The sequence below is a fragment of the Vibrio sp. R15-SG3-ISO1A genome (assembly GCF_059833955.1).
Genome location: NZ_JCBDGH010000030.1, coordinates 115,344 through 230,686, shown reverse-complemented (window position 1 = coordinate 230,686; position 115,343 = coordinate 115,344). Strand labels below are relative to the sequence as shown.

104 protein-coding genes, 1 tRNA gene and 1 riboswitch (2 of these 106 cut by a window edge) are annotated in these 115,343 nt (G+C 48.7%); of the genes, 59 read left to right on the top strand and 46 right to left on the bottom strand.

Annotated elements, in window-relative coordinates:
- Positions 1-61, top strand: the 3' portion of a protein-coding gene (locus AC6R0L_RS04300) for a hypothetical protein (protein WP_500625241.1). 197 nt of this gene lie to the left of the window's left edge; the window shows 61 of its 258 coding nt (coding positions 198-258); its start codon lies beyond the left edge, outside the window; it ends in the stop codon at positions 59-61.
- 20 nt (positions 62-81) lie between these two features.
- On the opposite strand, the gene AC6R0L_RS04295 is transcribed toward AC6R0L_RS04300, so the two are convergent.
- Complete coding sequence (locus AC6R0L_RS04295) at positions 82-1,035, bottom strand: DMT family transporter (RefSeq protein ID WP_500628349.1); 954 nt, start codon at positions 1,033-1,035, stop codon at positions 82-84.
- A 142-nt stretch (positions 1,036-1,177) separates the two neighbouring features.
- Between AC6R0L_RS04295 and AC6R0L_RS04290 the strand changes: the two genes are divergently transcribed.
- On the top strand, positions 1,178-1,633 hold the full coding sequence (locus AC6R0L_RS04290) for an Lrp/AsnC family transcriptional regulator (RefSeq protein ID WP_500628348.1): 456 nt from the start codon (positions 1,178-1,180) through the stop codon (positions 1,631-1,633).
- Positions 1,634-1,668: 35 nt separating this feature from the next.
- Here the strand turns inward: AC6R0L_RS04290 and AC6R0L_RS04285 are convergent, their stop codons facing one another.
- Positions 1,669-2,145 carry a MarR family winged helix-turn-helix transcriptional regulator gene (locus tag AC6R0L_RS04285; protein ID WP_500628347.1) on the bottom strand — a complete coding sequence of 159 codons (477 nt, stop codon included), beginning with the start codon at positions 2,143-2,145 and terminating at the stop codon, positions 1,669-1,671.
- Positions 2,146-2,571: 426 nt separating this feature from the next.
- Here AC6R0L_RS04285 and AC6R0L_RS04280 point away from each other — a divergent pair, with 426 nt between their 5' ends.
- A complete protein-coding gene (locus tag AC6R0L_RS04280) occupies positions 2,572-4,149 on the top strand; it encodes a BCCT family transporter (RefSeq protein WP_500625245.1) in 1,578 nt (525 codons plus the stop codon).
- Positions 4,150-4,243: 94 nt separating this feature from the next.
- Here AC6R0L_RS04280 and AC6R0L_RS04275 read toward each other — a convergent pair whose 3' ends face one another.
- The 7 genes from AC6R0L_RS04275 to AC6R0L_RS04245 form a co-directional block, all read right to left on the bottom strand.
- Positions 4,244-4,963: a 3'-5' exonuclease gene (locus AC6R0L_RS04275; protein WP_500628346.1), complete on the bottom strand. Its 720-nt coding sequence runs from the start codon at positions 4,961-4,963 to the stop codon at positions 4,244-4,246.
- An 8-nt stretch (positions 4,964-4,971) separates the two neighbouring features.
- A complete protein-coding gene (locus AC6R0L_RS04270; protein WP_500628345.1) occupies positions 4,972-6,861 on the bottom strand; it encodes a putative nucleotidyltransferase substrate binding domain-containing protein in 1,890 nt (629 codons plus the stop codon).
- A gap of 141 nt (positions 6,862-7,002) precedes the next feature.
- The gene (locus tag AC6R0L_RS04265; protein WP_500628344.1) at positions 7,003-8,751 is read right to left on the bottom strand and encodes a formate--tetrahydrofolate ligase; all 1,749 of its coding nucleotides are present in this window, start codon (positions 8,749-8,751) and stop codon (positions 7,003-7,005) included.
- Positions 8,752-9,010: 259 nt separating this feature from the next.
- On the bottom strand, positions 9,011-9,199 hold the full coding sequence (locus AC6R0L_RS04260; protein ID WP_487903389.1) for a hypothetical protein: 189 nt from the start codon (positions 9,197-9,199) through the stop codon (positions 9,011-9,013).
- Between the two features lie 38 nt (positions 9,200-9,237).
- On the bottom strand, positions 9,238-11,595 hold the full coding sequence (locus tag AC6R0L_RS04255) for a fatty acid cis/trans isomerase (protein WP_500628400.1): 2,358 nt from the start codon (positions 11,593-11,595) through the stop codon (positions 9,238-9,240).
- Between the two features lie 64 nt (positions 11,596-11,659).
- Entirely contained in the window at positions 11,660-13,297 is a 1,638-nt protein-coding gene (locus tag AC6R0L_RS04250) for a VRR-NUC domain-containing protein (protein ID WP_500628343.1), read from the bottom strand.
- Between the two features lie 84 nt (positions 13,298-13,381).
- Complete coding sequence (locus AC6R0L_RS04245; RefSeq protein WP_500628342.1) at positions 13,382-14,614, bottom strand: L-lactate MFS transporter; 1,233 nt, start codon at positions 14,612-14,614, stop codon at positions 13,382-13,384.
- 429 nt (positions 14,615-15,043) lie between these two features.
- Between AC6R0L_RS04245 and AC6R0L_RS04240 the strand changes: the two genes are divergently transcribed.
- The 3 genes from AC6R0L_RS04240 (at position 15,044) to AC6R0L_RS04230 (ending at position 19,391) form a co-directional block, all read left to right on the top strand.
- A complete protein-coding gene (locus tag AC6R0L_RS04240) occupies positions 15,044-15,583 on the top strand; it encodes a DUF3332 domain-containing protein (protein ID WP_500628341.1) in 540 nt (179 codons plus the stop codon).
- 226 nt (positions 15,584-15,809) lie between these two features.
- Complete coding sequence (locus AC6R0L_RS04235) at positions 15,810-17,810, top strand: HAMP domain-containing methyl-accepting chemotaxis protein (protein ID WP_500628340.1); 2,001 nt, start codon at positions 15,810-15,812, stop codon at positions 17,808-17,810.
- 207 nt (positions 17,811-18,017) lie between these two features.
- Positions 18,018-19,391 carry a transporter substrate-binding domain-containing diguanylate cyclase gene (locus tag AC6R0L_RS04230; protein ID WP_500628339.1) on the top strand — a complete coding sequence of 458 codons (1,374 nt, stop codon included), beginning with the start codon at positions 18,018-18,020 and terminating at the stop codon, positions 19,389-19,391.
- Between the two features lie 42 nt (positions 19,392-19,433).
- On the opposite strand, the gene AC6R0L_RS04225 is transcribed toward AC6R0L_RS04230, so the two are convergent.
- Entirely contained in the window at positions 19,434-19,955 is a 522-nt protein-coding gene (locus tag AC6R0L_RS04225) for a DUF2058 domain-containing protein (RefSeq protein WP_487903396.1), read from the bottom strand.
- A 238-nt stretch (positions 19,956-20,193) separates the two neighbouring features.
- On the opposite strand from AC6R0L_RS04225, the gene AC6R0L_RS04220 reads away from it, so the two are divergent.
- The 9 genes from AC6R0L_RS04220 (at position 20,194) to atzF (ending at position 31,213) form a co-directional block, all read left to right on the top strand.
- Positions 20,194-20,268: transfer RNA gene (locus AC6R0L_RS04220), tRNA-Gly, on the top strand.
- Between the two features lie 378 nt (positions 20,269-20,646).
- Positions 20,647-21,141: a P-loop nucleotide/nucleoside kinase family protein gene (locus AC6R0L_RS04215; protein WP_500625254.1), complete on the top strand. Its 495-nt coding sequence runs from the start codon at positions 20,647-20,649 to the stop codon at positions 21,139-21,141.
- Between the two features lie 209 nt (positions 21,142-21,350).
- Positions 21,351-21,448: riboswitch (guanidine-I (ykkC/yxkD leader) on the top strand.
- Between the two features lie 64 nt (positions 21,449-21,512).
- Positions 21,513-22,592, top strand: a complete 1,080-nt coding sequence (locus AC6R0L_RS04210) for a putative urea ABC transporter substrate-binding protein (protein ID WP_500628338.1) — start codon at positions 21,513-21,515, stop codon at positions 22,590-22,592.
- 33 nt (positions 22,593-22,625) lie between these two features.
- The gene (locus tag AC6R0L_RS04205) at positions 22,626-23,456 is read left to right on the top strand and encodes an ABC transporter permease (protein ID WP_500625256.1); all 831 of its coding nucleotides are present in this window, start codon (positions 22,626-22,628) and stop codon (positions 23,454-23,456) included.
- On the top strand, positions 23,449-24,255 hold the full coding sequence (locus AC6R0L_RS04200) for an ABC transporter ATP-binding protein (protein WP_500628337.1): 807 nt from the start codon (positions 23,449-23,451) through the stop codon (positions 24,253-24,255). Before AC6R0L_RS04205 ends, AC6R0L_RS04200 begins: the two co-directional genes overlap by 8 nt.
- A gap of 10 nt (positions 24,256-24,265) precedes the next feature.
- A complete protein-coding gene (locus AC6R0L_RS04195; protein ID WP_500628336.1) occupies positions 24,266-25,030 on the top strand; it encodes an urea amidolyase associated protein UAAP1 in 765 nt (254 codons plus the stop codon).
- Positions 25,031-25,041: 11 nt separating this feature from the next.
- The gene (locus AC6R0L_RS04190; RefSeq protein WP_500628335.1) at positions 25,042-25,680 is read left to right on the top strand and encodes an urea amidolyase associated protein UAAP2; all 639 of its coding nucleotides are present in this window, start codon (positions 25,042-25,044) and stop codon (positions 25,678-25,680) included.
- Between the two features lie 107 nt (positions 25,681-25,787).
- Entirely contained in the window at positions 25,788-29,378 is a 3,591-nt protein-coding gene (uca, locus tag AC6R0L_RS04185; RefSeq protein WP_500628334.1) for an urea carboxylase, read from the top strand.
- A gap of 53 nt (positions 29,379-29,431) precedes the next feature.
- Positions 29,432-31,213 carry an allophanate hydrolase gene (atzF, locus tag AC6R0L_RS04180; protein WP_500628333.1) on the top strand — a complete coding sequence of 594 codons (1,782 nt, stop codon included), beginning with the start codon at positions 29,432-29,434 and terminating at the stop codon, positions 31,211-31,213.
- A gap of 98 nt (positions 31,214-31,311) precedes the next feature.
- On the opposite strand, the gene AC6R0L_RS04175 is transcribed toward atzF, so the two are convergent.
- Positions 31,312-31,719, bottom strand: coding sequence for a nuclear transport factor 2 family protein (locus AC6R0L_RS04175; protein ID WP_500628332.1), 408 nt, complete (start codon positions 31,717-31,719; stop codon positions 31,312-31,314).
- A gap of 167 nt (positions 31,720-31,886) precedes the next feature.
- Here AC6R0L_RS04175 and AC6R0L_RS04170 point away from each other — a divergent pair, with 167 nt between their 5' ends.
- From AC6R0L_RS04170 to AC6R0L_RS04155, 4 genes are read left to right on the top strand one after another with little or no spacing between them, the layout of a single operon-like run.
- On the top strand, positions 31,887-33,071 hold the full coding sequence (locus tag AC6R0L_RS04170) for an ABC transporter substrate-binding protein (RefSeq protein WP_500628331.1): 1,185 nt from the start codon (positions 31,887-31,889) through the stop codon (positions 33,069-33,071).
- A 51-nt stretch (positions 33,072-33,122) separates the two neighbouring features.
- Entirely contained in the window at positions 33,123-33,992 is an 870-nt protein-coding gene (locus AC6R0L_RS04165) for a branched-chain amino acid ABC transporter permease (protein ID WP_500628330.1), read from the top strand.
- Positions 33,989-36,475: a branched-chain amino acid ABC transporter ATP-binding protein/permease gene (locus tag AC6R0L_RS04160; RefSeq protein WP_500628329.1), complete on the top strand. Its 2,487-nt coding sequence runs from the start codon at positions 33,989-33,991 to the stop codon at positions 36,473-36,475. Before AC6R0L_RS04165 ends, AC6R0L_RS04160 begins: the two co-directional genes overlap by 4 nt.
- Entirely contained in the window at positions 36,472-37,749 is a 1,278-nt protein-coding gene (locus AC6R0L_RS04155; RefSeq protein WP_500628328.1) for an amidohydrolase family protein, read from the top strand. The genes AC6R0L_RS04160 and AC6R0L_RS04155 overlap by 4 nt, the downstream gene beginning before the upstream one ends.
- Before the next feature lie 56 nt (positions 37,750-37,805).
- Here AC6R0L_RS04155 and AC6R0L_RS04150 read toward each other — a convergent pair whose 3' ends face one another.
- Positions 37,806-38,450 carry a GntR family transcriptional regulator gene (locus AC6R0L_RS04150; protein WP_500625267.1) on the bottom strand — a complete coding sequence of 215 codons (645 nt, stop codon included), beginning with the start codon at positions 38,448-38,450 and terminating at the stop codon, positions 37,806-37,808.
- A 344-nt stretch (positions 38,451-38,794) separates the two neighbouring features.
- On the opposite strand from AC6R0L_RS04150, the gene AC6R0L_RS04145 reads away from it, so the two are divergent.
- From AC6R0L_RS04145 to AC6R0L_RS04120, 6 genes are all read left to right on the top strand, one after another.
- Positions 38,795-39,769 (top strand): DUF1852 domain-containing protein, encoded by a 975-nt coding sequence (locus tag AC6R0L_RS04145; protein WP_500628327.1) that lies wholly within the window; start codon positions 38,795-38,797, stop codon positions 39,767-39,769.
- Positions 39,770-39,800: 31 nt separating this feature from the next.
- The gene (locus AC6R0L_RS04140; RefSeq protein WP_500628326.1) at positions 39,801-40,835 is read left to right on the top strand and encodes a methionine synthase; all 1,035 of its coding nucleotides are present in this window, start codon (positions 39,801-39,803) and stop codon (positions 40,833-40,835) included.
- Between the two features lie 272 nt (positions 40,836-41,107).
- Positions 41,108-42,196 carry a ribosome small subunit-dependent GTPase A gene (gene rsgA, locus AC6R0L_RS04135; protein ID WP_487902871.1) on the top strand — a complete coding sequence of 363 codons (1,089 nt, stop codon included), beginning with the start codon at positions 41,108-41,110 and terminating at the stop codon, positions 42,194-42,196.
- Between the two features lie 126 nt (positions 42,197-42,322).
- Positions 42,323-42,976 carry a DUF3047 domain-containing protein gene (locus AC6R0L_RS04130; RefSeq protein WP_500628325.1) on the top strand — a complete coding sequence of 218 codons (654 nt, stop codon included), beginning with the start codon at positions 42,323-42,325 and terminating at the stop codon, positions 42,974-42,976.
- A 153-nt stretch (positions 42,977-43,129) separates the two neighbouring features.
- On the top strand, positions 43,130-44,185 hold the full coding sequence (locus tag AC6R0L_RS04125) for an oxidoreductase (RefSeq protein WP_500628324.1): 1,056 nt from the start codon (positions 43,130-43,132) through the stop codon (positions 44,183-44,185).
- Positions 44,182-44,673 (top strand): heme-degrading domain-containing protein, encoded by a 492-nt coding sequence (locus AC6R0L_RS04120; protein WP_500628323.1) that lies wholly within the window; start codon positions 44,182-44,184, stop codon positions 44,671-44,673. The genes AC6R0L_RS04125 and AC6R0L_RS04120 overlap by 4 nt, the downstream gene beginning before the upstream one ends.
- 38 nt (positions 44,674-44,711) lie before the next feature.
- Here AC6R0L_RS04120 and AC6R0L_RS04115 read toward each other — a convergent pair whose 3' ends face one another.
- The 3 genes from AC6R0L_RS04115 to dkgB all read right to left on the bottom strand — a co-directional run bounded on the left by AC6R0L_RS04115 (position 44,712) and on the right by dkgB (position 47,280).
- Positions 44,712-45,701 (bottom strand): Gfo/Idh/MocA family protein, encoded by a 990-nt coding sequence (locus AC6R0L_RS04115; RefSeq protein WP_500628322.1) that lies wholly within the window; start codon positions 45,699-45,701, stop codon positions 44,712-44,714.
- A gap of 96 nt (positions 45,702-45,797) precedes the next feature.
- Positions 45,798-46,322: a hypothetical protein gene (locus AC6R0L_RS04110; RefSeq protein ID WP_500628321.1), complete on the bottom strand. Its 525-nt coding sequence runs from the start codon at positions 46,320-46,322 to the stop codon at positions 45,798-45,800.
- Positions 46,323-46,482: 160 nt separating this feature from the next.
- A complete protein-coding gene (dkgB, locus tag AC6R0L_RS04105) occupies positions 46,483-47,280 on the bottom strand; it encodes a 2,5-didehydrogluconate reductase DkgB (RefSeq protein ID WP_500628320.1) in 798 nt (265 codons plus the stop codon).
- Positions 47,281-47,388: 108 nt separating this feature from the next.
- Between dkgB and AC6R0L_RS04100 the strand changes: the two genes are divergently transcribed.
- Positions 47,389-48,294: a LysR substrate-binding domain-containing protein gene (locus AC6R0L_RS04100; RefSeq protein WP_500628319.1), complete on the top strand. Its 906-nt coding sequence runs from the start codon at positions 47,389-47,391 to the stop codon at positions 48,292-48,294.
- Between the two features lie 217 nt (positions 48,295-48,511).
- Here the strand turns inward: AC6R0L_RS04100 and AC6R0L_RS04095 are convergent, their stop codons facing one another.
- Together AC6R0L_RS04095 and AC6R0L_RS04090 are read right to left on the bottom strand one after the other, a co-directional pair.
- The gene (locus AC6R0L_RS04095; protein WP_500628318.1) at positions 48,512-50,215 is read right to left on the bottom strand and encodes an FAD-dependent oxidoreductase; all 1,704 of its coding nucleotides are present in this window, start codon (positions 50,213-50,215) and stop codon (positions 48,512-48,514) included.
- A gap of 12 nt (positions 50,216-50,227) precedes the next feature.
- Entirely contained in the window at positions 50,228-50,413 is a 186-nt protein-coding gene (locus AC6R0L_RS04090) for a YgaP family membrane protein (RefSeq protein WP_334551801.1), read from the bottom strand.
- A gap of 184 nt (positions 50,414-50,597) precedes the next feature.
- On the opposite strand from AC6R0L_RS04090, the gene AC6R0L_RS04085 reads away from it, so the two are divergent.
- From AC6R0L_RS04085 to AC6R0L_RS04065, 5 genes are read left to right on the top strand one after another with little or no spacing between them, the layout of a single operon-like run.
- Entirely contained in the window at positions 50,598-50,909 is a 312-nt protein-coding gene (locus tag AC6R0L_RS04085) for a metalloregulator ArsR/SmtB family transcription factor (protein ID WP_500625279.1), read from the top strand.
- A 46-nt stretch (positions 50,910-50,955) separates the two neighbouring features.
- Positions 50,956-51,375: a YeeE/YedE family protein gene (locus AC6R0L_RS04080; RefSeq protein WP_334551803.1), complete on the top strand. Its 420-nt coding sequence runs from the start codon at positions 50,956-50,958 to the stop codon at positions 51,373-51,375.
- A gap of 15 nt (positions 51,376-51,390) precedes the next feature.
- Entirely contained in the window at positions 51,391-51,849 is a 459-nt protein-coding gene (locus tag AC6R0L_RS04075) for a DUF6691 family protein (RefSeq protein WP_487902882.1), read from the top strand.
- Positions 51,850-51,892: 43 nt separating this feature from the next.
- Positions 51,893-52,939 (top strand): efflux RND transporter periplasmic adaptor subunit, encoded by a 1,047-nt coding sequence (locus AC6R0L_RS04070; protein ID WP_500628317.1) that lies wholly within the window; start codon positions 51,893-51,895, stop codon positions 52,937-52,939.
- An 18-nt stretch (positions 52,940-52,957) separates the two neighbouring features.
- Positions 52,958-56,113: an efflux RND transporter permease subunit gene (locus AC6R0L_RS04065; protein ID WP_500628316.1), complete on the top strand. Its 3,156-nt coding sequence runs from the start codon at positions 52,958-52,960 to the stop codon at positions 56,111-56,113.
- Between the two features lie 31 nt (positions 56,114-56,144).
- Here the strand turns inward: AC6R0L_RS04065 and AC6R0L_RS04060 are convergent, their stop codons facing one another.
- On the bottom strand, positions 56,145-57,047 hold the full coding sequence (locus AC6R0L_RS04060; protein WP_500628315.1) for an endonuclease/exonuclease/phosphatase family protein: 903 nt from the start codon (positions 57,045-57,047) through the stop codon (positions 56,145-56,147).
- Positions 57,048-57,344: 297 nt separating this feature from the next.
- Between AC6R0L_RS04060 and nrdD the strand changes: the two genes are divergently transcribed.
- The 4 genes from nrdD (at position 57,345) to AC6R0L_RS04040 (ending at position 62,123) form a co-directional block, all read left to right on the top strand.
- Positions 57,345-59,465 (top strand): anaerobic ribonucleoside-triphosphate reductase, encoded by a 2,121-nt coding sequence (gene nrdD / locus AC6R0L_RS04055; protein WP_500628314.1) that lies wholly within the window; start codon positions 57,345-57,347, stop codon positions 59,463-59,465.
- A gap of 101 nt (positions 59,466-59,566) precedes the next feature.
- On the top strand, positions 59,567-60,037 hold the full coding sequence (gene nrdG / locus AC6R0L_RS04050) for an anaerobic ribonucleoside-triphosphate reductase-activating protein (RefSeq protein ID WP_500628313.1): 471 nt from the start codon (positions 59,567-59,569) through the stop codon (positions 60,035-60,037).
- A 150-nt stretch (positions 60,038-60,187) separates the two neighbouring features.
- A complete protein-coding gene (locus AC6R0L_RS04045) occupies positions 60,188-61,369 on the top strand; it encodes an amino acid aminotransferase (protein WP_500628312.1) in 1,182 nt (393 codons plus the stop codon).
- 73 nt (positions 61,370-61,442) lie between these two features.
- Positions 61,443-62,123 carry a putative ATP-dependent zinc protease gene (locus AC6R0L_RS04040; RefSeq protein WP_334551810.1) on the top strand — a complete coding sequence of 227 codons (681 nt, stop codon included), beginning with the start codon at positions 61,443-61,445 and terminating at the stop codon, positions 62,121-62,123.
- 73 nt (positions 62,124-62,196) lie between these two features.
- On the opposite strand, the gene bamJ is transcribed toward AC6R0L_RS04040, so the two are convergent.
- The gene (gene bamJ, locus AC6R0L_RS04035; RefSeq protein ID WP_500628311.1) at positions 62,197-62,670 is read right to left on the bottom strand and encodes a BamJ family beta-barrel-assembly machinery protein; all 474 of its coding nucleotides are present in this window, start codon (positions 62,668-62,670) and stop codon (positions 62,197-62,199) included.
- Between the two features lie 18 nt (positions 62,671-62,688).
- Entirely contained in the window at positions 62,689-63,309 is a 621-nt protein-coding gene (locus AC6R0L_RS04030) for a thiol:disulfide interchange protein DsbA/DsbL (RefSeq protein ID WP_500628310.1), read from the bottom strand.
- A 274-nt stretch (positions 63,310-63,583) separates the two neighbouring features.
- Between AC6R0L_RS04030 and AC6R0L_RS04025 the strand changes: the two genes are divergently transcribed.
- Together AC6R0L_RS04025 and glpK are read left to right on the top strand one after the other, a co-directional pair.
- Complete coding sequence (locus AC6R0L_RS04025; protein WP_500628309.1) at positions 63,584-64,207, top strand: OmpA family protein; 624 nt, start codon at positions 63,584-63,586, stop codon at positions 64,205-64,207.
- A gap of 259 nt (positions 64,208-64,466) precedes the next feature.
- The gene (glpK, locus tag AC6R0L_RS04020; RefSeq protein ID WP_500628308.1) at positions 64,467-65,999 is read left to right on the top strand and encodes a glycerol kinase GlpK; all 1,533 of its coding nucleotides are present in this window, start codon (positions 64,467-64,469) and stop codon (positions 65,997-65,999) included.
- 50 nt (positions 66,000-66,049) lie between these two features.
- Here glpK and AC6R0L_RS04015 read toward each other — a convergent pair whose 3' ends face one another.
- Positions 66,050-66,307, bottom strand: a complete 258-nt coding sequence (locus tag AC6R0L_RS04015; RefSeq protein WP_500628307.1) for a hypothetical protein — start codon at positions 66,305-66,307, stop codon at positions 66,050-66,052.
- Positions 66,308-66,608: 301 nt separating this feature from the next.
- Complete coding sequence (locus AC6R0L_RS04010; protein WP_334551816.1) at positions 66,609-66,923, bottom strand: DUF496 family protein; 315 nt, start codon at positions 66,921-66,923, stop codon at positions 66,609-66,611.
- Between the two features lie 221 nt (positions 66,924-67,144).
- Between AC6R0L_RS04010 and AC6R0L_RS04005 the strand changes: the two genes are divergently transcribed.
- From AC6R0L_RS04005 to luxQ, 6 genes are all read left to right on the top strand, one after another.
- Complete coding sequence (locus AC6R0L_RS04005; protein WP_500628306.1) at positions 67,145-67,366, top strand: hypothetical protein; 222 nt, start codon at positions 67,145-67,147, stop codon at positions 67,364-67,366.
- A gap of 53 nt (positions 67,367-67,419) precedes the next feature.
- Entirely contained in the window at positions 67,420-68,085 is a 666-nt protein-coding gene (locus AC6R0L_RS04000) for a YceH family protein (protein ID WP_500628305.1), read from the top strand.
- Between the two features lie 3 nt (positions 68,086-68,088).
- Positions 68,089-68,394, top strand: coding sequence for a GIY-YIG nuclease family protein (locus AC6R0L_RS03995; RefSeq protein WP_500625292.1), 306 nt, complete (start codon positions 68,089-68,091; stop codon positions 68,392-68,394).
- Positions 68,395-68,474: 80 nt separating this feature from the next.
- Positions 68,475-69,620 carry a conjugal transfer protein TraF gene (locus AC6R0L_RS03990; protein ID WP_500628304.1) on the top strand — a complete coding sequence of 382 codons (1,146 nt, stop codon included), beginning with the start codon at positions 68,475-68,477 and terminating at the stop codon, positions 69,618-69,620.
- A gap of 186 nt (positions 69,621-69,806) precedes the next feature.
- On the top strand, positions 69,807-70,865 hold the full coding sequence (locus AC6R0L_RS03985) for an autoinducer 2-binding periplasmic protein LuxP (protein WP_500628399.1): 1,059 nt from the start codon (positions 69,807-69,809) through the stop codon (positions 70,863-70,865).
- Complete coding sequence (luxQ, locus tag AC6R0L_RS03980) at positions 70,862-73,417, top strand: quorum-sensing autoinducer 2 sensor kinase/phosphatase LuxQ (protein ID WP_500628303.1); 2,556 nt, start codon at positions 70,862-70,864, stop codon at positions 73,415-73,417. The genes AC6R0L_RS03985 and luxQ overlap by 4 nt, the downstream gene beginning before the upstream one ends.
- Before the next feature lie 53 nt (positions 73,418-73,470).
- On the opposite strand, the gene AC6R0L_RS03975 is transcribed toward luxQ, so the two are convergent.
- From AC6R0L_RS03975 to yccS, 6 genes are all read right to left on the bottom strand, one after another.
- Positions 73,471-74,136, bottom strand: coding sequence for a PilZ domain-containing protein (locus AC6R0L_RS03975; RefSeq protein ID WP_500625296.1), 666 nt, complete (start codon positions 74,134-74,136; stop codon positions 73,471-73,473).
- Positions 74,137-74,242: 106 nt separating this feature from the next.
- The gene (gene glpD / locus AC6R0L_RS03970; protein WP_500628302.1) at positions 74,243-75,784 is read right to left on the bottom strand and encodes a glycerol-3-phosphate dehydrogenase; all 1,542 of its coding nucleotides are present in this window, start codon (positions 75,782-75,784) and stop codon (positions 74,243-74,245) included.
- Between the two features lie 175 nt (positions 75,785-75,959).
- Positions 75,960-77,222: a hydroxymethylglutaryl-CoA reductase gene (locus AC6R0L_RS03965; protein ID WP_500628301.1), complete on the bottom strand. Its 1,263-nt coding sequence runs from the start codon at positions 77,220-77,222 to the stop codon at positions 75,960-75,962.
- A 153-nt stretch (positions 77,223-77,375) separates the two neighbouring features.
- Positions 77,376-77,654: a hypothetical protein gene (locus tag AC6R0L_RS03960; RefSeq protein ID WP_500628300.1), complete on the bottom strand. Its 279-nt coding sequence runs from the start codon at positions 77,652-77,654 to the stop codon at positions 77,376-77,378.
- 55 nt (positions 77,655-77,709) lie between these two features.
- On the bottom strand, positions 77,710-77,934 hold the full coding sequence (locus AC6R0L_RS03955) for a hypothetical protein (protein ID WP_334551826.1): 225 nt from the start codon (positions 77,932-77,934) through the stop codon (positions 77,710-77,712).
- Positions 77,935-78,028: 94 nt separating this feature from the next.
- Positions 78,029-80,221: a YccS family putative transporter gene (gene yccS / locus AC6R0L_RS03950; RefSeq protein ID WP_500628299.1), complete on the bottom strand. Its 2,193-nt coding sequence runs from the start codon at positions 80,219-80,221 to the stop codon at positions 78,029-78,031.
- A gap of 205 nt (positions 80,222-80,426) precedes the next feature.
- Between yccS and helD the strand changes: the two genes are divergently transcribed.
- The gene (gene helD, locus AC6R0L_RS03945) at positions 80,427-82,505 is read left to right on the top strand and encodes a DNA helicase IV (RefSeq protein ID WP_500628298.1); all 2,079 of its coding nucleotides are present in this window, start codon (positions 80,427-80,429) and stop codon (positions 82,503-82,505) included.
- Between the two features lie 18 nt (positions 82,506-82,523).
- Complete coding sequence (gene cutA, locus AC6R0L_RS03940) at positions 82,524-82,838, top strand: divalent-cation tolerance protein CutA (RefSeq protein WP_500628297.1); 315 nt, start codon at positions 82,524-82,526, stop codon at positions 82,836-82,838.
- Here cutA and AC6R0L_RS03935 read toward each other — a convergent pair.
- Positions 82,802-83,413: a DUF2238 domain-containing protein gene (locus AC6R0L_RS03935; protein ID WP_500628296.1), complete on the bottom strand. Its 612-nt coding sequence runs from the start codon at positions 83,411-83,413 to the stop codon at positions 82,802-82,804. The two genes, cutA and AC6R0L_RS03935, sit on opposite strands and share 37 nt — an antisense overlap.
- Before the next feature lie 214 nt (positions 83,414-83,627).
- Between AC6R0L_RS03935 and AC6R0L_RS03930 the strand changes: the two genes are divergently transcribed.
- Positions 83,628-84,467 carry an isopenicillin N synthase family dioxygenase gene (locus AC6R0L_RS03930; protein ID WP_500625304.1) on the top strand — a complete coding sequence of 280 codons (840 nt, stop codon included), beginning with the start codon at positions 83,628-83,630 and terminating at the stop codon, positions 84,465-84,467.
- Between the two features lie 132 nt (positions 84,468-84,599).
- Positions 84,600-85,217: a DNA-J related domain-containing protein gene (locus AC6R0L_RS03925; protein WP_334552201.1), complete on the top strand. Its 618-nt coding sequence runs from the start codon at positions 84,600-84,602 to the stop codon at positions 85,215-85,217.
- A gap of 83 nt (positions 85,218-85,300) precedes the next feature.
- On the opposite strand, the gene AC6R0L_RS03920 is transcribed toward AC6R0L_RS03925, so the two are convergent.
- The 3 genes from AC6R0L_RS03920 to AC6R0L_RS03910 all read right to left on the bottom strand — a co-directional run bounded on the left by AC6R0L_RS03920 (position 85,301) and on the right by AC6R0L_RS03910 (position 89,017).
- Positions 85,301-86,953 carry a P-loop domain-containing protein gene (locus AC6R0L_RS03920; protein ID WP_500628295.1) on the bottom strand — a complete coding sequence of 551 codons (1,653 nt, stop codon included), beginning with the start codon at positions 86,951-86,953 and terminating at the stop codon, positions 85,301-85,303.
- Positions 86,954-87,099: 146 nt separating this feature from the next.
- Positions 87,100-88,302 (bottom strand): enoyl-ACP reductase FabV, encoded by a 1,203-nt coding sequence (gene fabV, locus AC6R0L_RS03915; protein ID WP_500628294.1) that lies wholly within the window; start codon positions 88,300-88,302, stop codon positions 87,100-87,102.
- Positions 88,303-88,417: 115 nt separating this feature from the next.
- Positions 88,418-89,017 (bottom strand): arylesterase, encoded by a 600-nt coding sequence (locus AC6R0L_RS03910; RefSeq protein WP_500628293.1) that lies wholly within the window; start codon positions 89,015-89,017, stop codon positions 88,418-88,420.
- On the opposite strand from AC6R0L_RS03910, the gene AC6R0L_RS03905 reads away from it, so the two are divergent.
- The 3 genes from AC6R0L_RS03905 to AC6R0L_RS03895 all read left to right on the top strand — a co-directional run bounded on the left by AC6R0L_RS03905 (position 89,016) and on the right by AC6R0L_RS03895 (position 93,856).
- Positions 89,016-89,690 (top strand): ABC transporter ATP-binding protein, encoded by a 675-nt coding sequence (locus AC6R0L_RS03905; protein WP_500628292.1) that lies wholly within the window; start codon positions 89,016-89,018, stop codon positions 89,688-89,690. The two genes, AC6R0L_RS03910 and AC6R0L_RS03905, sit on opposite strands and share 2 nt — an antisense overlap.
- Positions 89,691-89,692: 2 nt before the next feature.
- Positions 89,693-92,122, top strand: coding sequence for an ABC transporter permease (locus AC6R0L_RS03900; protein ID WP_500628291.1), 2,430 nt, complete (start codon positions 89,693-89,695; stop codon positions 92,120-92,122).
- Between the two features lie 267 nt (positions 92,123-92,389).
- A complete protein-coding gene (locus tag AC6R0L_RS03895) occupies positions 92,390-93,856 on the top strand; it encodes an FAD-dependent oxidoreductase (protein ID WP_500628290.1) in 1,467 nt (488 codons plus the stop codon).
- A gap of 127 nt (positions 93,857-93,983) precedes the next feature.
- Here the strand turns inward: AC6R0L_RS03895 and AC6R0L_RS03890 are convergent, their stop codons facing one another.
- Genes AC6R0L_RS03890 through AC6R0L_RS03880 form a run of 3 tightly spaced genes read right to left on the bottom strand, consistent with a single transcriptional unit; the run spans position 93,984 to position 96,358 of the window.
- Positions 93,984-94,910, bottom strand: coding sequence for a 5-oxoprolinase subunit C family protein (locus AC6R0L_RS03890; RefSeq protein WP_500628289.1), 927 nt, complete (start codon positions 94,908-94,910; stop codon positions 93,984-93,986).
- Entirely contained in the window at positions 94,907-95,617 is a 711-nt protein-coding gene (locus tag AC6R0L_RS03885; protein ID WP_500628288.1) for a 5-oxoprolinase subunit B family protein, read from the bottom strand. The genes AC6R0L_RS03890 and AC6R0L_RS03885 overlap by 4 nt, the downstream gene beginning before the upstream one ends.
- A gap of 3 nt (positions 95,618-95,620) precedes the next feature.
- Complete coding sequence (locus tag AC6R0L_RS03880; protein ID WP_500628287.1) at positions 95,621-96,358, bottom strand: 5-oxoprolinase subunit PxpA; 738 nt, start codon at positions 96,356-96,358, stop codon at positions 95,621-95,623.
- Between the two features lie 286 nt (positions 96,359-96,644).
- Here AC6R0L_RS03880 and AC6R0L_RS03875 point away from each other — a divergent pair, with 286 nt between their 5' ends.
- Positions 96,645-98,618 carry a diguanylate cyclase gene (locus AC6R0L_RS03875; protein WP_500628286.1) on the top strand — a complete coding sequence of 658 codons (1,974 nt, stop codon included), beginning with the start codon at positions 96,645-96,647 and terminating at the stop codon, positions 98,616-98,618.
- 61 nt (positions 98,619-98,679) lie between these two features.
- A complete protein-coding gene (gene galE, locus AC6R0L_RS03870; protein ID WP_500628285.1) occupies positions 98,680-99,693 on the top strand; it encodes a UDP-glucose 4-epimerase GalE in 1,014 nt (337 codons plus the stop codon).
- A 104-nt stretch (positions 99,694-99,797) separates the two neighbouring features.
- On the opposite strand, the gene AC6R0L_RS03865 is transcribed toward galE, so the two are convergent.
- The 6 genes from AC6R0L_RS03865 to napF form a co-directional block, all read right to left on the bottom strand.
- The gene (locus AC6R0L_RS03865; protein WP_500628284.1) at positions 99,798-99,935 is read right to left on the bottom strand and encodes a TIGR02808 family protein; all 138 of its coding nucleotides are present in this window, start codon (positions 99,933-99,935) and stop codon (positions 99,798-99,800) included.
- 9 nt (positions 99,936-99,944) lie between these two features.
- Entirely contained in the window at positions 99,945-100,523 is a 579-nt protein-coding gene (locus AC6R0L_RS03860) for a NapC/NirT family cytochrome c (protein WP_500628283.1), read from the bottom strand.
- A 25-nt stretch (positions 100,524-100,548) separates the two neighbouring features.
- Entirely contained in the window at positions 100,549-101,004 is a 456-nt protein-coding gene (locus tag AC6R0L_RS03855; RefSeq protein ID WP_334551844.1) for a nitrate reductase cytochrome c-type subunit, read from the bottom strand.
- Between the two features lie 71 nt (positions 101,005-101,075).
- The gene (gene napA, locus AC6R0L_RS03850; protein WP_500628282.1) at positions 101,076-103,565 is read right to left on the bottom strand and encodes a periplasmic nitrate reductase subunit alpha; all 2,490 of its coding nucleotides are present in this window, start codon (positions 103,563-103,565) and stop codon (positions 101,076-101,078) included.
- Complete coding sequence (locus AC6R0L_RS03845; protein WP_500628281.1) at positions 103,562-103,870, bottom strand: chaperone NapD; 309 nt, start codon at positions 103,868-103,870, stop codon at positions 103,562-103,564. Before AC6R0L_RS03845 ends, napA begins: the two co-directional genes overlap by 4 nt.
- 20 nt (positions 103,871-103,890) lie before the next feature.
- Entirely contained in the window at positions 103,891-104,361 is a 471-nt protein-coding gene (gene napF, locus AC6R0L_RS03840) for a ferredoxin-type protein NapF (RefSeq protein WP_500628398.1), read from the bottom strand.
- 247 nt (positions 104,362-104,608) lie between these two features.
- On the opposite strand from napF, the gene narQ reads away from it, so the two are divergent.
- The gene (gene narQ, locus AC6R0L_RS03835; protein WP_500628280.1) at positions 104,609-106,342 is read left to right on the top strand and encodes a nitrate/nitrite two-component system sensor histidine kinase NarQ; all 1,734 of its coding nucleotides are present in this window, start codon (positions 104,609-104,611) and stop codon (positions 106,340-106,342) included.
- Positions 106,329-106,961, top strand: coding sequence for a response regulator (locus tag AC6R0L_RS03830; protein WP_500627160.1), 633 nt, complete (start codon positions 106,329-106,331; stop codon positions 106,959-106,961). Before narQ ends, AC6R0L_RS03830 begins: the two co-directional genes overlap by 14 nt.
- 6 nt (positions 106,962-106,967) lie before the next feature.
- Here AC6R0L_RS03830 and AC6R0L_RS03825 read toward each other — a convergent pair whose 3' ends face one another.
- The 3 genes from AC6R0L_RS03825 to AC6R0L_RS03815 all read right to left on the bottom strand — a co-directional run bounded on the left by AC6R0L_RS03825 (position 106,968) and on the right by AC6R0L_RS03815 (position 109,452).
- A complete protein-coding gene (locus AC6R0L_RS03825) occupies positions 106,968-107,753 on the bottom strand; it encodes an EAL domain-containing protein (RefSeq protein WP_500628279.1) in 786 nt (261 codons plus the stop codon).
- Between the two features lie 190 nt (positions 107,754-107,943).
- Positions 107,944-108,732, bottom strand: coding sequence for a lipase family protein (locus AC6R0L_RS03820; protein ID WP_500628278.1), 789 nt, complete (start codon positions 108,730-108,732; stop codon positions 107,944-107,946).
- Positions 108,733-108,816: 84 nt separating this feature from the next.
- Positions 108,817-109,452: a hypothetical protein gene (locus tag AC6R0L_RS03815; protein WP_334551852.1), complete on the bottom strand. Its 636-nt coding sequence runs from the start codon at positions 109,450-109,452 to the stop codon at positions 108,817-108,819.
- Positions 109,453-109,553: 101 nt separating this feature from the next.
- Here AC6R0L_RS03815 and AC6R0L_RS03810 point away from each other — a divergent pair, with 101 nt between their 5' ends.
- The 3 genes from AC6R0L_RS03810 to AC6R0L_RS03800 all read left to right on the top strand — a co-directional run bounded on the left by AC6R0L_RS03810 (position 109,554) and on the right by AC6R0L_RS03800 (position 111,089).
- Entirely contained in the window at positions 109,554-109,802 is a 249-nt protein-coding gene (locus tag AC6R0L_RS03810; protein ID WP_334551853.1) for a DUF2164 domain-containing protein, read from the top strand.
- 163 nt (positions 109,803-109,965) lie between these two features.
- Entirely contained in the window at positions 109,966-110,523 is a 558-nt protein-coding gene (locus tag AC6R0L_RS03805) for a cytochrome b (protein ID WP_500628277.1), read from the top strand.
- Complete coding sequence (locus AC6R0L_RS03800; protein WP_334551855.1) at positions 110,520-111,089, top strand: YceI family protein; 570 nt, start codon at positions 110,520-110,522, stop codon at positions 111,087-111,089. The genes AC6R0L_RS03805 and AC6R0L_RS03800 overlap by 4 nt, the downstream gene beginning before the upstream one ends.
- Before the next feature lie 58 nt (positions 111,090-111,147).
- On the opposite strand, the gene focA is transcribed toward AC6R0L_RS03800, so the two are convergent.
- Positions 111,148-112,608 carry a formate transporter FocA gene (gene focA, locus AC6R0L_RS03795; RefSeq protein ID WP_500628276.1) on the bottom strand — a complete coding sequence of 487 codons (1,461 nt, stop codon included), beginning with the start codon at positions 112,606-112,608 and terminating at the stop codon, positions 111,148-111,150.
- 244 nt (positions 112,609-112,852) lie between these two features.
- Positions 112,853-113,752 carry a LysR substrate-binding domain-containing protein gene (locus tag AC6R0L_RS03790; RefSeq protein WP_487901515.1) on the bottom strand — a complete coding sequence of 300 codons (900 nt, stop codon included), beginning with the start codon at positions 113,750-113,752 and terminating at the stop codon, positions 112,853-112,855.
- 457 nt (positions 113,753-114,209) lie between these two features.
- On the opposite strand from AC6R0L_RS03790, the gene AC6R0L_RS03785 reads away from it, so the two are divergent.
- Together AC6R0L_RS03785 and AC6R0L_RS03780 are read left to right on the top strand one after the other, a co-directional pair.
- Entirely contained in the window at positions 114,210-114,758 is a 549-nt protein-coding gene (locus AC6R0L_RS03785) for a CBS domain-containing protein (protein WP_500628275.1), read from the top strand.
- 24 nt (positions 114,759-114,782) lie between these two features.
- Positions 114,783-115,343 carry the beginning of a hypothetical protein gene (locus tag AC6R0L_RS03780; RefSeq protein WP_500628274.1) on the top strand. Its footprint extends 969 nt past the window's final position, so only the first 561 of its 1,530 coding nucleotides appear in the window; the start codon lies at positions 114,783-114,785; its stop codon lies off the right edge, out of view.

Sequence of the window (115,343 nt, the reverse complement as noted above, 5' to 3'; positions counted from 1 at the left end):
TTTATGGGTCTATGGGCTGTGCGTGGTCATTCCCGCCGCGTTTATCAAACTTTCTGTCTAACGCTTGTCCACTAAGGTGCATTAAGGTTGTTTGGCGTTCGCTGCCTTCGGTTTGACAGTATAGGGTTTGACAGTAAAAGCGACCGACTGATCATTTTTTAAAAAGACATTGCTGGCGATAATACTGCCAAGCGATATACAGCCGAGGGCGAGCAAGCTCACCGCGTTGGCACTTTCTTGCAAGAAAAACCAAGCTAAGAGCGTCGCGATAACAGGTGTCGTCGCTGCAAACGCCGCGCTGCGTTCTGCGCCAAGGTGAGCAATGGCATGAAGGTAGGTAAAGGCGGCAATAATGCCCGCTCCAACGCCTTGCAGTAAAAGGTGGCGGAGTAATTCATCGTACGGCCACAGGGTGACGTCGACACTGGCTAAGGTGTTCGGCACGACGCCAGTCCCTATCAAGAGTGCTAACGTAAAGCTTGAAAGCAATGATACCCATCCGGCGGCGGCTAAGGCATTGAGCGCGGCGACTCTGGCGCAAATCGTAAACACACTCCACATGAAACTCGCCACAAGCAAGACAAGGTAACCATTAAGCTGATGGTGGCCCGCACTGGCCCCATAATGCAGAAATATCGCGATGCCAACCACAATCAGGCATAAGCCTATCACTCTATGGTAGCTCAGTGATTGACGATAAACCAACACCGCAAGCGCCGTGACAAACAGAGGTAAGGTGCCTGGGATAAGTGCACTGCCATCGGAAACCGGCGCAAGCTGCATTCCATTACCTGCGACCCATAGATAGGGAAGGCCGCAACCGATCAACAAGCCTAGTTTCAGCCTCCAAGGCGTATGTCGAATTGCCGCTCTGTGTTTGATGACAAAGGGCAATAGGACAATTGCGGGCAGCATAAAACGCAGCAGCGCAATATCAGCCAGAGTCAATGTAGATTGAGCGCCCATACGTAGCGAAAGAAAAAAGCCTGACCACATCAGGAGGGTTGCCAGCATGGCAAGATAGCCTGTGAACATAATGCTTTAACATTTAATTATCATTTGCTAAGTATGAATCGTATGATGGGGTTAAAGATGGCAAAGTGAGTGGGAATCTACTTAATGTGTGCCAGATTTTGCTAATGATAAACCATTTTTTGAGTGATATAGGTAACGTAGTATGGATCGAATTGATAAACACATTCTCTCGCTATTGCAGCGAGATTCGCGTCAATCTGCGGCGCAAATAGCGGAGAAAGTCGGACTGTCACCGTCACCTTGTGCGAGGCGAATTAAACGCTTAGAGGAGAGTGGGGTGATCAGCGGCTATCATGCAAAGTTAGACACGGGGCATATTGGGGTTGGAATGACAGTATTTGTCGAAGTGAGCTTAAACAACCATCAGGCGAGTTCTATCTCCAGTTTCGAACAAGATGTGATTGAGATGGAAGAGGTGGTGAGCTGTCATGTGGTGTCAGGGGCGTACGATTATCTACTTGAGGTCGCGGCGCGCGATTTGAGTGGCTATGAAGCATTTACACGCAAGTTACAGACTCTCAATCATGTGAAAGACATTCACACCCATTTATCGATTCGCCAAGTGAAAGCATCGAGTGAGTGGCCAATCTACCGTTAGCCACTCACCTTGATCACGGTAAGCAACGCGGCGAATTATTCTGGCTTGATGATGCTACCCAGCTCTAGCACTGGCGCCGCTTCGATGTCTTCGGCATTCATCATTGCGGAAATGCGTTGGACGGACGAGAGTAACAACGACTGTTCCCACTCCTCGAGCTTTTGAAACTTATTGATGAAGCTTTGCTGCAGTGGCATTGGTGCTTCGCTAAGCACTTGACGGCCTTTGTCAGTTAAATGAGCGTGTACCTTGCGTTTGTCTTGCACGCTGCGCACGCGCTTAACCAGATCATTTCGCTCGAGGCGGTCAAGGATGGTGGTGGCCGTCGCCTGACTCATGTTGGTGTGGTTAGATAGCTCACGAATGGTCACTTCACCGAGTTCTCGAATAGAGCGCATGAGTATTAATTGTGGCCCGGTTAGGCCTGACTCTTTACTCAGTTTCTTCGAGTGCAAATCAATAGCGCGCATGATTTGGCGGAGTGAAACCAAGACTTCTTCGTGCTTATCCAACTTGATACCTCTATTAACGTCGCGATGGAGCGGGGAAAATACCTTAATTAGTGAATCATTTGAAGTGTAAAGATCAACGTTCTTTCAGGCGTTTGACTGACCACCCATCGTGTAAATTATCATTAAGAAGAAGTGTAGTGATGAATTTAGTAGAGTTCAAATGTTTAGAATTCAAACAAAACCATGTCAGCGTTGAGTGAGGGTTTTGTTTAAAAATTGAACTTCTGCTAACCTTTTTGGGTGAAAAGTGAACGTTTAACCGAGGTTTAATGGAACATTTTATATGGGTGAGTACAATATGTGCGTTCGCGACGAGCTTGAACTTCGTTAGGAATGTGTCGTAAAGCGCAAGATATTAGTTTTACGACTAATGATTTTTATGTCAACAAGCTCGAACACACGCACTAATCATCTAAGAGAGGAACGATGACTAAGGGTATAGATAAGTACAGTATCGATAGCACCGACTACACCGTCGGGCAAGATAATGTGCAAAAATGGGGGTTTGATGTTCACAACCCTGTTTTTGGGATCAGCGCGGGTTTGATCGCGTTGTTCTTGGTAGCGACGCTAGTGCTTGATGCGGAGTCGGCTAAATCTGCGTTAGATGGCCTAAAATGGCAAATCATTGGCAGCTTTGATTGGCTATTCATTTGGTCGGGCAACATTTTCGTGATCTTCTGCCTGGCGTTGATTGTCTCACCGCTTGGAAAAATCCGACTGGGCGGTCAACAAGCGACGGCGGACTATTCGTTCATCTCCTGGCTCTCTATGCTGTTTGCTGCTGGTATGGGTATCGGACTGATGTTCTGGAGTGTGGCAGAGCCCGTTGCGTATTTCACCGGATGGTATGAAACGCCACTGGGTGTGGAAGCCAACACAGAAGCCGCCGCCAAACTGGCTATGGGCGCAACCATGTTCCACTGGGGTCTGCACCCATGGGCTATCTATGGCGTGGTGGCGCTGTCACTTGCGTTCTTTGCGTACAACAAAGGCTTACCGCTCTCAATCCGCTCTATTTTCTACCCTCTTCTGGGCGATCGCGCTTGGGGCTGGGCAGGTCACGTGGTGGACATCCTCGCGGTTTTGGCTACCTTGTTTGGTTTGGCAACGTCTCTTGGTCTTGGCGCGCAACAAGCGGCCAGTGGTATTCACCATGTCTTCGGTATTGATGCCGGCCTAGGGCTACAGATTGTCGTGATTACTATTGTGACATTACTGGCGGTGGTATCGGTTGTTCGTGGTATCGACGGTGGCGTAAAAGTGATCAGTAACATCAACATGTTGGTAGCGTTCGTGCTGCTGATTTTGGTGGCTCTGATCGGTTATGCGGTTACGTTTGGCAACATCGGCACAACGCTGATGGCGTACGTTGAAAACATAATCCCGTTAAGTAACCCGCATGGTCGTGAAGACGTTGCTTGGTTCCAAGGTTGGACTGTTTTCTACTGGGCTTGGTGGATTTCATGGTCGCCATTTGTCGGTATGTTCATTGCTCGCGTTTCTAAAGGTCGTACTGTGCGCGAGTTCATGACCGCAGTATTGCTTGTCCCTACCGCCGTTACCTTGCTTTGGATGTCGGTCTTCGGTGGCATTGCGATTGATCAAGTGGTCAACAACATTGGTGAGCTGGGTGCCAACGGCTTGACGGATGTGTCGCTAGCGATGTTCCAGATGTTTGATGTGCTGCCAATGGGCACGATGCTCTCTGTGATTGCAGTGGTACTGGTCTTGGTGTTCTTTATCACCTCATCGGACTCAGGCTCACTGGTTATCGACAGCATTACCGCTGGTGGTAAAGTGGATGCGCCTGTCCTGCAACGTGTATTCTGGGCCTTCATGGAAGGGGCGATTGCGGTTGCGCTACTCTGGATTGGTGGTACGGAAGCGATTCAAGCGCTCCAAGCGGGTGCGATTTCAACCGCGCTGCCGTTCACGATTGTCCTGCTGTTGATGTGTGTCAGCTTGATACTCGGTATGCGTACTGAGAAATACAACCAGTAACTTATTCCATCAATAAGTGAAAATAAAACGGGAGACTCGAAGGTCTCCCGTTTTTTATGCCTCGCTAAAATCGAAATCCACGACTTAAAGCCAATTAAATCCACAGTTTGCCAATGGGCGTTGAAGGTGCAAAGCGATAGGCGATTTGCGCTTGAAGAAGCTCAGCAGTTGCGATCGCATCGGTCAGGGCATGATGTGGCGTGTATTGTGGCAGACCGTAACGTGTGCGACTGGCCGCTAAACGGACCGATTGTGGTTTTTTGCCTTTAATCCGATTAATGATGCCCTGGGTCTGTTTCTTCTGCCATTCGATTTCAAGTTGCATGGTATCGACCACTGGAAACTCAATGCCTTCATTGATGCGAGTGCGCAGCGCTTGATCGAAAAACTCACGTTCGATTTTTTGATAGTGAACCACGGTGATCTTACCCGCCATTTGCTCTAATACTTGATCAAACACAGCAGACAAATCCGGAGCGTCCAGCACATCTGAGTGGGTAATGCCATGAATGACCACCGACTCTTCCGCTAACTGCTGACGGGGGCGAACGGTCCAGTGTTTGGCCTGATTCATGTAGATTCGATTAGAATCAAAGGGCACAGTCCCTATGGTGATGATGTCATCTTGATTGGCATCAAGGCCGGTGGTTTCAAAATCCATCGCAAGAAACTTCACCTCGCTAATTGGGGTGTCGAGCGCAGGCACACCCGCTTGGTAGTAGCGCAGCAGTCGCTCATCTTGAGTCAGTGCGAGCTTTTGTTGGAACTTGTTCGGCCAGTCTATACTGCCAGCGAATTTGAGTCGATTTAGCATAGTGTCGCCTACTTAAAGTTGTTGCTCGCTTGATAGCGGAACTTGAGGAAGTTCTGCGCATTACTCAATATCTGAAACGCATCTTTTAGGTTGCGTCGTTCAAAATCAGACAAGTGCTCAGGCTCGATGTTGTTGTCTGGTTCAATCTCATTTTCCACATCATAGGCTTGGTGGCGGATACGTACCATGGAGATAAATTCCAACGCGTCACGCAAATCTCGCGCTTTGCCTTTTGGCAAAATACCCGCTTCTTGAATGTCATCAAGACGTTCGAATGAATTTCTTGAGCGAGAGCCAACGGCCAGTGCATGCACACGGATAAGGTCAGCGAGTGGCGCGGTGCCACGACGTTTTAAGTTGATCGAGTTTTTGTGCTGACCGTCTTTTTCCATCACAAAATCTTTAAAAAAGCCAAGTGGTGGGGTGCGGTTCATGGCATTGCGCGCCAAACACGCGAGAAAACGGTTGTTCTTACGGGCGCGGCGGACGATAAAACCATTGAGCTGCTCAGCGAACTTGAGCCTGCCATACACGCCATCTAAGTCAAAGAAAATAGAGGCATTGAGCAGCGCCTTAGGGTTTGGATCGTCAATCCAATCGGCAAAACACTCTTCCCATTCGGTGCGTGTCATTCGCCAGTCAGGGTTTGTCGCCATAATGTCGCCGGTGCAGTATTGGTAGCCGCAGCGATCAAGTCCATTACAGACCCGTTTGGCGAGCTGTGCAAAATAGTCATCGTGCAGATTTTTATCGAAACTGTTATCGAGAATAATGGCGTTGTCTTGGTCGGTAACTAATAGCTGCTCATCCCGCCCCATCGATCCCAGTGCGACAAAGCAGTAGGGAATGGGTGCTTCGCCGAGCTCTTCTTCCGCCAACTCGATGATACGCTGCTTAAAGCTGCGACCAATCACCGACATCGCGCTGCCGACCATGTGCGAGTTGGCGTCTTCGTTCACCAGACGGACGAAACTGTCCTTCACTTGTTGGGACAACACCGCCAATTCATCAATGCTTTGTTGCTGGAAGATGGTGCTCACCAGTAGCAGAGAGTTTTGCGACTCGTAGCGAACGATATCGGTAGCCTCAATGATGCCTATCGGTTTTTTGTCTTTTAGCACAGGTAAATGGTGCACGTTGTAGCGCAGCATGGTGAGCATGGCTTCATAAACGTAGGCGTTGTGATCAAGGGAGATGAGTTCGGTGGTCATCACTTCCGCCACTTGGTCTGCGGGGTTAAGACCCTGCGCGAGCACCCGTGTGCACAAATCGCGGTCGGTAATGATCCCGACTAATGGGTTGGTGTCTTCTTCATCGCTCTCGACGATATCAGCATCATAAATCAACAATGAAGAGACATTCTCATCGGCCATCTTGATTGCCGCATTTTGAATCGACTCGGTTTTGTAGATGTACGGTGCTTCACCGGTCAGCAAGGTGCGCACTTTGGATGTGGTGAGATCGTTTTGCTCGGTTGAGGTGGAAATCGCATGGCGCAGACGCGCACTGTCTTGCACTTCAACAAAATCGGCAAAGGATTCGTAGTTGTCGTAGAGGTGCTGGAACACCGCTTCAGGAATGCAATAGAGTAGGGTGTCGGTGATCGCTTTCGCCGGGAAGCGGACTTTGTTGTTGGTTAGTAGCCCCATTTGGCCAAATAAGGCGCCCTCATCGATTCGGTTATAGAGCTCCCCTTTGCGGCGGTAGACTTCAATGACGCCACTGCGAATCATATACAGATCGTGAATCTCATCGCCAAAGTGGATGACGGGTGTATCTTCACGAAAATAGGAGATTTCTATGCTTTTCGTGACGGTGTTGAGCACCTCATCCTCGAGTTCATCGAAAGGCGGGTGTTGGGCGAGGAAGTTTTTGATTTCGAGTAGTTCGGCTTCCATGACGGGATCCACTGTTGGCTGACTGAATGTCAATGGTACAACATCTAGGGTGGAAAGTGGCGCAGTGGCTTAAAAAATAAAGGCTTAGGCACAGTGCCTAAGCCTGGTTACAACTAAAATGAAACTCTAACTCGCTAAGGTTTAGCTCAGCCCGATGATGTTGCCGTCATCGTCGAGATCAAGATTCATAAACGCCGGTTTATCAGGGAGACCAGGCATCGTCATCACATTGCCACACAGGGCGTAGATAAAACCGGCACCTGCACACAGCTTGAGTTCCCGTACTGGCACATCAAAGTGACTAGGCGCCCCTTTGACTGCGCCATCAGTTGAGATGGACATGGGCGTTTTTGCCATACAGACGGCAAGGTGATCAAAGCCCTGCTGCTTGAACTGGGCCAGTTGCGCTTTCGCCAGCTCACTGAGCGTTATGGACGCCGCGCCATAGCCTGTTTCTGTCACCGCCATCAGTTTCTCTTCCAGTGATTGGGAGAGTTTATACAGTGGCTTAAAGCTCGCGTTCGTCTGCGTTTGTTCCACCACCTTGGCGGCAAGCTCACGAGTGCCTTCACCACCAAGGGCAAAGCCTTCGCTGATAGAAACGGCGACATTGTTTGGCAGAGCTTCGATCAGCGCCTTCAGCTCAGCGAGCTCTTGTTCGCTGTCTTGCGGGAATCGGTTGATGGCCACAACCGCCGGCACGCCGTACTTGTTGACATTGTCGATGTGCCATTTTAGGTTTTCAAATCCAGCGTGCAGCGCGTTTTTATCATCATGGAATAGGGCGTCGGGCAAGGCTTGGCCTGGCTTTAAGTCGTAACAGCCAGAGTTGGCTTTAAGTCCGCGCAACGTTGCCACAATGACGGCGCAATCAGGCGCTTTGCCAGAGAATTGTGCTTTGATGTTGCACGCTTTTTCAAAGCCCATGTCTGAGCCAAAACCGCCTTCGGTGACCGTGAAATCGGCTAACTTGGTGGCGATATTGTCTGCGATGATGGAAGAGTTACCGTGAGCAATATTGGCGAAAGGCCCAGCGTGGATCAAGGTCGGCACACCTTCGAGCGTTTGCATTAACGTGGGTTCGATGGCGTCTTTCATACACACCGCCATTGCGCCGGCGACTTGCAAATCTTCTGCAGTCACGGGCTGCCCATCGAGATCATAAGCCAGTACGACACGGCCGATACGCTGGCGTAAATCGCTCAGGTTGCTGGCAAGGGCTAGAATGGCCATCAGTTCAGATGCGGCTGAGATGTCAAAGCCATCTTGGCGCTCAAACCCATTGATGGTTTTACCTGGCTCGTTCTGACCCACGCTGATCATGCGCAGTGCACGGTCATTATGATCCATTACTCGTTTCCATACGATGCGCTCTGGATCAATACGCAGTGCTTTGAGTCCACTGCGCGTTTCGAAATCGTCATAGCCGTTGCGCTGTTCATGATACAGACGCGCGTCAATGGCGGCCGCCGCGAGGTTGTGGGCAGCGCTCACAGCATGAATATCGCCAGTGAGGTGTAAGTTCAACTCTTCCATCGGTGCGACTTGAGAGTAACCGCCGCCGGCTGCTCCGCCTTTGACGCCAAACACGGGCCCCATAGAAGGTTGACGAATGCACGCCATTACTGAGCGCCCCAACTTTTTCAATCCTTGCGCAAGGCCAATCGTGGTGACGGTTTTGCCTTCGCCAAGAGGGGTTGGAGTAATCGCAGTCACGACGATCAGCTTGCCTGTAGGTTGATCATCGAGCCTTTTCAGTGTGCTCAGTGAGATTTTGGCCTTATATTTTCCTTGGCTGTGAAACTCTGATTCCGTTAATCCAGCGTTAAGCGCAACCTGATCGATAGATTGCAGTGATGTCGTGCGACAGATTTCAATATCGGACAGCATAAAACCCTCAAAATACAGACTCAAAAAGTGAGGCAAACGTTTGCGCACGAATGATAGCGTGTAATACTGCGTTGTAAAGCGCTTTTTAGTGACGGATTATTTTAGCGGATTGGGCGAAGAACGCCTACGAAAATTGGGTTGGACATGTAGGCCAATAACTCAACGAACAATGTTGGAGTGAACAGAGCGAGTGACAGAATAATAAAACGCCCTGCAAGGCAGGGCGAGTGAGGCGGCCCAGTTGACTGAGCAACTATAGTTAGTACCAGTCGTCTTCCGGATAGAGCTTCCCTTCGGGTGCATAAGGGGAGTCATCACGGGTGTGGGATGACCGGTTTCTCAAGCTGTCGAGTTGGTGCTCTAACATCTGTACGGTGTCGTAATCACCTTCGGAGCACGCGACATAGATTTGTTGCTCCAATGCTCGGATATTGTCTTGAAGTCCCATAACTACCTCCGATAACACGTTAAACCCAATTAAAGCGTTTATCTGTTTTCAAAACGATTATAGTCCAGCAATCCAAATTCGATCGGCTGATCCGCTTTATACCACTCGTGCACGCGGTCACTGAACGGCCAGAATTCATCAGAACTGCGGCGAATCGCGAATTGATCCAGTATCTTGATGTAATCGTCTTCGGTTCGCAGCGCTTCTAATGATTCGACCAACTGATCGACCTCGGATTCCTCCAACGATAGGTACGCAGCCGGATAGCTACCGATCACTCCGCGCACTAAGGTTAAATCATCATTGGCGAAATCTCGGTTACTCTCCTCATTAAACAAGCTGGAAATATTGGTGTGAGCGTTATTGTGTAGCAGAGTAAACAACTGCTCTTGTCCGCTTGCCGCGCGCACCATGATCATTAGGCTTTGTGGCAAATGGACCAGACCTTCACCTTGTATTGCATCGATACGTCTCAGGCTTGCTTCACTGCGCTCACTTAGGCCTGTTTGCTCAATCTTGAAACGGTTGGACAGTACGGGGGCGAGTTGGGTTTGGAGAATGTCATACAGCTCCGCTTTCGGATCATCGCTGGCATAGCGCACTTGCGTTGGTTGGTTGAAGGGTTCGACGTTGCGCTGTAAGAAATCACTCAACTGAGCGCTCTGATCTTGATACCAGCTCGAATGCTCTTGATGACGAACCTCTTGAGGCAGCAAGGCGACAAAATTGCTTTCTCCCTCTAGGCGCAGGAAGTCCATAAACATGCGCGTCATCAATTGGTGGCCAAAGTTGCCATAGACATCGAAGCCTGCCACAAGGAGGTAATGAATGCGCTCTAACAAGGCATAATCAAGCACCCAAGCGGTTTTTGGTGGCGTGCCGACTAACCCTTGGACCACCGACGCACTATCAAAATGGCGAAATACCGTGAGAGCGGCATTGGGGTTCGTGCCACCGCCTGTCCAGATGATATCGGTGGTCAGGTGTTTGCCGTCTTTAAACCACTGATTGGTGAACTCAGATTTCGCTTTCAAATAGCGCGCTTGCTGCTTGGAATAACTGACCCAATTGGCAATCGGCAGCGTATTGCTTTCCAGCTCAGCAGGCAGTTTTAGGTTGTCGGCTTGCGAGCGATAAAACTCATTCACTTGCGGAATATCCGATTTATCGGGATCTAAGAAAAACACCCAAAATCGGTCATTGATGACATTGAGCGCCAATTGTCCTCGGCATACCGGCCCTTTGATGAAGGCGTTGATGGTATTTTGTGCGTTGTCGAGCAAGTAGTTGAAGCGCGCTTTGACGGGTAGATCGATAAAGGCCGTCATGGGATTCGCCGCGACATCAGGCTCATAACTGGGTAAGGTCGCGACGTCATACTCAGCATCAATAAACCAGCTTTTCCAGTTGTGGTAGCGCTGCTGATTAAGCGCATAGGGCATGTGCGTCTTATCGACAATAGTGCCTTGCTCAGGGATCAAGCGGTAGTATACGCGCGCCACGCCCGGATCATCGTACGGCCTGCGAGTGGCAATGCGCTGAACCGGCTCGCCCGGTGGGGTTGCTGAGCGTACGATAGTGAAAAATCTCGGCTGCGCATCGTCTATCTCAGAGAAATAAAGATGGAAGAGAAACAGGTGCTCATAGAGATAGCGTGCAGTCAACTGACCTTTTCGAGAAGGCAGATTAAGCAGTGCTTCGTACTGATCAACATGTTGCTGCTGCTCTTGGCTAAGCGGCAGCGGTGCGCTCATCGTTGCGCCGCCTTGCAGCCAGGCCATGAGAGTCGCGTATTCCTGTTGGGGTAAATTCGGCATGCCGTAGGGCATTCCCCAAGTTGGGTGATCCGCTTGGTATTGCTCAAACTCATCCATGGTTGGGCACACTTGGCTTCGGTCAATAGCAAAATCAAAACCTTCAAGTTGAACTTGTTTGGGTAGTGGGTGCGCCTCTTTTTGCATCAACATTTTCGCCATCAAGCCCGCCTCTAGGTTGGCGGTTGGTGTTTGATTGCGCTCGTTTAAAATCGGGTGAAAGCCGAGCTCGCGCCACTGCTGTGTGGTTTGCGCGTCTTCAAACAGACGCGTTGGGCTTGCGGCAGTCAGTCGCGTACCTTGATAGACCAGTTCTTTGCTGCCACCTCGTTCTATTCCTTCAACTGATGACATCTTGAGCTGGCAAGGGGCGTCGTAGCAGGCGTGGCAAACCACACAGCGTTTATCAAGAATAGGTTTGACTTGAGCATGAAAGAAATCGTGTCGTGTATCGCTCGCGTCGACTCGGCGCTCGCGTACTTGCTCTATGCCAAACAGCTGATCGTAATTCAGGCCAGCATAGGTGGCACAGCCGGCAAAAAAGAGCACGGTAATTAGGCTCAAGATCTTTTTTGGATTCATGATTTGGATGATTCCGCTGGTCAGTGATAGATGAATTGCAGCAAAAACTGAGCGATAGTGCAAATTAATGCGCATTTTCGCTCGAATAAGGTTCCGTCTGGTGAGTGACGTAACAGACCGAAAAAGGTACTTCAAGCCGTGTGAAGTGTTTAATCCAGCGCCATTGGTTATCTTGCAGTTTGTCACCGGGTCCTTTGACTTCTATCCATCGATATTGCCCCTCTTTAAAGGCAATCAGATCCGGCTGGCCATTGCGATACAGCTTAAGATCGCTCAATAAAATGCGAAACAAAGCGATCAGTGTGGGTGTTGGAATGGTGTTTAACGCTAGGTTAAGCAGTGCTTTGTCCAATAGCGACCACTGTACAAACGCATTGTTGGTGGCGTATTTGTCCCGATAGGTCGTGAGCAGTGCTGACCAGTCGCGCCCTTGTAGAGTTTGCATCACATGCTCAATCTCTTCGCGGCGTTTGCTTGCGAAATCTGAATGGTAGAGATCAAGCGGGCGATATTGGTAAGCATTGATGAATGCCCCTTCGACGGGCGCAAAGATGACAGGCCAAAATGCCAAACCAAATAAGCCATTGAGGAGCGCATTTTCACAAAAATAGACCTGCCAACCTTGCGCTTCTAAGTGAGCTTTCACCGCCAACTCAACCCGTTCTCGAGAGAGGTCAAGCGCAACGTGCATCGCATCGTGCGCAGGCTTTTGCGCCCTGGGTACGCGCTCTCCCTGCTTGCGCTTTAATCGTTGTTGCAACTTGAGCGCGACTTCGTACTCAGCTTGGTCTCTTGGTGTATGTAACATTTTAGTGACAACGTCACTAAAATCTCTATTCAACTTATCTAGAATGCGCGCTTGTCGCTCACGGGTGGGAGGAAGCTCAGTTTGCTGATACAGCGTCAGCGCATCGTCAAGACGCTGGACGCGCTCAAGATCGCGCGCGATATCGTTGATGAGGTGCTGACGTTTGCGCTCCACGTAAGGGTGAGTATGCGAAGTGGGGATCTGATCGGCTAGCGTGACCAGTGTGTCGGCGCATTTTCTGTCGCCTTGTTGGTATTGCTTACTCAACTGACTGAGTTGCAGCAGACTATCGACATCGTCTCTGATTGGAAAAAAGCGCCGCTCGCGGCTCAGAGGATAGGGTTCGTAACGATGAAGGCCCAAGTCATCAAGGACAAATTGACTTAAATCTTGGTGGGTATTGGCGAAAAATAGCGTGAGAAGCAGATCGAGCATGCTGCCTTGCTCAAGCTTGATCCAGTCAAAATCTAACGCGGAAGCGGTGAGAAAAGGCTCGCGGGGCAGCTCAGCCACCAAGGCTTCTTTCTTTTGCTGCTTGTTGAGCGGTGAAAACAGAGCGACGATTTCGGGTTTGGTCAGCAATGACGCGGCTAAGGTTTGCTTATCAATCGGACCATTAATAAGGATAAAACCGTGTTGCTCGAGTGTGCTTAACGCCTCGGTGATACTGCTGATTTCTGGATAGTGTAACTTATCACTGCGAAACCATTCGCCTTTACGGCTCAGTAATCGAACAAGCAAGCACTGAGCATCGCGGCTTTGCATATTAAAGCGAGCCAACCACGCTTGCTCGTCCTCATGCAGCAGGTCGCTGTACCACTGCTGAGCATGCGAAGTGAGCTTGATAAAATTGTCGAGGTAATAATGGGGCGCGAGCGTGGGTTGAGCGTCCATAACAATCTGTCTCGTCCTACATTACTTTGAAATACAAAAAAGGCTTACCGATCAGGGTAAGCCTTTTGCAAAACAAATCAATGTTTAGGCGTTTTTCAACTCAGCAACTTTCGCTTCAGATAGCGGTTTGGTCACTAGCGCTAGCACGATACAAACCCCCATCATGACTGCTGAGATGGTGTAGGCAAGGCCGTATGCTTCGCCGTGCGTCATCGAGAAACCAACGACTGCCGCACCAATTGCACCGCCGATACCCCATGCAGTGTAGAGTACGCCGTAGTTCGTGCCGTAATTTTTCAGGCCGTAGAATTCCGCTGTCAAGGTTGGGAATACCGCTAGCAGTGTACCGTAACCCACCGCTGCGATCGCCGTACCGATGATCAGTGTGAACTCTGATTTGAAGGTGGCGAAAAGCACCATGTTGATGCCTTGCAACACGAATGCGAGAAGCAGAGTGCGCACACCACCAATTTTGTCAGCCAAGATACCCGCAGCAACACGACCGCCAGAGTTAAAGACCGCAAGGATAGACGCTAGGTAAACCGCATTTGGCAGGTTTGCTTGAACACTTGCGATGGTGGTGATGTTACCAATGATCATCAAACCTACAGACGCGGCAAACGCGTACATAACCCAAAGCGAGTAGAACTGAGGCGTTTTCAGCATTGCTTTCCAAGACAAGTTCTCAGAGGTTTTTACTGCTTTTGGCGCCGCGCCCGCTTTTACTTTTGGTTCTGCTGGCGTGTAGCCTGCTGGTGGGTTGTTGATGGTGGCTGCAAGAGGAACCGCAATCGCCAGTACACCGGCACCAAGCACCATAAAGCTGGTCTGAATGCCCATGTTGTCAATCAGCGCAGACGTCACAGGAGCAAGATAAATTGCCGCCAAGCCAAAGCCTGCTGCGATCAAACCATTAACCATACCTTTCTTCGACGAGTGGAACCACTTCATCGCCGATGGAGACAAACATGCATAACCAAAACCGATACCGGCACCGGTAATGACACCAAAGGTGATGTTAAGCATCAGCGGGGTGGTCGCAAAACCAGACGCAATCATACCTAGACCAGTCAGTACTGTACCTAGAATTAGGATCAGACGTGGACCCATGCGATCTTGAAGAATGCCTGCAACTAAAAGACAGATAGAGAAAGTGATGGTTGCAGTGGCATAAGGGGCAGAAGCTTCAGCGGCGCTCCAGCCTGCTTCTGTGACGAGTGCCTTGTTAAATACGCTCCAAGCATACAAGATGCCAAGGCAGAGGTTGATACAGAAACCTGCTAGCAGGATGCGTGATGCTTTATCAATCTTGCTCATTATTCTTCTCTGTGAGTCTCTTCTGGGGGAAGAGGCGGGTTAATGGCGGAATACTCAAATTTTGTTTGCGTTTATCAACATAAGACGCAACGGGCGCGAATTATAACCAATCTATATGTGATTGGAATCTCTTTTTGGGACAAAATAGAAAATAAATATTGAGATGTTAAGCGTTTGTTTTGTTGTTAAAAATGGCGCAACAATTGATGACTGTTCTGGTTACAATTTGCGCGGTTTATGACCTAAGTTGTCAGTGGGCTATTGGTGTGACGTGTAGGATAAGCACTACTTATCTTGTCGGGATAATAGAAGTGCTGATTAATTAGACACTTAACATGTCAGTATTCGGTAAAAAGTTGATGCGATCTCTTTCAAACCGATGACTCTGTCGTTAGCATGCGCGCCATCATCAACAATGGAACGACAATAATGAAATCAAGCAAAGTAAAAGTCGCGGTGATTGCCGCGTTAGGCGTTAGCACACTGACGGGTTGTATGGGACAAATGGCGACAACTGGGCTTGTCACTAAATTCAACCTAGAAGCGGTAGATAACCGCTACGGCCGTGAAGGTTTGTTTGTTTTGCTGTCACCGGTTTACGGTATTGCCAGTGTCGCTGACCTGTTTATCGTCAACGCGGTGGAGTTTTGGACGGGCACTAACCCAATCACTGGGAAGTCTCCTGCGGTAGTGGATACGCCAACCGACAACTACATCAAGGTAAACGATAAGTTGGACAAGTCTCTAACGGATGTCCCGCTTTCCAGTACGAACGAGATTGAAAGTACAACGATTCAATCCATTGACGCCAACACCGTACAAATGGACATCGCTTACCTAGATGGAACAAGCAAAACGCTTACCGGCGTTAAAGGTGATGAGAGTGTGGCGTTTTACTTGAATGATGAGTTGATCACAACTGTATCAAACCAAGAATTAGAACAGTACGTGGTGAGCACGCACATCTAATCGAGTCTCGCCCTGGAGCCTTCTGGGGCGATTTTTGTGTTCTATCACGTCTATAAGTCTATTATCCGAGTCAACGCCTGCCACACTGGTCCTCAGATTTAACGCCTTTTCGATCGCGCATCACTATTCCCACCTAAACGAAAGTAGTAAGTTTTTGTTTACCATTGTTTAACAATCCGGTTGAACAGGATATAGTTGCAGCGAAACTAACTTTAGGAGTTTAAGGATGAAACTCACGATATCAGGGAAGTTACGTCTTAGTTTTGTGTCACTTGCAGTACTTTTTATCGTATCCGCTTTGTTTATTTTTCGCAGTGTTAACACTGTAGAGCTGCATACCGATTCGCTGCTATCGACCGATCTTCCGACGGTCGATGCTGCGCGTTCTATTCAGCAATCACTTCAAGCCACTGTATCGACGTTACGTGCCTATATGCTATTGGGCGGCGACGAGCGTGTCGGAGAGCAACAGTTCCAGCAGTTACAGCGAGCGATGGAGGGCCTGAATAACGCCTTGCCTACACTTGAGCCGTTAGTGAGTGAGGCGCAATACCAGCAGATCAATGCGGCTTGGCAGAATACCGGCGCACTATTTTCACGTATCGCCCAACTCAGTCACAGTGACGAAAATTTACCTGCTCACTCTTTGTTTATCTATGAAGCGGCACCGATTGCTGAAGTGGCGTTGGATCAGTTGCAGGGCCTGATTAACGATGAAGCGGGCAATAAAGAGGGCGGAGAGCGCAAGCGCCTGTTCCGCTTGTACGCAGACAGTTATACCTCATTTGCAAATGCGCTGTCGGCGATGCGAGATTTTCTCCAATATGGCAAACAAGAGCACTTAGACAAGTACCATGAGTGGCTTGACCTGCATGCCAAACCAGTCAATGAAATTGAATCTAAACTCACCTTACTGTCGAGCAGTGATCAAGGTTTGTGGGAGCTGTTTAAAGAGATGCAGCAGCTCTACTATCCATTAGCGGATCAAGTGGTTGCACTGCGACTCTCCACCGATTGGAACCAGGCAAACCAAGTGATGGCCAACGAGCTGATTCCTGCGGTGGATGATCTAGACCGTCAGCTTGAAGCCTTGATCGAGATACAACAGCAAAAAGCGGACATAAGCGGTGAGGGGATATTTACCTCCGTGACGACAGTCATCAGTGTGTTGGTTGGTTCAATCATTGCTGTAGTGATTGTGGCGGTGAGCTTGTCACAAGCGATGGGCAATAACATCGGCCGCCGTTTGAAAATTGTTTCCAAGCGCGCGCAGGCCATAGCCTCGGGGGATGTCTCTCAATCCCCATTGCGTATCGAAGGGAGCGATGAGCTCGCGAGCTTGATGCTATCAATCAATACCATGAACAAGGCGCTGAATGAGATTGTTCATGGTGTATCAAGCAAGGCTCAGTCGGTCAACGACAGCATGAATGACCTACTCAAAGCCAACCAAAAGACCGCGTCTCAAGTGGCGCTACAAAAAGAGAAAATGAGCGATGTTGGCAATCAACTGGCCGATGTTAGTGAGAGTGCCCAAACCACTTCAGTTCAAGTGCAGCAATCGGCTGAGAGTTTGGCGCAATCACGCCAGCAGATTCGACTCGGTGGTGAAGCACTCGAACACAATCGTACCACAGTGGATGAGCTGCACAGTCGTATTGAAGCGGCCAATCTGCGAGTTGCTGAGTTGAGTAAAGAGAGTGAAGCGATTGGCCGCGTAACAGAGGTGATTGAAGGACTCGCGGAGCAAACCAATCTACTGGCGTTGAATGCAGCGATAGAAGCGGCGCGAGCGGGTGAGTACGGGCGCGGTTTTGCGGTAGTGGCTGATGAGGTGCGTTTGCTTGCCTCAAGAACCACGGAATCGACCTCTGAAATCAACGCTATCGTCAATGCGATTCAGACGTCGACCTCTCAAGTGGTCAGTGAGATAGAACAAAGCCGCCATCTAGCGCAGCAAGGCGCCGCGCAAACCCAACAAGCCTATGGGACGCTCAGCCAGACGACCGACCAAATCGAACAGGTGAGCCAACAAATGAATGCCTTGTTGGATGCCGCGCAAAGACAATCTTCAGCAACGCAAGAGATACAGTCGATCATGGCACAGGTGATCGCATCCGCAGAAGACGTGGCGACGATTTCTGTGTCGTCCTCACAGGTCACGGATACCGTCAAGCAAGGCATTTCTGATCTTAATGGCGAGATGCAGCGTTTTAAAACTGAGTAATAGACGCGTAGCGCAAACGTGGTGGGGTAATGCCCCCACTTGTTTAGTGAGATCCAATTCTCAATTATGTGTATTGTTGCACTAAGTTTGTGGGTAATTCACGATGGGCGCAGGAAAAGCGTGCTGACGTCGTCTATACATTAACCGTTGAGTGAAGTATTGAAGCTCAAGCAATGCATGCTTGAGCTTTTTCGTTTAGGGGATGATGTGCGTCAGTTATTTGTACTGGTTCTAGTGTTGTTGGCTAAATCGGTGTATGCCGACCACGCGGAAACGATAGTCGTGACTAATTCTAAAGCCTGGAAGCCTTTTTCGTTTCTCAATCAGAAAGGGGAGCCGGATGGGATTTTGGTTGATTACTGGCGCAAATATGGCGAGTTGAACAAGGTCAACGTCGAGTTTTTACTTGTGGACTGGCAAGCTTCATTGGATGCGATGAAAAGCGGTGACGCCGACATCCATGCCGGTCTGCTCTGGTCAGAGAGTCGAGATCAATATCTTGAGTATGGCCCGAGTATTATGAAGATCGATACCCAGCTCTATGTCCATCAATCGCTCATCACTCAAGACATTGATGAGTTTATGCGTGGCGACCACAATCATCGCGTCGGTGTGGTTGCCGGTGGTTACGAAGAGTCTTTTACCCGACGCAAATTCCCCGGCTTAGATGTCATGAGTTTTGCCAACAACCAGCTGATGATTGATGCCGCGTTTAATGGCCAAATTTCCGCCTTTGTTTCTGATCTTCAGGTCGCGAATTTTTATCTCTACAGCAGCGATGAACCTCACCGCTTTATTGGTGTTCGTCATCTTTACTCCGGCGACTTACGCCCTGCCGTGGCGGAAGGGGAGCGCGACCTCTATGACACAATCATCAGCAACCTCAAGCGTTTTAGTGAGGACGACAAAAACCAAATATTACAGCGCTGGATGTACGTCAGTACCGTCTACCCTAAATATTTGGTGCCGCTGATTGTTTTTGTCTGTACGTTGACGGCGCTTGGCTACATTGTGCTACTTAAAGTGACGGTGAAGCGGAAAACGGTGCAGCTGGAAGCAGCCAATCGTCGGTTGAAAAAGTTGAGTGAACAAGATGAGTTGACTGGGATCAGCAACCGCCGTCATCTTATCCGTGAGTTCAACCGCGCCATCAGTCGAAGCCACCCACTGGCGATCATCATTTTTGATATTGATGACTTTAAGCAGGTCAACGACACCTTTGGTCACCAAATAGGGGACTGCGTGATCCAAAATGTGGCGTGGGCGGCGCGAGACGCCATTAGCAAACATTGCTTGCTAGGCAGGATCGGCGGAGAAGAGTTTGCTGTGTTGGTGTTTGGTGAAACGTCGAATAAAGTTCGGTTAATTGCCCATCAGATTTGTGACAATGTCCGCCTTGTTGACTGCTGTATCGAAGGCGCACGCCACGTGACTGTGAGCGTGGGCTGCGCAATGTACCCGAAGACCTACAAGGGCATTACTCTATCCGATGCGGACCACTTAATGTATGAGGCAAAAGCCAAGGGTAAAGACTGTGTTGTCAGTCGAACGATAGAGGCGTCGACCACTGAGCAAGAGTAGCGAACTCACGATGGGCAAGTTCGCTGTTTAGGTTGGCGTTAATTACCACATTAAATCATCAGGGACGACAAATTCTGCATATGGGTCGTCTTCTGCGATGGTCTCTTCATCCGCTTCTTTTTGATCGACGATGACACTCTCATCACGCTGAGCAATTTTGTTTGCAACACTACTTGGAATCACAACGTAAGACTCATCTTCGCGTACAATTGCAAGAATGCCTTTACTGAGCTGGGTTCGCACCAGTTCCGTCACGTAGAGAGATTTGACCAATGTGCCATCAGTAAAGTTGTACTTAATTTCACCATCGCCCAAGTCTAGTTTGTTCATCTGGATCAGTTGTTTCACTTGGGCACGAATCTCTTTGCTTAAGCGCTGTTCGTTTTGTTCTTTGCTGAGCGCTTTATCACGTTCAACTTGCGCTTTTTTTTGCTCTTCGACGGCGGCTTTCACTTCACGTGCTTGAACACGCGATTTTTTTGAGCCTTTCTTGGCTTTCTTGAGTTTCTTCTCATTGACTAAGCCAGCTTTGAGCATTTGCTCTTGAAGGGTGAGTTTTGCCATGGCAATCAGTTCTCGGATAGCTATCTAAAATTGGCTATATTCTAGCGAGCAAAACACGACAAATAAAGGATACCGACCGAATTGGGTGAGCCGCCCAACCCAGAAAAAGGGCAAAGAGACGATGCGTCGATGAAAGTTTGTCCGTTACGTACAAAAAGCGTCCGAACGAGCTAAATAACTGGAAATTAGGCTTTTCTTTTTCATCGGATATGGCATAGTAAACACGCTTTCCGAAGATGCGTACTTCGTATAATGGCTATTACCTCAGCCTTCCAAGCTGATGATGCGGGTTCGATTCCCGCAGTACGCTCCAATCATTCCCAAACAATATTTTTACCCCAACCTATTGAATATTAAGCGCTTTGTTGCGTGTTTTTTCATGTCTGAAATTCAAGCTCGGGACGTTGCCTATTATGTCGGTGGCCTAATTTGGTGTCCCCCTCTATTGCGAATAGGTCTTAGGTGTCGTTAAAGGTACTATAACCTCACTTTCTTCAGCCCATCATTGCTTAAATTTATCGATAGGGTAGAAATCATCCCCTCGGCGTATATTGAAAGCGTCGAGAAACATGTTGGCCATCGGCAAGCTACTATTCATACTGGATCAAGTTGAGTGGTAAGGACGTACGGCTAGAGTGTTGCGATCGCGCACCTCACACCTTTGTTGGATATTATTAGCTAAAGAGAAATTATGACCAAGATCTATTTCGTATGCGGTTTTATCGGCTCAGGTAAAACGACTTACTCCAAGGAACTAGCAAAAAAGTATGGGGCTTTTCGTTTCTCCATAGATGAATGGATGATTCCTTTATACGGTGAGCATATGGAGCGTGAACTCTTCGACAGTCGTTTAGCTGCGCTTCAAGACTTGTTTAAAGATTCTGCTCTTCAGCTTTTTACTCTCGGTGTACCAGTTATTTTCGATTTTGGTTTCTGGCGCAAATTTGACCGGGATACTTTTATTCGCTGGGCATCAGAAAAGGGGGTTGAGAGTGAAGTGCATTACCTTGACGTACCTTTTGAAACATGTCGGCAAAGGGCGCTTTTGCGCAATTCAAATTTGGATGCCAAGTCGTATGAAATGACACCTGAAATGTTGGAGTTGTTCTGGTCTTGGTTTGAAATACCACTATCGGATGAAAATGTTGTTTGGGTTTATCAGGATACTCAATCATGCATGGAATAAGGCGTTAAAGAGTGACCGGATTGTCAATGCACCAATGTAGGGCTTATGCACCAGCATGATCTCATTGAGAGAGGTTGAGTGAAGCGAATCGATTTTAAGTTGTTGATTTTATATGTCTTAATGGTTGGCATGAGTTTTGTAATACTCTATATAAGTTCACAAGAGCGCATAGTTAGCGGTTAATGTTGTCTGGCTAACATACAATTTGGAAAATAGACATCTAGGGTTCCGGCTGTTGAAACAGTGTCTGGGTCAAGAGTTGTCAACCTCGTAAGAGGTCACACGGAGGGATAGAAGCCCGGGAGATTGAACCAAACTTATTGGTTGCGTCTCTTGTGTTGATATTCAGTGACCTCATGGAGGAGATTCAAATGAAAGCTCAAATCAAAAACAGCCTACTCGCATCGGTTGTCGGCACTTCGCTACTGGCATCCGCTTTTTCACCTATAGTACTCGCTCAAGAGAAAGAGAAAGAGAAATTTACGCTGGCTTGGTCCATCTATGTTGGTTGGATGCCGTGGGATTATGCCGACCATGCTGGGATCATTGACAAATGGGCAGACAAATATGGCATTGACATCGATGTCGTGCAGGTGAATGACTATATAGAGTCGATCAACCAGTTCACGACAGGTCAGTTCGATGCCACTGTGATGACCAATATGGACGCATTAACGATTCCCGCTGCAAGTGGTGTGGACTCTACTGCTCTTGTGGTCGGTGATTTCTCCAATGGGAATGACGGTATTGTCCTTAAAGGGGACAAGCAACTTGAAGACCTAAAAGGCCAATCGATCAACCTAGTCGAGTTGAGTGTTTCTCACTACTTGATGGCTCGTGCATTAGAAAGTGTCGGCTTGAGTGAGCGTGATGTGAAAGTGGTGAACACCTCTGACGCTGATCTTGTTGCTGCGTTTAGCACAAGTGAAGTGACATCTGTTGTGACTTGGAACCCCCTTCTTAGCGAAATTACTTCTCAGCCAGACACCTCTTTTGTTTTTGACTCTTCTGATATTCCTGGCGAAATCATTGATCTACTCGTCGTCAATACAGAGACGTTACAAAGTAACCCCGCATTAGGTAAAGCATTAACGGGCGCATGGTATGAGATCATGTCAATCATGCAATCACCTGAACAGGGCGATGAAGCCAAATCATATATGGCGCAAGCGTCAGGGACAGATCTTGATGGCTACAAGTCTCAACTCCAAGCGACCAACATGTTCTACTCAGCAGATGAGGCGGTCAGCTTTACGCAAAGCCCTAAACTGGCAGAAACGATGCAAAAAGTCAGTGAGTTTTCGTTTGAACATGGATTACTTGGCGAAGGTGCGCCTGATGCGGGCTTCATTGGTGTAGAAACACCAACGGGTGTGTTCGGTGACCCTAGCAACGTCAAGCTCCGATTTACTTCTGAATTCATGCAGATGGCAGCGGACAACACGCTGTAACCTCACCATTCGGTCGTTGTAATTGGAGTCATTATGACCAAAGTAATTAACCGTCACCCGTCTAAACTTGGGCGGGTTATGCTCGGCGTGATGCCTTTTCTTATCCTGCTTGCCGTCTATGTGACGGCATCGGATGCGAGATTGGCGGCGAACTCCGCGGACAAATTGCTGCCAGCCTTCAGCAGTTTTGCTGATGCCATTGATAGAATGGCATTTACCCCAAGTCGAAGAACGGGTGAATACCTGATGTGGACGGACACCTTTGCAAGCCTTGCACGGCTGGGCTGGGGGATTGGTCTCAGTGCCCTTATCGGTCTGTCATTGGGCATAGCGACCGGGATCGTTCCTTTAATGCGCGCGTCGCTATCACCGGTGATCACGGCTGTATCACTGATACCACCTATGGCGATTTTGCCGATTTTGTTTATTTCATTCGGAGTAGGTGAATTGTCCAAGGTCGTGCTGATTGTCATCGGTGTGTGCCCAATCATCATTAGGGACATTCAACTTCGAGTGCAAAGCTTGCCGGATGAACAGCTCATAAAGGCTCAGACTTTAGGTGCGAACAGTTGGCAAATTATCGTGCGAGTGATCCTTCCGCAGATTATGCCCAAACTGATTGAAGCGGTTCGCCTAACCTTGGGTAGCGCATGGCTGTTTCTGATTGCTGCCGAAGCGATAGTCGCTACCGAAGGCTTGGGCTATCGTATCTTCTTAGTACGCCGTTATCTATCGATGGATGTGATTCTGCCGTACGTGTTGTGGATTACTCTCTTAGCTTACAGCATGGACTGGTTGCTGCGTCTAGCATCAAAAAAACTCAGCCCTTGGTATCACCAGTCACAAGGAGAGAGCCATGGTTAACTCGACGACGAACAAAGAAAACTCCCCTCCGATCATTCAAGTCAAACAGGTTTGGAAAGAGTATGGCGACAACATCGTTTTAGAGCGTTTAAACCTTACGGTTCATGAAGGGGATTTTGTCAGTATTGTAGGCGCCTCTGGGTGCGGTAAAACCACATTCCTCAATATGTTGCTCGGTACCGAAACACCCTCAAGAGGACAAGTACTATTGGATGGCGAACCTTTGACTCAAGAACCTGGAGTCGAACGAGGCATCGTTTTTCAAAAGTACTCTGTATTCCCACACTTAACAGCACTTGAGAATGTCATGCTCGGTTATGAGTTTGAGTCGAATAGTCTTTCTAGCCGCACGCTGGGACGACTGTTTGGCTCGAAGAAGCAGCAGGCCAAAGAGCAGGCATTAAAGATGCTCGAGCAGGTTGGCCTTGTAGCGGCTCAAGATAAATACCCGCATGAGCTATCGGGTGGTATGAGGCAGCGACTCTCCATCGCTCAGGCGCTGATAAAAAGACCAAGAATTTTGTTGTTGGATGAACCGTTTGGCGCGCTGGATCCGGGGATTCGAAAAGATATGCATGTGTTAGTGAAGTCGCTGTGGAAAGAGCAAAATTTAACGGTGTTCATGATCACGCATGACCTGAGTGAAGGCTTCCATCTGGGCAACCGTTTATGGGTGTTTGATCATACTCGTCATGATGAGCAAGCGCCGGAGCGTTTTGGCGCGCAGGTCACATTTGATATCTCAACCGAGCAGTTGGACAACACGCCGCCAGACCAACTTTTTTCCAAAATTGCATAAGGAATAAAACATGTTAGCAAAACAGGATGTGATTTTTTCAGACACTCTGCCAGGGGCCGCGCATTGGTCAATGGTGGTACCCAAAGGGCGAACCGTACGCTTCATAGATATCGAGGGTGGTGCGAATTTGAGTGTGCTGTTCTACAACCCGGCTAATCTACTTGAGCGCTACAATGCGCCCGATACCTTGAAGTGCCAACATACGTTTAAGTTAACCCAAGGCCACTGTTTGTACTCTGATATGGGACGCATCTTCTGCTCGATTGTGCGCGATGATACCGGCTGGATTGATACGGTGTGTGGGGTCAGCAACAAACAAAAAGTTGCAGAAAAATGGGGTGAGCGGGACTACCAAACCCAACGCAATCAGTGGAAGCAAAATGGTTATGATGCGCTGTTGGTCGAGGTGGCTAAATACGGTTTAGGTAAGCGTGATTTGGCTGCGAACTTAAATCTATTTAGCAAAGTCGCCACCGATGAGGAGGGTAATCTTAACTACGACCCACAACACAGCAACGCGGGCGATAGCATTGAACTGCGATTTGAAATGGATACGTTGGTTGTGATGACCACTTGTCCACATCCACTTAATTCATCAAAAACCTACCCATACCAGCCCGTTGAGGTTTCGGTGTGGGAATCTGAGCCAATGCAAGATGACGATGCCTGTCTCACTCACCGGGAAGAGAACGAGCGAGGCTTTGAAAATAACCGCCGCTATGCAGCAACGGCAAGTCGAACGTTTGAACCATCAGCCACCCGCCAATGTTGCTAAAGGAGCAAAACATGATTGTAGAGAGCCAATTACCACTTAATGAAGCCCTATATCGTGACACCGTGCCAGCGGGTGATTACTACATGAAAGTCGTCAAAAAAGGGCAGACTGTGCGCATTCTTGATATTGAGGGTAACCAAGCCGCAGATACGCTGTTTTACAACGCCAATGACCCTTCAGAGCGTTACAGCGCGATGGATACGATTCGAGAGCAGGGCAATGTTTATCTAACCGCAGGCACGAAGATTTTATCTGATCAAGGCAATGTAATGCTTGAAATAGTGGCGGATACCTGTGGTCGACACGATACCTTGGGCGGCGCATGTGCGACTGAGAGCAACACAGTACGCTACTCAATAGACAAAAAGTGTATGCATGCTTGCCGTGATAGCTGGTTACTGGCGGTGGCTGAAAATGAGCAGTTTGGTATGTCGAAGCGCGACATCACCCATAATATTAACTTCTTTATGAATGTCCCCGTGACAGCCGAAGGCGGTCTGACTTTTGCCGACGGTATCAGTGGTGCAGGTAAATACGTGGAGCTAAAAGCTCACATGAACGTCATTGTGTTGATGTCAAACTGCCCACAATTGAACAATCCATGTAATGCCTACAACCCGACCCCCGTTGAGGTCATTATCTGGGAATAAAGGTTTGGCGATAACGTCAGCAAGCACGCTGTCGAACATGAGCAAGGGACGACCCTAACGAATGCTCTTTGTTGTTCCGGGACGACCCGGATTTTAGGGACGAAATTATGTTTAGTAAGGTATTGATTGCTAACCGTGGAGCCATTGCCTGTCGAGTTATCCGCACGTTAAAACACCTCAATATTGGCAGCGTTGCGATTTACAGCGAAGCCGATTCACACAGCCTCCATGTCGTCGGTGCTGATGAGGCGTTCTCTCTAGGACAAGGGGGCGCGACCGAGACCTACCTTGATCAAGATAAAATACTCTCCATTGCTAAAGAGTCGGGCGCGCAAGCGATTCATCCTGGTTACGGCTTTCTGAGTGAAAATCCAGAGTTCGTTGAACGCTGCGAAAAAGAAGGGTTGGTCTTTTTAGGGCCCACAGCAGAGCAAATGCGTGCGTTCGGACTAAAACACTCTGCACGCGACATTGCCACTCAAGCCCATGTTCCACTTCTCCCTGGCACGGGGTTGCTTAACGACAAGCAGCAAGCACTGCGTGAAGCGGAGAACATTGGGTATCCAGTGATGCTCAAAAGCACGGCGGGCGGTGGTGGTATCGGCATGCAGTGTTGCTTCACAAGCCAAGAGTTGGATGAGGCTTACGACAGCGTTAAACGATTAAGTGAGAACAATTTCAGCAACAGTGGCGTGTTCATCGAGAAGTTTATACAACAAGCACGCCACATCGAAGTCCAGATTTTTGGCGATGGGCAGGGCCATGTCGTTGCCTTGGGCGAGCGGGACTGCTCGGCGCAGCGCCGTAACCAAAAAGTCATTGAGGAAACCCCCGCGCCTAACCTCGACGATGAAACTCGATTTAAGCTGCAAGAGACCGCAGTGAAGTTGGCCGCTCAGGTGAATTACCGAAATGCAGGAACGGTGGAGTTTGTATTGGATGAGCAAACACAAGCCTTCTACTTCCTTGAGGTCAACACGCGTCTTCAGGTTGAACATGGTGTCACAGAAGAAGTGTTTGGTGTGGACCTTGTCGAGTGGATGGTTCGCCAAGGGGCAGAGCAACTCGACTTAACAACGCTGGGCGCGCACCTCAAATCACAAGGCCATTCGATTCAGGTTCGTCTCTATGCGGAAGATGCCAACAAGAACTTTCAACCTTGTGCCGGTCTATTGAGCCATGTTGAGTGGGCAGAGCAAGAGAATTTGCGCATTGAACACTGGATTGAAGCGGGCGTCGAAGTATCACCATTTTTTGACCCTATGCTGGCGAAAGTGATCGTTCATGCTGCCGATAGAGACACGGCTCTGGCTGAACTTAAACAAAGCTTAGACAAAAGTACTATTTACGGAATAGAGCACAACAAAGCGTACTTGAGCCAGCTCTTAGCGAGCGAACGGGTTAAGAAAGGCGAGGTGCTGACTCAATCTCTTAATAGCTTTGAGTTTAAGCCCAATACCTTTGATGTGATCAGCGGAGGTACCCAAACCACCATTCAAGACTACCCAGCACGAACAGGCTACTGGGACATTGGCGTGCCGCCTTCAGGTCCGATGGATAGCTTGAGCTTCCGTTTAGGCAATAGACTGCTGGGGAATGATGAATCCAGTGCCGGTCTGGAAATGATTGTTTCTGGTCCAACGTTAAAATTTAACCAAGACACTCGTATAGCTCTAACGGGTGCAACGATTCAAGCGACGCTTGATGATCAATTGGTTGCGATGAATGCGGCCATCGACATCAAAGCAGGACAAACGCTCAAACTCGGTAAAATACTCGATGGCGCTCGCACTTATCTCGCTGTTCAGGGGGGCATTGATTGTCCTCAATATCTTGGTAGCCGCTCAACCTTCACTTTAGGTCAATTTGGGGGCCATGCTGGGCGCGCATTGCTAGCGGGCGATGTGTTGCACATTCATCCCGTCGTTAAAGCGGGTAGCGCTGGAATTGGCTCACTTCCTCAGCCGATTTTCAACGGCGAGTGGCAGATTCGAGTGATCTATGGGCCGCACGGTGCGCCTGATTTTTTCACTCAGGAAGATATCGATACATTTTTTGATGCGCAGTGGAAAGTGCACTTTAACTCGAGCCGAACCGGTGTACGCTTAATTGGACCGAAACCAAATTGGGCGCGGGCTGACGGTGGCGAAGCGGGCCTTCATCCCTCTAACATTCACGATAATGCGTATGCGGTTGGTACCATCGATTTCACGGGTGACATGCCGGTTATCTTAGGGCCGGATGGGCCGAGCTTGGGAGGGTTCGTTTGCCCTGCCACCATCATCAAAGCCGATCTATGGAAAATGGGACAGCTCAAAGCAGGGGATAAGATTCGATTTATTCCGGTTACGCTAGAAAACGCCGAGTTAGCCGAGCGCGCGCAGCTGGCTCAAATTGAAGTCGGCGCTATTGATGAAATGGCGCTGCCAAGAGCAGATCTCGGCTCGCCCGTCATTAAAACAATACCAGCCAGTCAATATGGAGAACAGGTGGTATATCGACCCAGTGGCGAGGATTACCTGCTGGTGGAATATGGACCACAAAGACTCGATATTCGTCTGCGATTTCGAGCTCATGCTTTGATGCTGAAGCTTCAAGAGCGGCGGTTGCTAGGTGTAGAAGAACTGACTCCGGGTATACGTTCCCTGCAAATTCACTACGATAACCTTATGTTGCCAAGAGCGCAGTTGCTTGAAGAGCTAGAAAAAATTGAAGCAACGCTGGATAACATCGATGATCTCGCTGTCCCTGCTCGCGTAGTGCATTTGCCACTCTCTTGGGATGATGAAGCCACTCGGCTGGCGATACGTAAATACGATGAGATCGTACGTAAAGACGCACCTTGGTGCCCAGACAACATTGAGTTTATTCGCCGCATCAACGGGCTTGATTCAGTCGAGGACGTTAAGCGCATTGTGTTCGATGCCAGCTACTTAGTGATGGGCTTAGGGGATGTGTATCTTGGCGCGCCGGTCGCAACACCAATGGATCCTCGTCACCGCTTGGTCACGACTAAATATAATCCAGCACGTACTTGGACGCCTGAAAACGCGGTAGGCATTGGTGGCGCCTATTTGTGTGTCTACGGCATGGAAGGCCCCGGGGGGTATCAATTTGTCGGTCGCACTTTGCAAATGTGGAATCGCTACCGTCAAACAGAAGCCTTTACCAAGCCTTGGCTATTGCGCTTTTTTGACCAGATTAGGTTCTATGAAGTGAGTGCACAAGAGCTATTGGATATCCGTGAAAAGCATCCTTTAGGTCATTACCCAATCAAAATTGAACAGACAGAGTTTTCACTCGCGGACTATCAATCCACTCTTGATGACCATGCCGATGAAATAAAGCAAAGCAAAGCACGCCAGCAACAAGCATTTGAACAAGAGCGCCAACGCTGGGAAGAGTCTGGACAAGCGAATTTTGTCGCCACTGAAATTGAGCAGTCGAATGTACACACTGAGCTTGCAGAGGGACAAGAAGCCATTGAGAGTCATGTTGCTGGCAACATCTGGCAAGTGCTTGTCAAGCCTGGCCAAACGGTAAAAGAGAACGACGTCGTGATGATACTAGAAGCGATGAAGATGGAGCTTGAGGTGACAGCGAGTGTCTCTGGTGTGATTGACTCGATATGCCACGAGGCGGGCGCACAAGTCCATGCGGGTGAGCCACTGCTTGTCGTCAACACCTGCAAGGCATGATTCGGTTTTTGAGGATAGAAAAGATGACAGATTCAAATACAAGGTGTCAGGCAATGGAAGAGCCAACAACGATCGGTCGCTTACTTGAAGCATACCGTAATGGTGATATAGAGGTAGAGACGTTTTTGCGCAGCAAACTGGCGCAAGTGAGAGCGGATCAATCCAATGCCTGGGTGTCAGTGATTTCTGACCAGCAACTGGGGGAGTATCTCGCTCAACTTTCAGGGCAAGAAATTGACCAGCTACCTCTGTTTGGTGTTCCTTTTGCGATCAAAGATAATATCGATTTGCAGGGCTTAGACACCACCGCGGGTTGCGAGGCATACCGCTATCAACCAACGGAGTCGGCTTACGTTGTTCAGCAGTTGATAAAAGCAGGCGCAGTCCCCTTAGGCAAGACGAGCCTTGATCAGTTCGCCACTGGCTTAGTGGGCACGCGCAGCCCTTGGGGAGCGGTGAAGAATAGCTTTGATCCTAAATACATCTCAGGCGGTTCGAGCTCTGGCAGTGCGGTTGCTGTTGCAAGCAACCAAGTTTATTTTGCATTGGGTACCGATACCGCGGGTTCGGGGCGCGTCCCGGCAGCATTTAACAACCTTTATGGCCTCAAACCGAGCAGAGGGGTGTTGAGCTGCAGTGGCGTTGTTCCGGCCTGCCGTACACTAGATTGCGTGACGTTTTTTACCAAGTGTGCTGAAGACTTAAGCACCCTCTACCGAGTCGGCGCAAGCTACGATGAGAGCGACTGTTATGCTCGCCATGTCCTTATACAAGGACAAAACACAACGACGCAATTTTCAGGATTGAGGGTCGGAGTTCCAGGTGAAGAGCAGCTTAAATTCTTTGGTAATGAAGAATACCGTAAGCTCTATGCTCAGTCGGTTGCTCGCTTAGAGTCTTTGGGCGCGCAGACTATTCCTTTCGATTTGTCACCCTTCTTAGAGGCCGCCAATCTTCTTTACCAAGGTCCCTGGGTTGCGGAGCGATACGCCGCGATTGAATCCTTCTTCAACGATAATCAAGAACAGTGTTTAGAGGTGATTCAAACGATTGTCGGTGGAGCGAAACAACTATCGGCTGCGGATACGTTTAAAGCCATGTATCTACTGCAAGCATTTAAAGTTCAGTGCGATAAATTGATGGAAAATGTGGATGTTGTGCTAACCCCTACCGCCGGCACGATTTACACCATTGATGAGGTGAACAATAACCCAATCGGGCTCAATTCTAACCTTGGTTACTACACCAATTTCATGAACTTACTCGACTACAGTGCGATCGCAATGCCAGCAGGTTTCACCGACGCCGGACTCCCGTTTGGCGTAACTCTATTTGCCCAAGCGTTTCATGACGAAGCCTTGATTACGTTAGCGACCGAGTGGCAGAGAACAATGAACTTACCGCTAGGGGCGACCGAGATAGAGTTAGAGAGCAGCGAGAGTGTGGACCTATTGGTTTGTGGCGCACACATGAAAGATTTAGCGCTCAATCATCAACTGATTGAGTTAGGTGCGAACTTTAAACGGCGAACCACGACATCTGAACACTATTCTCTTTATTGCTTAGCCGGCGGGCCCCCACTGAGACCGGGCTTAGTCCGTCATTCAAACCAAGGGCAAAAGATTGAAGTTGAAATTTGGCGCGTGCCGAAAAAGCAGCTTGGTTCCCTGTTGATGCAAATTCCCCATCCATTGGGGTTGGGCCGCGTTGAGATTGATTCTGGTGACTGGGTCACTGGGTTCATATGTGAAGGGATTGGCATTGAAGGGGCTACCGACATCACCCAGACTGGAGGGTGGCGGTATTATCTGCAAGAGTTATCTGAACGCTGCTAAAATGTGTTTATAAACCCCCATGCCAACATCATGTGGTATAGGGGGTTACAAATTGATGAGAAGGCGTGAATGGACATCAGTATGATCTATGTACTGACCTATTCAGCCTGCTCACGATTGATCGATGGATCAAGAATCCACTCAGCGCTGTCGTTGAGCACGTCCATTTTTGTAATTTTACCTTTCCTGACTTCAAATCTATCTGTGTAGCGATTGCCATCGAAATGGCGTCCATCTGGCCACTGACCATACAAAAAACCTGTTGAATACACGACGCAGTGGTCCTCTTTTTCCATCGCATCGTATTGCTGAATGTTCTTTTTCACCCATTGGTATCGTTGTTGGTTAAAAGCCGTGATGGCGTGGGTATTCTCCATTTCTCTTCGACCTGTAAATGTGATTTTTACGTCAGGGGACATAAACGTCGCGGCCGTCTCCGGATCTGGCTTCATTGATGCTTCTAAAAATTGTTGGACGATGTCTACGGCATTCTCTAGTTCACTCATCGATTCATTTCCTTATGTGGTTTGATTTGGTGCAAAAATGTTAGTTTTTGTGCCTTTTTTGTGCAAGGTGCGCCTCTAATCAACTGAAAACCGCACTTTTTCGTATGGCACCTAAATTGCTAGCAATTATTGTGCAATAGCTAGCAATGAATGAAAAGAGGGATCTTATGAAACATTCAATTATCAAAAAATGGGTCAGACAGGGACTTGGGATAAGCGCTTTGGCCGCTGCGTCTTTGACGGCGTTTTCAACCATCGCGCAAGAGCCGATTAAAGTGGGATTAGTTGCTGCTCTATCAGGCCAGTCGGCGAAATCAGGAGAGGCGATCACTCGTGGGTTAGAAATTGCGATTGATGAGATAAACGAAGGTGGCGGCGTATTAGGTCGACCACTTGAACTGGTGCGACGTGACGATGAAAGCAACCCATCAAAAGGGCTGTTAGCGGCGCGCGAGTTGATTCAAAAAGAAGAGGTCGCGGTGTTATTTGGTGGTTTAGACACGCCCGTTTCGCTTGCGATTGTGCCTGTCGCCAACCGAATGAAAATGCCCTTTATGGGGGTGTGGGCGGCGGGTACACCGATTACCAAAAATGGCGCTAAGGAGAACTATGTGTTTCGTGTCTCTGCGGTGGATGAGGTGGTCGACGAAGCGCTGGTTCAGTATGCCATCGATAAGTATGCGATGAAAAAGCCAGGCATGTTGCTGATCAACAACCCTTGGGGCGAGTCGAACGAAACAGGTTTTCGCCAAGCTCTCAATAGTCGTGGCATAGAATACACAGGTATTGAGCGTATTGAATCTGGTGACGTTGACTTAGTCCCACAATTGACCCGTTTAAAAGAGAAAGGTACGGACACGCTATTAATGGTCGCGAACGTGGCGCCTTCCGCTCAGGTGGTCAAATCACTTGAACGTATGGGCTGGGATGTCCCTGTAGTCTCCCACTGGGGACCGGCGGGTGGACGTTTCGGTGAGCTTGCTGGTCCAACGGCCGATCGAGTGCACTTTATTCAGACATTTACCTTTACGGATACTACAACCGGAAAAGGCGGCGAGGTATTTGGCAAGTTACAAGCGAAATTCCCAGAGATACAAAGTGTTGCCGATGTGACTCCCGCGGTTGGGATTGCCAATGCGTATGACGCGATGCACTTAACGGCGCTCGCAATCAAGAATGCTGGATCTACGGAGGGGAGCGCGATTCGTGAAGGGTACTACCGCATTGATGACTATCAAGGGCTGATCAAGGATTTTAAGCGTCCGTTTACAGAAACACAACATGATGCGATCGGCCCCAATGACTACGTGTTCACACACTTTGTGAATAACCAAATCGTTCCGGTTCAGTAACGATCAGTTTGGGTTATACATCCATCACCATGTAAAGGAGAGCGTAGCGCCATGTTAACCGCCGCGATCATAACAGGCCTTGGTCTGGGGAGCATGTATGCTCTCCTTGCTTTGGGTTTCCATATTACCTTTATCGTCAGTAAGACGGTGAATTTTTCTCAGGGCAGCGCGATGATGCTTGGTGCTGTGCTGGCTTACACATTATGTATCACCTGGGGTATGCCGTATTGGGTTGCTTTTTCTATCACACTGCTATTAAGCGCATTGTATGGACTGGTCATCGAGCGGTTCTTAGTGCGTCCGTTTGCCAGCAAAGGGTCCGATGCGTGGCTTATGGCGACGGTTGCAGGAGGGATATTGATGGACAACACGGTTCTGTTCAGTTTTGGCAAGGAGCCAAGACAGTTCACCAACACGTTCGCGACGACAAGTCTTGAGCTATTTGGTAGCGGCGTTTATGTATTGCAAGTCATGATCCCGGTTGTCGGGGTGATCATTGCGGGTTTACTTGTCTTGGTAGTAAGGCATACCCAACTTGGTAAGGTGCTCCAGGCGAGCGTTCAAAACCCCAATTCAGCGCAGTTGATGGGGATTAATGTTAGTCGCGTGGTCGCCGTCAGTTTTGCTGTCTCTACGGTACTTGCGGCAATTGCAGGCATTCTCATCGCGCCGCTCTATGCCGTGCATTCCGACATGGGAACATTGTTTGGCTTGAAGGCGTTTGCTGTTGCTATCCTTGGCGGGATCGCGAGTGCTTCCGGCGTATTCAGCGCAGGGCTTATTTTTGGTTTAGTCGAAGCGATTGTCACCGTCTATTTTGGCTCTGCATTTACACAAATTATTACCTTTACTCTGGTCATTATAGCTTTGGCTGTGAAGCCGAATGGCCTGTTTGTTAAAGGTCAGGAGGTGAAGGTATGAGCGCTATCAATACCAAGTCTTGGTTATGGGTGGCGCTGTTCACCCTAGTAGGGGCGATATTGTGTTTCCTACTCGACAGTTATTCTCTGCTGGTTTTTACCCTATGCGTGTTAACGGCTATAGTCGGAGTCGGGCTCAACATATTAATGGGGATGAGTGGTCAGATAAGCTTCGGTCACATTGCTTTCTACGCCATCGGTGCTTACGTGAGCGCATTATTATTGCTCAATGATGTGCCGTTTGTGCTCGCCTTAGCTGCGGCATGTTTAGTGTGCGCAGCCATTGGAGCATTACTCGCTATTCCAGCAATGCGGGTTACTGGCCCCTACTTGGCAATGGTGACGATCGCTTTTGCCTTTGTGGTTCATCATGGTTTGATGGAGTGGAAAAGCCTCACTGGAGGCGCCAACGGATTGATGGGTATCATGATGCCGCAATTCGGAGAGATGGAACCTGAACGTCTACTTGCCTTAACCAGCACTGCCATTTTAGGCTTGGGGTTACTCACCTATCAGCTGTTTTATTTCAGTGGCTGGGGCAAAGCGATGCGCGCGGTCAAGTCGAGCCCTATTGCCGCGAGATCGCTAGGATTTAACCCAGTACAGACGCAAACCCTCGCGTTTTCTTTGTCTGCGGCATTTGCCGGTATCGCCGGGGCGATGATCCCTCCGCTGATGATGTACATCAGCCCAAGTACATTTCCGTTTACCCAGTCAATTTTGTTCGTTCTCGTCGTTATTTTGGGGGGAGTCGGCACGCTGTGGGGGCCGGTCATTGGCGCCACTGTGGTCGTGTTATTGCCTGAACTCTTAGCGCCTCTGGCGGAATATCGCCTGCTGATATTCGCTGTTTTGCTATTGGTGGTTCTATGGGTTGCGCCAAGAGGTTTGATAGGAGAGGTCGCAGCGAAATTTCGTCGTTCATTCACCCAACTTCCGCCTAATTCTGTCAATCGTCATCTTATCGCGACGTTTTATGATCGTGCTGACAACGGGTTGAACGCGCTCAAAGTCAATAATATCGGTATCACGTTTGGTGGCGTGGTTGCGGCCAAAGCGGTGAGTTTTGAAGCGCCGTTAGGCAAAGTGACGAGCATCATCGGCCCTAATGGTGCGGGAAAAACCACCGTGCTCAATATGATCAGTGGTTTTTATACGCCCGATCAAGGCAGTGTGATGTTGAATGAAGAGGTCGCGGGACTTCCTGCACACCGCATTGCCCGAAGTGGTGTTGCCCGCACCTATCAAACCACACAACTGTTTGAGGATATGTCGGTCATTGAAAACCTGCTTGCTGCAATGCAGCAAGGTACACTCGGTCACCCGTTTTATGCGGAGCAATCCGGTCAAAGAGATCTGGCGTTAAACCTATTGGCTTTGGTGGGCTATCGTGGCTCTATCCACACACCAGCTGAAGACTTGCCACATGTCGATCGACGTTTGGTCGAGATTGCGCGTGCGTTGGCGACATGCCCGTGGGTGATACTGCTGGATGAACCTGCAGCTGGGCTGAGTAGAGAAGACACCGATCAGCTTGCTCAATTAATTAAGTCGATTGCAGGCTTTGGTATTGCGGTCATCTTGGTTGAGCATGATATGAAATTGGTGATGGGTGTCAGTGATGACATATTAGTACTGGATGCAGGAACGCCCATTGCCTTCAACAAACCTCAACAGATACAACAAGATCCCAAAGTCATCGCCGCTTATCTTGGCGCAACCAGTTATACCGCACCGCCGCGTGAAAACAGATGGAAAGCGGAAAAAGAAGCCGTGTTGTTTACCAAGCAATTAACGATAGATTACGGTGCCTCACCGGTTGTGCACGAAGTGGACATTGAAGTGAACCCAGGTGAGTGTGTCGCCATCTTGGGCGCCAATGGCGCTGGAAAGAGCAGCATTTTACAAAGCCTCGCTGGTTTGAAAAAACCGCGCAGCGGTACGATTGGTCTTGACGATGCTTATATCCATCACCTCGATGCGAGTCAAATAGCGAAACGCGGATTGGCTTTGGTACCCGAAGGTCGTCAGTTATTTGGTGAGCTCTCCGTCAGAGATAATTTGTTAATGGGAGCACACAGCCGTCTAGATGAAGTGGATAAAGAGTCAGAAATTGAGGCTATTTTGGCGCGATTCCCTCGTCTTCGCGATCGTATCGACAGTCAGGCGGGCCTTCTATCCGGAGGTGAGCAGCAAATGGTGGCGGTAGGCAGGGCATTAATGGCGAAGCCACACATTTTGTTGTTGGATGAACCGTCACTTGGGCTCGCACCTTCAATGATCGCTGAGCTCTATGATGCGCTTGCGCAGCTCAGAGATGACGGTGTGACCATCTTACTGGTTGATCAGATGGCGAACCTTGCCTTGCAGATAGCCGATCGCGCGTACCTGCTTGAAACGGGCACCATTGTACAAACCGGCAGTTCGGAACAGCTACGATCAGATTCTGAGCTAGAAAAAGCGTATTTAGGAGCAAGCTCATGATAGCCGATACTGTAGTGACCAATTGCCGCTTGGACGGCGAGCCACAACTTAACTGCGCATTTATCAACGAGGGGGTGTTTGTCGGCTTTAAACGGCAAGTTGAACTTGAACCCAGTGAACTGACGGGTAGGAAAGAGATAGACGCACAAGGCAGGTTGATGCTACCCGGTCTGGTAGAAACCCATGTACATCTTGATAAAGCATGCACGGTATCTCGCTGTGCCTTGAAAAAAGGCACACTGCAAGAAGCGATTGAACAGACCTCACGGCTAAAAGCGGAGTTCACTTATCAAGACATCTATCAGCGCGGGAAACAGGTACTAGAGAAGGCCATCAAGCATGGCACCAGTTATATGCGTACGCATGTAGAGATTGATCCTGTGATTGGGTTGGTTGGTTTTCAGGCAATCTCAGCGCTCAAAAAAGAGTATGCCTGGGCGATAACGCTGGAGTTGTGCGTCTTTCCACAAGAAGGCCTTCACAATAACCCGGGAACGTACGAATTACTGGCTGACGCACTCGATCAAGGGGCGGATCTGTTGGGGGGGTGCCCTTATACCGATAGTGAACCAGAGGAGCAGGTAAGGGCGCTGTTTTCCTTGGCCAAGCAATACGATGTGGATATTGATTTTCACCTTGATTTTGACCTTGATACATCCACCATGACATTACCGTTTGTCATCGAAATGACGCAGGCATTTGATTATCAGGGACGGGTTACCGTTGGGCATGTGACAAAACTATCGGCGCTGCCATCACAAGCGCTCGCGCCCATAGCAGCAAAAATGGCTATGGCAGGTGTTCATTTGACGGCGCTGCCGAGCACCGATCTTTTTCTCAACGGTCGTGATTTTGATTGTCTGATACCGAGAGGGGTGGTGCCGCTCAAGCCGATGAGTCAGCGCGGGGTGTGCTGCTCAATATCGAGCAACAACATTGAGAATCCATTTACACCTTATGGCGACGCGTCTCAAATCAGGATGGCGAATCTATATGCCAACATTGCCCATTTGGCGACAAAATCAGAGTTAGCGCAGTGTTTCGACTGGATTTGTACCGATTCAGCAAGGCTCATGAAAATTGATCAGCATGGCATAGGGGTCGGAAAGGCGGCGGACGCGGTGTTTTTTGATGCGTTAGACAAAGCCGATATCGTCGCGAAGATAGCACTACCCACTATGGGTATCAAGCGCGGAAACGTTACCTTTACCAGGCCAGAAGTGCAGTTGCACCAATTGGAAGGTGCAATAAACGCTGGCTTGACGTCAGTATAGCTTGGGGGTAAGGCTCAGAGAACGAGAAAGAATAAGTGGTAAGCACAATACTGATATCAAAGGTTGAGTGCTTCACTCAAATCGAGTTCTTGCTCTTTGTGACGGCTTAAGTCGAGCTCAGCCTCAAGATGGTCGAGGTGGGCTAACATCACAGAGACGGCAAGGCTAGTGTCGCCAGACTTTAATGCCTCTATAAGCTGCAGGTGTTCATCATGCTGGCAGGTGGGAACGTCGTTACGCTGGTAGAGTGCGACGATTAACGAGCTGCGTACCATCAGGTTGTCAAACATCTCCATTAATACCGTATTGCCACAGAGTCGCGCTAAGAGACGATGAAAGTCACACAGCGCGTCGACAATTTCTCGTCGATCATCGGTATGTACAGCAGCATGCTCACGCTCAATGTGTGCAAGAATCTCATGCCAATGGTCGGCCATCAGTTCGGATGAAATACCTTCAACGATACCTCTTTCAATCACCCGACGAGCCGCAAATACTTCTTTGGCTTCGGCTTCACTAGGTTTGGCCACCATCGCGCCACGGTTGGGCTCGATCTTAACGATGTGTTGCAGGGCCAAGCGTTGTAGCGCCGTTTGTACATGGTTACGGTTGGCTTGGAGTGCGGAGACAATTTGCGCTTCAACCAAACGCTGTCCCGGTTTTAGTTTGTGTTGCGCGACAGCAGTTGATAGCGCCGCCATAATTCTCTGCACTTCCTTTTGTTTATGCGTCGATGCGGTGGAACGCGACGTAACCATGTTTTTCAAGCCTTTGTAACCTATTCACTATCTTTAAGTCTAACTCTGTTTTCCCGCTAGTGACAACGTTATACCTTGTTTATATTGTTGATTTTCATCATCGACGACCAGTAAGTCAGTCGTTTTATTTATCGTGCCGTTATGTCCACCATGAAAATTCCTCATGTTTCATGTGAAGTAATACCAATATTCTTCAACTCGTGAACTCCGTATAACTGGCGTTAGGCTTTGACCCACCCAGCAGAGCCTAAATCGTCAGCGTTTTCTTAGGAAATAGGATAATTACAATGAATAACGAGTTCACTTTTAGGATTAAAAGCCTGCGATTTGATGAGCATTATCTGCCGTCAGACAACACGCGTATTACCACCAACTTTGCCAACTTGGCACGGGGCCCGCAATGTCAAGAGAACCTGCGAGCGGCGCTGCGAATGATGGACAATCGCTTCAATTCGCTTGCCCATTGGGACAATCCTACTGGTGATCGTTACGCATTGGAGTTGGACATCATCTCCGTCGAGATCGCGTTAGACGGGCAAAGTGACGCTTTTCCCTCGATAGAAGTCCTGCAAACGCATATTTTGGATCGTAAAAACAATCAACGTATTGAAGGTATCGTGGGGAATAACTTCTCTTCCTATGTGCGCGATTACGATTTTAGTGTCTTACTGCTTGAGCATAATAAGCAGACGAGCCAGTTTAGTGTGCCGCCAAAATTTGGTGAGCTGCATGGCCAACTGTTCCAGTCTTTTGTTCGCTCTGCGACATATCAGCAGTCGTTTAACAAGCGTCCGGTGATTTGCCTCAGTGTTTCTGACAACAAAATCTATCGCCGCACCAGCAATCAACACCCGGTGCTCGGTGTTGAGTATCTGCCGAATGAATCGTCGCTTACTGAGCAGTATTTCAAAAAGATGGGCTTAGACGTACGTTACTTTATGCCGCCGAACTGCGCCGCGCCGTTGGCTTTCTACTTCTTTGGGGACTTACTCAATGATTACACCAATCTTGAACTCATTAGCACGATCAGCACGATGGAGACCTTTCAAAAGATTTATCGCCCAGAGATCTACAACGCTAACGCAGCCGCGGGCGCGGTGTATCAGCCAAAATTGAACAATCGCGATCACTCTATGACACAAATCGTCTATGACCGCGAAGAACGCAGCCAATTGGCAGTAGAGCAAGGGAAATTTGCACAAACGCACTTTATTCAACCGTATCAAGCGCGACTTGAGCAGTGGTCAGAAAGCTACGCGTAACCATGATGAAAACTCTGTGAAGGAACAATCGATGAAAATATTACTACCGACATCTACCGCGGGAAGCTTACCTAAACCGTCATGGCTTGCCGAGCCGGAGACACTGTGGTCCCCGTGGAAGTTAGAAGGGGAAGCGCTGCAAGATGGAAAACGCGATGCTCTGCGTGTAGCCCTGCAAGAGCAGCAATTCGCGGGCGTTACTATCGTCAGTGACGGCGAGCAAACGCGCCAGCACTTTGTCACTACGTTTATTGAGCATTTGGGCGGGGTGGATTTCGATAATCGTCAAACCGTGACCATTCGTAATCGTTATGAAGCAAGCGTGCCAACCGTGGTTGGCCCGGTAAGTCGCATCAAACCCGTGTTTGTCGAGGACGCGAAATTTTTGCGCCAGCAAACTGACCAACCCATCAAGTGGGCACTGCCTGGGCCGATGACTATGATCGATACCTTGTATGATGCGCACTACAAAAGCCGTGAGAAATTGGCGTGGGAGTTTGCCAAGATCCTCAATCAAGAAGCAAAAGAGCTTGAAGCGGCAGGTGTCGATATCATCCAGTTTGATGAACCCGCGTTTAATGTGTTCTTCGATGACGTGAACGACTGGGGAGTCGCCTGCTTAGAACGTGCGATTGAAGGGCTTAAATGTGAAGCCGCGGTGCACATCTGCTATGGCTACGGTATCAAAGCCAACACTGACTGGAAAAAAACGTTGGGCAGCGAGTGGCGCCAGTATGAGGCCGTGTTCCCTAAGTTGCAGCAATCAAACATCGATATTATCTCACTGGAGTGCCACAACTCACGTGTGCCGATTGAGTTGTTATCATTGATTCGAGGCAAAAAAGTGATGGTGGGCGCTATTGATGTCGCCACTCATGACATTGAAACGCCAGAAGAGGTCGCAAGTACGCTCAGAGAAGCGCTCAAATATGTCGATGCCGATAAGTTGTACCCTTGTACCAACTGCGGCATGGCACCTTTGCCTCGCGAGGTCTCTGCTGCCAAGCTCAAAGCATTGAGCGACGGCGCCAAAATAGTCCGAGACGAGTTAGTCGCATCGGCGTAACGCATTGTTGAGCTCGGATTGTATGCGCTGGGTTTGACAGCCTCACCACTGAGGTCTATATTCAGCGCGTTATTTCACCTAAAGCGAGGACACAAGATGATTGTAATGATGAACAGCAACTGGGCAGTGAAAGGGTAAACCGCCAAATCGCTCTTTGTGGATAATCCACAGTCCCCCTTCTTTGCCCGGTATCACCGGGGTCAACTCTATCCGAATTAGACCCTAATGCTCTATGTATTAAGGCGCATTGTTGCGTCTGGGATAATTCAATCATGAATACAAAATTTTCTTTTTTAACCGCGGCCAACAAAAAGCCGAATTTGCTTAAACGTCTCGGTTGGAAGCCATTTTTTCAGCAGCAGATCTCATTAGACGATTACGATGATACTCGCTGGGCTCGCGTCATCGCACATCATCGCAGTGGTTACGTGGTGCTAAGCCAACAAAGTGACGGCTATCAAGAGCATCATTTACCGATCACCCGTTCATTGCCAGCGATGACCGTTGGCGATTGGCTAGTGTTGGATGGTCAGCAACAGTTCTCGTCGCTACTTGAACGCCGAAGCCTGTTTAGCCGAAAAGCCGCAGGGACAAAGGTCGAACAGCAACTGATTGCCGCCAATGTGGACACCGTATTTATCGTCTGTTCGCTTAACCATGATTTCAACCTAAGCCGCATTGAGCGCTACCTTGCCCTTGTTAATGAAGCCAAGGTTGAGCCCGTAGTCGTGCTGACTAAAGCCGATTTGTGCGAGGATGAAGCGGCGCTGCGCCAACAGGTGCAGCAATTGGATCCATTTCTCATGGTTGAGAGTGTCAATGCACTTGACGCTAACAGCGTAAGTCGCTTAATGAGTTGGTGCGGCGAAGGCCAAACGGTGGCGTTTATCGGATCGTCTGGGGTGGGGAAATCCACGCTCGTCAATACCTTGCTAGGAGAGCAGGAGCAAGCGACCGGAGGTATCCGTGAAGATGACAGCAAGGGTAGGCACACGACCACTTCGCGCTCGATTCATTTTCTGCCCTCGGGCGCGGTTTTGCTCGATACTCCGGGAATGCGAGAAATTCAATTGGCGGATTGTGAAGATGGCGTGAGTGAGACTTTTGCGGACGTAGCGAGCTTGACGAAAGCATGCCGCTTTGGTGATTGTCAGCATCAAAGTGAGCCGGGCTGCGCCGTGCAGCAAGCTATCGCTAATGGCGAGTTAGATGAACGCCGTTTTAACAACTACCAAAAGCTCTTACGTGAGCAGGCCCATAACGGCGCCACGCTTGCGCAGCAACGCGCGAAAAGTAAACAATTTGGCAAAATGGTGCGACGGGTAATGGGAGAAAAGCAAAAACGCAGAAACGGGGTGTAATCTCGATAATTTCAAGGAGGCGAAATGCCGCCTTGAAATTAGGCAGCGGCCGTTTCATGCTGATCGTATCGTTATTAAAAGGTGATTACACTAAGTTATCACCTCAACTCTATATTGGTGTTATCCATGAAATCTTCATTTGGCTTCTTTCTTTTCAGCAGCGCGTTTTATGTCAGCGCTGATGTGACATTACCGCCGTTTGAGATTAATGACTCAACGTGGCGTGAAAAAGTGTTTTCTGGCAATACTCAATATCAGCCAATGCTAGGTGGTTCAGTGCTGCAAGCAGTCAGTGAAGAGAGTGCGTCTGGCTGGGTAATCGCTAAGCGCGTTGATCTTTTGCAGACACCGATGATCCATTGGCGATGGAAAGTGGACCAAGCACTCACCAAATTAGACGAGCGCAGCAAACAAGGGGATGATTATGCCGCGCGGATTTATCTTGTGATGGAAAAGGGCTTGATGGGACTAAGCTCACAAGCGCTCAACTACGTTTGGTCGAGCTCACAAAGTGAAGGCACTTCTTGGGATAATGCTTATGCAGGTGAAAGGGTCAAAATGTTAGCGGTGAAAGACAACGAGGCAAAACTTGGCTTATGGCATGATGAAAAGCGTAACGTTTATCAAGACTTCATCACCTACTTTGGCGACAAGGGTAGTGATATCGATAACGCCCGCGCGTACCAGTATATTGATGTCATTGCTATTATGACCGATACGGACAATAGTGGCGAGCAAGCCCATGCGTTCTATGGTGAAATAAGGTTTACAGAACAGTGAGTAATGTTTGTCACCATGGAATTTTAGTGATGAATGTTTTTGGGGTTCTATGAGTGATGGATGTCGAATAGAATCGGTTGTTCATAAACGACGAACCTCAGATCTCTCATTTGACCCCAGATGGGTAATCTCCATAATTGACCGAGTAATGCTATGACTTTTTCTCCTATCAAAACTGCTGTAGTGGGCTACGGCTTTTCTGCGAAAACCTTCCACATCCCATTTATTACCAGCTTAGACGCCTTTGAGTTTGTGGCTGTTAGTACCAGTAAGGCAGAGGTGGCCCAAGACTGGCCAAACGTCCAGCACTTTACAGACGCCGTGGCGATGCTTACTCAACCTGACGCTGAACTGGTGATTATTACCGCGCCCAACAGTGAACACTTTCCGTTAGCGAAATTAGCATTGGAAAAGGGGAAGCACGTCATCATTGAGAAGCCGTTTGTGACGAATGTGCAAGATGGTCAGGCGTTGATTGATTTGGCGAAAAAAAATCAGTGTCTACTCAGTGTTTACCACAATCGACGTTGGGATGGAGACTTTTTAACCGTTAAATCCCTTATTGAAGAGGGCAGAATGGGTGACGTTAAACATTTCGAGTCTCACTTTGACCGATTCAGACCCGAAGTGCGCGTTCGCTGGCGTGAACAGGCGACCGATGGCGGCGGTATTTTATTCGATCTTGGCTCGCATCTTATCGATCAAACGCTTGAACTGTTTGGCTTACCAGAGGCGATCAGTGCTCATTGCAAAATGCTGCGTCCATCGAGCACCACGGTGGATTACTTCAACGTTACGCTTCATTACCCCAACCGATTAGCAGTACTTCATGGCGATATGTTCAGTGCGGGCCCCAACCATCGTTTTACTGTTAAGGGCACGCAGGGCAGTTATGAAAAATACGGTCTTGATCCGCAGGAGTCTCAGCTAATTTCAGGCATGACACCCTTAGACCCAAGCTGGGGCCAAGAAAGTGAGGTGCACTTTGGGCGTTTTTATCACGGTGAAGGCTCTGAGCGGATTGATACTTTTTCGGGTCAATACCAAACCTATTTTGAGCAAATGGCCAGCGCGATTCGACACAACACACCAGTCCCGGTCACGCCCTCACAAGCGCTAGTGACGATTCGCCTGATTGAATTAGCGATGCAGAGCAGCCGCTTAGGGCAAACATTAGCACTGGAAGGTCAATGGGAGTGGAATCAATGACTCAAGCGTCATTAGAGGTATTATTAGAGGTATTGTTAGAGCAAGAAGCTGAACTTCAGTTTGAACGCTTTAACAATGAGACAGCGTGGGAGCTGGGGCTGGCGTTAAAACAGCGTGCCGAAGCGCAGTCGGCGGCTGTGTTGGTGGAAGTGTATGCATTTGAACAGGTCATTTTTCAGTTCGCCATGCCCGGAACCACAGCCGACAACCTAGACTGGGCGATGCGCAAACGCCGATCTGTGATGCGATTTGGCCACAGCTCCTATTACTTAGGTCAGTACAATGCGCAAAAGCAGCGAGATTTTGAACGCCAAGCGCACCTAGATGCGACTCAGTACTGTGCGCATGGTGGATCATTCCCGATTCGAATTCGAGGTTGTGGCCTTGTCGGTGCCATCACGGTCTCAGGGTTACCTCAAGCTGACGATCATCAGTTAGTGATTGAGGTGTTGAGTGACTATTTTGCGAATTATTCAAGAGTCACCTAAATCTAGGTGACCTAAATCTGATGGCGAAAAGTCTTATGCTAGGGCGTTGGGATGCCCAGTTCAGCGCGCATTTGATCAATAATACGCATGTGCTCTAGCGTTGATGAGAGAGGGTGAATCTCACTAAAAACTTGGCCACTGCGAATGCATGCCATGGCTTCACGAATCTGGTATTCAAACCCACCGCCGTGATGGGTGACCTGAAAGGTTTCAGGGGCGTTATCGTCAGCGTAGAGCGTGGCAGATTGGGCACCAAAGAAAGGCGCATCAATGACAATGCGTCCATGAGTGCCTGAGATTTGCATCACCATTGGCTCATCCACATGGAAGCTACAATGAAAGGTTGCGTGCCGGCCGTCACCATAATCTAAAAGTGCATTAACCGTTTCTTCCACCCCTGTTTGCCCGACATCGCCGCTCAGTTTCCAGCCACACGGCGCTTGACCAAATAGGAGGTTCGATAGCGCGATATTGTAAATGCCAATGTCGTGCAGCGCGCCACCCCCAAGCAAGGGATCAAATAAACGATCATTTGGGTCAACATCCACCTTAAAACAAAAGCTCGAGTGAACCTGTTTCACTTCGCCAATTTGCGCCAACCATGTGTTCATATTTCGCCAAACAGGGAGAAATTTCGACCACAGCGCCTCCATGATGAAAGTGGACTGTTCTAAAGCGAGGCTCGCTAACGTTTGTGATTGAGCGGTATTCATCGTCAATGGCTTTTCACACAACACCGGCTTTCGGGCCAACAAGCATTGTTTTGCTAGCTCAAAGTGAAACGCATGAGGTGTGGCGATGTAGATGGCATCGATGTCAGGGTCGCGAATTAACTCGGCGTAATCTAGATAGATGCGTTCTATTCCATACTGCTCTGCGAACGCCGTTGCGCGCTGTTTATCTCGACTGGCGACGGCTGTGATACAGGCATCGTCGACAACACTGATCCCTTTGGCAAAGTTATGCGCGATGCGACCCGGCGCAATCACGCCCCATTTCATGACGGGTTGAGTGTGAGTGGCTGACATGAGTTCTCCTTTCTCTTTGCAGTCTGCACTATAGCGTATTAATTAGGCAGCTCATGCGCACACAAACGAGAGTGTGAGCACTCTCAACTGCTTACCTTACTCGGTGACCATTTCTGGTGCTGGTTTCATGGTGGCCTCATCACTCACGGAAGTGGTCGTCTGATTGCTGAGGTGATAAATCATCGCAGGTAAGTCATTACGATAGAAGCTTGCAGTATAAGCACTGTTCGCTTTAGGCAGTGAAGCGGCAAATCGCTCAAGATCAGCACTCAGCATGTCCAGTGATGTCTCTTGGGCCGCATCAATTCGCTCATCAATCGTCTTGACCAAGTTGTTTAACGTCTCTTGGTATTGCTCAACCGTGTGGCTGTTGACCGGTTGAAAAACGAAAAACAGGTTGGCTAAACGGAGCACGGCCATTTCTGTTTCTGGCGTTAGGGCATCAAGGGCACAAAAGCGTTCTATGTGGCCTTTGAATGTCTGTTTAATGCGTTTGGAGCGCAGCAATAGCGTCTGCTTTGCGTCTTGGCGACTTTTTCTACGTACAGATTCGGAGTGGTAGTAGTGCGCCAGCAGCGCGGTAAGGACGATAGCCAACAAAATAACAAGGGTGAGTAACATAAAAAAGGAAAGGCAAGGATAACGTGGGAAAAACAATGCATTAGTTTATATATCAATAGCGTTGAAAAGCAAAGGGTTTGATGGTGCAAACCCAATGCGTGTAATGGTTTGTGTGAGGACGGCGTTTTAGAGAAAACAGATCTCCGACGCTATTACCCGACTAATCCCAGATGGGTGCTAACCCATCTGGGTCGACTTCACGCCCATTTCTTTCTAATGCGTCGATGCGTGCCATATTATCATCACTCAGTGTTAGCTTTTGCGCCTCAAGGTTGCTGGCTAAGTTATCGCGCTTTGTCGATGAAGGGATCACAGCGTAGCCTTTGTTTAGCGCCCAAGCGAGTGTAACTTGCGCTGGGGTTGCGTTGCACTCAACCGCGATCTGTTTGATGACCTCATCGTGAAGCACTTTGCCGTAGGCGAGCGTCATGTATGACGTCACCTGAATCCCTTGCTGTTGCATGAATTCAACCAGTTTGTTGTTTTGCAAATAAGGGCTCAGTTCAATTTGGTTAGTGGCAATGTGATCGACACCGACGATATCAATCGCTTGCTGAAGCAGGTCGATATTGAAGTTCGACACGCCAATCTGTTTTGTCAGACCAAGCGTCTTTGCTTCCATCAGCGCCTTCATGTACTCCTCGATATTATTGTCTGTCCCCGGCCAATGAATCAGAGTGAGGTCGACGTAATCCGTGTTGAGTTTCTTAAGGCTCTCTCGAAGGCTAGCAATAAGTGATGCCTCGCTCATGTTATCCACCCAAATCTTGGTGGTAATAAATAGAGATTCACGAGGCAGATGACTTGCCGCGATCACCTCTCCAATATCCGCTTCATTGCCATAGATTTGCGCCGTATCAATAGCGCGATAGCCTAAGTCGAGCGCGTGTTTGACCGATTGTTTTACTGTGTCTCCCGTCAGACGAAATGTACCGACACCGAAAGTGGGAACTGCCATATGAACTCCTATTTTTAAAAGAAGGGTTTGTGTGCTGACTAATGTACGGTGTCTATTTCTTGCAGTATAGTTAACAAAAAGAAAATCTAATTTGATAATTGGTAAACAATGAAAGCGACCCTCGATGAGATGAAGACGTTTGTGACTGTAGTGGATGTGGGTTCGATCAGCGATGCTGCACAAGTATTGTCGGTGACGGTCTCTGCTGTCAGTCGCACCGTATCGCGCTTAGAAACGAAACTCGACACGACGCTGCTTAATCGTACAACGCGAAAGCTAGATGTGACGAGTGAAGGGACGGTCTACCTCGCCAAAGTTCGGCAAATCTTGGATGCGGTAGAAGCGGCGGAAGCGCAGCTGACCAGCCAAAAAACACAACCATCAGGATTGTTGAGAATCAATGCCGCGGCCCCTTTTTGTTTGCATGTGCTGACGCCATTAATTGCTCGCTATCAGCAAACGTATCCTGATGTGGAGATTGAGTTAAATTCCAATGAAGAGAACATCGATCTGGTCGGCAAAAAGACCGACATTGCGTTTCGCATCGGCGAACTAAGAGATTCAACGCTCAGAGCCACGTTTATTGGCCATAGCCGTATACGCATTCTCGCCAGTCCTGCGTATATTGAAGCACAAGGCAAACCTAACTGTGTTCAAGATCTGCTGTCGCACAAATTGCTGGGATTTAGCCGCCCTGAGTCGCTAAAAGATTGGCCATTGCTTGATGACAGTAACAAGCTCATCAAGGTCACGAGTAATCTACGTTCGGACAACGGGGAAACGATTCGTGCCTTAGCACTGCACGGTGCTGGGATCGCGTGCTTGTCAGACTTCATGACTTATCAAGATAGGCAGAGTGGCGCCCTCACTGAATTGCTTACAGATGCTTCACAAGACATTCGTCAGCCCATTCACGCTGTTTATTACCGTAACTCTGCTACGTCACGACGCATCAGTTCTTTTATTGATTTCGTCAAGAAAGAAGTGACAGTGCAAGAGGGACGTTTTTTGTAATGCCGATGCCTACTCGCACCATCAATCACAAGGACAAATAATGCTGGAATTAGGAATGAACCGAGAGCAATGGATGATCAGTGCTATCTTACTAGGTACGGTGTGCCTGTTTTTGCTCGGACGGTGGCGACACGATATGGTGGCTTGTGTAGGTAACGAAACAAAAAAGGGGAGCCATTCGCTCCCCAAGACAGTGTTGACGTGGTGGAATAAAAACTTAGGCCGTAGCGAACTTGTAGGTACGGTAACCACCGAGTAGGTTGCGTGCCTTAAAGCCGTTGTTGACCAATTGACGGTAGGCTACGTTACCGCGTAACCCTACTTGACAGTAGATAACGACCTCTTTGTCTTTAGGGAGCTCGTTCATGCGGTGACGCAACTGGTCGACAGGGATGTTAATCGCACCATCGATGTAACCGACTGATTCCAACTCACCTGGGTTACGCACGTCAAGCAAGACTTGGTCCTCTGTGAGGTTGTCGATTTCATCAAAGTGAATCGCTTTGCTGTCGCCTTTGATTAGGTTGTTGGCAACAAACGCGGCTTGGTTGATGACGTCTTTTGCCGAGCCGTACGGTGGGGCGTAAGTTAATTCAAGGTGCTGCAACTGATCGACAGTCATACCTGCGCGCTGAGCTACCGCCATCACGTCGATGCGTTTATCGACGCCATCTTTACCGACCGCTTGTGCGCCCAAAATTTTGCCAGAGGTTGGGTCAAACAGCATTTTAAACGACACAATTTCCGCGCCAGGGTAGTAGCTCGCATGGCTCGCGGTGTGAACATACACTTTTTCATAGGCGATGCCTGCGCGTTTTAGCTGCTTCTCATTCTTACCGGTAGAGGCGACGGCAAGATCAAAAATCTTACAGATCGCAGTGCCCTGTGTGCCTTGATACTGTTCACTGCGGCCAAGCATATTGTCTGCCGCCATGCGGCCTTGACGGTTGGCAGGTCCTGCAAGAGGGACCAATGTCTGCTCACCGGTCACGAAGTCTTTCTCTTCGACCGCATCACCGACGGCGTAGATGCTAGGATCGCTGGTTTGCATCGCTTCATTGGTGTAAATGCCGCCAAGGGCGCCAATTTGTAGACCGGCTTCTTGTGCGAGCTTGGTTTCTGGGCGCACACCGATAGCCATAATAAGAATGTCAGTGGTGAGCGATTCGCCATTGTTGAGTGACAGTTTCAACTCACCTTCGATGTGTTGATGTTCGACATCCTCACCCGAAGCGATACTTGCCATGTGATCATTGGGTACATATTCGACGGCGCTTAACGCAACACCCAATTTGAGATCGATGCCACGCTGGCGAATTTCCGCGTGCGCGAAGCCTGCCATTTCACGATCGACGGGCGTCATCACTTGATCGGCCATTTCGATGAGGGTGGTTTTGATGCCGAGCTGGTGGAAGGCTTCCATCATTTCAAGGCCAATAAATCCGCCGCCCACGACAGTGGCGTGTTCCGGTTTGTTCATCTGAATCGTTTTGATGATGCGATCCATGTCTGGAATGTTGCGCAGTGAATGCGTCAGCGGATTCTTGATACCAGGGATCGGTGGCACAACCGGACCTGCACCTGGGCTAAGTAGCAGAAAGTCATAAGACTCTTGGTATTCAGTGCCATCGAGCAGATTTTTTACCGTGATGGATTTGTCTTCGCGATTAATGCGCACCACTTCATTCATCACGCGGACATCGACGTTAAATCGTGCAAGGAAGCTCTCCGGAGTTTGTAACAGGAGCTTACTGCGGTCGGTAATGTCGCCGCCGATGTGGTAAGGCAAGCCGCAGTTGGCAAACGAAACAAACTCACCACGTTCAAACATGATGATTTGAGCATCCTCGCTAAGGCGACGAGCACGAGCAGCCGCAGATGCACCACCTGCAACACCGCCTACGATAACAATTTTAGTCATGGGTGACTCCGATTAGTGAAAACCAAGTTTTTTCAAAAAGAAAGCGGCAGGGCACAAACCTGTAAACGCGCTTTGAATCAAGTTAACGCCAACAAACACGGTTAGCCAAACAAAGTGGCTGCTGACGGTGAAGGTCAGGACCACCGAGAGCAGAACCATACTGCCTGCCAGTACACGAATAGCATTTTCTAACGTCATGATCGTTCTCCTTTCGAATCATTTCCGTGATGAAACCCTCGTACTATAGAACTCTAAATTAGAAAAGTCTAATGTTTATTTATCTAATTACAAAAACACTAAATTAGTATTGACTAAATTAGGTTTGGGTTTATTATCAAGCCATTCGTTAGAGAGCATTCCATTGCAAAATAATAGGTGTGTCATGAGTGAACAAACATTGAATCTAAGCCAAATGCAACAAAATGCGGTTGAGGCTTCTGATCTACTCAAGGTCATGGCTCACCCAGAGCGTTTGATGGTCTTATGTCAATTGACGCAAGGCGAAGTCGGCGTGGGGGCCTTGCAAGCAGGGTCGACATTGAGCCAATCCGCCTTCTCTCAACATCTTACTGTGCTGCGTAAGCATGGATTAATACAGGCGCGTAAAGAGTCCCAACAGGTGTTCTACTCCTTGGCAGATGCGCGAGTGATTCAACTTATTCAGAGTTTAGAGACAATTTTTTGCGCTCGATAACGCTGGGTAAACCCAACATTAATACATACGACATTTAGAGGTAGATATGGCGTTCACAGTTCCTTGGGAATCGTTAGCAGGAGGCATGTTACTTGGGGTTTCAGCCACGATTTTGTTGCTGATTAACGGAAAAATCGCGGGCATTAGCGGCATCATGACGGGGCTACTTACGCCGAAATCGAACGATTTTGCTTGGCGATTGCTTTTCGCGGTGGGCATGGTCTCGGGCGGTATTCTCGCAGCCTTGCTGTTTGTTGACGATGTGGTGACGGTCTATTCAACCAGTGCGACAGGATTGGCGCTCGCCGGTTTGCTTGTTGGAGTGGGTACACGTCTTGGCAACGGTTGCACCAGTGGGCACGGTATTTGTGGCCTTGGCCGTTTGTCTAAGCGTTCAATGGTCGCGACTGGCGTCTTTATGGGCGTGGCAGCGTTGACGGTATTTGTTCGATTCCACCTTGTATAACCCTAGGATCTTCTCATGAATAAAGTTGTTTTTCGTTTAACGTCACTGTTGGCAGGCGTGTTATTTGGCATGGGCATGGTGGTGTCTGGCATGGCAGACCCAAACAAAGTTCTGGGCTTTTTGGACATCGCGGGTCAGTGGGATCCAAGTTTGATGTTTGTGATGGGCGGCGCCTTGTTGGTGTTTATGCCGAGCTATTTTTTGCTGATTAAACCCAAGAAAAAGCCGCTCGCGGCACAGACCTTTTGCCTAGCAAAAAGTAAGCAGATTGATGGTCGATTGTTAAGCGGCGCTGCGCTGTTTGGCGTGGGTTGGGGGCTAGCCGGCGTTTGCCCAGGACCTGCAATGGCCAGTCTTGGTTTAGGTAACGTGGGCGTGTGGATCTTTTTTGCCAGCATGATGGTTGGTCTAGGGGCCACTAACCTAATGATTTGTTTTAAAAACAGCCGCAAGTCACAGTCTCAACTTGCTTAAGTTTTACACTGATACATAACCCCTCAAAAAAGGAGCGGCGATCATGAAAAGGACATTTCAACTCTCTGTAGTCACGTCTGCACTGGCCGTGAGCCTGATGGGCTTTTCTTATGTGAGCATGGCTAACCAGAATGACACGTTGTACACGGTCACACGCGCTCCGATGGCGCAGAGTGTCCATTTAGATGGCGTGATTCAACCCGTCAATCAAGGAACCGTCGCCGCTCAGACGTCTGGGCGAGTTGTGAGCTTGCACGTTGACGTCAATGATGTCGTTAAACAAGGGCAAGTGTTGCTTGAAATCAGCGCGGTGCAACAATCAGCCTCGCTCGATGCCGCCAATGCACAACTGGCTAGTGCGATTGCGCTAAATCGTGAGGCGCAAGCTCAGGTTGCCCGGTATCGTCAACTATTCCCGAAAGGCGCAATTTCTCAAGATCAAATGGACAGCGCAGAAGCGCGTGCGCGCAGCACTGCGGCCTCAGTGAAAGCGGCGCAAGCAAGTGTCGCTCAGGCAAAAGAGTCCCTTGGCTACACCAGTATTCAAGCGCCTTATGACGGCGTGGTCACAGCGCGTCACGTCGAGCTTGGTGAAACCGTTGCGCCAGGGTCGCCACTACTCAGTGGCTTCTCTTTAGATCGCCTGCGCGTTGAAACGCAAATTCCTCAGCGCTATCAACCGCTTGTTAAGGATGTCTCTCAATTTGATGTGATGGCACCCAATGGCGAGCGCGTCGCGCCCACCTCCTATAACTTGTTCAGCTATGCCGACACCACTTCTCACACCTTCAAAATTCGTTTGGATTTACCCGAAAGCAAAGATTTGCCTGCTAATGCGAGCGCCTTGGTGCCGGGAATGTGGGTGAAAACTGAGTTTCGCTTCGGTGAACGCGTCATACAAATGATTCCCAATGAGGCGGTAGTACGCCGAGGCGAGTTAAGTGCGGTTTACCGTCAAAGTGAAAACGGACCGGTGCTTAACCCAGTGCGTTTAGGTCAACAAGTGGGTGAGTACGTTGAGGTGCTGTCTGGGTTGGAAGAGGGAGACGCGATCTACGCGACCCTGCCAACATTAAGCCAGCAGCAATAAAGGCAGGGGGAACGTCGCATGGAACATAAGCTAGGGATCTCAGGCCGTGTTGCCGCAGCATTTCAAAACTCAGCCATGACGCCATTGTTGGCGTTGGTAGGCTTATTGATGGGTCTGTTTGCGGTTATCATCACACCCAAAGAAGAAGAGCCGCAAATCGATGTCACCTTCGCGGATGTGTATATTCCCTTCCCCGGAGCAACGCCCGCTGAAGTGGAGAGCCTAGTCACCACACCCGCAGAACAGATCATTTCTGAAATTCAGGGTATTGATAAAATCTACTCCTTCTCGCAGCCCGATGGCGCGATGATCGTCGCGATCTTTGATGTTGGCGTCAGCCGTAATGATGCTGTGGTGCGCATTTATAATAAACTCTATTCCAATAAAGATTGGATGCCGCAGGGCGTGGGTGTGGGTGAGCCCGTCATTAAACCCAAAGGGATTGAGGATGTGCCGATCGTCAGTATCACCTTATCCAGCCCATCGGCGCAGCTTGATCAGCAGCAGTTAACTCAGGTAGCACACGGTTTAGAAACTGAGCTTAAACGCATTGAAGGGACACGAGACATCTATACAGTCGGCAGTCACGAGACCATTGTTGACGTGCGTTTAGATCCTGTAAAGATGAACAGTTTTAATATCACCTTGGATCAGCTCAATCAGCATTTGCCCGCCGCGAATCAAAGCTCACCCATGCTGAGCTTGACCCATGAAAATCAACAGTTTCCAGTCCAAGTCGGCCAATTTCTTTCACGCGTTGAAGAGGTGAAACAGCTAGTGGTCGGGCTGTATAACCAAACCCCCGTCTATTTAGAAGATATTGCTACGGTTAGCTTAGGCACTAACACGCCGACGCAGCAGGTGTGGACGAGCTCAAAAGAGGGCTTGCATCCCGCTGTCACGCTCGCGGTGGCAAAAAAAAGCGGTGAGAACGCAGTCAACGTAGCGAAAGCCGTTGAAGCGCGTTTAGACGCACTTAAGAATCAACTGATTCCCGAAGGCATCAAGGTTGAAATTACACGTGACTACGGTAAAACCGCGGCGGACAAAAGCAATACGTTGATTGGCAAACTGGCGTTCGCCACGGCGGCGGTGGTGATTCTGGTCTTGCTGACCATGGGTTGGCGTGAAGCCATCGTCGTCGGAATCGCCATTGTGGTGACCTTGATGATCACGCTGTTTGCGTCTTGGGCTTGGGGATTTACCCTCAATCGTGTGTCATTGTTCGCCCTAATATTCTCAATCGGTATTTTGGTCGATGACGCGATTGTGGTGGTGGAAAACATTCATCGGCATATGTCGATGGGCAAAAAATCACTCGATGAATTGATCCCCGTCGCCGTCGATGAAGTCGGCGGACCGACCATCTTAGCAACCTTAACCGTGATCGCGGCATTGCTGCCGATGGCGTTTGTGAGCGGATTGATGGGGCCATACATGAGCCCAATTCCAATTAATGCGTCCATGGGGATGCTGATTTCGCTGGCGGTCGCCTTTGTGCTCTCACCTTGGTTGGCGCATCATCTCCTCAAACACGCCCATCACGAAGATGCAAAAGGTGCGAGCTCATCACTATTTCATCGCATTATGGCCCCTTTTGTCACCGCCAGAGCACAGCGTCGCAATCGTTGGTTGTTATTGTTGGCGATATTGGCGCTGATTGCTGGTTCGGTGCTGCTGCCAGTGGCGCAATCGGTGGTGTTGAAGATGCTGCCTTTTGACAACAAATCCGAGTTTCAAGTAGTGCTGGATATGCCAGAGGGTGAGCCGCTAGAGCGGACGCAGCGCGTACTGTTTGAACTTGGACAAGCGCTCGATGAGGTGCCTGAAGTCACTGGCTATCAAATCTATGCGGGTACGGCGGCGCCTATCAACTTTAATGGCTTGGTTCGTCACTACTTTATGCGCAATCAACCGAATCAAGGCGATATTCAAGTGAATTTGGTGGATAGGAAAGATCGTGACCGCGATAGCCACACCATTGCTGGTGAGGTGCGCCCAGTGCTCAATGAGATTGCATCGCGCTTTGGGGGCAAAGTTAAAGTGGTTGAAGTGCCGCCGGGGCCACCGGTTTGGTCACCGATATTGGCAGAAGTCTACGCGCCAACCGATGCCATGCGTCATCAAGCCGCACAGCAGATACGCGCAATTTTCCGTGAGACGGAGGACATCGTTGATGTTGACATGTATCTGCCCGAACACCACCAAAAATGGCAGGTGGCGATTGATCGAAGCAAGGCCGCGCATTATCAAGTGCCGTATGCGTCGATAGTCGATGCGCTGGCAACGGCTGTGGGTGGCAAGCCTGTGACTTACCTGCACAGCGAGCACAGTAAATACCCAGTGCCCATTATGATTCAAGCCAGTGAAGAGGCTAAAGTGCGCTTAGAGCAAGTGCTGAACATGAAGGTCGGCAGCCAAAACGGTCAAGCGTTTCCGCTCTCGGATCTCGTGAGCATCAACGTGTTGCCAATGGAAGCCTATATCGTACGTAAAAACATGGTGCCTATGGTGATGGTGGTCGCCGATATGGCTGGCGAGTTGGATAGCCCGCTGTATGGCATGTTCGACTTAGTCGGTAAGTTGGATGAGGCGATGACCCTAGAGCAATACTATGTCGCGCAACCTGATGGACTTAATGGCGTGTCAGTGCGTTGGGATGGCGAGTGGACCATTACCTACGAAACCTTCCGCGATATGGGCATTGCCTATGGCGTTGGAATGATTTTGATCTACTTATTGGTAGTGGCGCAGTTTAAATCCTATTTGGTACCGCTGATCATTATGGCGCCGATTCCACTGACCATCATCGGTGTGATGCCAGGTCATGCATTGCTCGGCGCGCAATTTACCGCGACCTCTATGATTGGCATGATTGCGCTAGCAGGCATCATCGTACGTAATTCGATACTCTTGGTGGACTTTATTAATCAACAGGTCGAAGAGGGCGTTGAGTTTGCAGAAGCGGTGATTCAATCGGCGGCGGTTCGCGCTAAACCCATCATGTTAACCGCACTGGCTGCGATGATTGGCGCGGTGTTCATTCTCGATGACCCGATTTTTAATGGTCTCGCCATCAGTTTGATTTTCGGGATCTTCGTTTCTACCATCTTAACGTTGTTGGTGATCCCCGTGCTGTACTACGTTGCGATGAAACATCGCTTTGCTCGCTAACGTCTATTTACACGCAAGGGGATAACCACAATTAGTCAATAATGCGAGTGACCATCGGACAATGATCGCTAAGGCGATATTGGAAGAGGTCACTTGTTTTATAGGTGCCTTGATAAGGCGTGGCCAGAGTAAGCGATGGGCTGGCGATGACATGGTCAATCAGGCTGCGAAACTTATGGGTTTTATTCGCTTGTTTGTTAGAGCGCACGACGCATTGCGCTGCGGTACGATCGCTCGCCAATTGCGCTTTGGTGCCCTCTGTCAAGGCGCGCCAAAGCCAGTCGCCTTTAAACGCCAGATTATGGTTAAAGTCGCCCATGATGAGGTAAGCCTCTTGGTTTGCTTCTCGTTCACTGATCCACGCGTTTAAGCTCTCACCTTGAGTGTAAAGTAGACGACAATCTCGATTATCACGATACGCGCCGCTGCAACCGGCTTTTAAATGCACCGAAAGAAGGTGCAGGGGTTGATGGCCTTGCGGGTTAAGCACCAGATAAGCGGCAAAGCGCAGTCGGCTGCGAGCTTGATCCACCAGTATGATGTCATCACGTTGCACGACCTCAATACCCGCTCTCACCGCAAACCCTGTATATTGGTTAATCGCACCAAACTGGGCGTCTTGATGGCGCTCTAACGAGCGATCCGATAACCAGATTTGATAGCCCGACCCCACAACGTTGCGCAGCGCTTGTTCATCATTGACCTCTTGAAAGGCGAGCACGTCGGGATCGATTTGGGAAAAATAACGACCTAAAGCGTCGAAATCTTGCGCAGAACGCAGTGACGCTTCAAAGCGGTCGCTAGGGTCAGAGCTAAGCCACTCAATATTCCAACTGGCTAACGTTAGAGCATGGCTTGAGCCGATGGAACCGACCAAGGCGACAAGTAGCACGTAAGCTCTGAGTGAGAGAAAAGAGGCGGTCCAATCGCGCATTGTTAGCGTCACCCTATCCATGAATTTGACTTATCCTTTATCCTATAAGTGCTCTGAAAATTGCAAGCGAATTCATCTCAAATCTGAATGTTTTCATCGTTTCCTTCCTAATTTTGATCGGTGCCACTAGAACGCTTTGATCTTACGCTAGGGGCGTTTTTTATTGATCAAAATCAATACTTTCATGGTGCCTATCTCGTTAAATACGCCACAATATATAGTATTGCTCGAATAAAAATTAACCCTATATAGTGTGTTTGTGGATAACTCTGTGAGTATGCTGGGTAAGGAGAAAAGGTGAAACCAATCGTAATCAAACGGGATGGCTCAAGAGCGCCATTTAGCCGAGATCGTATACAAGCCGCAGTGGAAGCCGCCGCCGATACCGTTGATAAAGAAATTGCCATCTACGCGCTCAATGTCGCGTTAGCGATCGAGCTGCAATTATGCGATCACGATGAAGTCCACATCCATGAAATCCAAACCCTAGTTGAAAACGAGTTGATGCAGGGGCCGTATAAGTCACTCGCGCGTGCTTACATTGAGTACCGCCATGACCGTGACATCGCGCGTGAAAAACAAAGTGCGCTGACGCGCGAAATTGAAGGTCTGATTGAAGAGAGCAATGTTGATCTCATCAACGAAAACGCCAACAAAGATGGCAAGGTGATCCCGACTCAGCGCGATCTATTGGCAGGCATTGTTGCGAAGCACTACGCGAAAACCCACATTTTACCCCGTGATGTTGTTCAAGCTCATGAATCGGGCGACATTCACTACCACGATTTAGATTACGCGCCGTTCTTTCCAATGTTCAACTGCATGCTTATTGACTTGCAAGGCATGCTAACCCACGGTTTTAAAATGGGTAACGCAGAGATTGATACACCGAAATCGATCTCGACGGCGACCGCAGTCACGGCGCAAATCATCGCGCAAGTTGCCAGTCATATCTATGGCGGCACCACCATCAACCGTATTGATGAGGTGCTCGAACCGTATGTGATGACGAGTTATGACAAGCACCTAGAGATCGCCAAAGAGTGGGATATTCATGATCCTGAAGCGTTTGCGCGTGCGCGCACTGAAAAAGAGTGTTACGACGCTTTCCAATCGTTGGAATATGAAGTGAACACCCTGCACACCGCTAACGGGCAAACGCCGTTTGTCACCTTTGGTTTTGGTTTAGGCACCAGTTGGGGCTCACGCCTTATTCAGCAATCCATCTTGAAGAATCGCATTGCCGGTTTGGGCAAAAACCGCAAAACAGCGGTGTTCCCTAAATTGGTATTTGGCATTAAAGACGGCCTAAACCACAAAGCGGGCGATCCGAACTACGACATCAAGCAATTGGCGTTGGAGTGTGCATCGAAGCGTATGTACCCCGATATCTTGAACTACGAAAAAGTTGTCGAAGTGACAGGGTCATTTAAAACGCCGATGGGTTGCCGTAGCTTCTTGGGCACTTATGAAGAAAATGGCGAGCTGATTCATGAAGGTCGCAACAACTTGGGGGTTGTGAGCCTCAACTTGCCACGCATTGCTATTCAAGCGGGCGGTGATGAGAGCAAATTCTACCAACTGCTGGATGCCAAGTTGAAACTGGCTCGCCGGGCGTTGGAAACACGCATCTCACGTTTAGAGAATGTCAAAGCGCGCGTCGCACCTATTCTCTATATGGAAGGGGCATGTGGCATCCGCCTAGGTGCCGATGAGCCGATTGCGAACATCTTCAAAAACGGTCGTGCCTCGATTTCACTTGGTTACATTGGTATCCACGAGACAGTAAATGCGCTCTTTGGCCATCAAACCCATGTGTACGATGACAGCGAACTGCGTGAAAAAGCGCTCAACATCATTAAGCATCTTAAACAAGCAGTGAATCAGTGGACACAAGAGTCTGGCTACGGTTACAGCTTATACGGCACACCTAGTGAAAACTTGTGCAGCCGTTTCTGCCGAATCGATACCAAAGAGTACGGTGTGATTGAAGGGGTGACGGATAAAGGCTACTACACCAACAGCTTCCACCTTGATGTGGAGAAGAAGGTTAACCCGTACGATAAAATTGATTTTGAAATGCCATACCCTGAAATCTCAAGTGGTGGATTCATCTGTTACGGTGAGTTCCCGAATATGCAGCGCAACATCGAAGCGCTCGAAAACGTCTGGGATTACAGCTACAGCCGCGTGCCTTACTACGGCACCAACACGCCGATTGATGAGTGTTATGAGTGTGGCTACAACGGTGAGTTCGACTGCACCAGCAAAGGCTTTACCTGCCCAAGCTGTGGCAACCACGACTCGACCAAAGTGTCAGTGACGCGACGCGTGTGTGGTTATCTTGGTAGCCCAGACGCCAGACCTTTCAACTTCGGCAAGCAAGAAGAAGTAAAACGACGCGTTAAGCATCTGTAAGTGGTCACCTAGACAAGCTAATAGGAAGCCAGTTTGACTGGCTTCTTTTGTCCTCTGGTTTGTTTCGTGTTTAGTTAGCGGCTTTTGTTTTGGAAAGAGCGATGAATTATCACCAATATTACCCCGTCGATGTGGTTAATGGCCCTGGCACCCGATGCACCTTGTTTGTCTCAGGTTGCGTGCATCAGTGTCGAGGCTGCTACAATCAGTCTACTCAGCGTTTGGACTCAGGAGTGTTGTTCACCCAAGAAGCGGAAGACCGAATCATCGCTGATCTTAACGATCCACGTATCAAGCGCCGCGGGTTATCGCTGTCCGGTGGAGATCCGCTCCACCCTGCTAACGTGCCACACATCCTTAAGTTGGTTAAACGCGTACGCGCGGAGTGCCCGGGAAAAGACATCTGGGTCTGGACGGGGTATACCCTAGCAGAGCTTGATGATGCGCAGCGTGAAGTGACGCAGTACATTGATACCTTAATCGATGGCAAATTCATTCAAGAGCAGCGCGATCTTAATCTTGAATGGCGGGGTAGCGCGAATCAAATCATCCACACGTTCAAATTACAGTGATACCTTGGTTTACGGCTCATTGTTAACTGTATGTAAAAATTTACAAAAGCAGTCGATGAAATTGAACTCTCGCTCACAAAATTGTTTCTAGAAAGTAGGATTAAATGATAAGTTGTCAGCCATCTTGAATTTCAAAGGGTTGTGACTTTCATGTTTTCTCAATTACCAGCACCTATGCTGGATCCAATTCTTTCTCTCTCTGTTGCGTACCGCAACGATCCTCGTGATGAAAAAGTAGACCTTGGTATTGGCGTTTATAAAAACAGCGCAGGTGAAACCCCTGTAATGCAAGCCATTAAACAAGCCCAAGATATTGTCGTCGCGACGCAAACCACCAAATCTTACGTTGGCCTTGCGGGCTGTGAGCAGTTTAACCAGTCGATGATTGATCTGCTGTTGACGGGCACATCGGCAATGGATCGCGTGTCTGCTATCCAAACCCCAGGTGCGAGCGGTGCGCTGCGTATGCTGGGTGACCTGATGAAGGTGGCGCAGCCAAATACAACAATATGGATTTCTGATCCAAGTTATGTGAACCACAAACCTGTGATGGAAGCGGCGGGGCTGAAAGTACGTCACTACCGCTATTTTAGCCGTGACACTAAGCAAGTCGACGTTGATGCCATGATGGCGGATTTACGTACCGCTGGAAAAGATGACGTCGTGTTATTACACGGTTGTTGCCATAACCCAACGGGTGCTGACATCGATTTTGACGCATGGCAGGCCATCACCCAGCTGTCGCAGAAAAATGGTTTTACCCCGTTTGTCGATATCGCTTATCAAGGTTTTGGCGACGGGTTAGAGGAAGACGCGAAAGGTCTTCGCTACATGGCAGACAACGTGGAAGAGATGTTGATCACCACGTCATGCTCGAAAAACTTTGGCCTATACCGTGAGCGTACGGGCGCGGCGATTGTGGTTGCCAACACTAAGCAGGAAGCGGACAACGCCAAAGGCAAGTTGATGACCCTCGCGCGTTCCACTTACACCATGCCGCCTGATCATGGCGCGGCGCTAGTGAAAACCATTTTGGGCAGTGACGCGCTGACCCAAGTCTGGAAACAAGAGCTGTCACAGATGCAACAACGTTTGGTTAGCCTACGCAAATCATTGTGTGATGAACTGAAAAATAGCCACGGAACATCACAATTCGACTTTATTCAGAGCCACAAAGGCATGTTCACTGTGCTAGGCTTTAGCCAAGAGCAAATGACGCAACTGCGTGAAGAATATGGCATTTATGGCGTAGGCGATGGTCGAATTAACATTGCCGGCTTGACGGAAAAAGACATCCCATACGTTGCCAACGCTATCGTTCGTGTCGCGTAAAGACATCTGCGTATTGAAAACTCGCGAGTGCCGCTCAAGATGAGCGGCCATGTTGACAAGATTAGGTGGTCCAATGAATAAAACATGGAAAATCGTCCTACCGTTACTATTGAGTGGTGGATTGGTGGCGTGTTCAACGACGGGTGAATCAGTGGTTGAGCCTGAGCAAACGCCACAAACGCAGGAGCCGGAAGTGACAACGCCAGAGGTGACGTCACCAGACACCTCGGAGCCAGAGCCGACTGCACCACAAGAGCCTGAGGTCAAACCTGAGCCTAAGCCGGAAAAACCAGTGGCACCTAAGCCGACAGAATCGCCGAAGAAAACGGCGGATGGCAAGTTGATGCTTGGTGAACAAGAGTGGGTGTATGTGCCCGGACTAGAAGCGAGCTTTAAAGCGCGTATCGATACCGGGGCGACAACGTCATCAATCAGTGCGGTAGAGGTGTTGCCGTTTGAGCGTGACGGAAAGGATTGGGTCAAGTTCAAAATTGAACACGAGGGTGTAAAAAGCAGAGAAATTGCTTTGCCTGTTCAGCGCTGGGTGAAAATTCGCCAATCCACTTCTGAAGAGTCTGAAAAGCGCGCAGTGGTTGAGGGCTGGATTCAAATCGGTGATGTGAAGGAAAAAACAGAGTTCACATTAGCCGACAGAACGCACTTGACCTACCCAATACTTCTTGGTCGTAGCTTCTTTAAAGACATTGCCGTTGTCGATGTTAGCCGTACGTTTATTCAAGACAAACACAAGTAAGACGCTCTGTTTGTCAGCTGAAAAAAAAAGCCGCTTAGCGGCTTTTTTTATGGATTATCAAGATGACCTTACCTTAGTCAATGGCCAGCAATTCAACGTCAAAAATGAGTGTCGCTGCGGGTGGGATAGGGCCAGTGCCGCTTTTTCCGTACGCTAATGTGCTTGGAATAAACAGTCTTACTTTGTCACCGACGTTCATGTAAGTCAGTCCTTCTTGCCACCCTTTGATCACTTGACCAAGTTTAAAGCTGATAGGCTCTCCACGCTCGACAGAGCTGTCGAATACCGTGCCGTCAATCAAGCTACCGTGGTAGTGCACTTTTACTGTGCTTGCCATCGTAGGGAATACCGTCCCTTCACCTTTCGTGAGTACTTGGTATTGAAGGCCACTGTCGGTGGTGATAACGCCTTCCTTTTGGCCATTATCAGCCAAAAATGCCTCACCAGCAGCAAGGTTAGCTTCGGCCGCTTTGCCGTTCGTCCAAGTACGATAGACGAAAAACACAGCGAGAACCACGATAACGATAGGAATGATAATTTTAGACATAATAACGTCCTGTCAGAGTTAAGGTTGAGCAAGTAAGAATTGGATCGTATTGGCAATGTCGGCAATATCGCTGTGCGCAGAGGTAAGGATGCGATACTTGCCTTTGACGATGAACATTGGCACCGCATTGATCTGCCCTTGAGTCGTCATCTCATGCGCGCGTTCAATCTTTTTAAACAGCTGACTTTGCTGATCATTATCGAGATTGTAAGGGCTGGTTAAGTTGCGAGTTTCAAACGCAGCATCAATCGCTTGCTTCTTGTCATCTAACGATGCGCCGTCCCCCATTTGCGCAGCGGCAAACAGTTCCGTCATCATTGCGTGATCCGGTGTATGACCAAGCTGCATTTGCGCGGAGTAGTAAATCATCGCTCCCACTTGTGCGCTTTCATTGAACGTGACGTGGACCTTGCCAAACGACTGGCCGACCAATTGTTCAAGTTCAGGTAGCGCCTCTTCCATTTTACGGCAGTGACTACAATGTAGAGAGAACACTTCAATAACGGGTTCCACTCGGAAGGTGGAGAGGTTAACGGGGAGTGGTTCGTAGTGTTTGCCTTCGGTGGGCTCGGTTGACTCACTGCATCCGGCTAAGCCAAATGTCAGTATGACGAGTGTCAGAGTAAGGAGTTTGTTCATTATGACTATCTCTGTATGCGCAGGCTTATCGTTCAACGTGACACCAACTCGATTTAACTCATTGGTTTATCATTGAATTCGCGCTGAGCGTGGAATGTGTTTCGATTCTACTATCGATAAGCCTTGATTCACAAGCTAAGTAGGTGGACGAGCAACTACCCTTAAAGTCTATAGGGTGGTAAGAAATATGCGTTTGGTCACGAGAGAAGCGCTAAAGTTCGCGCAAAATGGTCGATATAAAGAGAGTGTTGAGAAGTAACGAGTGATGACGACCATGACAAAATACATTTTGCCTCTACTGTTACTCCTGTCTGGATGCAGTGCCTCTATTCCCAAGGAGTTTGCTCGACTAGGCGGAGATATGTTGGATACCGCTCCGCAAAGCGACTCTGAATTGCGTTATCCAGATTGGGGTAAGGCGCCGATGTTATCATCAAACGCTGGTGTACAAGGCCCGATGGGGCAACAGCGCACTCAAAGCTATGGGGACTTACAGAGCTTTTTAGTCAGCAATGGTGTCGATTACGAAATTCTTCCGGGGAATCATGTGATGGTCAAACTTAAAGATACGATCAAGTTCCGCACTGGCTCATCGAACTTATCACCGGATTCTTTATATTGGGTCGATATGGTGGGGCGTTACTTATCGAAACAACCCGACATCGACATCGTGATTGACGGGCACGCCGATAGTACAGGCAATGCGTCTTTCAATGATCAACTCTCCGTCAAGCGAGCACAAGCCGTAAAAGCGCAACTGGCGCGCAACAACGTATCCATGAACTCTATTTTCACGCGCGGCTATGGAGAACATGTGCCAGCCTGTAGTAATAACACCCCGTCTGGCAAAGCCTGCAATCGACGAGTGGAAGTGCTCTTTATCGTTTCAAATAACTAGCGGGTGATCCCCACCACACGTTATCTCACACTGACCAACCATGAGCCTGACGTTTGTCAGGCTTTTTGTTCGTTCGAAAGTTCTACTTAGGCCTCAGAGTTGCAACTGTGGCTTGCTCTCCGCGATTTTAGCAACAATCTGGCGAAAACTTTCTAACATTTTGTGTTCGAACGCTCATTTGTGGCGGTCGATGCTTTTCTGTGTTCTTGCTTTGTGCACAATGACCTCATAAGACAAAAAGAAAGTAAAGGACCCTACTATGACGGAGCAAAAGTACATCGTCGCTCTCGATCAAGGCACGACGAGCTCAAGAACGGTGGTACTCGACCACGATGCCAATATTGTCAGTGTCTCCCAACGTGAATTCACTCAGATTTACCCGCATGGCGGCTGGGTAGAGCACGACCCGATGGAGATCTATGCCACGCAAAGCTCAACATTGATTGAAGCGCTGACCAAAAGCGGTATTCGCAGCGACCAGGTGGCGGCGATCGGTATCACTAACCAGCGTGAAACCACTATTGTCTGGAACAAAGAGACGGGGAAACCGATTTATAACGCGATTGTTTGGCAGTGTCGTCGCACCGCGAAGATTTGTGAGCAGTTACAAGAGCGTGGATTGTCGGATTACATTCGTGATACCACAGGGCTTTTGCTTGACCCTTACTTCTCGGGCACTAAGGTGAAATGGATTCTCGACAACGTCGAAGGCGCACGTCAACTGGCGCAACAGGGAAAACTGCTGTTTGGTACGGTGGATACCTGGCTCGTGTGGAAAATGACACAGGGTCGAGTGCATGCAACCGACTATACCAACGCCTCACGTACCTTGTTGTTTAACATCAACACCCTAGAGTGGGATCAGCGCATGCTCGACGAATTGGACATCCCGCGTTCCATGATGCCGGAAGTGAAAAATTCGTCAGCGTTGTTTGGTCAAACGAACATCGGCGGCAAAGGCGGTACGCGAATTCCGATTGCTGGGATCGCAGGCGACCAGCAAGCTGCGTTGTTTGGCCAGATGTGTGTGAGTGCGGGCCAAGCGAAAAATACTTACGGCACGGGCTGCTTCTTGTTGATGAATACCGGCAACGAAAAAGTGACCTCGCATAATGGACTGCTGACGACGCTCGCTTGCGGCCCGAGGGGGGAGCCCAGTTATGCGCTAGAAGGTGCGGTATTTATGGGGGGCGCATCGATTCAGTGGCTGAGAGATGAGCTTAAGCTGCTCTCTGATGCGAAAGATTCTGAATACTTCGCAACCAAAGTGGCGACCTCAAACGGAGTGTATGTCGTGCCTGCATTCACCGGTTTGGGCGCACCGTATTGGGATGCGTATGCGCGAGGCACCATCGTCGGACTGACGCGTGGGACCAGCGCGAATCACATTATCCGTGCGACGTTGGAAGGCATTGCTTATCAAACCCGTGATGTGATTGACGCGATGCAAAGTGATTCTGGCATCAAACTCGAAGCGTTGCGTGTTGATGGCGGCGCAGTGGCGAATAACTTCCTGATGCAATTCCAAGCCGATGTGTTGGATGTGGATGTGATGAGACCCAAGGTCACCGAAGTCACTGCGCTTGGGGCGGCGTATCTTGCCGGGCTAGAAGTCGGTTTTTGGGACAGCTTGGATGAGTTGAGTAACAAAGCAGAAATCGATCGCCAGTTTACGCCGCATCATGATGAAGAGAAACGCCAACGTCGATACAAAGGGTGGAAGCGCGCCGTCAGCGCTGCGCAGGCGTGGGCTGCATTGCATGAAGAGGACGACGACGACGACGACGAATAAAAAACGCCCTCGCTACAGTGAGCGAGGGCGTCTGTCTAATTAAATCAGAATTAAGCGGCGCTCGTTACTTTTTCAGCGCTGCTTTTTTTTTCGCTGTGCATTTTGGCAAGGAAGTAGACGTTCACACAAGCGATGAAACCGTTGGTGACCACCACTGGCCACGCATCAATCATCAAGCCGTAAGCGGTGAATAAACCACAACCAACGAAGTTTAAAATGCGAAGTTTAACGATATCTTTCATGGTAAGTGAGATAGCGACCATGATAGACGCCGCATAACCCAAAATTTCAACCATATTCATGTCCATAATTTGACCCTCATAATGTATCTAGGCAGTGTCTGTGCCCGACCCAATTCTTCTCGTCATGAGATAAGTGAGGAAGCTCCGTGCCTCGAATGGTCAGTTGATTAACTGTGGTGGACTATAGCAGGGTGAAATGTGTGACGAAACCCTCAATTTGCGTAACGGAGAAGGTTAGCGATTACGCAAACGTTTTATGTCAAGAGACAAAGGAAAATAACGATTTGTGTTGAGCTTCAAAGTCTTTGAGACGTAAAAAAGCCCGCAGTTGATGCGGGCTCGATAAGCGGTAAAATGACGCTGAGGGTTATTTCTTCCCTTGTGCCACTTTATCTTCTTCAGTAAGTTCGCGAATACGGCGGCTGATTTCACGGCGTTCTTTTGAAATTTCAGCACTTTTGATGATGTGGTCATCGACGCGATCTTCGTAATCCGCTTTCATGTTTTTGATGATCTGCGTGATCTCTTCGGTGCTCATGGTTGGCTTGATGTAATCCAGTAGGTTATCGAGCAAATCGACACGCTTCTGGTTATCTCGAACTTTCTTTTCGTTATCTAAAAGTTCACGCTTGAGTTTATTTTTACGACGAGCCTGAGCTACGATTTCAAATACACCACTCATAGTAGGTTCCTTTCCTAATTCTCATAAAGACTGACACGATTAAATCACATCATGTCGCAGGTGAATAGTCTTTAGATCAATCATTACAGCATGTTGACGCTTTTATCGCCGGTCACTCTGGGCAAGAGCAACGCAATGATTGAGCCCATAGGAAAGTTCAGGCTATTATCAGGGAACCTCTTCAAACCGGATTGTTTTCAACATTCACTATGTGCCAATCAATGTTACGTCACTCGTCTATTTTATTTAACCTCGCTTCCGTTGTTGAAGATGACACTGCTACTGGTGTTGAGGCGTCACCGAAGACAGAGAAAGTGGCCAACGCGTATCGCTCTGAACGTACGCGTCAAGAGATCACAGAAGTCGAACTCAACCGTAGCAAGATAGTGATGATGGACAACAATGGTAATATCAAAAGAATCCCACTCATTGGTGAGCACTAGCGCATGACACTGCGTTCAAAGTGCGACATCAAGAGCCACGTTAAGGATCTAACATGAATATAGAACTGACCCCTTTAGAAGCCCGAGTGATCGGTTGTCTCATCGAAAAAGAAGTCACGACACCGGACTATTATCCGCTGACACTCAATAGCTTGACAGCGGCCTGCAATCAGAAAAGTAACCGTGAGCCCGTTATGGCGCTTAGCGACTCAGAAGTGCGCGACGCGGTCGATAGCTTGATTGCCCGCCGTTTGGTCAGTGACGAAAGTGGCTTTAATAGTCGCGCGAATAAATTCCAACACCGTTTTTGCAACACCGAATTTGGTGATTTGAAATTAACCGATCAAGAAAAGGGGCTGGTGTGCTGCCTGTTGCTCCGCGGTGCGCAAACGCCAGGTGAACTTCGCTCTCGTACCAATCGACTGGCTGAGTTTGCAGATGTGAAAGAAGTAGAAGCGCTGCTCGACAGCATGGCGTCACGCGAGGAGGGGCCTCTTGTGGTTAAGCTCCCTCGTGAGCCTGGCAAACGTGAATCTCGTTATCAGCATCTATTTAGCGGCGCTGTCGATATCGACGTTATTCATCAAAGCCCTGTTTTGGCGCCGGCAGCCGGCGATTCTGACGCACTGCAACGCATCGAGCAATTAGAGCACGAAGTCTTAGAGCTCAAAGCCTCCCTTGAGGATCTGAAAGAACAACTTGCGTTATTCACGTCATAAAAAATGACGACAAGCGATAAGGAAGCTCCGTGCTCGGCGTGGTACGTCTATTTTGTCCGTACCCGCTCAAACTCACTGTATTGTGGGATAACCACAGACGTCGAGCGCCGATTCTCCGAGCATTGCGGCGGAAAAGGCGCCAAGGCGCTGAAAGGAAAAGGACAGCTAACCCTTGCCTGGTCAAGCTATGTCGCGGACTCACGCAGTCAGGCCAGCAAGGTCGAAGCGCGGTTAAAAAAACTGAGCAAAAGCAAGAAGGAAGCGATCGTATCTGGTCACTTGTTATTCACTCAGGCGATTGATGCTTGATAAATAAAAGATTTACCTGATGGTTTGTAATATTTTGTATTAACCTTAGAGATGAAATCATACTAAAGGTTGATATGGATATGAGACTAACAACGAAAATTTCATCAGTGGCAATGTTAACAGTACTTTCGTTACCAGCGAACAGTGCGACGTTTGTCGCGGACGCTCGCGGCAACGGTATGGGAAACACAGGCGTCACGAGCGCTGACTACCTGCTCGGAGCGTTTTATAACCCTGCTTTAGTGGCCGTTCATCGTGAAAATGACGATTTTGGTTTATTGCTTCCATCGATTGGGGCAAACGTTCGAGATGGAGACGAATCGCTCAAAGTGATTGACGATTTGCAAGACACGATAGACCGCTTTGACCCGAATAATCCAGATCCTGCAACAGAGGATCAGCTCAACGCCTACTTGGATCAATTGGCGGATGATAAACCATTAGGTGTGAATGGTGGCGCTGGCGCTGCAGTTGCGTTTCCCATCAACACCCTATCAGCAAATGTCTTTGTGCGCGGTTACGCGGATGTAATAGGCAAAACCAACATTGCTGACGATTCAGACACTCAGGCCCGTTATGAGAACTCAACTGTTAATTTGTGGGCCTTTGGTTACACAGAGGTGGGTGTGGCTCTTGCAAAGCGCATCACGCTTGGTGGTCAAGACATTGCCATAGGTGTCACGCCGAAATACCAAGAGTTGAGAACCTATAAAGAGACGATTTCCGTCGAAGACTTCGATATTAGTGACTACGATCAAAGTGAAAACAAGCAGAGTCACTTCAATATGGACCTCGGCTTTGTCTGGTTCTATCAAAACTTTCGTTTAGGCATAGCAGCAAAGGATCTGTTTAGCAAAGATATCGAAACTTTAGATGGGCTCGATAAATACGCTTTTAATACTCAGGTGACCGCTTCGGGTTCTTACGTATCAGACTATTTTGTTGCGGCATTGGATGTTGATCTTACCAAACAAGAGCGTTTCGAAGTATCTGCTCTAGGTGTAGAGGATGATACCCAATTTGTGCGCTTCGGTATTGAAGGCAACGCATTTGGCTGGGCACAACTGCGTTTAGGTTACCAAGTTGATTTAGAAGAGACGTTAGACGATTCAGTGACGGTTGGCTTGGGTATTAGCCCCGGTGATTTAGTCAGTCTTGACCTTGCTGGCAGTTACGCGGGCGACAACCAATTTGGCGCCTCTGCAAACTTGGCATTTACCTTCTAAAATATACCGTTAGGACTGATCAAACAAACGCTTGTTTGATCAGTCTTTGAGGTTAACGTGGCGACAAAAGCGTGTTACTGTACAAAAGCTCGTTAAACGGCGTATTTGGCAACAGTTGGCTAGAGTATAATGAGAAAAAACAATAACCTAATAAAAAAGTTTGGTGTTGGCTTGGTGCTGTTTTCTATGATTACCACAGCGCAGGCCACGCAGGTACTGGATGGGTATTGGCAATATGACCAATACTTGGACGAATTTCCAACACAGCGAGTGCTGACTGAATCTCTTGGGGAGGCAGTGCGAAACGCGCCGGTTCCACTAGCGGCTAAGCAAGAGAAATCGATTTCTATTTCTGTTATCTATCCTGGTCAACAAGTCTCCGATTATTGGGTGCGTAATATCAAAGCTTTTGAAATGCGCTTAGATAGGCTGGGCATTCGTTACGAAATCAATCAGGTATTTACCCGTCCGAATGCGGATGTTCGTCAGCAGAGTTTGTCATTACTCGAAGCAGTACAAAGTAAAACTGACTATTTAATCTTTACCCTTGATACCACTCGACACCGCAAGTTTATTGAACACGTACTGAGTTCGACTGACACTAAACTCATATTGCAGAATATCACTACACCAGTGCGCGCTTGGGCCGATCAGCAACCTTTTTTGTACATAGGATTTGACCATATCAAAGGTACGGAGGTTTTAGAACAACACTATAAAGAAGTCACGGACAAGCAAAGTCGTTACTCAGTGCTTTATTTTTCTGAAGGCTACGTCAGTGATGCGCGAGGTGATACCTTTATCGAGGCGATGAGTCACCATGACAATTATGTGTTGTCTTCATCGTTTTACACTCAAGCGACGCGTGAGTCAGGCTACGAAGCGGCAAAACTGGCGTTAGAACGCGATCCTTCGATTGAGTTTATGTACGCATGTTCAACCGATGTGGCACTTGGCGCATCAGATGCGCTTAAAGAGCAAGGACGAGAGGATATCTTGATCAATGGTTGGGGTGGAGGTAGCGCCGAATTAGATGCGCTTGCCGATGCTCATTTGTCGTTTACTGTAATGCGCATGAATGATGATACTGGCATCGCGATGGCAGAAGCGATCAAATGGGATCTAGAGAGTAAACCGGTTCCGCAAGTATACTCCGGTGATTTTGAATTGGTCACAGCAGGTGACGATTCCGAGCGTGTGCGGTCGCTAAAGCAGCGCGCATTTAGGTACTCAGATCAACCATGAGTAAAACCGTGAGTCGTAGCAAGCACAAACTTGCCACCTTATTGACTAACTCAATTTTCTTGACCATTGTGTTTTTAACCATGGTCATGCTGGTGCAAAACTACCAAGTGAATCAACAGGTGGTTGAGCAAGAAGTGGCGCGTTCCAAGCAGCAAACTCAGAGCCTTGTTCAGGAAAATTTCAATTACCGCTTGAGTGCACTTGAGATCCAGCAAGACAGCTATAGCTTAAACGATGGTTTGTTCGAGGCTGTTGCGCGAAAAGACGACGACGCCGTCATCCGCATTTTTGACGGCATTGACCAACGCACCGCCAGTCTTGCACCGGATTTTCGATTTGTCGCCTCGCGTGATCAAGTGGTCTGGGCGGATTACAATTTTCAATTTTATGGTATCACCCAAGCGCAGATCCAACACCTCCATGATGAGACGGTGGCAAGTCGTGCTTGGCGTTTAGAACAATTGCCCACGCCACTTGGCGTGCGTTATGTCCTGCTTCGGCGCACCGCCATTGTTAACTTAGATACTGGTGAAGTGTTTGGCCACGCATACATCGCTGTAGTGTTGAATGACAACTTCTCCTGGGTCAACTCGATACTTAAAGCAAGTAACGCCAATGATTTGATGTTTGTCGTGGGTTCAGACATTATCGCATCGAGTACAAAAAACAGCGATTTGCGCCATATAGATTGGCTTGCCGCTGCCACAAAGTCATTCAATGCCAGTGAATTTACGGTGTCAAAAACCGATCTAACCATCAACGAGTCGCCCACTTATTTATCGGTTTATACCATTCAGAGCAATGAACACATCATGTTGTTTGTTAAAACACGCTACATCTGGATGGTTGTGATAGCCGTACTCATTGTGGCGATTACGGTATCGACACGCTATTGGATTGGGCGTCGCTTATCGAGCGAACTGCAAACTTTGATGGATTACACCGAAAGCACATCAGAGTCGATGACACTCGAGCCCTTTTCGGGGTCCACAATCAAAGAGTTTGACCACATAGGTCATGCCTTTCAAAGCTCGTTTCAACGTATTCGTCAACAGGAGAAGCAATTCACTGATTTGTTCAACTTCTCCCTCTCTCCAATCATGCTATGGGACGTCAATGGGGAGTTGATTCGTATGAACCCCTCTGCAGAGCGCGCATTTCGAGAGAGCAGTCGCGCTAGTGACGGGGGAGCAAGCATGGTTGAGTGCCTTACCCCTCACATTCGAATGTGCGCCAAAGGCGCAACGCTCACCGGCATCAATACCACCATAGGCACTAAGACGTACCGGTGGAATCTGTCTCCCATTCATGTTGATAACACAGAGCTACAAATCATGGCTCAAGGTCAAGACGTTACGAGCCTGATTGAGGCCGAAGAGCAGAGTAAGCGTGCCCGAGAAGAGGCCCTTGAATCAGCACGTATGCGGGCAGATTTCCTAGCAAAAATGAGCCATGAACTACGCACACCACTCAACGGTATTTTAGGGGTTTCACAGTTACTCAAACATAAACTCAAAGAGCCGAGTAATATCGAGAAAGTCGATGTTTTATGTAATAGTGGCGAGCACTTGCTGGCGGTGTTAGATGATATTTTGGATTTTTCCAAAATTGAGCGTGGAAAATTTAACATCGAACGCATTGATTTTAAGCTGAGCGAACTCACCAGTGCGGTCGACAATATTTTTAGACCACTATGCCAAGAAAAAGGTATCGGTTTTGTTGTGGAAAGCAATTTCTCTGACCAAGTTTGGGCGCACAGTGATCAAGTTCGTTTGAATCAAATACTGTTTAATCTCGCTAGTAATGCGGTCAAGTTTACACATGACGGGCAGGTGACGGTGCGTATTCACCTAGTGGGTGACGAAGACGAGCAGTTACTCGAAATCGTCGTCGAAGATACCGGAATTGGTATTGACGGTGAACGGCTGAAACACATTTTTGAGCCGTTCGTCCAAGCTGAATCGACGACCACTCGCGAATACGGAGGCAGTGGCTTAGGTTTAGCTATTGTGCATAGCTTAGTGGAAATGCTCGATGGCACCGCGGATATTGAGAGCATCAAGGGCGAGGGGACGATCTTTTCTGTTCAACTGCCTATCCACACTAAAATTGCCGATGAAAAACAAGCACAAAGTGGGTTGCAATTTGATCCGAAAACCTTGTTCGATCGCGCGCTCTCAGTATTGCTTGTTGAAGACAACCATACCAATGCCTTTATTGCCAAAGCCTTTTGTGAAAAGTACGGCATGGAAGTGACGTGGGTAAAAGATGGCTACAATGCCCTTGAGTTGTTGCAAGCTCAGGTGTTTGATTTGGTATTGATGGACAACCAACTGCCTAACCTTGGTGGCATCGAAACGACGGCAAGGATTCGCAGTGAACTCCAATTAACCGTGCCTGTTTTTGCTTGTACCGCAGATGGAATGGAAGATACGCGCAGAGCCTTTGAACAAGCTGGGGCGAATTACGTCATCGTCAAGCCGATCAAAGAGTCGGCATTGAATGTTGCGTTCCACTACTTTAAACAACATTTCTATACTTTGTCGAGGTGAAGCCGCCACCCTATTCGTTTGGTAGGGGGGGAATCGGTATGTAAGAGGTGCCCCTAAAACTTCGAATGCAAATGCGCTTGTTCTAGAAACAACGTCTTTAACTCTTCAGTTAGCTCAAGTTCAGGGCTAAATTTTATGCCTAATTTATGCCCCGACTTTTCCTTGTTGATACTGACAATCGAGTATTTGGGCGGCTTAGGCAAGGTTTTCGATAGGTCATTGTGCAACTCTATGGCGCTGCTGGTGGAGAGTTCGTTTTCACCAGTAATAAACACCGCACAGCCTGAAACAGATACATCGACGATCGTTGCCTGATAGCTGACGTTGTTTGAGCGTATCTCGACAGGCATATGAACAGAGAACCGTTCATGATCGCGGATGGTTTTGGTGGCGAAATGACTAGGCTCACGGACGCACAACATGTGGCAAGGTTGATTCAGCTTGCACATCACAGACGATTTAAACGCAACCACATGACCGAGTTTACTGGCGGTGATTCCTCGAACAATCACTTCAGTGTTGGTCAATTTTCGCATGATCAGCGCTTCGGCGGCCTTTTGAGGAAAATCTAAAACGAAGAATTGAGATTCTTTATGGCCAATGTAGCTCGATGTAAAGCTAAACTCATCGTTGGGGCCAAAATTGAGTGTGACAGACAGCTTCACGCCGGGTCTAAGCAGTGTGTACAGTTCGTCGAGCGTTTCGTGGGTGTGAGTCATAGGTATCATGTAACCCTGTATCAGGTTTCTTGTTAATCACTATAATGAAACCTGATACATAATAAAGCCGCAATCGCGAAAAATATGACACCGATTTGTGAAGCTATTACACAGCGCCCTCATAAATAGGCGTATCCTGTTTGCAATGACAAATCGCAATATAGTCACTGATGGCGTCAATTTGCTCTTGAGTGCACAATAAATGCAATTTTGAGCGGCGCGTCAGTATGTCGTCTGCTTCATACCCCATCTCTGTGGTGATGAGAAAATCGATTTCTCGTTGATAGACACCTTGCGCAAATTTCATTCCCAAGTCTTGCTCTTTTTGCGCATTACCAAGAAGTAAGAAGACGCGCGAACCATAGGCTCTTAACCAACGCTTGAGTGTATATGAATCGAGATAGGGAGCCTTGGTCTGAAGTGCGGACTTCGCATCTTTCCAATCAAAATCTAAACCACCCGGTAAAGGTGTCTCTGCTGTCCAAGCCGGTAATACCTCCAAATATTGACTGAGCTGCTCCATTGCCGCTTCAGCCAGTTTTCGATAAGTGGTCAGTTTCCCGCCAAAAACGGACAGTACAGGCGCATCGCCATTACGCCCATCGATAGATAGCGTGTAATCACGAGTGATGGCTTGGGGTGAGTCGGACTCATCGTCACACAGTGGTCTTACGCCGCTGTAGTCTGAAATGATGTCTTGAATCGACAGTTGGTGACGAAAATGTCGGTTTACTACGTCGAGGAGGTAATGTTTCTCTTCATCGGAGATCGCGACCTTGCGTGGATCTCCTTGATATTCGACATCAGTGGTCCCTATGATTGAAAATTTCTCCATGTATGGAATAACGAAGACGATACGTTTATCTTCGTTTTGCAGAATATATGCTTGAGGTTCATCGTGAAGTTTTGGCACGATGATATGCGACCCTTTAATCAGGCGGATGCCATAGGGCGAAGTAACGTTCGCTTGCTGAGTGAGAAATTCTCTCACCCAAGGACCTGCTGCATTAACCAGTGTTTTACTTAGACGCTCGTGTGCGACGCCGGTGCGTTTATCGTAGAAAGTGACGCGCCATAAGCCCTTGTCTCTGACTGCTGAGGTCACTTCACAATAGTTGCTGACTTCGGCACCATTTTGTTTCGCGTGGAGAATATTCTCAATTACCAAGCGTGCATCATCCACCCAGCAATCGGAATACTCAAAACCGGTCTTTATGTCGGCCTTGGTAATGTTCTGGTTGTCGAGCATGATCTTTTTGCTTGCGGGTAGGGTGGTTCTTTTGCCAATGTTGTCGTAAAGAAACAGCCCAATTCGGATCATCCAAGCCGGCCTTAAAAATGGTCGATGCGGTAAGCGAAAGCGCATTGGGAACGCGATGTGTGGGGCTTTCTTGAGCAACACTTCACGTTCGGCGAGCGCTTCCGAAACTAAACGAAACTCGTAATGCTCTAAATATCTCAGCCCGCCATGAATCAGTTTTGAACTCGCAGAAGAGGTCGCACCGGCAAAGTCTTGAGCCTCATATAGCCCAACCTTTAACCCACGGCCTGCTGCATCCGCAGCGATGCCCGCACCATTGATTCCGCCACCAATGACGATAACGTCCAATGGTTCATGGGGGGAGTGTGTCAACAAGCTTGCGTCCATTAATTTTCTCCAAAATGCTCATTCGCTCATTATTGTGTTCATTTAATCACGAAAAAACAGGTTCGAATAGAGATAAAATGAAAAAAGTTTGAATATGATCCAATCAGACTATCGAACGAATGAAAAAAACCTCGGCTGAGCCGAGGTCCTAAAACTTTTCATCAATGCGTGGCGTTTATTTTCGGGCGAGTTTTTGATGGGCTCTTGAGAAGTGATCCGCACAGAATGCGCCGACAATGGAAAGCTCACCCGCCAGGCAAAGTGCGGCGGCCATTTCAGCGAGCGCTTTTGCGTGGCCAGCACCATACAGCCCGAGGATTTCCAAGCAGGCTCTTTGGCTCGGCAGGCCAGTCCCACCGCCAACGGTACCCACCATCAAGTTTGGCAGTGTGACGCTAGCATAGAGGTCACCTTGTGAGTTGACTTCCATTCGAGTCATTCCGATGGCGGATTCAGCGACGCAGGCTGCATCTTGACCACATGCGATGTACAAAGCCGCCAGTGCATTCGCATAGTGGGCATTGACGCCAATACTGCCAGACAACGCAGCACCAGTTGTGGTCACTTGTCCAAAGCGAGCCATTTTTTCTGGCGTCGTATGCAAGTAGCGTTCAACCAGTGCCCGTTTTATCGTGACTTCTGCGGTCACTTTTTTGCCTCGTACATGGCGTAGAGTGTAGTTATTGGCTTTTTTATCCCCTGACAAATTGCCGTCGAGAAACGCTTCTTTGGGTTCTATGGGGGTGGTCTTGAGGATGTGGTGATAAACCTCATTGGTCGCGATAGTCACCATGTTTTGCCCACTCGCGTCGCCCGTGTGGTATTCAAACACCAAGTAGACGTGGTTCCCCTCAATATTGACATTGATATCATGCAACTTACCGTGAGAGGTCGTGGTCTCGGCAATGTGTTTGAACTGTTCATATTGGGTGGTGACCCAAGCGACAAACTGGCCCGCCTCAGCCAGTGTTTCAAATACAAACACCGGCGTGCGTGTAACGCCTTCGTTGAGCAGCATTGCGCTGGCCCCGCCCGCCTTAGTGATCAACTGAGCGCCCCGGTTGTATGACGCGACAAGAGCGGCTTCGGTGGTCGCCAGTGGAACCAAATAGTCGTCTTGTGCGTGTAGGCCATTTACCCGCAACGGGCCGGCGATGCCTACCGGGACTTTTACCGTGCCGATGAAGTGCTCGATATTGCGGTCAAAAATGGCACAATTTTGCTCAGTCTGATCATCAAGCAACAATGAGCGGTCGGTGAGCGCCGAGAGTGTTTTCCACCGTTGGTTTAGCGCTTTCTCGGAGATGTAAGGGCTCGGCGTCAATCGGCGTGACGGTTTTCCTTCTCGAGGCGCAAGTTGTGAGGTTAAGTCATACTCCTCGTCTTGCGTCTGGAAAGGCGTGTAGGTGTTCGGGGCGGCGTGATTCATTTTGGGCATAGTGATAAACGTACAAAAATAGTGATAAACGTACAAAAAGTGTTAGGTATTCTAACGGGGTGAGGTTTGAACTCAATACCGCATCAAGAGGCAGCGAAACAGGATAGAAGAAAATGGGCAACTGGCTGCGCGAATTGGCCTTGGGACAAGGTCTTACACATGGATATCTAATAAGGTTCCAATCATATCTTGATCGCGTTGAATGACATTCGTACCGATTTTGCTGTATTGCTCCGCTTGTGTCAGCTCGGCGAGCGGCTGGATGTGGTCAATTACCGGTGCTTTAAATTCGACCTTATTGAAATCGAGGGATTTGTCTTTAAGTGGGATCGGGGCATTGGTCTGGTTGTTGATCTCGAGCGCAGCCTCTTCAGCCATGCGAGATGACTGGTCGATGATATGATAGCCAGATTGTATTGCTGAAACAGACATAAGCGCCTCCACTTACTCTAAGCTTAAGGTGTCTGCCTGCATTGAGCAAGTTTGATTACGAAAAGAGGCTTGTGATCATATCCAGCTCATCATCTGAGATAATCGATTCACTCGGATGATCCAATTTGGCGTTGATATCGCCAAGAAGTGCGCGTAACTGCTGAGGTGATAGGCTCTGCAGCTGCGTGCGGATAATCTCAAATTGTTGTGGTGACATATTATTAACCCCACTTAGCATCATGTGCTCAAGTTCAGTTGTGAAAGAGATGTCTCCGTTCATCGTCTTACGCCTGTGCGAAAATTCATACAAATCGTAAGGAATTATGCTGTTTTTTTGTCCGAGTTTTGTCAGGAAAAGTTAGATGACAGCAATTTCATGACTCTGTATTAGTGGGGCTTATCACTCTTACGCTGAATTTATTAGTCAGTGAATGCAACTCAGGAATCATTCGATAGATTAGGTGCAGCTGTTGCAACACGAGACGCACCGAATTATCGTCTTCTTCACGCCACTCACTTAGCCTAGAGGTAATCGTCGGATCTTCCGTAATCGCCATGTTTTCCGTAATCACAATGTCTTCAGCGTAAGGTTTACGATTTAAACGCATGCGCAGCAGTTCAAGATGCTGGTGAATCAGCCGGTGGGTATCCAGAATCAACACATGCGTTTGCTCGTTGTCGATGCGGGTACGGTGCGCGCCTAACGCTGAGACATAACTCAGCAGCGCATGGTTCAAGGTTAAAAAGCGGAAACTCTCATCTACGGCGCTTCGATAGCGCCCAGGCTCTGCTAGCATGGTCGATATGGCGGCAGTGAGGTTCGCATCACTATTGTGCGCCGCTCGTCGAGCGATTCGGTAGGCCAGGTTGTCTTTTTTACCCACGCGATATTGGCCAATGATTTGGGCTAAATATGCTTGATTCGCAGCGATAGCTTCGGCCATCACGGTGTGCAATCGTTTAGACTGCCAATCTGGGAGAATATACGCCACCGCGCCAACGGCCAGTAAGCAGCCTATGATCGTATCCGCGAGACGAGGGAGCACTACCGCGTAGCCTTCTCCTAGTTGGTTGAAGCTAAACAGAACTAAAACGGTAATAAAGCCTGTCGCGTAGCCATAATTCGCCAAACGAAAGGCAAAGAAGGCGACACCCGATGCGACAATCAGCACCAACTGACTCTCTTGCGAGGGGAAAAAACTCAGCAGTGGCACACCAACCAAAAGACCAGCAATGGTACCGACCACACGGCCAATCAGTTTTTGTCGAGTCGTGCTGTAGTTGGGTTGGCAAACGAACAAGGTGGTGAGCAAAATCCAGTAGCCATGGTCAATATCAAACGCTTGGATGATGCCGTAACCCACCGTTAATGACAGAGACAGGCGTAGCGCATGGCGAAACAGAATCGAGTCACTGTTGAGGTTGGATTGTACCCGCTGCCACATCGATTTGAGCGTGTGCGCTTCGGTGTCATCCAATTCATCCTCTTCGGGTTTTGTGGTGTCTGGGTTGCTGACGTTGGCGAGCAGTTTTTCCACCATGGCTAAGTTGTTAAACAAGTAACCAAGCTGCGCGAGCAGAGGTTTCCATGTGGGGTGATTTTGCGCTTGGAGGTGCGCCAATGAGTTTTGCAGTTCATCCAGTGCGATGACTGAATCCGTATCGTGTTGATACGCTTTGCCAGTCATGATGGCTTGACTGATGCGCTGACATGCCTGTTTTTGCGTGTCAATAAGGTGTTTGAAACGAAACAAAATATCGGAACGCTCAAAGTGTTGCGCTAATTCTTGGTAACGATAGTGGCTCGAACTTAACCGCTCATGGATATCTTGCGCAATAAAGTAGATATTAAGAAAACGGTCGCTGGCGCTGTCCACATGGCCACGTTTTGAGCGGCTGAGCAGCGTCGATTTGCACTGATTGAGCGCAGTGACGGTCGCCGCATTGCGTTTGGCCTCTTCGATACGCATCGGTTGTGGATTCAAATTGGTCACTGGGTGAAACAATTGGCTTTTCAGATCCAGGTAATGGCTGAGTTGATAAAAAACGGTAGATAAACTTTGTTGTACCGGTTGCAGCGGCCAAATTGCAAACCAAACCATAGAAACCAGGAAATACCAACTCGCACCAGTAAGCAGTAATATCGGTTGGAACCAACTATCACCACTTTGGTCAATGCCGAGCATGGTGTAGATAGCGATCAATAACGAGCCAAAGGCGATACTTGCGTAGCGACTACCGATTGCGCCAAGCATGATAAAGCCAAATGTCGAGGTGAACAGCCCCAGAGCGAACAGCCAAGGCGTATCAAACAACAGCTCTATTGAGAAGGTGGCGATGGTGAAACAGATCAAAGTAAGGGTAATCGACTTTAACCGCCCAACAAAGCTGTTGTCGGTTTCAGCCAGCGCCGCCGCGATGATGCCAAGAATCAGTGGGACTAATAGCGTCTGCTGCTGCCAATACCAGGCAGGCACTACCGCGCCAAGCAGCGTGATTAAAATCAGTAAACTGTTATTAAACGTTCGGTTCACCCACAGGAGGCGAAGTTGGTGCAAATAGGGCACGGGCGTCTCTTCTTGGTTAGCTTTGGGGTAAACATTACCACCGACTCTATGGTAACTAACTGATCGAGGTAATGAAATAGGTCTGTTCGATGCGCAAATGACCCGCCCAGCCCTTGACTTATGTAGCAAGGTTCTGAAAAGTAGGGGCATCGCATTAACGTTTAGAGTTTGCGAGTTGATTACTGACGCCAAGGAACCTTGTGACATGCAGTTAAGTGCATCCCCATCCGCTACATTTTTTACTCAAAACGAATACCACCACGTCGAACTGGGCGAGCAGGAGTTGATTCTACGATCCGAAACGAAAGAAACACGGGTGCCTTTTCGTGTTTGGGATGGGCGAGTCAAAGTCAAAACGGGGATTGTATGGAGTGGGCTTGAGTTTTACAGCCACATTGATGGCGGTAAAGAGCGTCGTTGGATTGTTCAGGGCCTTAGCCCTAAAGCGTGTCGGCAATTCGCGCTGCACGCGGTGGCCAGTTATGAGCAGTGGCACGCCACTCAGTGCCAGCAGCTCAACCAGTATGTGCCAGAGTGGGAAGAGGCAATCGATCGTCAATTGCGTCGACCTACGTTCTTAAGGCAGTCGATGTTAGCTGCGTGGAATACGAAAGTGATGGACGATTTAGCTTGCATGCGCATGACACTTGAAGAAGCTGAGTTGCGGATGCCAAAGCGCTTAGCGCCACTGCTACCGTGGATTGAAGAGACACAAACGTCACTCCAAGCGCGCAATCATCAATGGATGGAAACCGAACTTGGGAATTGGGAGGTACTGTTTTCACGCATCGAGTCCTCGCCGCTTAACCTCTCTCAACGCCGAGCGGTGCTACTCAATGATGACAATAACCTGATTTTAGCCGGCGCGGGTTCGGGTAAAACCAGTGTATTGACGGCGCGAGTGGCCTACTTGCTGCAAAGTCATTTGGCGCAAGCCGATCAGATTTTAATGCTGGCGTTTGGTAAAGACGCCGCGAGCGAAATGAAACAGCGCCTTGAGAGTAAAATTGGTCTCAGCGCTGAAGGGGTGGAAGTCAGCACATTTCATAGTCTAGGACTGAAAATATTAAATGATGTTGAATCCCGTCGCGTTGAGATTTGTCCCGTTGCGGTGGACGATAAGTTGCGTCACGGATGGTGTGTCGACTGGTTGAAAAAGCACTGGATGACGCCGACCAACTTTAAGCGTTGGCAAAAACATTTGGTCAAGTGGCCCATCGCCTATTTGGCCGGGGATGATGAGTTAGGCAGTCATGTTGAAAACCCTAAACTCATCGCATGGCTAGAGAAACAGTTGAGTCAATTGGCTGCAATGGGTGTATCGAAGAAAGAGCTGCAGCAGCGATTGGTTGAGCACCCTGACTACACTCGTTTAAATAGCGAACTCTCTTTGGTGTGGCCTTGTTATCAAGCTTGGCAGCAGATGCTGAAAGAGCAGCAGCAAGTTGACTTCAATATTATGATTTCAAGAGCCGTCGACTATGTGAAGAAGGGCAAATTCCGCGCGCCTTGGAAATACATCATGGTGGATGAGTATCAGGATGTCTCTCCCGCACGTCTTGCTTTGATTGAAGCGCTGTGTACGCAAGTTGAACCCCATGAAGAGGAAGATGGCTGCGCGTTATTTGCCGTTGGCGACGATTGGCAATCCATCTATCAATTTGCTGGATCTGATGTTTCGTTGACGACGGGGTTTAGTGAACGCTTCCAACATGCGACCATTCACTATCTCGACACCACTTACCGTTTTAACAATCAGTTGGGCGCGGTTGCCAATCGATTTGTGCAGCAAAATCCACAGCAGTTGCAAAAATCACTCAATAGCCACAAACAACAAAAGAGCAAAGCGGTGACACTGGCACCTGCAGGTCAAGTGGAAAAAATCCTTGATCAACTGGATCGTAACGCCAAGCAAACAACCCAAGTGATGTTACTCGCCCGAAATCACTATCATCGCCCTGAACTGCTCGACGATTGGCAGAAACGGTTTCGACAATTGTCGATAGAATTTATGACATGTCACGCGAGCAAAGGACGTGAAGCCGACTTTGTGATTATATTAAATGTGGATGAAGGGCAGTTTCCAGCTCGAGTTAAAGCGCTCCATTTGGATGGCGCCTTGACACAATCACAAGAAAGCTACCCGTTTGCAGAAGAACGGAGACTGTTCTACGTCGCGCTTACACGCGCAAAGAAAAAGGTTTGGGTAACCTTCAACGGCAGCGGTTCGAGTTTTGTAAAAGAGCTGCTTGAAGAGGATTACCCGGTCAGTATTGTGAAATAGCACCGCGAGGAGTGGCCGATGGAATTTTGTATTGCGCTCACCACCACCAACAGTCAAGCGCTTACTGAGCGAATCATAGATGCGTTACTTAAAGAAAGGCTTGCCGCTTGTATTCAAACCATGCCCATTGAGAGTTACTATGTCTGGCAAGAGCAAGTGTGTCGTGACAACGAAACCTTACTGGTGATCAAAACGACTCAGAGCAACTACGTTGAAGTCGAACAAAAGGTGGTGGAGTTGCACGATTACGACACCCCGCAAGTCGTGCAAGTGCCCATTGTCGATGGTTTCAACCCTTATCTCAGTTGGCTTGAGGCAAACACTCGTCGTTGAACGGTCATCAGAGCGAGTGCGCTTAACGCGCCCAAGGTGTCCATCAGCATGTCTTTTTGCGCATCCCATATATCACCTTGGGAACCGAGAAAGGCGATGCCCTCATCGCCACCCGCCAATTCAGCGTACCACCACTCAATGATTTCATAGCCCGCTGCCAGCGACATCATTGAGAATAGGGCAAAACACGCAGACAGCCCCCACGGTAGCTTGCGTTTTCTCATCAGGTATTCCGCTATCGGATAGGCGTAAAGGCCGATAGAGAAATGGGCAACGCGGTCAAAGTGATTTCTCTCAGAGCCAATGAGTTGGTTGAACCAGTCAAAGGGGACCTCAGCAAACGTATATTTTGCACCAATCGTGTGTAATACCAGCCAGACGAACATCAGAATGTAGGCCGTATGGCTAAACACGTAGCGCTGGGATAACCACCAAATAATCGCCAGTATCGCCACGGCAGGCACAATTTCAGCCAACCAAACATGAATTGAACTTGGGTTAACAACAGAAAATAGAAACACTGCACTGTAGATTGCAGTGAGAAACTTCAGGGTTTTTAGGTGTGTTGTACGCATAGTCGCTTACGGTTTGATTGATATGCTACTGTTTTACCATTAAATAAAACACTGTTCAATTGTAACTTTCACTATGCCGATCTCGCTTTATGTTGAAATTCCGCTGTGCTGCACACTCTTCGTGCAAACACTTACGTTACCTGGAGTCAACATTTGATTTACCTCTAGGAGGCACATAGAATCGAGTCAAATTCTAATAACGAGTAAAGAAAGCATGAAACTGGATACCGTCGATTACCTTGCTGACGATGCCGCAGAGCAATTTGTTCAATCCCTGAGAGAGACCGGCTTTGGTGTGTTAAAAAACCACCCAATTCCGCAAGAGTTGGTCGAGTCAATTTACGAGAATTGGTACCAATTTTTTACCTCAGAGCGCAAAAATGATTTCCACTTTAACGTCGAAACGCAAGATGGTTATTTCCCGCCTAGTGTCTCAGAGGTCGCGAAAGGCCATACAGTAAAAGACATTAAAGAGTATTTTCACGTCTATCCTTGGGGGCAGATTCCGGAGGAGCTCAAAGCGCAAATTCTTGATTACTACCAGCGTGCAGACAGATTTGCCCAAGAGCTGCTCGGCTGGGTTGAAGCTCATGCGCCGAAAGAGGTACAGGAGAAATTCTCGATTGCGCTTTCTGAGATGATCAATGGTAGCCAGAAAACCTTGCTACGCATTCTGCATTACCCCCCAATGACGGGCGATGAAGAGCCTGGCGCCATTCGCGCAGCGGCCCATGAAGACATTAACTTGTTGACCGTATTGCCCGCCGCCAACGAACCGGGCTTGCAAGTGAAAAGTAAAGAGGGTGAGTGGATCGATGTGCCTTGCGATTTTGGCAACCTCATCATCAATATTGGTGATATGTTACAAGAAGCATCCGGTGGCTATTTCCCATCGACCACGCATCGCGTGATCAATCCAACCGGTGCTCGCCAAGAGCACTCACGCATTTCACTGCCGCTCTTTTTGCACCCCAAACCTGAGGTCGTGCTGTCAGAGCGTTACACCGCCGACAGCTACTTGATGGAACGCCTACGTGAGTTAGGGGTTATCTAACCCTATCAAGCGGATGAGAATAGAGTCGCCTTTGGTGGCTCTTTTTTTCGCACAGAATAACAGTTGTTGTCTGTTTTACTCGACAAATGGTTGAGGATCCATTTAAGTAAAAGAAAAACGGTGAAGGATCCTATGGGTAATCAGCAAGCACTCGCGACGTCGTTTCAGCAATACATGGAAAACCCTCTGCTTTGGCCAATCCTCGAAGTGCTACGCAAAAAGCCGTCGGGGTGGAAGGTACACACCTTAGCGGCTCATCTTGGTGAACTCGGTTATATGCCTGAGTTGGATCCTTTGCCAGAAAAAGATCTCTTTAAACGCAATTTCTTGATGATGAACGCCCTGTACCAACTGCAAGAGACGCTTTACCCAGATAATTGGCTGCAAGTCCAGGCGATGAATATTGTGCTTTTACCGACGCTACAAAGTCATGGTTTTGCGATTGATACCGATGATCCTTTGCGAGATTACTACACCCAGTGGTCCAATTATGAAGCAGAAGAGGGCGAAGTGAAGCGTCTGCTGAATGAATTTTGGAGTCGCTATCAGAGGTTTCTTGGGGGCAATCATCATGAAGATATGGACCGCCGCAAAGCACTGTCACTATTTGAACTGCCTCAAGAGGCGACACAGACAGAGATACGAAAAACGTGGCGTAAGTTGGCGCTGAAGTGGCACCCTGATAGAGAGAATGGCAACAGCGAACGATTCCGAGTACTGTGTGAAGCGTGGAATGTACTTCGCCAGTAAAAAGGGATTCTAAGCAGCCAAACCGTGGACAGCAAACCAAGCGGCTGCTGTCCATATTGTGACCGTGTCACATATTCAACGTTTTATTGACCTTTAAACTGCGATTTGCGCATGCGGTTGAGCGCGGCCATGACGTCCAACACTCGCGGTTTGGCAAGGTCACCTTGATTGGGCATAGTGTGATGCCACTGGTCATTGAGCATTTGTGCCACGTCTTTAGCAGGGTTGGCAGACCAACCAGGACGCTGAGCCAACTGAAACCACAACCAGCCAATCGCGTTCACTTCTGAGCTCGATTCCAACTGCTCAAGAGCCGAAAGATCGGTAAACTCTTTGCCAAAACGCAGTGAATCGACGCCTTTCGCCGCAACGCGAAACTTGCCGTCTGCCAATACCGCTTGCAAAGCAGAGCAATTCAATTTACGAGGACGGAAAGTAGCGAGCGCTGATTCGGCTTCATTTTGACGCGTGGTTGGGTGCTCTTGCGTAACAAGTTTCGCTTTTTCGGTCACGTCGATGGCTTGGTAATCGTGCATTTGAATCACGGTATCCGCCACATCTAGGTAATCGCCTGAGCCCCCCATAACAACGATGGTTGAGATGTCCAATTCATCACGTAACTGGCCAATGCGATCGACCAAGGGCGTGATCGGTTCGTCACCTTTTGCGACCAAAGCCTGCATGCGCTCGTCACGAATCATGAAGTTGGTGGCTGAGGTATCTTCATCAATCAGCATCGCTTTAACGCCAGATTCAATAGATTCTTGTAACCATGCTGCTTGAGAGGTCGAACCGGACGCGTCTTGGGTTGAGAAATGAGCCGTATCTTTGCCCATCGGTAAGTGGTTGATGTAGTTTGACAGGTTCAAGTCATGCACGCAGCGCCCGTCTTCGGCGCGGATTTTCATCACTTCGCTGCTGGTGACGACCCATTCTCTGCCATCGCCGGCAATGTGGTTGTAAATAGAGCGTTCGATAGCGCTCAGTAGCGTCGATTTGCCGTGAAAGCCGCCACCAACGATCAATGTAATGCCAGCCGGAATGCCCATACCTGACACCGCACCGTGATGAGGGGTATGGAACGTCACTTCAAGCGACGGCGGCGAGACAAACGCGACCGCTTCTTTCATTGGCAAGTCAGAGTTACCGGCCAAACGCGGCAGCACGGCGCCATTACCAATAAAGGCGACTAAGCCACGTTCATCCAGTTGATCTCGAATCGCTTGTTGATCTTCCACACCTTGGCAATGTGCAATCAGAGCGGCTTTATCTAACTCGCGCTCAATCGTGGCACGACGGATAAATTTAGGTAGGTGAAAGGTGAGGAGGTTAAGCGCTTTTTTTCCAAGGACACTGCGTCCTTCTGCGGGTAAATTAACCCGAAAACGCAGCTCTATGCCTTCGTCAGTAAACATCACCGCAGTGGAATCCATCACAGTTTGACCCGTTAGGGCGATGCTGATGAGGTTTTCTTGTTTTGCCAGTTGAGCAAAGGTGCGGGCGATAAAGTCGCGTGCCGCAATTTGATAGACAGCAGATTGCTCACGTAGCCAGTCTAAGCCGGTCAACGACCAAGGGCGGAGTGCGCGCACTCGTGATGCTGACGCATGTGGGTCGGCTTGAACGTAGTCGATGTGAAAGGTGTAATCGCCAAAGTCGTATTGACCTTTGATTTGCTGATAAGCGCGATAGTTCTGCTTTTCGATTTTTTTAAGGGTGGCGGTTAACTGATCCATGACTGGCTCACTATAGAATTTTGAAAGCGTGGATTATAGAAACCTGTCGGCGCAGAGTAAAGGTAAACTACCGACGAATAAGGTGCGTGAGGTCAGTGGAGCATAGCGCACTCGCCGCGCGAGGAAGGCACGGCGAGTAGGGGAAGTTACGCCTCTTTTTTTTCGATAAATGGGGCTAAATCGACATCAGCGTGATAATCAATGGCATCAAATCCAAAACCATTCAAATTGAGAAACTCCTGCTTGTAGCCTTGATAGTCACCAAGCTGTTTGAAGTTATCTTGGTTCATCTCTTTGAGTAGGAGCGCCACCTCATCCTGAACGGGCTTGGCCAATTCTAGATCGTCAATACGTATCAACCGTTCCCCATCAACCTCTACTTTTGCTTGATTGTAGAGCTTGCTTGCATAGAGCCGTTGCATTTGCTCGATGCACCCTTCGTGCACGCCTTGCGCTTTCATCACTTTGTAGAGCGCCAAAAGGTAAGGCGTTAAGCCAGGGATAAACACACTTGCCTTAGTGACCAGTGCCTTGCACACACAAGCGAATGCGCCGCCATCGAAATTGGCTAATTTCAAATTTAATGAATGGCTAGTCTGATGCAAATCGACTTTGGCTCTTCCAAGGGTGCCATCAAGATAGATAGGGTGGGTGATCTCAGGCCCGATGTAAGAAAAAGCAAGCGTTTGACAACCTTGGGCAATCGATTCTGAGTTGATTAAGGTATCCACCCAGGCTTCCCAATCCTCGCCGCCCATCACTTTTTGTGTATGATGCGCTTCTTCTTCCGTTGCGGGCTCTAATCGGGTGTTGATCCACGCATCGTGCTCGAGATCGATCGTTGCACCGGTAATCGGTTCAAACATTGGCTTAATGGCTGAGCGCCACACTTCACCGGTGTCAGGGTTAGGCCGCAGGCCGCTGGCGACACTGTAGACTATTAAATCGACTTCCCCTTCAAAATAGGTTTCTATCGCTTCAACGACTTCGTTCTTGATCGCTGAAGAGAACGCATCGCCATGAATATTTACCGCGATTCGTCCTGCCTTTTCAGCATGCTGTTTGAAGAAGTAGTCATTGAAGTAACCTGCGCTGCCTACGCCTTTTTCACTTGGGCCACGTTCAAAGGAGACGCTGATGGTATCGGCTTGAGCCCCGCCAAATGTCAGAGCGATACGCGATGCCAAACCAAACCCTGAAGAGCCACCAATGATTAGCACACGTTTTGGTCCGTTTTTGATCGGCTCTGCTTGTTGTACGTATTGGATTTGACGGAGGAGAGCTTGTTCACAGCCGTAAGGATGCGCACTGCGAGCTACCACACCTTGTATTACTGGTTCAATTATCATGAAACTTTCCTTAGAAACGGACGTTGTCTGATTAACCTAGCGTAAAAATAGGTAAAGTTTATTGAGCCAGACCAATGACAAGTGATTATCTATCGGTATTTACAGAAATTTTAGTTTACAGAAATTTTACCAGCTCGTTGGCGACAAAATCAGCGATCCAAGGTTGGGCTTCAGGTTTAGGATGCAGTCCGTCGTTCATCATCCATTGAGGCTCTGTGATGACGCCTTCAAGAAAGAAAGGCAGCAGTGGCACATTGTGTGCATCTGCCACTTTAGGATAAACGGCGGAAAACGCTTGCGTATAACGCTTGCCGTAATTGGGCAATACATGGATTTGCATTAAAAGCGGCGTTGCCCCTTGTTGTTTGACTTGTTCGATGATAGCCGAGAGGTTGTTTTCGACCACGTTAGGTGGAAATCCGCGCAAGCCATCGTTAGCGCCAAGCTCGATTAATACGTAATCCGGCTGATGCTCACTTAGCAGGCTAGGCAGGCGGCTGAGGCCGTTACCTGAGGTATCTCCAGAGATACTGCCATTAATGACCGCAAGATCATGGCCTTTGGTTTTCATTACATTAGGTAACAAGGTAGGCCATGCTTCTTCAATCGACATTTGATAACCTGCACTCAGGCTATCTCCTAAAACCAATAGCTTAGCGCTATATGCGGGTTGAACAAAAACGAGAAAAAAGACCAAGGAAAGTAAACGAATCATGCAAACATCCATCATTCAAGCAACGTCATTATCAAAAATAGTCTCCACTAAACAGGAGCAATTAACAATCCTTGAAGAGGTAAATCTTGAAATCTATGCCGGAGAGAGTGTGGCGATCGTTGGCACATCCGGTGCGGGTAAGTCCACCTTGATGACGTTGTTAGCCGGTCTCGACACCCCAACAAAAGGCGCAATCCAGCTGCTAGGTAAAACTTTATCAGAGCTGGATGATGAGCAAAGGGCGAAAATACGCAGTGAATCGGTTGGGTTTGTTTTTCAGAGCTTTTTGCTGATACCGAGTTTGAGCGCGTTAGAGAACGTTACCTTGCCATGCTTACTGAAAGGCGAAGACGAAAACATTGAGCGCGCAAAAATGTTGTTAACGTCGGTAGGGCTTGAGCATCGAATGCATCACTCTCCCTCTCAGCTGTCAGGGGGTGAACAGCAGCGTGTTGCTTTGGCGCGCGCTTTCATGATTGAACCGAAAATCCTCTTCGCCGATGAACCGACTGGAAATCTGGATGAACACACCGCAGCGAAAGTGATCGAGCTGTTGTTTGAACTCAATAAACAGCACGGGACGACCTTAGTGCTGGTGACCCATGACAGCGAGCTAGCACGTATGTGCGATCGCACCATAGTCATGTCGGCTGGTCAGATCAAAGGAGAGTAGGGATGGCACACTCTCGTTTAAACTCGCGTCTAGTGCGCTGGAGTGTCAGTGAAATTCGTCAAGGCCAGCTCTGGCCGATTGCCGCCGCGCTGACGTTAATTATCGCCTGCATCTTTGCCTTAACCGCTTTAGCGAACCGCATGGAGCAGGTCATCGTCAAACAGGGTAAGCAAGCGTTAACGGCGGATGTGCAGTTCAGTAGCTCGAATCCTCTGCCCGAAACATTGCTACAAAACGCCGCGGCATTGAATATGGACACTGCGCGTCAAACTCGCTTTGCCACCATGGCGTTTAGTGACGCGCAGATGAAACTGATCACCGTTAAGGCGGTAGAGTCGAACTATCCGCTGCAAGGTGATTTTCGCTTAAGTGATGGTCAAGGGGAAAAAGCACGAGTAGCGCCAGGTGAGCTGTGGCTAGACGAGCGTCTGTTTGCCCAGTTAGAGGTCACCATTGGTGACGCGGTCACTATTGGTGATGCCGATTTTACCGTTACAGGACGGGTATTAGAAGAGCCAGGGCTTAGCTTTAATCCATTTCAGCAAATGCCGTCGGTCTTTATCCACATGGATGACATCGATAAGACAGGCGCTATTCAGCTCGGCAGTCGCGTGCGCTACAACCTATTTTTGAATGGCGACGACACCAGCATAGAGACGCTAAAAAGCCGCATTGAACTGACCCCAAGTGAACGTTGGCGAGATCAAAACAGTGCCAGTCGTACCAACGATGTTTTCCAGCGCACTCAGCAATATTTGTCTCTCAGCGTCGCGATTGTGGTCATTATGGCCGCAACTACATTGGTACTGACCTGTCAGCACTACGTCTCTACTCGCACCAAGACCATTGCCATGTTGAAAAGCCTTGGCGCCACAAAGCAGTGGATTGTCCGCTGGCTTTCTATTCAGGTCGCGATACTGCTACTGACAGCGAGCGTGCTTGGCTTACTGATCGGTGTCGGGTTAGAAGTGTTACTCCGCATTCCTCTGGTTGACTTGCTGCCGAATCCACTCCCGAGCTATGGCTTGACGCCTGCGCTGGTCGCGCTTGCCAGCAGCGTGTGTATCGCCGTACCTGCCCTTGGGATTCCTCTGCATCGATTAGTGAGTGTCAGTGCGGTCAATGTGATGCAACCCCAAGCAAGCGACGCGGGCCATAAGTCAAAGTGGTTGATACTGGTGCCTGTCGTGCCGATGCTTGCGGCATACTACGACAACATGTTGGTTTGGATTGTCATGCTGGGGATGGTGCTGCTGTTTGTGCTGCTCGGCGCGGTGAGTCTGCTTGTCACCAAGCAGTTAGCCAAAATGCCACTGAGTACGTCATTCAAATTGGCGCTCTCGCGCATCAACCGCTCAATGACGGCAACCGGTTTGCAATTTGGCGCTCTTGGGCTTTCTTTGATGCTGCTGGCCGTGATGTGGCTCGTTCGCACTGATCTACTCTCTGATTGGCAACGTACTATTCCGCCAGATGCGCCGAATGCCTTCGCTCTGAATATTGCACCTTACGAAAGAGAGGCCTATTTAGAGGTGTTGGACCAAAATGGGATCACTCGTTCCGACGATTATCCCATCATTCGGGGCCGCTTGACGAAAATTAATGGGCAAGATGCGAAAGAAGCCTCTGATGGCGGAGAAGGCAACGACGCACTGCGTCGTGAGCTCAATTTTACCTACGCCGAGGGGATTCCTGCACACAACGAGTTGCTTGAGGGTGAGTGGACTGAAAAGGGCGGCGTGTCCATTGAGTCGGATGTCGCTAGCGATTTGGGTCTAGCGATTGGTGATGAGCTTGAGTTTGTGATTAACGGCCAAACGATAATTGCGATGGTGAATTCCGTGCGTGCCGTAGAATGGCGTGATATGAAGCCTAATTTTTACTTCATTTTTACGCCGGATGTGCTAGAGCAAATCCCAGCGACGTTTTTGGTCAGCTTTCGCGTCGACGACCAACATGACGGGTTGCTCAATACTCTGTCAAAGGCGCACCCAACGGTTAGCTTGATGGATATTCGTCAAATGGGTGAGAAAATCCAATCGCTGCTTGAGCAAATCGTTTGGTCGATTACCTTATTGGCGGCACTTGGCGTCTTGGCAGGGTTACTTTTGATCTTTACGTTGCTGAGGCTAAGTCTGTCACAACGTAAATCAGAGATGCAGCTCTACCGAACGTTAGGTGCGAGTCGAAAACGGGTCACGCGCACCATTTGGGCAGAATATGGCTTGATGGCATTGATTGCTGGTTTGATTGCCGCACTGGGGGCAGAAGCCGTAGTTGGTGGGATCATTTACTTCGGTTTTGATCTCACCCCAAGCTTGCATTATTTGTTGTGGTTAACCATGCCAATCATCACGTTTTGCACACTGGCGTTGGTTGTTTTCAGTATGATTAAAAAACTGTTAGCCCCTATAAATAAAGAGTTTAGCTGACGCTGTTCGGGTCAAGTTATTCAGTTATCCACAAAAACGGTGGATAAGGTTTGGGATAACTTGACCTGTAGATAACTCACTAAATCGCGCAACGCTAGGAAAGTTCAAGCATGCAGCAAAGTTGTTATTCACAGAATCGATTTTTCTATGAGTTCCAATTTTTCAGTCAAGCATTTTTTTCAACTTTTTATGATGAAAATGTCATTCATATCCCTTGCAAAAAAAGTGATTTTTATCACCGTTTTTTAAGAGTAAAATAACCGAGAAATGAAACAACTAGCCGCGCAGATGTCACAGATCAACACACAGCCAAGTTCAACGTCCATCGTCATTATTGGTGGGGGCGTTGCCGGCGCCACGGCCGCTGTCCATTTATCCGAACTTGGGCAAAAAGTTACCCTCATTGAGCGAGGCGCGAGCCTTGTCAGTGGACCGCCGATTTGCCATCTCCATGCTGGTGGTAATTTGTACCGGGAAATCTCGACGGAGCAATGTATTGAATTGCTTGAACAGTCGATTGAAACGGTGCGTCTTTACCCTCAAACCATCAATCGTCGCCCAACTCTGATTGCTGTTCCTATTACCGATCCCGGCAGTGTCGATGAGGTCGAATCTCGCCTGCAAACCATCCGTGATTGCTACCAGACCTTAGTGGACCGAGACCCCGCCAATCAAGTGCTGGGCGCACCACAAGATTATTATCGCTGTTTTTCAAAAGAGGAATTGCAAGCACTGGCGACGCGCACTCAACCTGAGGTACCAACAAGTGTTGAAGATTGGGTGATTCCTTTTGCTCAGCATGCCGATCTCGATGCGCTAAAGTACCCTGTGGTTGCAGTGCAAGAGCACGGTTGGAGTGTTTTTCGTTTGGCCGCGAGCGCAAAACTCACACTCGCTGCACATCCAAATTGCCAATTGCTCACCTCTTGTGAAGTCAATGATCTTGAAGAGAGTGGGAACGGCTGGCTGATTCGTTATCGCGATGATAATAACCGACTGCACGAACTTCACACTCAATACGTTATCAACGCCTGTGGTTATCAAACCGGTACGATTGACGATCTGGCTCAAAAGAAACGTCAGCGTTTGGTGGAGTTTAAAGCCGCTTATGTTACGCGATGGGCACAGTGTGATCAGGTATGGCCAGAGGTCATTTTCCATGGTCAACGGGGGACGCCAGCAGGTATGGCGCAACTGACCCCGTATGCAAATAAAGTGTTTCAACTGCACGGTATGACGAAAGAGATTACCTTGTTTGATGAGGGGTTGGTTGCCTCCGATGACCGCTCTTCTCAGCCCCAGTTACCGGCGCCCCTAATCAAAACGTTGAATCAAGGCTGGGACGAGTCCGTCGCCAAAGAGCGCAGCCTGCGTGCCGTGCGACACATCGGTCAGTACGTGCCTGACTACCATTCGGCGGATTACTATGCGCTGCCTTTGTTTGGCGCGCAGCAAATACCAGGACGAGATGACTCGTTAAGAGCCGCAGACGTTTCGTTTGAAGCCAATCACTATGCACGCATCGAAGTGGTCAAAGGTTCATCTGCGCTTGAAGCAGCAAGAAAAGTGGTGACTCAATGGGGCTTGTATGATTACCGGGGAGCCTCCATTGAGGCTCTTCATCCGGTGTGTACCCGCTTGGTGGCGAGCGACGTTGAACAAGAAGCGAAACGCATCGCGATTGAGCGTGGCTACCCTGCAGAGTTGGCGCAAGTCTATGGTGAGTCCCAGTAAAGCTGTCGTCACAACACCGTGTTATCGAATGATATATCAAGGCGCCAAAACGGCGCCTTGTTGTTATTTCGCCGCCGGCATGGCCGCAACTAAGCTTAGTTAATACAACAAAAGTGATGGAAATGAATTAGTAGCCGAAGAAGCGCGCCCACTGACACCAGACATCTTGTAAGCCGAGTAAGTCGCCCTTTTCAAACGTCACGGTTTGGCCCGGCCGAGCTTGAGCGATACGTGGCAGGTCAATACGGGCCACACAGCCTAATTTGGGATAACCGCCGATCGTTTGCTTGTCACTGAGCAAAATAATCGGGTCGCCACTTTTGGGTACTTGTATTGCGCCTAACGCAATTCCTTCGCTCAACAGTTCCGAATCCGGTGGCGTAATTGTGTTCCCGCGCAGGCGATACCCCATTCGATTGATGTTCTGGCTTACCTCAAAACGTCGGCTGTAAAAGGCACCGATCGCGTCTGGAGAAAACTGCTCACTTTGATATCCCTCAATTACGCGCACACGAATGGGGAGGTTGTAATCAGGGCGGTAGCGAAATGAAATCTGTGTGCTTTGGCGGGATAATGGGTGGTAAGTAAACGCCAGTTGATCCCCGGCTTTAAGTGCGCGGCCTTGCTCTAAGCCGCCGAGCGCTTCACGGGTGACGGTGGACACACTGCCCAATACTGGTGACACATCAAAGCCCCCTTTAATGGCAAGGTAGCTTCTTAGCCCGTTGGCCGGAAGACCAAAGCTCAACGTTTGCCCTTTACGGGCGACAAATGTTGACCAGTTATCTATGCGCTGACCGTCGAGTTTAGCATTGAGATCCCCACCTGCAATGGCGAGGTTGCAGTGACCATTGAAACGAAATTCCGCTTGTCCCAAGGTAATTTCAATGGTTGGGCAATTGACCGGGTTATCGAGCAAATGATTCGCCCAACTGTAGGCGTAATCATCCAAGGGACCGCCTTGGGTAATGCCCAAATGCGCCAAGCCAAATCGACCAAAATCTTGGATGAGGCTCAGTTGTCCAGGTTTGATGACTTCAACGTAAGACTTCATAAGGCAAACTCCCCATCCAACGACCCACCGAGTTGAAGAAACTGGTCTCGATCGACGGCCTTAAAGCGCACTTGAGAGCCAACACTGTACGGCAGCATCTGCGCTTCATCGGGTGTGAACAGCGCTAATGGGCAGCGTCCAATGATGTTCCACCCACCCGGTGAATCACTCGGATAAACCGCAGTATGATGATTGGCAATCGCTACGCTGCCTTTGGGAACATTGACGCGCGGCGTACTTTGACGTGGCAGTTGTAATTGAGGCGTGACTTGACTCATAAACGCAAACCCAGGCGCAAAGCCGATTGCAGTGACACTGTAACACTCTTGGGTGTGCAGTTCGATTACCTCGTCCAATGTCATACCTTGCTCGAAATAGATCGCTAAGTCTGGCCCTACATCCGGATGATAGTAGACGGGTAATTCAATGATCTCTGCGCTATGGCTTACTGGCGGGCTGGCTATGGTGATGTCCAAGATGCGTTCGACGCGTGGGATAAAATCGAAAATGGAGATTCGGTGAGGTAAATAGTCAATCAACAGGGTGATGTGCGAGGGGGTGACGTTCATCAGCCATTGCGCTAACTGAGACTGAACGTTTTCGCCACAGTGCTGGATTATACTCGACAGCTCTGGCGAAGGGGCCGCGTCAAAGGTGACTAAAATACTGCACTCGGCAACGGGATCGATGGTATAGGTGATCGTCATCTGTTACTCCATGCTGGTGCGGATTTGCTTGATAATATCGATGGCCGCCAGATTATCGCCGTGTACGCATAAGGTATCCGCCTCAATATCAATCGCGCAGCCCTCTATGGTGCGCACTTTGCCATATTGGGTGATTTGGCGAACTTGGCTAATGATATCTTCGGCGTTGGTGATGACCGCATCGGGCTGTGTTCTTGGTGCCAGAGTTCCATTGGCGAGATAGCGCCTGTCAGCAAACGCTTCAAACAGCAAAGGCAGCTCATACCGGTCGGCAATATCAAGTAGAGGCTGGTTATCGAGCACGGCGAGCGTCATTAAAGGGACATTGAAACAAGAGACGGCATCAGCGACCGCATCGAACAGCGATAAGTCCTTAAGCATGTCATTATAAAGCGCGCCATGTGGTTTGACATAACTGAGTTCAGTGTTGTGCGCTTCACAAAGCGCTTTAAGCGCGCCAACTTGATAGATGATCATCGCAGTGACTTCTTCTGGGCTCATGGCAAGGCTTCGGCGTCCAAATCCTTGTAAGTCTGGGTAACTGGGATGGGCGCCGATCTTGACGTTATGGCGAACCGCGAGCGCGACAGTCTGTGACATAATAGTTGGGTCAGAAGCGTGGTAGCCGCAGGCGATATTGGCCATGTCTACGTGGGGCATCACCAAGGTGTCATTGCCCATCGACCAAGCACCAAAGCTTTCGCCCATATCACAATTCAACAAGATTGCGCGTTTTGCCATGCATTTACGTCCCTTTATGCTCATTAGTGAGATTTATCGTACAAACAATCGGAGTTGCGTTCAAATTTTGAACGGCGTCACTGAGCGTGTTCCTATCGTGTTGCTAAGCTTATGCACAAACCGCATCAAAAGAAAACAGAGCAGTTAATGTTTTAGGTAGCAAATAGTGTTTTAGGTAGTGGGTGAGGGGCGAAGCGCTCAAATGTGATATGAAAAGGGTCAGCGGCGATAGAAGTGGCGTTTGTATTCAGAATCGCCAAAGAAGATGGGTTGAGAGGAGTCGCGTATGCTCTCGTTGAACGCGCTATCGTTGAAATCTAAGCTTATCGTCCCACTGATTCTTTTTTCATTGGTGATTTTACTTCTCACTCAGGGCAATGCGCTCAATGTTGCTCTCCAATCGCAAACCGACAACCTTATCGACCGTGCTCACGTATTGTCTCTTGGTTTATCATCGCCGTTAAACTCGGCCATTTTGGGTGGGCATACTGAACAAGCGACGCAAATATTGCAGTCGTTTTCCGCAGACAAAGAGATCGTGCGCGTTAAGCTGCACACCTTAGATGGCAAACTGTTTTCGATGTATGAACAACATGGTGTCGCAGCGCCTTTGCCGAGTGCGCAGCAGCTCGCTGCATTGAAAGAAACGGGCCAGGCAGTGAGCGACGATTATCTTTTTGCGCTCTTTCCTCTCTATGCAAACGGTAATGAAGTGGCCAAGTTTAGAGTGACGATCTCCACCAAATCGTTTCAAGATAGTTCAGAGCAAGTCATACATAATGCGCTGATCTTTATTGTCTTTTTGACCATTGCGACCGCCATTTTGTTTTACACCGTACAAAAGTACATTCTCAACCCCGTCATCAGTTTGCGCGCTGCGATACAGGGATATATTGAACACAAATCCAACAGTATTGAGATTGATACCATAGCGAACGATGAAGTTGGTGATTTAGTCCGTGCCTTTCGCACTATGCTGAGACGTTTGAAACTGCGTGATCAACAAGTCAATCATACACTTGATAGATTAGAACAAGAGAAATCCTTCGCCAACGAGGTGGTCGAGTCGGTCAAACACGCGCTTATTGTTGTCAATCAGCATGGCGATGTTCTCCACTTTAATGCGATGACGTGTGAGATATTCCGCTGTACCAGCGCATTTATACAAGCCAGTAAGTTGACAGATTTGATTCAAGGTAAAGGGCAATCCGAATTAAAGCACGCGCTCGAAAACAATCTAGAGTTTGAAGATCGCCATATCGTCCTCGAAGATCTGTTTCATGATCGCCGATTCTTAAAAGTAAGTGGTACGCCGCTTTCAAAACCCGGCCAGTGCCTAATCGCGATTGAGGACATCACCCAAGTCGAAGTGGCGATGAGCCGCCAACGCATGGCGGCAAATATTTTTGAAAACAGTAAAGATGGCTTAGTGGTCACCGATGATAGCGACGTGGTCACTATGCTCAACCCGGCCAGTCGTCGGATACTGGGAGTAGATAGCAGCGATATAATTGGTCAGCACCATCGTGAGCTATTCCGTTGGGCGGATTTTGATACCGTCATGACGCAGATAAAACGCACGATTGAAGAGCAAGGTGAGTGGCAAGGTGAGGTGTGGGAGATTCATCCCCTTGGGCACCGAGTACCGCTTTATGTTCGAGCATCGAAAAACCGTACCAGCGCCAGTGAACATCGCTTCGATTATGTCTATGTGATTGTCGACTTATCTTCAGTCAAAGAGATGGAGCGGCTTGAGTATATGGTCAATCATGACAGTTTGACCGGGCTTGCCAATCGCACCCATCTTTATCGCGTACTAGGTAAAACGCTCACCGATGAACGTCTATCCAAAACGGGCATTGCACTTTTGTATCTCGATCTTGATGGATTTAAAGCAGTAAACGACACTTACGGCCACGATGCAGGCGATGCAGTACTTAAAGAAGTCTCGCGCCGCCTATCGTTGCATGTGCGCAGTCAAGATTTGGTGGCTCGACTATCGGGCGATGAGTTTGTGGTCTTGATGACTTCTTGCGATCAACCCAGTACGCATGCCCTCGCAGAGCGGCTGCTGGCTGAAATCAGCAATGAAATCGACTATGCCGGTGAGCGTCTATCGGTCGGTGTGAGTATTGGTATTCACTACACTCAACGTGCGCAGGGTACCAGTCTCGAACAATTCCTCAAAGCGGCCGACAAAGCCATGTACCGAGCTAAAATGGAAGGCAAAGGGCAGGTCATCATGAGTGAGGCAAGTTAGCGTTATCTCGCGCGCGATTTTCTGTTACCATTCAACGAAATACTTACATTAGGCTAGAGTTATGAATGTATTAGTGACAGGCGGTATGGGCTACATTGGCAGCCATACGTGTTTGCAAATGATCGCCGTAGGGATGACGCCCGTTATCGTCGACAACTTGTATAACAGCAAGCGCAGTGTGCTTGAACGTATTGAGAAGGTTTCAGGTCAAACTCCGACCTTTATTCAAGGCGATATTCGCGACAAAGCCTTGATGAAGCAAGTGCTTGTTGAGCACAACATCGATGCGGTGATTCACTTTGCCGGGCTTAAAGCGGTCGGTGAGTCTGTGGAAAAGCCACTTGAATATTTTGACAACAACGTCAACGGTACGCTTGTATTGGTCGATGCGATGCGCGAAGCAGGGGTGAAGACCTTAGTTTTTTCTTCATCTGCGACTGTCTATGGAGATCCAGCGAGTGTGCCTATTACCGAAGATTTCCCAACCAGTGCGACCAATCCTTATGGTCGTAGCAAGTTGATGGTTGAAGAGTGTTTGACCGACTTTCAAAATGCCAATCCCGATTGGAGTATCACCTTACTGCGTTATTTCAACCCCGTTGGTTCACACCCATCCGGTGAGCTTGGCGAAGATCCGCAAGGTATTCCAAATAACCTAATGCCATTTGTCTCCCAAGTTGCCGTAGGGCGCCGTGAATTTTTATCTGTGTTTGGTGATGATTACCCGACCAAAGATGGCACGGGCGTGCGCGACTATATCCACGTGATGGACTTGTCAGATGGGCACGTGGCTGCGTTAGAGAAAGTGGGCCAGACATCCGGATTGCACATCTATAACCTAGGCACTGGTAATGGCTATAGTGTGTTGGAGATGGTGCATGCGTTTGAAAAGGCTAGTGGCAAACCTGTCCCGTACCAAATTGCGCCGCGCCGCGCCGGTGATATTGCCGAGTGTTGGGCCGATCCTTCAAAAGCGCAGCGTGAGCTGGGTTGGAGTGCGACACGTTCTTTGGATGAGATGACGCAAGATACCTGGCGCTGGCAGTCAAATAACCCGAATGGTTTTCCAGATTAATTGAGCACAATCGCTGATTTTAAATCTAACAAAAGAGCGACCCTAGCGGTCGCTCTTTGCGCTGGTTTATAAACGACTGACCGTCGTGTATCGATATTGTTGGGTTACTGGGCTTGCTTATCTTTACCCAACGAGAGTAACCAAATACAAATGACCGAAACCACTATGAAGCCTGATAGGATAATAACAGGCATCGCACTGTAGCCAAGGATGTGCCAAATAATCGATTCTAATGTACTCATGCTCTCTCCTTATTGCCAACCTTCAACGCCTTGCATGTTAGGCAGGCGGTGGGCGATCCCTTTGTGACAGTCAACACAGGTCTTTTCACCTGAGGCGAGGGCCGTTGAGTGCTGCTGGGCACCGCGTGAACCTTGCTCAGAAAAATCCATAAACTCGAATTCATGACAGTTACGACACTCGAGCGAATCGTTTTTCTGCATACGTGCCCATTCTCGCTCAGCAAGATGACCGCGACGCTGCTCAAACTTTTCTTGTGTATCTATGGTTCGCAAGACATAGTGCGCAAACAGCTCTTTAGACGCCTGAACTTTACGGACAATCTTGTCTGTCCATTCGTGAGGTACATGACAGTCAGAACAGATTGCTCTCACACCAGAACGGTTCGAGTAGTGAATCGTCTCTTTGATTTCCGCTACAATCGGCGCATGACAGCCTGAACAAAACTCTTCGCTGTTGGTCGCTTCCATCCCGGTGTTAAATGCCCCCCAGAACAACAAACCACCCGCAAAGCCCATAAACAGCACAACGCCTACCGCCGCTTTACTAGGGGACGTGAACCGCTTCCAAAACGCTTTCAGTAATTTCATAGTTAACCTCGCTTACTCGCGTTTCTTACTTAAGAGAATCAACAGATTGGAACTCATTCTCAACCAATGGTTTCGCATCTGTTTGCGGGACGTGGCATTGCAGACAGAAGTAACGTCTTGGCGACACGTCTGCGAGCACCGCGTCTTGGCGATTCACATAGTGGGTGACACTAATTTTTGTCGCGCCTGATTGTTTGGCGTTTTTCCAGCTGTGGCAAGCCAAACATTTATTGGCGTTTAACGACACCTCATAGTTACGAATACTGTGAGGAATCAACGGTGGCTGATAGACAAAGCTATCTTCAACAATTTGATCTTTCGGAAAATCTTTAAATGCGTCCGCAGGTCTGGTCTCTTCGAGATTGGTGTTACCGCGCAGCGACTCCAAGCCACCGATACCGCCTGGGTTGTCCAAATTGGCAAACACAGCGCTGCTCAACACTGCACCTACCGAGAAAAGTGCAACTAAGAATTTTTTCATGTTTTTGTTCTCCGCCTTCTGGCTACATTCTTCGCTTAGGTTGCCCAAACGTGGGCAACCTAATCTCGACATTACGCAACTTTGGTGATCTTCACTGGACACTTCTTAAAGTCGGTCTGTTTAGACAGTGGATCCGTGGCATCAAGGATCAATTTGTTGATCAAGATGCGCGCATCAAAGAAGGGGACGAACACCAATCCTTGCGGTGGACGGTTACGTCCGCGTGTTTCAACACGCACGCGCACTTCACCACGTTTGTTGGCAATGTTCACCTCGTCACCTCGGCGAATGCCTCGTGCTTTGGCGTCCTCTGGATGCATGTAGCAGACGGCGTCCGGCACGGCTTTATAGAGTTCAGGGACACGGCGTGTCATGGTGCCGGTGTGCCAATGCTCGAGTACACGACCGGTGCAGAGCCATAAATCGAACTCGGAATCTGGCACTTCTGGTGGCGCTTCGTATGGGGCGGAAATAATAAACGCTTTTCCGTCAGGCTTGCCGTAGAAGTCCCAACCGCTACCGGCTTTGGCATATGGATCTGAGCCTTCTTTGTAACGCCAAAGGGTCTCTTTACCGTCAACGACTGGCCAACGAAGACCACGTGTTTGGTGATACACTTCATACGGCGCAAGATCGTGTGCTTTACCGCGTCCAAATGAGGCGTACTCTTCAAAAATGCCTTTTTGTACGTAGTAACCGAAGTGGTGCGCATCGTCGTTGAGTTCGCGCGCTTCCTCGATTGGGTATTTGTTAATCACGCCATTGGCGAACAGCATGTCATACATGGTTTTGCCGCGATACTGAGGGGCTTTGGTGAGCATCTCTTCTGTCCACACTTCTTCCATCTTGAAGCGTTTAGAGAACTCCATAATTTGCCAAAGGTCAGATTTCGCTTCGCCAACCGTACTGACTTGTTGATACCAAGCCTGTGTACGACGCTCTGCGTTACCGTAGGCGCCTTCTTTTTCGATCCACATCGCTGTCGGTAGAATCAAATCTGCCGCTTGCGCAGTGGCCGTTGGGTAAGGGTCAGAACAGACGATAAAGTTTTCAGGGTTACGATAGCCCGGTAAACGCTCACCGTTAATATTCGGACCTGCTTGCATATTGTTGTTGCACATCACCCAGTAAGCGTTGAGCTTACCGTCTTTGAGCATGCGGTCTTGCAGGACGGCGTGGAAACCCGGTTTAGGCGGAATGACACCATCAGGAATGTTCCAGATTTTTTCTGCAATCGCGCGGTGTTTTGGATTCGCGACCACCATATCAGCGGGTAGACGGTGGGCAAAAGTGCCGACCTCACGAGCGGTACCACACGCAGAAGGTTGCCCTGTCAGAGAGAATGGGCTGTTGCCTGGAGTTGAGATTTTACCCGTGAGAAGGTGGATGTTGTAAATCAAGCTGTTCATCCATACGCCGCGGGTATGCTGGTTCATCCCCATCGTCCAAAGTGACATCACTTTAGTGTTCGGATCCGCGTATTGTTTCGCTAGAGTGATCAAATCTTCTTCAGATACGCCCGACATTTCTGACGCTTTGGCCGCAGTGTAAGGCGCCACGGATTGCTTATATTCATCAAAAGAGATGCCCGACATATCGCCGCTGTTTGGGTTGGCCGCAGCTTGTTGAAGCGGGTTATCGTCACGCAGACCATAGCCAATGTCTGTGGTAGCTTGCTTGAATGTGGTGTGTTTGTTGACGAAATCCCAATTGACGGCGTCGTTTTCGATAATGTAATTGGCAATAAAGTTGGCAATGGCCAAATCGGTCTGTGGTTGGAAGATGTACCCAGTATCGGCCAACTCGAACGAGCGGTGATAGTAAGTAGATAGCACATTTACCTTAACATGGGGATGGCTGAGGCGACGGTCAGTGATGCGAGTCCACAAGACAGGGTGCATCTCAGCCATGTTTGAGCCCCAAAGCACGAATGAATCTGCGTGCTCGAAATCGTCGTAACAACCCATGGGCTCGTCGATGCCAAACGTGCGCATAAAGCCAACCACGGCGGAAGCCATACAGTGACGCGCATTAGGATCGATGTTGTTTGAGCGAAGCCCAGCTTTCATCATCTTGGCGGCGGCGTAACCTTCCATTACGGTCCACTGACCAGACCCAAACATACCTACACCCGATGGGCCTTGTTTTTTCAGTGCTTCTTTCCATTTGTCGGCCATGGTATCAAAGGCAACATCCCAAGACACCTGGGTAAAGTCACCGTTTTTGTCGTACTTGCCGTCTTTCATGCGCAACAAAGGCTGAGTGAGACGGTCTTGACCGTACATGATCTTTGAGAGGAAGTAGCCTTTGATACAATTCAAACCTTTGTTTACCGGCGCTTCAGGGTCACCCTGCGTGGCGACCACTTTGCCGTTTTGTGTACCAACCAACACAGAACACCCGGTCCCGCAGAAGCGACAAGGCGCTTTGTCCCAGGTAATCGCCGATTGCTCTGAACTGGCGATCAGGTTGGTCGCTGTGGCAGGTAGACTGATGCCGGCTACCGCGGCGGCAGAGGCTGCTGCGTTTGCTTTTACAAACGCTCGTCTTGTCATCTTCATACTTCACCCTCGAATTGGGAATGTTCTTTTCCAGTGTTAGTTATCACGTCGTCGCCTAGGTCCGTTTCTATCTGGTGGTAGACCAACACAGTACTTAAGACGTTAGGTAGGTTGTTGATTTCGTCGATGGTATCGGTGATAAACCCTTGGTTTTGAGTTTCGAGCACCACCACCAGCTTGCCCTCAGGGCTGTCTGCATAAATTTCTGCGTTGGGCAGTGCACTGATCGACTCCTTGACCTCGTTAAGGTGGCTAGGCGTGGCGTGAACCACCAAGCTTGATATATGCACTTCATTCAGTGACATGTTGTTGTCCATTTTTATAATCAATTGCTCACATTGATGGATGACGAAGGGCAAACGGCAACACAGGCACCACAGCCGCTGCACTTATCGTGGCTTATGTGAGGCTGGGCGACTTTGCCTACCTCCAATTTGAATTGAATGGCCATCGGGTCACACAACTCACCACAACTCCGGCACTCCACATTTTGTTTGGCTAAACACGTTTCATTGATGCTTGCCTTTACATGCCAAGGCGTATCAGCCTCAGGTAAAAAAATCGGTTCCTGACAAACGTCTGCACATCGATAACAGAATGTGCATTCGTCGATAGAGAAGTCGACAGTAGGAAATCCTCCGTCACCGCTGACAATGATCTGCGTGTCACAGACGCGGGCGCACTCTCCACATCGGGTACACAAATCGGTAAAGCTTTGTGTATCCGCAACCCAAGGCAGGCGAATCGTATTGTCTGCTTGGCGAGAAAAAAGACGGCGTTTACTGAAATCGACCACGTTGCTATCCGTTGTGAACTGCATTTATGTGAGCGTAGCTCACATTTCCTATTAATAACTTGTCATTAACACACACATAAATTGTAGTTTTTGACATATTTGTATAAATAACCCTTTGGGGGTAATCAGATTATGTTGTTGTTTTAGATCAATAAATTTGGTTTGGTTTGATCACATATTTAGCCGAAAGCGTGAATATGATGACTTGGTGTGATGGGGAGTAGGTGAGTAATAACGTGGTGAATGCATGCCAAGAAGGGTAAAAAAATCCGTCACTCAAACGATAGCGAAAGCCATGGGCTTAATATTAGCCCTGTCGGTCGTGACGACCAGTTATGCGATCATCACATTAGCGTCTAGCCTCAATGATGCTGAGGCAGTGAACGTGTCTGGCTCAATGCGTATGCAGAGCTATCGACTGGCTCACGATATCCAATCGCAATCTCAAGACTATCTTCAGCACATCGAGATGTTTGAACGCTCTATCTACTCCCCTTCGATGAAGGCGTTACAAGGCTGGGGCGTTCCTGATGACATTACTCACGATTACTATCGGTTGATCATGCGTTGGCATGAGTTGAAAGCCGTGCTTCAGAGCGAAGACCGACACCAATATTTAACCATGGTTGCGGGCTTTGTGAATCAGATCGATGCCTTTGTGTTCAAGCTGCAACACTTCTCTGAACAAAAAATGATTCGCTTGGCCTGGGTGGGTGGTGCAGGGCTCGGTGGTATCTTGTGTGTGGGGCTGTTTGTTATTCATTACTCCAGAAAGCAAATCGTGAAACCGCTGAACGCAATGATGTTGGCCAGCGAACAGATTCAATCACGCTCGTTTGATGTGAAGCTGGATGTTTCAAGTGAGAATGAACTTGGCGTTTTGACACGTACATTCAATAGCATGGCCAGCGATTTAGGTAATTTCTATCGAGGATTAGAGCAAGCCGTTAATGAAAAGACGCTTAAGCTCCAGCATGCCAACGACTCACTGCAAGTGTTGTACAATTCATCGCAAGAGCTGACCGCTTCAAGGATCACGCAGGAAAACTTCGAGGCGATACTGCAACATATCGTCTCTCTTGAGGGGATTGTGGCGGTCAAAATGGAAATCTTTAGTGACGGTGAGCGACCGCTCGTATTGACCAAAGGCGACGTTTGCCTCAGCTGCGACAGTGATTGCCAAAGCAAACCGTTGGCCTTAGATGGGGAAGCGTTAGGTATATTGTATTGGAAAACATCACTGCCTTGCCCGGATCAAGCCTTGATCGATAACTTCGTCCAAATCCTCTCGCGCGCGGTGTATTACAACCAAGCACAGAAACAAGCGGAGCAACTGCTTTTGATGGAAGAACGGGCGACGATCGCCCGTGAACTGCATGACTCGCTTGCTCAGTCTTTATCCTATTTAAAAATTCAAGTCTCGTTACTCAAGCGGGGTTTATCGGCTTTGCCTCCCGGCGAAGCATCGCCGCACACTCAGAGCGTAATGAAGGATCTCGACGGCGGGCTATCCGCCGCCTATACCCAATTACGCGAATTGCTGACCACGTTTCGACTGACGATCAAAGAAGGCAGTTTTGGCCAAGCACTAAAAGAGATGACGGAGCAATTGGCCGATCAATCGTCAATCCGGATAGAGGTCGATAATCAGCTCTCCTCTGTAGAGCTTGATGCCAGTGATCAGGTTCACTTACTGCAATTGATCCGTGAAGCGACCCTAAATGCGATCAAGCACGCCAAAGCGACGCAAATCGATATCGCCTGCCTTGAGACCGACAATAACGTTGTGGTGTCGGTCTCTGACGATGGCATCGGGTTTGAACAGGCCAACGAAAAGCTCAACCACTACGGCATGAGTATTATGCAAGAGCGAGCGTCCCGGTTAAACGGCACCTTGGTCATTGAAAGCAAACAAGAGCAGGGGTGTCGCGTCATCCTCACGTACCCAAGAAATAAGGAAACAAGCAGTGTCACAATGTAGAGTTTTGCTGGTGGATGATCACCCTCTAATGAGAAGAGGGATTCAGCAGCTACTGAGTTTTGAGCCAGAATTTGATGTTATCGCCGAAGCCAGCAATGGGACGGAAGCGGTGGCAAAAAATCACGAGCTGAAGCCAGATTTGATCTTGCTGGATTTAAATATGAAAGGGATGTCGGGGCTCGACACCCTGAACGCACTGCGCGCCGATGACTGTGACGCCACTATCGTTATTTTGACAGTCTCAGACAGCCCAGCAGACATCGAAGCGATCATTCGAGCCGGAGCCGATGGCTATTTGCTCAAAGATACCGAGCCCGATGAGTTGGTGTCGCTGCTCAAACAATCCATTCGTGGTAACAAGGCTTACAGCCGAGAAGTGGCGAAATACCTGCTCAAGCGAGAACACACGACCGATGTGTTTGATGAACTGACCGATCGAGAGCGTCAGATTCTCAAAGAGGTCGCCAAAGGATTTCGCAACAAACAGATTGCAGATACGCTGTTTATTTCCGAATCGACGGTCAAGGTGCACATGAAAAGTTTGCTGAAAAAGCTGCGAGTTCCGTCGCGTACCGCCGCCACCATCTTGTATTTGGAACGTTATGGTGACATTAAGTAAGTGCGACTAGGAATACTTTAGCTTCAACACGCTGTCAGGCATAGAGAGAAAATAGCCTTGATACATATTGAGATCTAAGGCGCGCATGGCATCGAGTTGTTCTTGAGTCTCGATGCCCTCGATCACTACTTGACAGCCCAACGTTTTTGCCAATTCGATACCTGAAATCATCGCGACTTGATTGCCTTGCATGTAGTCGAGCATCAATGAGCGATCCATTTTGACGATATCAGGACTGAGCGTTTCCACCCTGGCACGATTGGAGGCCTCCACACCATAATCATCCACCGCAATATGAAATCCAATATCACTAAGCTTCTTCATCGCGGTTTTCAGTAAGTCTTCGTTGGCATGTTCATGCTCAACCACTTCAATCACGATCTGATCCAGTGAGAGCCCGAGCTCTTTTATCCGTGTGGCCAGCAGGCTTTCCGTCATATCAATTACCGCCATTGCATCGCCAACGACTGGAAGGATGTTGAGGAACAATTTGCGGTCACGAAATTTTGATTGAGCGAAGTTTCGAATATGAATCACGCGACTCAGGCGTTCAACATTCACTTTGTCATCCAACGGGATGTTGTCTGAGGAAAAAAACAGATCGGGTCGTACGGAACTGCCGTCTTTGCGGGTGATGCGCAGCAGTGCCTCTAAACCAACCATGCTGGTGTGTTTGGTGTAAATCGGCTGGAAGACACTAGAAAGTGTCAAAGACTTATAGTGCGCAATGTACTGGCCATCTTCTCGCTGTTCGAGACATTGAGTAAACTGCTCTCGGGTGGACAGAATCATAAAAACGCCTTACCTCAAAAATACCACATGGCGATACAATCAAACGACTAAGCATACTCGAAAGTACTGATTTTGTCGCACGTTGGAAGCCAACCTTTTGTCTCAATAAAGATACAAGCATTATCAAAGTTGCGCCAAGTTTTCTTTGTTTTAGAAATGAATAAATATCCATTTTAAGATAGAGGTCTCATCAACGCTCATCAAAAAAATCTTTATTGCGTATGTATTTAGACATCAAATGATAGGAAAACGGACGGATAAGCCAGGAGACAACACTGCGACCAAAGCGTAACCAATTTGGTGTGTTTTCGTAAATACGACCATTGTAGAGCCACAGCATTTTTCCAACGTGAATATAGTAGAAAGGAACAGGGGGCAGGAAGGTGACGATGTCGAGATCGCAGCAGACGCGGTAGGTTTTATGCGCGAGCAAGTAGTGTCGATAAAATCGATAACCACCGACCGATGGCTGACCAAAGGTTACGATTCGTTTGATAACCTTAGGATGACAACGCTCAAGACGGTCAGCAATGACTAAGCCGATAGCGCCGCCGGATGAGTGCCCCGTTACCGTGATTCGTTTGCCCTGTTCTATCAATGGCACGAGTATCGTGAGCAGTTTGTCGAACACACTCATACCTAGAGTGTCGCTCTTATGACTTGGCGTGCTTTCTTGATTGAGTAAGTCGAAGTAGCCGGCGTGAATCGCATAGGGTAATTGGAAAGGCGCGCAGCTTTTGTGCCAAAGTTTAAGGTTAAGTAGCCAATCCCAAACATTGTGGGAGCCTTTGATCACCACAATGACTTCGTCTTTATCGTGGCTCCACAGCACACGAATCATAGGTTTACCAAAACGGTTGTGAATAACGCGCTGGCCGTTTGGGGCAAAGCCATAGCGTGTCTGTTTTAGGACGCGTTGATAAGCAAGATTACACAGCACCGCGTAGCGTTCATACTGATAACGCTTCAGTTTCTTCATCGAGTCATTAAATCAGTGAGGGGATCGCTTTAGTATGCGCGCGCAGAGTGACGCTTCTGTGACAGTGGTGGAGCGGGAAAGGGACTAACTAAGTTGAATAACTGAATATAAATGCAAATACTTTCGCACCAGTTGCTGATCCGTTGAGCGACGCAGTGGATGGGTGAACTTAACGTAGTAAGGACTCATGCCAAATTGCTCTTCTAGTGTCGCTGCTAATTGTGAGTCGCTCTCATATAAGCTTACCCCTTGAATACGGTAGTCGTCTAACTGGTCAGGCAGTTGCCCCGTCCACCAGTGTAACAACTCGCGGCTCTGTTTGCTGCGCGTGATCCAATGGTCAGACAGCAGCAGCACAAGGTCGTTGGGTTGAATAGCGTAACTGTATTCGGCGTGCCATAGGGCGATGGACTTAAACAACTTCTTTCGGTGGGTAGAACCTGCGCTGACTAGGTGAGACGTCATAATCCAAACTGTGCCTAGTTCAGAGCTCACTCGATAGTGGTGAGGCATCTCTTTGTGGGTCAGGCATTCTTGGGCAGTGTAATCACACGCGTGACCAAACTCGGTGAGTGTGCGAGAGAGACGCCGCGCAAACGCCAAGCCTAAATGGTGCTCACTCATGCCTTTATTATGAATGGTCGGGTAGTGCTTTTCACATAGGGCCATACAGTCGGCTTGAAACTCGTTCACGCTTTGAATTAGCACATCCAGTAGCAAGGTGGGTTCTCCATTACTCAAACTCGCCAAATTAGAGTAACACGCCACTTTTAAATTAAGTTACATTTAATTGGCTAAAATTCAGGGGAAATGAGGGGTTTATGTCTAAGATTGAATTTACATCACAACAAAAACACGCGATGGCGCAGTCACTCCAAGACTATTTACATGATGAGTTGGAGGTAGAAATTGGCCAATTCGATGCCGAATTTCTCACCGACTTTGTGATTAAACAGTTTTCTGCCACCTTTTATAACAAGGGGTTAAGTGATGCCCAAGCCGTGTTTGAGCGTAAAGTGATGGATGTTGCGGATGAAATATACGAGCTAGAACAGTGGGAGCCAAAGTAACTAGGGATAAGTTCCTTCAAATTTTTTGAATGACTTCATCAATGTGACGACATTTCCAAGTTTGCGAACCTGTCCGATAATCATTCATAACGCAATTGATTATAAAAACGTGCTCAACCATAACTTTTTTGCTTGAGCGTCAACCAAAGTTGGAAGTATACAAATGAACAGCAGCCAAAATCATCCGCATAGGGTAAAGAACTACAACGGCGTCGCGCGCGCCATCCACTGGGTGTCGGCACTGGTTGTGATTGGCATGTTTGCGGTAGGGCTGTGGATGGTTGATTTGAGCTACTACAGTGAATGGTACAAAACCGCACCGCATTGGCACAAATCAGTGGGTATTTTATTAGCCCTTGTCACTCTATTCCGATTTGCCTGGAAGAATGTGACAGCGTCACCAAAGATCGAAGGCGCAAAGATTGAAATCCTCGGCGCAAAGTTGGCGCACCTAGCCATGTACACACTACTTCTGACGTTGTTTGTGTCGGGATATCTTATTTCAACGGAAGATGGGCGAGGTATCGAAGTCTTCGGTTGGTTCACCGTGCCTGGTATGGGCGCTTTCTTTGAAGGTCAAGCCGATACCGCAGGGCAAATACACTTTTACGCTGCTTGGGCGTTAATCTTATTAGCCGCTGTGCATGCACTGGCAGCACTAAAACACCACTTTATTAACAAAGACAACACGCTACGCAAAATGATAGGAGCTTCAAAATGAAAAAGACGTTACTTGCTACCGGACTAGCTATGGCAATGGTACTGCCATTAGGCGCAAGCGCGGCGGATTACGTAATTGACACCAAAGGTGCACACGCATCGGTCAACTTTAAAGTTAGCCATTTAGGATACAGCTTCATTAAGGGTCGTTTTAACACCTTTGATGGCGAGTTCTCTTACGATCCTAGCAACGTTGAAGCGTCGAAAGTGACCGTGAATGTGGACACTCGCAGCCTCGACTCAAATCACGCGGAACGTGATAAACACATTCGTAGCGCTGATTTCATTGATGCTTCAAAATTCTCGACCGCAACCTTTACGAGCACCAGTGTTGTCGATAAAGGGGACGGCATGCTAGAAGTGAAGGGCGACTTGAACCTACATGGTGTGACTAAACCGATTACTATCGACGCTGAGTTTGTCGGCGCAGGCCAAGACCCATGGGGTGGTGAGCGCGCAGGATTCGTGGGTACAACACGACTAGAGCTTGCTGATTTTGATATCGCGGTGATGGGCGCATCAAGCTACGTCGATATGGAACTGCATGTCGAAGGCGTTAAGAAGTAATCATCTCTAGATAGAATGACTTAGCCCTCCAATCGGAGGGCTTTATTGTTTCTATGATTTATGCAAGACGCTTTTCGTCTTGCGCATCAGTCTCGTAGGGTGATTTTGACGCAAGTTTAGTGGTGTGTTGTAAAGCACGTAGAACTTGTGCTCGGGTCACCACGCCAACAAGACGTCCATCAGCCAGTACCGGCAAGACTGATGGGCGATTGGGGGGCGAATGCTTTGCGCGTGCGGTCAGTGACCCAGGGTTAAGTTGCGTTGCATAACCCATGCTCGATGTCGGAAACAACGCCGCTTTGTCCAGGCAAAAATACTCCAATACATCAAGCAAGGTATCGCTTGCCGACACCGCGCTGATCTCATCATTCATCACCATCACGACGCTTTGTTCCATGTGAGTATGGTGTGGATGGCTCCACATCTCAATCATGGCGTCGTGAATTGAAAAGAATCCGATCAATTCATTTTGTGTATTGACGACAGGTGCGCCGTCGATGTGCTGCTCAAGTAGCGTATCAATGGCTTTGCCGGTCGGAGTGTTCGCAACGAACTGAACCGGATGCGTGTCCATAATTGTCCCGATGGTTACGGTGTCTTCGCCGCGATAAAGGGTGTGGGCGCTGATCTTTTCGGGTTGAGTGATCGCCTGACTGTCCGCCGCTTTAAGCTGAGGCCGACGATAAATAGACCAGTTCGCTAAACCGACCAACACCGCGCCACCCACGATGTTGCCGAGGGTGACTGGGATTAGGTTAGCTGTGATGAAATGGCCGACCGTTAAGTCGTTAAACTGCGAAGCAGGCACACTAATTTGCGACCAAAAAGGCTCTGGGGCAAAGCTGTGGATGGCGATACCAAGTGGCACCATAAACATATTAGCCACACAGTGCTCAAAGCCGCTGGACACAAACATCGCCACCGGCATTACCGTCATGGCCGCTTTGGTCATGGTATTGGCGCTGCTAAAGGTTAACCAGATGGCCAAACACACCAGAAGATTACACAATACGCCCAGTGCAAAGGCCTGAACGGGCGTGTGATGCAGTTTATGCTGCGCGATGTTCAGCGCATTTAGTCCCCACTGGCCATGATCTAAGCCGTACAAGCCTGCAAAAAACACAATAATCAGCAGCAGTGAGGCACCAATAAAGTTACCCAGGTAGACCTTACCCCAAATCGACAGCATCTTGGTGACACTGATTTGTCCGTTCGCCCAAGAAATGCTCGACAACACCGAGCTGGTAAAGAGTTCGCCGCCACAAATGACGATCAAAATTAGTCCCATACTGAATGCCAAGCCGCCGACTAAGCGACTCAATCCCCATCCGGCTCCCGCATTATCGGTAGTGACCGTAATATAGAAGACGAACGCTAAACCGATAAATGCACCAGCCATGATCGCGAGGCTCAGTGTCATCGTGCTGGTTTTGTTGGCTTTACTGAAAGCAAACTTTTCCGCTTCCGCCATCATTTCGGCGGGTGAAAAAGAGACCTTCTCGTTGTGTGTTTGTGTCATCGCTCCCCCCAAACTCCTTTCAATGCAGACTATGCATCCTATTGTCCTTGTGGATTCATTGTAGGGTAGGCAAAGATTCAGTAAAGATAAAATTGATTAATGTTTTAATTACCATCAATTAAATTGATATAGATAAATAAAATAGCGATTAAGGGAGGGGGCGAAAAGAGTATCAGAAACATTGATAGAGAGAAGGGGTAAAACAAAACCCTCCAAAAGAGGGCTTTGCGCTGGTTGTTGGAGCTCAGAATTTGTGGTTTTTAATCATCCGATGTGCTTCGCGCTTAATACAATCCAACAAAGGATGATCTTCCATGTCTGCGCGCCAGATAAATGAAATCGCTCGATTCATTTTCAGCTCCGGTACGTTCAGCGCGGCAAGTTCACCGCGTTCAATATAGGGCGCGACATCGAGGTAGGGGAGACATGACAGGTATTTACCATTGGCGACAAGCCGACGAATGACCGGAATGTGCGCGTATTCACGCCATACGTCAAGGTCTGGGATCAACGGTAACATCGCCCCTTCAAATACAGAACGAGTACCGGCGCCGCCTTCACGCAGCACCCATTGGGCTTGCTCTAATTGCGCCAAACTGACGCGTTCGTTTTTGGCGTATGGGTGATGCGCTGAACTGATCACAACGAGGTGATCTCGGAACCACTCTTCTTGATGCGTGCGGTTGTCGTCACATCGACCTTCGATAATGCCGAGGTCATATTTATAATCGAGTACGCCTTGAATGACCTGATTGGTACTTTTGACATCCAAAGCGGTACGGATTTCTGGAAAATCATTATCAATGGTACTGATTAGCTCGGGGACGAGGTGTTCCGCGGGAGTTTGGCTAGCACCAATATTGATATTGCCACTGAACAAATGTTGGTCATAGAAACCAATTTCGATCTGTTCTGCATCCTGCAGGAGCCTTTTCGCTCTCGGTCTTAGCCAGTTGCCCCAGTGGCTAAGGCGCATATATTTACCCTGACGAATAAACAGCTCTCTGCCGAGGAGCTTTTCTAGCTGGCTTAAGGACATACTGGCAGCGGATTGGGTAATGGCCAGTTTATCAGCGGCTTGGCTAACGCTACCCAGTTCGGCCACGGCATCAAATACCGCGAGTTGTTTCAAAGAATACCGCACCGTTTCTCCTCTTCTTTCTATTCAGGCAAAGCATAATTGAGGTGAAGTCGCTCAAAATTGGCTAAGATTGTATATCAGAAAATCTGATTCAGAAATGAAAATAAATCAATTTTTCAATTTATTCCCGCTCTGTCATAGTCAGTATCTCAGCTCCTGAATACTATACTATCAAAGTGTTAGTCCAACGCTTCGAGATCAAGCTCTCATTGATGATCGTTGTGGCTTCGTCATTCTGAAACACTCTATCAATCCGATTGATGGCCTCTCTCTTTCTATAACGAAAAGCCTCAATTTTATTTTGCATCAATAAAATTGAATCTAAAAATAAATAAAATCAAATTTACTAATACAAGTGCGCTTTGTAACATGGCGTCCAGCAGTGAGGTATGGGCTGCTGAGTTATTGAATCTTTGATGGATTGGCATGGGATGCCGACCGCTATTTTTAGGAGAATGTTATGAGTGCATTGTTAACCGTAAGCGACATTGTCAATTCGAACGCACCAGTATTACGTCAAGATACGCCTCTTTACGCGGCAATCGACCAGTTTTTACAACACAACACTAACGGTGCCGCCGTTTGCGATGAGCAAGGTAATTTAGTTGGCTTCTTTTCTGCGCATGACGTGATGACGGAAATGTGGTGTCAAGATTACATCCCCGACACTCAAGTAACGATTGGCCAATTGATGAAAACCGATGTGGTCACGATTGGTTTTGAAGAGCGCCTCACTGATGTGATGGAGTTTCTCGCGCTTGATAAAGACCAGATTTATCCAACAACCGCGATGGGTATCGCGACACGTTTGAGCACACTCTCTTTGGAAGAGCGCGTCAAAAGCATCAAGGTGAATCGCCCACAAATTCTGCCGGTCCTTAATGAAGGCAAATATGTTGGTGTGGTTTCTCGTACAGAAGTGCTGCGTGCACTGCGTACCTTATTTAAAGAAGCGCCAACGGCGACGTCGCCTGTCAGCACCCCTCAAGCAGACACCAGTGTCGCTTAATTCGAGTTTATAGTTGGAGTTATAATGGAACAGTTTTCCCATCTAGCGGCGTTTAATCATTACGTGTTGGCGTTTGTCGCGCTTTCGATCATGGTACTGGTGGCGCGCACAATTGTTGCGGGTACTAAGTACTCTTCACTGTTGGTGATCGTCGTGTTTGGTTTAGGCCTTGGATCCTTGTTGGTTCAAAGTGGTATGGCTCAACCGGGATTAACCGATTTTCCTGTGGTCGTGATGATGAGTCAAACCACCGTCATCGCTTTGATTGCCTCTTTCTTCGTTGGAGGACAAGAGATTAAGCGCCTGTTGTCAAACCACGATATGTCGGACGACAGTTATTTCACGCCATCGAACAAAGAGATGGTGCTGGGAACGAACACCACTCAGTTCATGTTTATTGTGCGTGCGTTTCTATTATTGCTCGGTATCGATATGGCGGACGCGCTGCTGTCTGGGCGCGCGAGCCATTACCAATTGGGCGATTCTTACTTGCTGTTGGCTTACATCAGCCTGGCGATCGCGTTCATCTTAGTGGATAGCAAAGCGATTTTCGCCTGTAAACAGTCTTACATTCGCAAAGGGGTG

What these genes read in the sequence shown, in the direction of transcription:
- AC6R0L_RS04140 (WP_500628326.1), top strand. Translation starts at nt 39,801, where the DNA reads ATGAAAATATTACTACCGACATCTACCGCGGGAAGCTTACCTAAACCG.
- AC6R0L_RS04245 (WP_500628342.1), bottom strand. Translation starts at nt 14,614, where the DNA reads ATGAGCAAGATTGATAAAGCATCACGCATCCTGCTAGCAGGTTTCTGT.
- AC6R0L_RS03895 (WP_500628290.1), top strand. Translation starts at nt 92,390, where the DNA reads ATGAAACAACTAGCCGCGCAGATGTCACAGATCAACACACAGCCAAGT.
- dkgB (WP_500628320.1), bottom strand. Translation starts at nt 47,280, where the DNA reads ATGGCAGTTCCCACTTTCGGTGTCGGTACATTTCGTCTGACGGGAGAC.
- AC6R0L_RS04280 (WP_500625245.1), top strand. Translation starts at nt 2,572, where the DNA reads ATGACTAAGGGTATAGATAAGTACAGTATCGATAGCACCGACTACACC.
- AC6R0L_RS03820 (WP_500628278.1), bottom strand. Translation starts at nt 108,732, where the DNA reads ATGAAGAAACTGAAGCGTTATCAGTATGAACGCTACGCGGTGCTGTGT.
- AC6R0L_RS04045 (WP_500628312.1), top strand. Translation starts at nt 60,188, where the DNA reads ATGTTTTCTCAATTACCAGCACCTATGCTGGATCCAATTCTTTCTCTC.
- AC6R0L_RS04150 (WP_500625267.1), bottom strand. Translation starts at nt 38,450, where the DNA reads ATGGCGGCGCTATCAACTGCTGTCGCGCAACACAAACTAAAACCGGGA.
- AC6R0L_RS04225 (WP_487903396.1), bottom strand. Translation starts at nt 19,955, where the DNA reads ATGGCAAAACTCACCCTTCAAGAGCAAATGCTCAAAGCTGGCTTAGTC.
- atzF (WP_500628333.1), top strand. Translation starts at nt 29,432, where the DNA reads ATGGAAGAGCCAACAACGATCGGTCGCTTACTTGAAGCATACCGTAAT.
- AC6R0L_RS03985 (WP_500628399.1), top strand. Translation starts at nt 69,807, where the DNA reads ATGATTACCACAGCGCAGGCCACGCAGGTACTGGATGGGTATTGGCAA.
- AC6R0L_RS03905 (WP_500628292.1), top strand. Translation starts at nt 89,016, where the DNA reads ATGCAAACATCCATCATTCAAGCAACGTCATTATCAAAAATAGTCTCC.
- AC6R0L_RS04175 (WP_500628332.1), bottom strand. Translation starts at nt 31,719, where the DNA reads ATGAGTGAACTAGAGAATGCCGTAGACATCGTCCAACAATTTTTAGAA.
- rsgA (WP_487902871.1), top strand. Translation starts at nt 41,108, where the DNA reads ATGAATACAAAATTTTCTTTTTTAACCGCGGCCAACAAAAAGCCGAAT.
- AC6R0L_RS03995 (WP_500625292.1), top strand. Translation starts at nt 68,089, where the DNA reads ATGACGACAAGCGATAAGGAAGCTCCGTGCTCGGCGTGGTACGTCTAT.
- AC6R0L_RS04040 (WP_334551810.1), top strand. Translation starts at nt 61,443, where the DNA reads ATGAATAAAACATGGAAAATCGTCCTACCGTTACTATTGAGTGGTGGA.
- AC6R0L_RS04145 (WP_500628327.1), top strand. Translation starts at nt 38,795, where the DNA reads ATGAATAACGAGTTCACTTTTAGGATTAAAAGCCTGCGATTTGATGAG.
- AC6R0L_RS04250 (WP_500628343.1), bottom strand. Translation starts at nt 13,297, where the DNA reads ATGGACGCTCAACCCACGCTCGCGCCCCATTATTACCTCGACAATTTT.
- AC6R0L_RS03930 (WP_500625304.1), top strand. Translation starts at nt 83,628, where the DNA reads ATGAAACTGGATACCGTCGATTACCTTGCTGACGATGCCGCAGAGCAA.
- AC6R0L_RS04165 (WP_500628330.1), top strand. Translation starts at nt 33,123, where the DNA reads ATGTTAACCGCCGCGATCATAACAGGCCTTGGTCTGGGGAGCATGTAT.
- AC6R0L_RS04110 (WP_500628321.1), bottom strand. Translation starts at nt 46,322, where the DNA reads ATGTTACTCACCCTTGTTATTTTGTTGGCTATCGTCCTTACCGCGCTG.
- AC6R0L_RS04080 (WP_334551803.1), top strand. Translation starts at nt 50,956, where the DNA reads ATGGCGTTCACAGTTCCTTGGGAATCGTTAGCAGGAGGCATGTTACTT.
- AC6R0L_RS04190 (WP_500628335.1), top strand. Translation starts at nt 25,042, where the DNA reads ATGATTGTAGAGAGCCAATTACCACTTAATGAAGCCCTATATCGTGAC.
- fabV (WP_500628294.1), bottom strand. Translation starts at nt 88,302, where the DNA reads ATGATAATTGAACCAGTAATACAAGGTGTGGTAGCTCGCAGTGCGCAT.
- AC6R0L_RS04075 (WP_487902882.1), top strand. Translation starts at nt 51,391, where the DNA reads ATGAATAAAGTTGTTTTTCGTTTAACGTCACTGTTGGCAGGCGTGTTA.
- AC6R0L_RS04010 (WP_334551816.1), bottom strand. Translation starts at nt 66,923, where the DNA reads ATGAGTGGTGTATTTGAAATCGTAGCTCAGGCTCGTCGTAAAAATAAA.
- uca (WP_500628334.1), top strand. Translation starts at nt 25,788, where the DNA reads ATGTTTAGTAAGGTATTGATTGCTAACCGTGGAGCCATTGCCTGTCGA.
- AC6R0L_RS04265 (WP_500628344.1), bottom strand. Translation starts at nt 8,751, where the DNA reads ATGCTGTCCGATATTGAAATCTGTCGCACGACATCACTGCAATCTATC.
- AC6R0L_RS04295 (WP_500628349.1), bottom strand. Translation starts at nt 1,035, where the DNA reads ATGTTCACAGGCTATCTTGCCATGCTGGCAACCCTCCTGATGTGGTCA.
- AC6R0L_RS03910 (WP_500628293.1), bottom strand. Translation starts at nt 89,017, where the DNA reads ATGATTCGTTTACTTTCCTTGGTCTTTTTTCTCGTTTTTGTTCAACCC.
- AC6R0L_RS04275 (WP_500628346.1), bottom strand. Translation starts at nt 4,963, where the DNA reads ATGCTAAATCGACTCAAATTCGCTGGCAGTATAGACTGGCCGAACAAG.
- AC6R0L_RS03800 (WP_334551855.1), top strand. Translation starts at nt 110,520, where the DNA reads ATGAAAAAGACGTTACTTGCTACCGGACTAGCTATGGCAATGGTACTG.
- glpK (WP_500628308.1), top strand. Translation starts at nt 64,467, where the DNA reads ATGACGGAGCAAAAGTACATCGTCGCTCTCGATCAAGGCACGACGAGC.
- AC6R0L_RS04000 (WP_500628305.1), top strand. Translation starts at nt 67,420, where the DNA reads ATGAATATAGAACTGACCCCTTTAGAAGCCCGAGTGATCGGTTGTCTC.
- AC6R0L_RS04210 (WP_500628338.1), top strand. Translation starts at nt 21,513, where the DNA reads ATGAAAGCTCAAATCAAAAACAGCCTACTCGCATCGGTTGTCGGCACT.
- AC6R0L_RS04240 (WP_500628341.1), top strand. Translation starts at nt 15,044, where the DNA reads ATGAAATCAAGCAAAGTAAAAGTCGCGGTGATTGCCGCGTTAGGCGTT.
- AC6R0L_RS03865 (WP_500628284.1), bottom strand. Translation starts at nt 99,935, where the DNA reads ATGAGTACATTAGAATCGATTATTTGGCACATCCTTGGCTACAGTGCG.
- AC6R0L_RS04195 (WP_500628336.1), top strand. Translation starts at nt 24,266, where the DNA reads ATGTTAGCAAAACAGGATGTGATTTTTTCAGACACTCTGCCAGGGGCC.
- nrdG (WP_500628313.1), top strand. Translation starts at nt 59,567, where the DNA reads ATGAATTATCACCAATATTACCCCGTCGATGTGGTTAATGGCCCTGGC.
- AC6R0L_RS03855 (WP_334551844.1), bottom strand. Translation starts at nt 101,004, where the DNA reads ATGAAAAAATTCTTAGTTGCACTTTTCTCGGTAGGTGCAGTGTTGAGC.
- AC6R0L_RS03785 (WP_500628275.1), top strand. Translation starts at nt 114,210, where the DNA reads ATGAGTGCATTGTTAACCGTAAGCGACATTGTCAATTCGAACGCACCA.
- AC6R0L_RS03920 (WP_500628295.1), bottom strand. Translation starts at nt 86,953, where the DNA reads ATGGATCAGTTAACCGCCACCCTTAAAAAAATCGAAAAGCAGAACTAT.
- AC6R0L_RS03845 (WP_500628281.1), bottom strand. Translation starts at nt 103,870, where the DNA reads ATGTCACTGAATGAAGTGCATATATCAAGCTTGGTGGTTCACGCCACG.
- AC6R0L_RS04100 (WP_500628319.1), top strand. Translation starts at nt 47,389, where the DNA reads ATGAAAGCGACCCTCGATGAGATGAAGACGTTTGTGACTGTAGTGGAT.
- AC6R0L_RS03955 (WP_334551826.1), bottom strand. Translation starts at nt 77,934, where the DNA reads ATGAACGGAGACATCTCTTTCACAACTGAACTTGAGCACATGATGCTA.
- AC6R0L_RS04095 (WP_500628318.1), bottom strand. Translation starts at nt 50,215, where the DNA reads ATGACTAAAATTGTTATCGTAGGCGGTGTTGCAGGTGGTGCATCTGCG.
- AC6R0L_RS04130 (WP_500628325.1), top strand. Translation starts at nt 42,323, where the DNA reads ATGAAATCTTCATTTGGCTTCTTTCTTTTCAGCAGCGCGTTTTATGTC.
- AC6R0L_RS04160 (WP_500628329.1), top strand. Translation starts at nt 33,989, where the DNA reads ATGAGCGCTATCAATACCAAGTCTTGGTTATGGGTGGCGCTGTTCACC.
- AC6R0L_RS04120 (WP_500628323.1), top strand. Translation starts at nt 44,182, where the DNA reads ATGACTCAAGCGTCATTAGAGGTATTATTAGAGGTATTGTTAGAGCAA.
- focA (WP_500628276.1), bottom strand. Translation starts at nt 112,608, where the DNA reads ATGACACAAACACACAACGAGAAGGTCTCTTTTTCACCCGCCGAAATG.
- AC6R0L_RS03885 (WP_500628288.1), bottom strand. Translation starts at nt 95,617, where the DNA reads ATGACGATCACCTATACCATCGATCCCGTTGCCGAGTGCAGTATTTTA.
- AC6R0L_RS04060 (WP_500628315.1), bottom strand. Translation starts at nt 57,047, where the DNA reads ATGCGCGATTGGACCGCCTCTTTTCTCTCACTCAGAGCTTACGTGCTA.
- AC6R0L_RS03935 (WP_500628296.1), bottom strand. Translation starts at nt 83,413, where the DNA reads ATGCGTACAACACACCTAAAAACCCTGAAGTTTCTCACTGCAATCTAC.
- AC6R0L_RS04170 (WP_500628331.1), top strand. Translation starts at nt 31,887, where the DNA reads ATGAAACATTCAATTATCAAAAAATGGGTCAGACAGGGACTTGGGATA.
- AC6R0L_RS04235 (WP_500628340.1), top strand. Translation starts at nt 15,810, where the DNA reads ATGAAACTCACGATATCAGGGAAGTTACGTCTTAGTTTTGTGTCACTT.
- AC6R0L_RS03965 (WP_500628301.1), bottom strand. Translation starts at nt 77,222, where the DNA reads ATGCCCAAAATGAATCACGCCGCCCCGAACACCTACACGCCTTTCCAG.
- galE (WP_500628285.1), top strand. Translation starts at nt 98,680, where the DNA reads ATGAATGTATTAGTGACAGGCGGTATGGGCTACATTGGCAGCCATACG.
- AC6R0L_RS03925 (WP_334552201.1), top strand. Translation starts at nt 84,600, where the DNA reads ATGGGTAATCAGCAAGCACTCGCGACGTCGTTTCAGCAATACATGGAA.
- AC6R0L_RS04025 (WP_500628309.1), top strand. Translation starts at nt 63,584, where the DNA reads ATGACAAAATACATTTTGCCTCTACTGTTACTCCTGTCTGGATGCAGT.
- AC6R0L_RS04205 (WP_500625256.1), top strand. Translation starts at nt 22,626, where the DNA reads ATGACCAAAGTAATTAACCGTCACCCGTCTAAACTTGGGCGGGTTATG.
- AC6R0L_RS04270 (WP_500628345.1), bottom strand. Translation starts at nt 6,861, where the DNA reads ATGGAAGCCGAACTACTCGAAATCAAAAACTTCCTCGCCCAACACCCG.
- AC6R0L_RS03975 (WP_500625296.1), bottom strand. Translation starts at nt 74,136, where the DNA reads ATGACTCACACCCACGAAACGCTCGACGAACTGTACACACTGCTTAGA.
- AC6R0L_RS04030 (WP_500628310.1), bottom strand. Translation starts at nt 63,309, where the DNA reads ATGAACAAACTCCTTACTCTGACACTCGTCATACTGACATTTGGCTTA.
- AC6R0L_RS04255 (WP_500628400.1), bottom strand. Translation starts at nt 11,595, where the DNA reads ATGAATCCAAAAAAGATCTTGAGCCTAATTACCGTGCTCTTTTTTGCC.
- AC6R0L_RS04115 (WP_500628322.1), bottom strand. Translation starts at nt 45,701, where the DNA reads ATGTCAGCCACTCACACTCAACCCGTCATGAAATGGGGCGTGATTGCG.
- AC6R0L_RS03880 (WP_500628287.1), bottom strand. Translation starts at nt 96,358, where the DNA reads ATGGCAAAACGCGCAATCTTGTTGAATTGTGATATGGGCGAAAGCTTT.
- AC6R0L_RS04215 (WP_500625254.1), top strand. Translation starts at nt 20,647, where the DNA reads ATGACCAAGATCTATTTCGTATGCGGTTTTATCGGCTCAGGTAAAACG.
- AC6R0L_RS03825 (WP_500628279.1), bottom strand. Translation starts at nt 107,753, where the DNA reads ATGATTCTGTCCACCCGAGAGCAGTTTACTCAATGTCTCGAACAGCGA.
- AC6R0L_RS04200 (WP_500628337.1), top strand. Translation starts at nt 23,449, where the DNA reads ATGGTTAACTCGACGACGAACAAAGAAAACTCCCCTCCGATCATTCAA.
- AC6R0L_RS04070 (WP_500628317.1), top strand. Translation starts at nt 51,893, where the DNA reads ATGAAAAGGACATTTCAACTCTCTGTAGTCACGTCTGCACTGGCCGTG.
- AC6R0L_RS04065 (WP_500628316.1), top strand. Translation starts at nt 52,958, where the DNA reads ATGGAACATAAGCTAGGGATCTCAGGCCGTGTTGCCGCAGCATTTCAA.
- AC6R0L_RS04090 (WP_334551801.1), bottom strand. Translation starts at nt 50,413, where the DNA reads ATGACGTTAGAAAATGCTATTCGTGTACTGGCAGGCAGTATGGTTCTG.
- AC6R0L_RS03860 (WP_500628283.1), bottom strand. Translation starts at nt 100,523, where the DNA reads ATGAAATTACTGAAAGCGTTTTGGAAGCGGTTCACGTCCCCTAGTAAA.
- helD (WP_500628298.1), top strand. Translation starts at nt 80,427, where the DNA reads ATGCAGTTAAGTGCATCCCCATCCGCTACATTTTTTACTCAAAACGAA.
- AC6R0L_RS04125 (WP_500628324.1), top strand. Translation starts at nt 43,130, where the DNA reads ATGACTTTTTCTCCTATCAAAACTGCTGTAGTGGGCTACGGCTTTTCT.
- AC6R0L_RS03805 (WP_500628277.1), top strand. Translation starts at nt 109,966, where the DNA reads ATGAACAGCAGCCAAAATCATCCGCATAGGGTAAAGAACTACAACGGC.
- luxQ (WP_500628303.1), top strand. Translation starts at nt 70,862, where the DNA reads ATGAGTAAAACCGTGAGTCGTAGCAAGCACAAACTTGCCACCTTATTG.
- glpD (WP_500628302.1), bottom strand. Translation starts at nt 75,784, where the DNA reads ATGGACGCAAGCTTGTTGACACACTCCCCCCATGAACCATTGGACGTT.
- AC6R0L_RS03890 (WP_500628289.1), bottom strand. Translation starts at nt 94,910, where the DNA reads ATGAAGTCTTACGTTGAAGTCATCAAACCTGGACAACTGAGCCTCATC.
- AC6R0L_RS03900 (WP_500628291.1), top strand. Translation starts at nt 89,693, where the DNA reads ATGGCACACTCTCGTTTAAACTCGCGTCTAGTGCGCTGGAGTGTCAGT.
- AC6R0L_RS03990 (WP_500628304.1), top strand. Translation starts at nt 68,475, where the DNA reads ATGAGACTAACAACGAAAATTTCATCAGTGGCAATGTTAACAGTACTT.
- bamJ (WP_500628311.1), bottom strand. Translation starts at nt 62,670, where the DNA reads ATGTCTAAAATTATCATTCCTATCGTTATCGTGGTTCTCGCTGTGTTT.
- AC6R0L_RS04290 (WP_500628348.1), top strand. Translation starts at nt 1,178, where the DNA reads ATGGATCGAATTGATAAACACATTCTCTCGCTATTGCAGCGAGATTCG.
- AC6R0L_RS03875 (WP_500628286.1), top strand. Translation starts at nt 96,645, where the DNA reads ATGCTCTCGTTGAACGCGCTATCGTTGAAATCTAAGCTTATCGTCCCA.
- AC6R0L_RS04085 (WP_500625279.1), top strand. Translation starts at nt 50,598, where the DNA reads ATGAGTGAACAAACATTGAATCTAAGCCAAATGCAACAAAATGCGGTT.
- AC6R0L_RS04260 (WP_487903389.1), bottom strand. Translation starts at nt 9,199, where the DNA reads ATGGGACTTCAAGACAATATCCGAGCATTGGAGCAACAAATCTATGTC.
- napA (WP_500628282.1), bottom strand. Translation starts at nt 103,565, where the DNA reads ATGAAGATGACAAGACGAGCGTTTGTAAAAGCAAACGCAGCAGCCTCT.
- AC6R0L_RS04015 (WP_500628307.1), bottom strand. Translation starts at nt 66,307, where the DNA reads ATGGACATGAATATGGTTGAAATTTTGGGTTATGCGGCGTCTATCATG.
- AC6R0L_RS03960 (WP_500628300.1), bottom strand. Translation starts at nt 77,654, where the DNA reads ATGTCTGTTTCAGCAATACAATCTGGCTATCATATCATCGACCAGTCA.
- AC6R0L_RS03810 (WP_334551853.1), top strand. Translation starts at nt 109,554, where the DNA reads ATGTCTAAGATTGAATTTACATCACAACAAAAACACGCGATGGCGCAG.
- AC6R0L_RS04005 (WP_500628306.1), top strand. Translation starts at nt 67,145, where the DNA reads ATGTTACGTCACTCGTCTATTTTATTTAACCTCGCTTCCGTTGTTGAA.
- cutA (WP_500628297.1), top strand. Translation starts at nt 82,524, where the DNA reads ATGGAATTTTGTATTGCGCTCACCACCACCAACAGTCAAGCGCTTACT.
- narQ (WP_500628280.1), top strand. Translation starts at nt 104,609, where the DNA reads ATGCCAAGAAGGGTAAAAAAATCCGTCACTCAAACGATAGCGAAAGCC.
- AC6R0L_RS04155 (WP_500628328.1), top strand. Translation starts at nt 36,472, where the DNA reads ATGATAGCCGATACTGTAGTGACCAATTGCCGCTTGGACGGCGAGCCA.